Here is a 115,343-nt window from a genome sequence, read left to right as displayed (position 1 = left end):
GAGCAGGTCCTCCCACAGTTGGGGCGCCAGGACCCACATCTGAGTCGGCAACGGCGGGTCATCGCGCAGCAGGATCATCTGCTCACGCGGTGCCACCTCGGTGGAGGGGCCGCGGCCGTGCAGGTCGGTGTGCAGGAGCGAGAGGATCAGCGGTGCTCCGGCGCGCAGCCTGTTGCGCAGCGCCGGAAGAACACGACGTGGGTCGATAAACCCCAGCGTGCCGATCGCGTACGCGGCGTCGAACGGCTCGGCCTCTGCGAGATACGTGACCACATCTCCTTGTACGAACTCCGCTCCGGGGACGTCCGCGTGAGTGGAGACGGCGCGTTCGTGCTGGGTTGGGGACAGCTCGATTCCCGTGACACGAGCGCCGTGAGCCTGCACGAGATGGACGGCGTGATGGCCAGCCCCGGACCCGATGTCCAGGACACGGCGCCCCGCGATGTCGCCGAGGATTTCATCTCCCGGTCCGACTTCCTTCCAGGATGCCCAGGACATTCGGTCGGGGACGGGCGGGGTGTAGGCGCGCGCGAGCTGGCGCTGGCCGTAGATTGTCCAGGCTGTGGTGTTGATGTCTTCGATGGGCACGATGCCTCCTCGACGGGCGTGGCTGGAGATCAGGTGTACGTGGTGAGGTAGGAAGGCCCCGCGCCGCGCCGGGCTCGTTCGACGGCGTCCAGGCGGTCGATGGAGCGGGGTGCCATCAACTCCCGCCAGTCGGCGATCTCGTGGATGGCCCACATGTCGTGCTCGGAGGGATCGAGACGAATGTGCCGCAGCTGTTCCGCGGTCAGCCGGCCTCCGTCGAAGACGAAACCGACCTTGTTTAGCGGCATGCGGGGCCCGGCGTGCAGAAAGTGCGTCAAGAGCAGCTTCGGCGCACCCAGGCCGAGTTCGAGACCGGTCTCTTCGATGGCTTCCCGCCGGGCGGTCTGCAGTGGGTCCTCACCTTGCGCGTCGAGGTTGCCGCCGGGGAACTGCCAGTGCCGCGAGCCGTAGACCGAACGCAGCTGTATCGGCCGGTCGTGTTCGTCACGGATGTACAGGCAGCCGTACACCGTGTGATGGGGAACGGTCTGCGCGTACTGCGAGGGCGTCATCGGCATGGGGCGGCCTGGCCGGGCAGGACGGTGGTCGAACTCGAAGGCGAGGGCACCGAGCGCCTCCTTGGCCGGCGGGTAGATAGCGCGGAGTGTGCGCAGCAGGTCCTCGCGGGTAGCGTCCGGATCGATCCGCGTGGGTTCCACGGCGTCCAGCAGTTCCGCGAAGGACGCGTACCGGGTGATCTGCCCGGCGGTGACGTCGAGTTCGAGGTCGGAGTCCTCCTGGTGGAAGACGAGTGTGTCGCCTACGCGGATGTCCGCTTTCCCCGGCGTGCTCACCCCGACCTCCACAGTCTTGCGGCCGGAGGCAACCTGCGCGTAGTGCCGCTCGCGCAGCACGAGGTGGTGTTCGCGCACCGCTGCGGGCGGCACCTCCTGGTGGACCGGTGAACCTGCTGGTGGCAGGGGATGGGAGCGGCGCAGGACGAGGAACGCCAGGCCGTCGGCATCCGTGCGTTCCACGTGCGGCCAGTTGGCGTGCAGTTCATTCAGCTCGTCCTCGTCGAGCGCGGTGCCGCGGCGCTCTGCCGGGGTCTGGGCCGCTAGCGGAGTGATGACGATGAGGGCGCCGCCTGGTCGAAGATGCTGGCCCAGGTCGCGCAGGACGTGCCTCCGCTCTTGTAGGAAGGCGGCCACGAGTCGGAGCGTGATGAGGTCGTAGCCGGACTCGTGTAGCTGTCCCCAGTCGCCGTGTTCGATGTCGAGCCGTAGCCACCGTGCCACCTCGGGGTGGTTCGCGGCGCCGTCAGCGAGAGCGTGGTCGGACCAGTCCACCGCGTCCACGGTGTAGCCAAGGGAGGTGAGGTGCGAGGCGAGTTCGCCGAGTCCGCAGCCGACGTCGAGAGCCCGCCTGGCTGAGGGTGTGGGCACCTGCCTGGCGAGCAGGGAGCGCTCGGCATCGCCCAGGGGCCGGTATCGGCGGCCGTCGGCGTAGCCGCGATTCCATTCATCTTGCGTGGTGAACAACAGCGCATCCTTCCGGCAAGTGCAGGGGGTCCATGGGTGTAGAGCAGGCGGGGCGCCGGCTCAGAGCGTCTTGGGCGTAGGCGGCGGCTGCGACTCGGCCCACCGCTTCGACCAGCGAGGTGTGTGCATGGGGTGGCGGAGTGAGGCGGCGGTCTGTGTATGAGGCAAGTGCACTGGAGAGCTGCCCGAGTGCCGCGGCATCGGCCACGACGAGAGCCGCGCGGGTAGTGCCTGATGCATACGGTCGGCCGCCGCGCCCGTGTCAAGGACGGGGTGCATGGCGTGGGCGGTCGCGGCTCAGTGGCGGCCATGCCGGTGACGAGCTGGCAGGTCACCAGGAGGAGTACGGCTGTGTCATCGATGTGCCACGACACGGTGCCGAGCGGGTTGACGGAGCACTCGCCGCTGTAGCGGATTTCCGCAGGTGGTGGTGGGGGCGTCTCTTTGTTTGCGGTTGAGGCGGCAGTCACCGTCACCTGCATTCCTCCTGAGGGTTTGATGCCGCATCTGGGTGGCTCGGCGGTGCACGGCATAACGACGCCCCCGGGGATTCGAACGTGCTCGATTTCGGTCGTCCATCGACCCAGGAAATTTCCGGGTTCGGACGCGGGAGCTGAGTGTTTGGGGCCTGGCGCTACGACTCGGATTGGCTGAAACGCCGAGCTTGATACGGGTGTGGCGGTTGGGGTTGGCCATCTGTGGCGCTCGCCCTGGACGTGGTCTGTGTCGTGCAGGGCGAGAGCCGAGTTCTAGTACCCCATACTGAGGCGGCTTTCGAGCTTGTTGATGGTGTGGCCCTGGGACTTCGAGATGGTCTTCATGGGTGAGATGGTCACCTTTGGAGTGGCCGTGCGGTCGCTGCTCCAGGTGTTGATATGGGCGACCAGGTCCTGGGCCAAGGCAGATCCGTTGGGTCCGTACGCGGCAGCACCCAGGCGGAACGGTCGCCCAGGGTCGACTCCTTCACGGTCCGTGATCATGTAGGCGAGGGAGTCTTCCGAGATGAGGGCGGGGCTACGGCCAGGGATAGAGGGACGACGTACGCCCTGTTCCAGGGCTTTAGCGGTGGCTTCGATGCGGCACACCCGGTGGTCGCTGGCGGTGGCGCGCAGCCAGACGCCGTCGAAGGATTCTTCGCCACCGATGCGGGCTTCCGACCAGACTTCGCTGGAAGGTGCGTTGGACACGACGTCCTGCAGCGTGGTGGGGTCCACGTCCTGGTCCTGGTCGTAGTGGATGCGTACGGAGCCCTCGGCGTTGAGTGCTGAGGTTCGTTCTCCATCCTGTCCGATGATGGGGACGAATCCGCAAAGCTCCATCCCGTCGGACATGAGGCTGTCGCCGTGGCGGGTGAGGGCCACGGAACGGGTCTGCCCACGCCAGCGCAGGGGCAGGACGAGGCGCCCGCCGTCAGCGAGCTGGTCCCACCAGGTGCCGGGGATGTCCCAGACGCCGACGGTGGCGATCATCCGGGTGTACGGAGCGTGCTCGGGCGCTCCCTCAAGACCGTCCCGCTGGTACACGCGGACACGCTCGTACCCGGCTCGATTCAGGGTGGCGCGCGCGTGCAGGGCCACGTCAGCGTCGATGTCGATGCTGGTGACTTGGCCGTCGGCGCCCGCGAGTTCGGCGAGCAGCGCGGCGTTGTAGCCAGTGCCGGCGCCGATCTCCAGGATGTGGTCGCCAGGCTGGACGTCTAGTTGGTCGAGCATCAGCGCCACAACTGAGGGGACCGACGCGCAGGACAATGGGAGCGGGCCGCTGGGGTTGTCCTTGATGCTGACGGCGTGGTCGCTGTACGCGTCCGGCAGGGCGATTCCGGGGAGGTGGGCCTCACGGTGGACGGACCGCAGGACGCGTTCGACCTTCTGTGGAAGGGGCCGTTCGGCGATAATTTCGTCCACGAGGTGATTGCGCAGTTCGTCAGATGTGGGGGTGTGGGTCACAGCGGTCTCTTTCAGTTGAGGAGGAGGCAGGTCTCCCACGCCGCGTCTGCGGGGCGGGCAGGGTTGAGCGTGTGCAGCGCGAGAAGGACACCGTCAGCGCCGGTCAGGAGCCCGGTGCCCTTTGGTATCTCCTGCCGCACCATGTAGTCGGTGAGGCGGTTGTACAGGTGGGGGAGTTCCAGCTTGATGGCGTCCTTGCCTGCGTCGGCCGCGATCCGCTCGGCTGCCAACAACAGCCCGGCCCAGCCGTGGCACACCGTGGCATCCCGAATGCGTGAGAGCTGGCGGTGATCGGTGATGCACGTCAACAGGCTTTGTTCGGCGCACCGCTGCGCTGCGGCATCGTTTCGGGCGAGAGCGGCGAGTTGGAGGGCGCGCGCGATCCCAGGGGTGCCGTAGCACCAGGAGGGTCTGCCTGGGCGGACACCTGGAAGCGGGCCGCACAAGAACGGTCCTGTGCCCAGAGTCTCGGGCCACCCGGAGCCACCGCCGTTGAGAGGGCGTGCCCATGAGGTCAGCACACGGCAGCCCTCGTCCAGGGCGTTGTCCAGGCCGGACACGGTAACGGTGCCCGACCGGGCGCAGAGCGCGAGGAGGGCGAGAGGCCCGGCAACGCCATGGGCGAGGCCGAAGTTGGCGTGGCCCTGTGGCCAGTCCTCGTCATAGCGCCCACGAGGGCTGTCGTGCGCCCACCAGCCGGGCAGCTGTTGACCCTCGACCGTCGTCGGCTCGGTGAGGAGACGTACGAGGTAGGCCAACACCTGCTCTAGGAGGCCGGTGCTGTTGCGGTGCAGCAGGTATGCGCCGATCCCCGTGAGCCCGCTGATCAGGTCGAACTCCCGCATCCGCGGCGGCCGTCCGGAATCCATGCGGGCGTAGGCCGAGGCCAGGCGTCGTTCGACAATCGTGGCCACTTCGCGGTCCATGGCTTGCAGTGCGTTGGCGTAGAGCCTGTGGTCGGCCGTCTGCAGGACGTACGCGACAGCCGGTACGCCGTGATAGAGGCTTGCCGCGGGCGGGTGTGAATCCACGATCCAGGAGGCGAGAGCCTTGGCAGAGGTGTGCGCTGCATCCCAGGCGCCGCTGTGACGGGCGACGACCATCTCGTACAAGGCCGTGCCGGCGAGCCCGACGCCCAAGTCGTGAACGCTTTTCACTGCGCCCCCACGTGGGCCAGCAGCGACCGGCACGCCTGGCGGGCGGCGTGGCGACTGGTGGCCTCCGACTCTCGGTCTGGGCCGATGATCCGGTTGTGGTGCATGTGCAGCAACGATTCCAGGACTGGATTGAGCTGGGGCTCGGCGAGGTGGGCTTGGTACGCGCTGAGGGCGGCGCGGCGTTGGGTATTCGCCGCGACCAGGCGGGGTGAGGCATCAAGCGCCGCGTCAAGGCGGGCGTAGTGGAGGGTCTGCCGGGTGGTATCGAGCTGCCCTCCTTCCGAGGCGCGGGCTGAGCCCAGCCAGTCCAGACCTTGGTGTGCGCCGAGGAGGCCCTGCGCGAGATCGATCATTCCGAGAGCGCACAACACCCTCGAGTCCAGTGCCGGCAGGTCGGCAAGGGCATAGCGGACAGCGAGGCTATCCGTCACGAACACGTCTTCGGCGGCATCCATGGCGGCGTGGGTGCCGTAGCGGCCGAGTTCTGGCCGGTAGGCGTCGAACATCAGCCGGGAGGCGAGCCGGACGTCGGTGAGGCGGCCTGCCCAGGAGGAGAGCGCCTGCATGGTCCGGGTGAGTGCCTCGGCCCCGGCGGCCGCGATACGGATACGCAGGTGATCTTCTTCCTGCAATGAGCGATACCGTGTGAACCAGACGGTTGGATCACCAAGTTCCGCCAGCAGAGCGGGTAGTTGCTCGGTGAGAACTTCGTTCATCACTGTGGGGTGGGTGAACACCTTCGCCTGAAGCCACCGCTGCCGTCCGTCGCCCGGGTGTGCGAGTGACCGGTTGGTCACGAGGGGCGCGCGGGATAGGTCTGGGTGCGGCATCGGCGGTAGGGATGACGTGAGCGGCAGGGTGATCTCGTGAGCGTGCCCGATCCATCCGAGTTCGTCATCTGCTGGTGTCTCGGTCAAGACGGCGTGGCCTTTGCGCTGCAGGTGCCGGTACAGCAGTCGGGCGTGCAGCGGCTCGTTGAGGTCCAGACGGAGTGTGCGGTCGTCGTCCCGCAGTTCGATCAGGTCCGGGCAGTGCCATGTGGTGGCCCAGGCGGTCAGGGCCTGGTGCCAGGTCAGGTCGCATGCGCCTTTGGGAAGTTCCGTTGCGGCCAGATGCCAGCGCGCGGGGCTCAGGACGGCGTTGCGGTAGCTCACCTGTGGCAGGAAGGGCATGGGGGCGGAGAGTGGCCCCCAATCGAACTCGGTCCAGTGAGTGGCGAATCCGCGTCCGAGCAGGGCTAGGAATCGGGCCAGCGGTGGCGCCTGCTTTTCCAGCGCCAGAGGATGCAGCACCGTGGGCTCGATGACGCGTCGCCGGGAGATGCTGACCAGGTGCAGGTTCCTGCCGGTGGAGAAGACGGCGAGGTCATCGACGTCGATGACCTCGCCTCCTTGGGTCCTGTGCTCGCCGATGGAGATCACGTGCGGCAGCAGGGCGGGTATCCGCGCCACGTTCTCACCGTGTGGGTAGATCGGAGTGAACGACAGTTGGGCTGGCAGCGCGTCCTTCACCATCGTGGGCAGCGTTCGGTAAAGGTCCGGCAGGCCCTGCCCAAGCATTTCCGCGAACCGGCCGGTGAAGTTGCCGATGGTCCAAGCAGGTCGCACATCGAGCGTGAAGTCGCCCTGGTCCAGGGCTTGTGAACTGGCAGCGCGGACGCGGATGGCTAGCTCTACGTGAGGGGCGACCGCGGTGCTCGGTGTCTGGTCGCTGCTCAGCTTGTCGAGGTCGTTCTCGGTGAGGCGGATCTCGCGGGCTCCGGTCACGATCGCCTGCCATGCCTTGGCCATCAGTATTTCGTCGCGAGGCAGCACCTTGGGGGGCGGCTCGGCCCACAGGGAGTGCGGATAGTCGGCGGGCAGGCCTACGCCCGATGCGAGATCGGTGGCTTCGCGTACAGGGACCAGGCAGCCAGCTCCGTACCGTTCCCAGAAGATCGTCTGGTATGCCGCCCAAGCAGGCTTCTCTCCTTGCACGCGGGTGAGCCTCAGCAATGCGTGCGCGGCGTGCTCAGCATCGTCGAGAACTCGGGGCGGTATGCGCAGTGTTGCATCGAGATGTAGGTCAAGGCCGATCCGAGCGCGGCCGGCATCGGTGATTGCCTGCATCCGGTCCTCGGCGGTGACACGCAACGTCTTGGCGGTCTCCATCGATGCCGACTCATCGTGGGCGTCGAGGATATGCCGTACCTCGATCAAGCCGTCCACAACATCGAGAGCGCTCTGGCTGAGGATGGCGCTGTGTGGAAGGAGAGTCCTGATGATGTGCTCGGCGGGTTCGGTCTCCGTCATCGGTGCCATCAGGTTGCTCGTCAGGATGCCGCCTTCGAGCGCCGCACCGATCAGGTGCAGTGCCCTGTCGGTGGTGCCTCCCGCTTTGATGAGGTTGTTCACGAGCCCGCGGACGGGGATGGTGTCAGCGGCAGCGTCCAGCAGGACGGCCAGTGGCCGCGTGATGCGCGCGGTCGCCAGCCGCCCGTCGGACAGTGGCGTTTCGACTGTGGCACCCCGGCGCACTACGAGATCGTTGAGTCGTACGTCGAGGAGCAGCAGCACGTCGGGACGGCGCTGCAGATCCCGACGCACGTGGTCGAGCCACACGGTGTCGATCCGCGCCACCGCCCGGTGCGCTGTGCCGAACTCCGCCTGTGCTGTGCCCGGCGCCGCGGTGGCCACGCCCGCGAACAGGCCAAATGGGGTTGCCCGACCGGTAGCCCTCAGCAGGTAGTGAGCGACCGAGCAGACGGCCTTGCGCATCCGTTTAGGTGGTGCCTGGTGGTCGCGCAGGATCTTCTCCACGGATTCGACGAGCAGAGGGGAGGCTACCCGCAGGCTGTTGACGAAGGCGGCCTTGCTCCAAACCTCGCCCAGCCACTGATGGCAGGAGTCCAGATCGTCGACAGCAGGCCAGTGGTCTGGCCTGTCACCCAGTGGCACGACGGCGGCCCGCAGGAGCAGCACGCTGCCACGCCGCCGGAACGATGGTTTGCTCGTCATCCGGTGATCCCCTCAAATCCGTAAAGCGCAGGTGGGAGCCGTACGACTGGCTCCCACCTGCGCGCCGTCAGGTCAGCTCGACGAGCAGGAGGAGTCGCAGGTCTTCGCGCACCCGTCGCTGGTGTCGCAGGCGGCGGGGATGGGGAGGGGGGATCGCGTGAAGGTGAAGCCCAGGTCCCACTCCGCGTCAGGCAGAACGTCGGCCCCTGCGGGCGGCTCGGGCCGCGTTTCGATGGTCGAACTGGACATGTCTTGTCTCCTTGTCGTTCGTCCGCCTGCGTTGTGCGGGCGGGGAGACGCGGGGCCTCCGTGTCTGGCTGCCGCTGGGGGTGGCAGCCAGACACGCAAGTACCGCAGCGGTGTGGGAGAGGTGAGCGGAGGTCAGGTTGGCGGCCAGGAGAGGGCGATCCGGCTGTGCACCTTGTCGATGACCCGGTCTGCCGGGATCTGGTCATCGGGGGTGCCGGCCGGGTAGACCCGGATGCTCGGGGTGGGGCCGCCGCGCCGGTGAGCTTCCCAGTCGCCCAGGAGGTCGGCGATCTTGGCGGCGAGCTGCTCGGCGTTCGGGCCCAGGGCGTGCACGCCGTACTCGACGTGCTTGTCGTCCTCGGTGCGGCGGGTGACGAGGTAGGCGAAGGTGTCGTCTTCGACGGCGGCGAGGGCGTAGCGCTTGTTCACGGGGGCGACCAGGCCGGTGTCCATGTCCTCGTCGACGGACATGGTGCAAAAGCCTGGCAAGCTGATGGCCAGGTGCATCTGAAGGGTGTCGAGCAGTTCCCGCACGCCGATGGTGACGCTGGTCCACAGCTCGTGGCGTGGCGTCGTGACGGTGTTGTCGAGCTTGCTGGGTTCGGCGGGCGGCCCGTCGTCGAAGCGCAAAGCGATTTCGGGAGTCCCGTTGACCAGCAGGAGCTGTTCGTTGTGCCCGGTCGCGCCCTGCATGGGGACGAAGCCGCAGGCCTTCGCGGACTGCGACTCCAGGTGGTGATCGACGCGGGTGAAGGCGACGGAGCGGGTCAGGCCGCGCATCCGCAGGGGTACGACGAGACGCCCGCCGGGCTTGAGTTGACTACTCCAGGCAGGCGGCATGTCCCAGGCCCCTGCGGTGACCAGGATGACGTCCACCTCACCGAGGTCCGGGATCGGCTCGGCGGCGTCCGCGGTGACCACGCGCACCTGGCCGTAGTCGGATTCGGCGAGGAGACGTGCGGCGCGCTCGGTGACTTCCGTGTCGATGTCGACCGTGGTCACCTGGCCGTGGGGCCCAACCATTTCGGCCAGGTAGGCGGCGTTGAGGCCGCCCGAGCCGATCTCCAGCACTCGTATGCCCGGCTTGATCTCGGCCTGCTCCAGCTGAATGGCCTGGATCTGCGGCGCGGAGACGCTGCTGATCTGGACCCCGTGCTCGTCGGTCTTGGTGATCACAGCGTCATAGGGGGCGTAGGCCTCCTCCAGCGGAGTGCCGGGCGGGGTGAAGCGGTCGCGGGGCACCTTCTTCATGACCGCCCCGACCCCGGCCGTGGTGATCCAGCCCTCGTTCCGCAACTGGTCGATGGTCTGGTGGCGCAGGAGCGTGGCCTCGCAGGAGCGTGCGGTCGTCGCGTCGGACACTGGGGTTCCTTTATGTGGTGTCTGTGCGGTCGTGTAAGCGCGGGGTGTCTGCCGTCGGCGCGCGAGCCAGACCGGCGTGGGTGAGAGACGGCTACGCGCCGCTGGGCCAAGTGGTCGTCGAGCTCCGGCTGAAAAGTGGTCTCGGGTATCTCCACCGCTGTTCTCCCTGCTTTCGGTGGCCGGTTCGTATGGGGAGGAGCCCGGCGGGAGGAAAAGGGGCTCCTCCCCATACGCTTCGTCCGGCACCGGCCCTTGTCCCAGGCCCGGGTGCCGGGTGGTGCACCCACCCGTCGGTTGCGGCTGGTGGGCGTTGAGAGGGCCGGCCGCAGCTCCCCCACAGAGCACGGCCGGGGCGCCGAGGCAACGGCACCGTCTCCTTCACCGAGGGCATGGTCTCGGGCAACCGCGCAGGGTCGCGGAAATCCTGCGGCCCGGAAGGAGGACCCAGTCGTGGGTTGGTCATCTCCGCTGGGGGGACCAGGTGGGGCTGGAACGGGCTTGCTCCTCCTGACCTTTCCGATGCCACGATTAAGGGCCTTGGTGAGGCGGGGCGAGGGCTTGTGCGCGGTGCGCGGCAGATCGCGGGGCGGCGCTCGGAGCCAGCGGGTTTCAGGCTGAGCCGCCTGCCCGCTTCGCTGAGGGTTGGCTGCACACCGCGCCCAACGTGCGAGTCGGCGGGGATGCTGGAGCGCATGGAGGGCGCGTAGTCGCTGATCATTTCCCGGCCGCGGCGCCCGGCCAGATTCCAGAGTGCTTCGGCCCACTGGAAGGCCGGGTTGGCCTTGCACGCAGACAGGTAGGGAAGTTGGAGGCGGGGGGCGGGGAGTTGAAAGCCGACGCAGATGACTTCCTTGGCGTGGTTGACGTGGGCAGCGATGTGGTGCTCTGCCTTGTGCGAGGCCAGGCGCAGCAAGGCCAGGTACGCGTCTTCAACGCTGCGATAGGTGGGTGCCGTGCGCATCTTTCCTCCAGGGCGCGGACAGTCGTCGGGGCGAGGGAGGGGCAGGGGCAGAGCTCTGCGTCGGAGCCTCCCGGCGGTCCGGCGTGTGACTCCGCACGACGGCCGGTGCGAGGTCGTCCAGGTCCACCACGGCGAACGACCGCAGCGTGCGCACAAGCTGAGAGGCGAGGAACCACCGCAGGGCCGGGTCTCCGTACGGAACGGGGGCGTCGTCGCCCGCCAGGACTTCCACGCCGTTCACGCCATACATGTGCGGCGTTCCGATGACCCCGTACAGCGGTGCGCTCTGCGCCAGTAGGGCTACGTGCCCGTGCTCTGCGAGATAGGGGCAGCGCTTCGCGGCCACACGTGCGTGACGCAGGCAGACCGGGGGCTGAGCGGTGCGTACGGTAGTGCTCGATGTGGGCACGCCGTCCCTTTTGCTCTCCAGAAACAGGATTCCCTCGGAGGTCCGGGCGGCCTGGACACACACCTGACACTTCAGCTTGAGCATGGTCTCGCGCTGCCGCGCGGGATGGACCATCCGCCACTTCGGCTGGCCTGTCGGCAGCCGGTCGTCTCCGATCGACTGAGAGACCCGAGCCCAGAGGACGCCGCGCACGTCGCGGTCGTCCTTCGTCTCGTCCCAGTAGCCCAGGCGGGGAGAGCCACCGGCATAAAAGGCGGCACGCAGGGAGAGGAAGGAGTCGGCTTCTTCCCCCTCGCGAGCGGTGATGTAGGGGACCAGATGGTTTCTCGGCACCGTGGTCACGTGGCAGCTCCCACCGCGACAACGGGGCGGTTTGGGGCGACGATGCTGCCATCGGGGAGCAGTTCCCCCGTGTCATGGAAGTGAATGACACCGTTGCACAGCAACGTCCAGCCCATGACGTCGTCACGCGCCATGGGCTTGGCGGCATCACGATCCGCCCGTTCAGCGGTGGGGCAAGGGGGCTTGTGCAGACACATGCGCGTCGCGCTTCCTTTCCGACGTGTGGAGGCTGGGGCCCTGCTCGGTGCCTTACTGGCCCGCGGGGGAGCGGAATGGGTGCACCGAGCAGGGCGTTTGGGGGGCGGGCGCCGCGTCTGCGCGGCGGGCCTTGTCACGAGCGATGGCGGCCTGGCTGTAGCCGTAGAACCGCCCGCGTACGTCGTCATCACAGAGCAAGGGGGGCCTGTCTCCCCACTCGACGAGAACGTCATGGGAATCCGGTTCGGTCGACCAGTTCACGCGCGGATGAGGGAATCCGTTCCGGCCCAGGAGGACGTCACGAACTCGGAGCGCGATACAGAAGCAGGCCACCGGGTAGTACCCGCCGCGACGCGTGCCGCCGACCGGTACCGCAAGGAAAGGCATGCGCAGCGTGCGCACGGCCAGGCTCTTATCGAGGAGCCACGTGTCCGCGAGCCGCTGCTCGTAGTACTCGAAGTCGTACGCATCTCGCGGGGCCTGTATCACGACGACCCTCACGGGTGGATGCTGGCCGATCCAGTGGTCACGCATCGTCGGCTCCCTTGATGCCGCAGGCCTCGATCAACCTTTCGACCATGAAGGCCAAGCGCCGGGCGAGGCCGACAGCCTCCTGGGGGTCGGCCGGCAGATGGTCATCCCAGACGAGGTGCCCTCGTCCGATGAGCTGGCTCAACTTCGGGTCAGCGGCAGCGATGTCACAGAGCCTCTTCAGGTGGCCGCGCAGCCGCTCTACCAGCGGGGCGATAGTGGCCGCGGGTGGTGGCTGGCTACCAATTGCCATGTCGAGGTCGTCGAAGATCACTTCCAGGTCGAGGGGTGTCCAGGCGGCGAGCCGGTCCCGAACTAGCCGCAACTGGTCGATGCGGAGAGGCGGGGACCACTGCCCGTCGCGCTGGGTGGCCTTCGGCGTGCTCACGATGGCGTTCACCGCTGGCTCTTTTCACACGAACACAGCTCGGCCCAAATGACCTTGCCCCATGGGTACTTGACATAGCCCCAGTGCGAGCTCAACCCGTCGATCAGTAGGAGGCCCCGGCCACACTCGGCGCTGCCGCCGGCACCCCTGATGCACGGGGCGGCGGGTGAGGCATCGGCGACTTCGATGCGCACCCGGCTGCGGCCACGATGAATGGCGACCGTAGTTAGGTCCGTCGAAGTGTGGTTGACCACGTTCGTCAATAGTTCCGACACGATGACCCCACCGGCGCCGGTCAGCTCTTCCCGCATGCCCCATTTCGCCAGAACGGTGGAGACGAGGGCACGGCCGCGGCTCACTGAATCGGGCGTGCACGGCAGCTGAGCGGTGTATTGGTCGGGTGCGGCGATCGCATTGGGTTGTGCGGCGGTCATTTTCACATCTGCCCCTCCGGCGTGGAGTCGTTCAGGTCCACCACGCTGAAGGTGCGTAGCTGGCGGACGGGTCGGGAGGACTTCGTCTCGATCCGGGACCGGGCGAGACGTACGTACGGCTGTCGTCGTCATCACGTCCTCTGGGGATGATCCGGCGGCATAGCGTCGAGCCCTGTGTGCGTTGGGACACTCTCAGCGAGGGTGCTGATCAGCGTGGACCCCTATGCGGTGCCATCGCCATGTCAGCGAGCTGCCGTTTCGCCGCCGTTGAGGCGGTGGGCTGACGCCTGAGTGCCACCCAACCGCCGTCTGCCGCAGATGTGTTGCACTGGGTGGTGAGGGCGGTATCCCCTTTCGTGTAAGGGATCCATCCGTAGGTCGGCCGCCGACAGGCCAAGGCGCGATATCTGGGGGCGATGTGACGGAACCACCCGAGACTCTGCTCAAGGCCGTGTGCGAGCAGCGCAACTTGGCCGTACCCGAGTTTGTGGAGCTGTTCGACAGAACGGCCGACGAGGTCATCGGTAAGGGCCTCAGTAACCCGACGTGCTCCCCGCGGACGGTCTTCCGCTGGAAGGCAGGGAAGGTCAGGGCCGAGTCGCTGTCCGCGGACACTCGTCGCGTATTGCAGGCCATGTTTGGCGGCTGTGACGTGGTGGTTCTGTTCGCGCCTCCTCCCGCTGAGGATCCCCAGGCACCCGCGCTCAACCTGGAGAACGAAATCAAAATGACCGCACGCGATGCTCAGGACGACGCCAGCGCAACAGCCGCGGCGTCTGTCTCCGACACCAGCCTCGACCAACTCGCCGACGATGTGGCGTCGCTCGCACACGCCTATGCGGCGACCCCTCCCTTGAAGGTGTTCCGGCTCGGCCGGGCGCTGCAGGAGGAGCTTCAGGAGCACCGCGATCGCACGCAGATTCCCACCCAGCAGCAGCGCCTTCTCGTGCTGACTGGCCAGACCATGGCCCTGCTCGCCGCGTCAGCTTTCAATCTCGGGTCGTTCGACAACGCGCGCCGCTTGGCCCGCGCTGCTGATCTGTATGGCGAGAGCGCCCGCTGTGAGCCGTTGCGTGCGTATGCGGACGGTATCCTGGCTTACCTCGCCTACTACACGGGCATGCCGGGCGAGGCCGTCAGCAAGGCACGGCGTGCCCAGGCGTATGGCGGATTGGGCGATGTGGCCCTGCGCCGGCTGCTGGCCATTGAGGCCCGCGCGCATGGCTACCTGGGAGATACGGACTCCGCCCGCCAGGCCTTCCGGCGCTCCCTGGAGACGCAGAGCGGCGCTTGCGACGACCTGCACGACGGCGTCGGGGGCGAGTTCGGGTTCACGCCGGAGCGTCTGGCCATGTCCACCAGCTCCACAGCGCTTCTGATCCACGACGGGGCCGAGGCAGAGCAGTCCGCGCGCCGGGCTCTGGACCTCATCAGCCAGAGGCCGGAGGCCAGCCGTTCGGCGCACGTCCTTGGTGGTGCAGCTGCTGATCTCGCTATGGCCCGGCTGCTGATGAATGACATGGAGGGAGCTGCCGCAGCACTCGCCCCGCTGTGGGACATCCCCGGCGAGCAGAGGGTGACCGGGGTCCTCGTACGCACGGCGCAGATCCAGCAGTTCCTCGCACAGCCGGGCTACCGCGCCTCGCCGCTGCCGCGCGAACTGCGCGACCGTGTCGAGGATTTCACCCGCGGCGCGCACACGCATCAGCTCGCCACCCGCTCCGCCCTGCTCCAAGTGGAAGCCTGAGTCAGGCCAGAGTGGCGAGGATCTTCGCCTCCTTCTCCGGAGCGATCCCGTGGTCTGCCCACCTGGGGTGGTCCACGGGGCGCCCGTCGGCGGCCAGCCACGCCCAGGTGTCGCGGATCGAATCTACGATCGGCCGGCACCGGAGGCCCGCGGCTACTGCCCGGCTGGAGTCCACCGCCCACACGCCCGCGTGCGTGCGCCACAGGGGGATCTCTGTCCACTGGGCCACGCCATGGCCGGCCAGGACGCCCGGCTCCACCCACTCCGGCTTGCCGGACCCGCCGGTGACGGCCAAGCACGCGCCGAGGAAATCAGCGAAGCTGATGCCCTCCGGGTGAGTGACGTTGTAACCGCCGCTCGTCGTGCTGGCGGCTTGCGTGAGCGCGAATGCCGCGACATCGCGGACATCGACGGGCTGAATACGTTGGTTGCTCGGCGCGGGCGCCAGGATGCGCCCGCCACGCTTGGCCCGGGTCAGCCACCAGGGGAGGCGACCGACGTACTCACCGGGCCCCAGGATGACGCCGGGCCGGAGGAACACCGCGGCGTCGCCGAACACCTCGGCCACGGCCCTCTCGCCGCCAGCCTTCTGGAACCCGTAGACGGTCGGGCTCCCGTCGACCCCGTTGTAGCCGTAGGACTCGTCAGCGTTGACCGGGCAGTCCAGCAGCGGAGAGGCGTCCGTGAGGGCCTGATGTGGCCAGCCTCGATATACGGACACGGTGGAGACGTGCACCCAGCGCTGAGCCGCATCGCCTAGCGCGGAGGCAGCGAGCAGCACGGTGCGGGGCGGGAAGTCGGAGCTAGACGTGTCCACCACGGCGTCCCACGGCCCTTCTCCGGCCAGTCGCGCCAAATCCGTGGACTCGGTCCGATCCCCGTGGACCGTTCGGGCTCCCTCCGGTGCGGCCCCAGAACGGCCGCGGTTGAAGAGCGTCACCTCCCACCCGCGATCCAGTGCGGCTTGTGCGATCGCCCGCCCCAGGAACCAAGTTCCGCCTAGTACAAGAAGCTTCATGTCGGCGATCCTGCCTTGAGGGTCCGTTGGAGGAAAGACGTCAATCTCCAGACGGCGAATCCCGGACCTGAGCGATGACGGCGCGGGCGGGGCCGCCGTCATGCGGACCTGGTCGAGTGAGTCTCGGGTGCCGACGCCGTGGCGGCTGTATGGGGCCGGATCTCTAGGGCCGAGTCGCCATCGCCTCGGCAGCCACGACCTCGGCGTTGCCGCCTTCTCCGCTGAGCTGTTCCGCGCTGGACTCTTCCCCCCCCCGGTGTTCGGCGGCGGCAACAGCCCCAGCACAGCCGCCCGATTCCCGCCGTTAGAGTCCTCCATGCCCGTGCGACTGCCTACCTGACCAACGTAGATTGACCAAGATGGGTTGAGGCATTGCGGGAGGGCAGGAGCATGGCGTTGGAGATCGAGCCCATCGGGGAAGTTGTCGAGGGTCGAACCAAGGTGGCCGACGACTACTGGGGCGGCGTCGAGTCTGTGATTCAGCTCGACGAGGCCAAGTTCCCCCTCGACTCTGTGCAAGGCTTGGAGGAGTTTTCCCACTTGGTGGTGGTGTGGCACTTCCACCAGGCCTCACCAGAGGACGTCGAGTACCACGCGCGTAGCCCACGCGGGAAGCCCCTGTGGCCAGCCACAAACACCTTTGTGCACCGCAACCACAGGCGCCCCAACCAGCTTGCTCAGAGCTATCCCCGGCTGCAGGCGATCGATGGACTGCGGCTGCGCGTGACCGATCTGGACGCAGTAGTCGGATCTAGCATTTACGATCTGTCGCCGTACTTTCAGACGATGGGTCCGCGCGGCACCGTGAGGGAACCAGCGTAGCCGGGCGAAATGCTCGCCGACTACTGGTCCGCCAAGTCGTGATCAGACTGCTCGGCGGCACCCGCGTCGCGTGAGGGTGCCGCATCGTCCTTGCCAGACCGCGTCGTGTTGCTTGCTCTCTCCGCCGCTCCGGGGCTTCTCCTCCAGGGCGTCAGCCGCATCCTTGGCCAGATCCGCATGCCCCATACGGACCATGTCTGCCAGCGTGTTGTAGAGCGTGTCGTTCCGCTCGTTGGCCTCGTTGACGGTCGGCGTGTCTGCGGGCTCGCCTTCCGTCCGTTCAGTGAGCGCGGTGACGCAGTCCCTAGCGGTCTCGTCGTAGGACTTCGAGCAGCCGACCGCGGCCCCGGCGAGCAGCAGGCAGGTGGCGAGCAGGGCGACGGTGGCACGGTGCATGGTTCCCCCAGGCGTAGCGGGGCGGGGTACCGGCGGGGGCGGGAATGGGCAGAGCCCTCTCAGGGGAGAGCACTGTTGCTCCCGAACGCGGGTCGAGGGAAACATGGCCGCGTGAAGGCGATGTCAGAGAGCTTCGCGACAACGGTCGCTGCCGTAGCCCCGGTCATCATGCTCGTTGCATCAGTAGAGCTGAGCGCCAACAAGGAACGTATCCGCGCCGCATATCTGCGGGGGGAGCAGATAACGAACGCCAGAGCGGCGCTATCCATCAACGGGGCGCGACCTACACGGCAAGAGTTCGACGACGCACGTCGCGCTCTGCGCGTGCTCCAAGCCGGGCGGAGGGCGAGGGCTCTCGTCCACTGTTACGCGCTCTCCGCCTTTGTGGCCTTCGGGGCGTTGGCCGTCGCTGAGGGGATGGCATTGAACTGGCTGGCCCATGAGGAGCGTGGACCAGCACGTTTGGAGGCCGACGCCTGCTATTGGTCAATGGGCTCTGCATTCTTCTGGGTGTTGTTCGTTACCGGGGCCCGGCTCCTCTACTGGATGCGGGACGGTGACCCTCGTTCGCCGAGGTTTGGGTGGCCCAACTTCCGCTACTGGATCCTCTGCTGGAAGTATCGAGGAGATCCAGATGACGAAGACACCCGTCAAGCGCCGACGGAATGAGGAAGCCGCGCAGTGTCCGGGGGGCCTCGGTCTCGGTGTGGAGGACCGGCCGACTCGGATGCAGGGGAAGTGCGAGGCGGGGAGGTCCCCGGCGCAGGTGGTGTTCTCCACGATCCGTGTGTCTCCTGAGACAGCACGATGCCCCTGCCGCCAGCGGCAGGGGCACGATTCCGCAGGGATCCGGTTAGTCGATGTAAACGGCACCGCTGAGCCACTGCCCGCATCGGCCTTGTTGACATGAATTACATCCAACCAGGTGAGTGCATGCAGCGGCTTATCTGAGCGTTCGAAAGGCAGGGCACTTCGCGCCCGCTCCTCGGTCCAGTCGCTCGGTGGTCTCTTCTCGTCCGAGCCCTCGCACACACCGAGACGCGCCTGCACTTTCAGGAGGTCCGCATGTGCCTCGTCGCCCCGCCGCAGGCCGCCACCACCCGGCCCACCAAGCCCGGTGGACGCATGCAGGCATCCGCACCACCCCCGACGAGTACAGCCGAGCAGCCTACGCCCGCAAGCTGAAGCAACAACATTGGCTTTAGGGGCGGTGCAGCAGACGCGCAGACGGTGAACGAGACTCCCCCAACTCGCCGACAGCGATCGCACGACTACCCATCGCTTTGGTCGAGCAGGCCCGCGAGCTCAGCGAGAGCATGCCGCCTCCCGGGGCTGTCGCCCATGGCCTGAAGGCTGTCAGCCTCGATTGCGGGCAGCAGCTCGCGGGCCCGCGCCACCTCGCCGGTCCGTGCCAGGAGGATGGCGTGATCCATACGGAGCGCGACAGTTACCTTGTCCGTGTTCCCCACATCAGCCTGGAGTCGACGTACGAGCCCCTCCGCCACTACGACAGCGTGGCCGAAGTCACCGGCCTTCATCAGCGCCCCGAGCAACTGGTTTTCCAGCCCCAGGAACTCCAGGTCACCCTCGTCCAACAGGCTTGCCGCTTCGCGAAGACGGGACTCGATGGTGCCGACATCGGGATCCTCGGAGGTGAGTCGACTCATCCGCATACGGAGACGAAAGGTATGCGGATGACTTCGGCCGAAGACCCTCGTGGCACGCTCGAGCGTCGTCAGGGTCAGCGCCTCCGCCTTTGCCGGGTCCGCCAGCGCCTGTACATCGATGAGCTGAAGGAGCGTGCTGAGCGTCGCCGGATGGTCATCCCCCCACAGGCGTACGTCCGCAGCCAGCCGCTTCTCAAGCAGCCGACAAGACCTCGCCCAATCGCCCTGGGCCGACCACAGCACGACCATCATCCCGCGGGCACCGACGCTCTCCTCACTGTCCACACCCGTGATGCGCTCCGTGGCCGAGATGCCCCGCTCGTACAGCGCCTCGCTGCGTGTCGGATCGGACCTCGCGAGATGCACTGCGGCATGGATGAGAAGTCGCGCCAATTGCAGGGATTCGGACTCCGGGGCCGTATGGTTCCCCAGTGTCTCCACGTGGGTCGCCCACACTCGCTCTGTTTCGCCCCAGAATCCGCCTTTGGGACGCGCTGCATCCAGCAGCTTCTCAGCCAGGTCGCGATAGGTGGTGTCCTCCTTTGGAGCCTTCGCTCGGGCCACTGCCTGGACGAGCCGATGGACCGAGATCGTGTCCCGCCGCAGCGAGATCATGCTGTAGGCCGCGAGGCGCCGGATCCCTTCCGCCAGCGGCAGAGAGAACCTGGACTCGCCCAGGTACGCCCGTGGGATTCCGTTCGGCGCCCACCAGGCGATGATGCGCAGGATGGCCTCCGCCGTCGGCGTATCGGCGAGATGGTCCAGCGTCACCTGCCACACTCGGGCCATCGTTCGCTGTTCATCACCGATCTCCGCCGTGGCCGCGTGCATCTTCGCCGGATAGCGAGCGAGGAGTTCCGAGTACACGAGTGGAGAGACCCCAGCCTCGCGGCAGTACGCGGCTGCCTGGTCGACGGCGAGAGGCAGGCAGCCCAGTTCGCCGCACAGCTCACCGATCCCGTCGTCCAGCTCCTCGTCCCGTTCGTCATCTGGCTCGTCATGGATACGCGTGAACAGTTCCACTGCCTCGCCACGTTCGAGCTCACTGAGCCGCAACGACTTGGTGGCGCCACGCCAAGTCGTCGCTCCCAGCCGGGTCGTGATCAGGAATCGGCCGTGCGGCACCCGGGCCAGCAGCCACTTGATGTCATCGGGTTGCGAAACGTTGTCCAGGATCAGGAGCCAGCCGTCGTTGGCAGAGAGCCAGTTGACCGCGCCTTCCCGCAACGCCTCCTCCCCGCCTTCGTCAACCCGGGCGGGCTGAAGGGCACCGCCGAGGCCGGAGAGGCCCGTGTTCAGCCCCCCGGGCGAGTCGGCTGTGATCAACCAGATCGGGTTGAAGTCCGCACCCCTGAGGCAGGCCCAGCGCACAGCCAACGTCGACTTCCCGATTCCGCCCAGCCCATGGACGGCATACACAACACGGCGACCAGTTTCGTCGAACGCCTCGTCCAACCGCTCCAGTTCCTTTGACCGCCCGACGAAGTCGTCCGTGATCCCGGGGAGATGACACACCCTGCGCTCACGCGGCCCCAAGTCGAACGGCTTCACTGGCCGCGCCGTGAAGCTATCGATGCGCGTGAGGCGCCCGATCTGGGTGACGTTGTCGCCGGTGAACACCTGGCCGATGCTCTTACCGGCCGCCACCGATCGATGCCCGGAGGCCGTTGCCGGACGTCCCCCCGGCGCCTCATCCGCCCCGCTCACGAGTCCCCCGTCGACACGTTCCCTATGCCACCGCCCGCCGCGACGGAACGATCGCCTGAGGCTATGACCGGGGCTCCGGGAGGTGAGGGCGAGGCGGGAATCGACGGCGGGGGGCCCGCGGACGCGCCGTCGCCCGTCGCCGCGGAGCCGATGCTCCCGCCCGCAGCGATCGAGCGCTTGCCCTCTGCCGTGACCGACGTGTCGGGGGCTGTCGGCTGTCCGCGGAGTGCGTACAGGGTGAGCGCGAGTCCGAGCAGCCCCGCGACGCTCCCGGCCACGCTCGCCCACTGATCGACTGCCCCGACGTCCAGCACCGCACTCACGATCAGCCCGACGGCTCCCGCAACACAGAGCCCGATTCCCGCGCACATGAACACCTTTGCCCGACCCGTCATACGGCCATCATCCCGCTCGGAGCCCCCGCGGCACAGGGTTTCTCGACCCGCGAATCCCTGTCTTGCTATCTCCCGCAGACGGCGGGCAACATCACGGAGGCGGGCTTCGTCGTCGATGTCGGCCGCCTCAAGACCGTCTACTTGCAAGGAACTGGATCACAAAGAGCGACTGATCTTGAACTCGAGAACGCCGCCGACTGCCTGGACCATGGTGGCTGGTCGGGTGCGGCTTGGTCGGGTTCACTGCTGTCGGCAGTATCGACCTTGCGGCAGCGAAGGTCACGCTCGTGAACGGCATCGGAGCGCCCCGGCCCGTCAGGGACCGTGCAGTTGTGGCCGCACGCCGGCGCCTTAGCGTGTCTGGCGTCGGCCTCAGGCGGTGTGAGGGGCACTCCAGCCTTCGCCTGCGTCAAGAGTGCCCGTGCTGCGGCGTTCGCCGCCCGGGCTGGATGAGGTGCCAGACAGCCAGGTTCTCGGAAGTCGACAACTGCGGCAACAGGTCGGTCTGCAGGGTGGACGAGCATCAGGAAGCGAGTGGAGCATTCGAACACGTGCCGATGGCGGACTTGATGAGCAGGTCGCCTTCCCAGCGGCCGGGGATAACTCTGTCGGCCGCCGCGGCCGTGCCGTGCGCTGATCAGGACCATGTTCTTGATCGGCCGACTGATATCTCGAGTGAGAGCGCCGGTGCGGACGCCGTTTGACCCTGCCGGCTCGTGGTGCGCGTGTCAGTTCGCTCCCAGGTATCCACTAGGACCTTGCGGGCCGGAACACCCCCACGCTGGTGGGGAGGACGCCGTCAGCGCAGCGGCGGGGACCGTCGTCGTCGGAACACCCCCACGCTCGCGGGGGTGTTCCGACAGTGGCGGCGAACATGCTCCAGCCTGATGCGTCCTCCCCGCCGACGCGGGGGTGTTCCGCTCGGTGACGGCGACCGAGTTTTTCTGGGTGCAGCCGGTGTCCGGACGCGATCTGGGCGCCGGCCGTGGCCAGGACCTCACGACGGGACGCCTATGGGTGGCCGGCTAGGGGCGGACGGCCGGGCATAGTCGTCATTCCCAACAGGACCCCCTCGGCCAGAAGCTGGGCGACAGGGCGGCGCCGGCGCCGCTGCTACGGCTTGGCGGCCGCCAGCTCATCAGGGGCGGTCGCAGTGGCGCTCTTGCCGGCCTGCAGCTGCTGCAGGCGCTTCAGTGTCGCGGTGAGCGTGGCCTGTGCGTCCGAGGGGTCATCTCCGGTGCCGCCCTCGATTTTCACCCTGATGTTGGCCCTGCCCGAGCGAGTGAATCCGTAGACGGTGTCCTCGCTGGCGCCCGGGTTGGTGACGAGTGTGCTTTCGCTGCCTACCGGGGGCTTGGGTGTCTGTTGCTTGCTGGTCTCGGTGCCCTTCCACTCCGTGTAAGCCTTTGTTGCGCTCTTGATCGAACCGAAGAGGCAGATGTGCACGAAGGCCATGTTGTTCGTGGAGCCGTTGTATTCGTACGAGGAGTCTGCACCGCGGAGCCACCCCGCTGGCGTGGAGTCATTGTCCGAGCTGTTGCAGTACTGCCCGTCGGTCACGTCCTTGTCGCCGTGCAGGGACCAGCCGGGAAGCGTCTCCCCGTCACCGAGCAGAGCCTGGGTCAGGTCGGCCCGGGTGAGCGCCTTCGTGATCGGTTTCGCGGCAGGAGCAGAGACCGGCTTGTCGCCGTCCCCGTTGCTGGAGCCGGAGTTCGGCCCGTCGCTGCTGGAGGAACAGGCGGTGAGCGCGGCGATCCCGGCAAGGGCCGTGATGACGGTGAGGCGTACACGTGACATGAGCACAGCCTATCCACTGGTGATCATCGAGTCGCGGGCTCACTGCCCGTCAGGAGTCGCCCTTGCCAGGAGAGCCGGCGGTGCCCGAGCAAAGCGAAGGCGCCGTCACTGCTTGCCCGTGACGCTTGATGGTTTCTCGCTTGAGCGAGGCAGCCGATAGACAGGCGATCGCGGAGGGCGGGGGTCGGGCACCTGGCCGTCGCGGGTGACAGGTGCGCCGGTAGGGGAAGTTGCCAGGCCCGGCTGCGGTGGGAGTTGGACAGCGCCCCGGGTCGACCAGTCGACCAGTCGATCGCCGTACAGCCGGCTCAGCGGCTGTGAAAGGGCTCGCGAGCCGCGTGTGGCCGTACTGCAGGGCTGAGGTGGCCAGGCGGTGCTGGGCGGGGGCGTAGAGAACAGTTGATGAAGGAGGGCCTCGAGGGCACTGGGGGGAGCCATGGGCTGCATCTTCCGTGGGGCGCGAGAGGCTCATTGGTAGTCCCTGGTCTTGGACAGTGTGGCGGCGCTGGTGGCGGCCGGAGCGTGGTCTCGCAGGAAGGCGCGGACACGCTGCAGCTGGGCGGCGGCGGTTGCGGTGAGCTGATCGAGGGGGAGGGCCTGGGCGTTGTGGTCGGCGGCGCGTTCCAGGGCGCCGACGCGGCCGGGTAGGTACTTCTCGGCGAACACTTCGTCCAGGTGCGGGCCGTGGATCAGCACCGGCCCAAGGAGGCTGCCGTCGATGGTGAACGAGCTGTAGTGGTCGTACTGGTCGAGGCTGGCGACTTGGGCTGGGCTGGGCCGCTCTCCCCACTCCTCGGTGATGGGGCTGACCGCGGCCCTGGAGCCTCGGGTGGTGGACAGTGTGGAGGCGTTTTGCACCAGCGACTGGCGGATCGAGATGGGCAGGCGGGCCAGGAGCTGGGTCAGCGCATGCAGCTGGATCTTGAACTTGCGGAAGTCCTCGAACATGCTCGCGATGGAGTCGGCGCCGGAACTGGCCAGGGTGATGAGCTCGTCGAAGTAGCCGCGAAAGAGCACCCGTTGGTGTTCGGGCAGGTCGACGCGGGAGCGTCCGGCGCGCAGCAGGTCGCGGTTGAGGAGGGCGACCAGCAGCCGGTCGGTGGGTCCGTTGCCGGCCGTGCTCACCCACACGATCCACCGATTATCCATGGCCCAGCGGATGTTGTAGACACCGCGTGGCTGGCCGAGGAAGGCGCGGGTGACCGGGTTGGCGGCCAGTCGGGTGAGTGGGTTGAGCAGAACGTTGAAGGCGTCGGGCGGGAACGTGGGGAAGGTGGTCTGCCACCAGGCCCGCGAGTCGGGGCCCAGGACTGGTTCGGTGACGGCCAGAGCACTGGCACGGAAGTCGGGGTCACTCAAGAGCGGCCGGATATGAAAGAGCGTGGCCTGGTCTTCGCCCCGCCCGGCCCGGCAGGCCAGCTCGTTGAGAGCGGTCAGGACGGTGAGCGCCTGGGTGAAGATGGCGATCGCGCGTGGGGCGTTTGCGTCGTCCCAGCCGAACGCGGTGGCAAAGGCGTCCACGACGTCTTCGACGACCTCGTGCGCGGCCTGTCGGTGGTGGTGCATGCCGAGCGGGTTCCATGTGCTGATCAGCGGGTTGGGGCCGCGGCCCTTGGCCCGAAGGTCGATTCGTGCGATGCGGTCCATGATCGGCGGGTGGGCGAGGAAGGGAGCCACGCGCCGCCAGGAGTCGTGGTGGGGGTCGATGAACAACAGCCCGCCGCCCGCGTGCGCATAGCCCACGGCCTGGGCCGCCGCCCGCTCGGTCTTGCCACCGCCTGCCTTGCCTACGCCGATCTCGAAGAGCGTCTGATCGGCATGGGTCGCCACCAGTCGCCTGCGGCCGTCGGGTGTGCGATACCAGCCCTGCAGCAGCAGGTCCGGGTTCCCGTGCTCGAACGTGGGCAGGTCGATGGGGAGCAGCGGGATCCGGCACCACGTGGTGGGGGGTTTGAGCAGCCCCAGTAGCTCCTCCAGTTGCACCCAGTTCGCTGCCGGTGCCAGGCATTGCCCGGTGCGCCACCTCCGCTCGAAGCGTGTGCGGTGGGGCCAGCGGTCCGCGCCCAGCCGCCAGGGCCCGATGCGCAGGCCCTTCATCGCGAATCGGGCGGAGCCGCCGAACACATCGAGTCCGGCCTGGATGCGTGCCAGGCGGGCGTGGGCGCGGCCTTGGACGGTGGAGGCGCAGCGCACCAGGATCTGTACGCGCACCAGGTGAGAGTCCTCGGCGAGCTTGCCCAAAGCCTTGTCCCGGTCCACACGGACGGGGGGCGCCGTCATGACCATCCCTCGGCGCCCGGGCCCTTCTGGGCCTCGTCGGCCAGGGGTGATCAGCTGTTGGAACTGGCCGATGAGGGAATCGTCCAGGCCGGCGCTGTCGCGGTTCATCCACCGGGTGGCCCGCCCCGCCTCCCGTCGCTCTCTGCGGCGCGCGGCCTGCATCACCTGGAAACGCCGTGCGCGCAGAACCCATTTGGGGGCGCGCTGTAGATCGATGCAGATTTCGGCGACGTCTCCCAGGTCGGCGCGCAGGTCAGCGACGGCGTCGACCAGCGGCTGCAGGGGGTCGGGCTGCAGTGGAACCTCCCGCAGGGAGGCCAGAGGGTTGCCGCGCAGGATGAACTCCGCGCGCACCTCGTGCGGCCGTACCTTGTCGCTGATCGGGGCGGCCTTGGTGACGCGTACGCCCGGGCCGAACGGTGTCGTGGTCAGCAGACGCTCTGCCCCGGCCGGTCCTTCGAGCCGGTAGACGAAGGGGGAGTGGCCATCTGAGCGCAGTCTGATCCGCACGCTCTTTGCGCGGCGGGGGGCCCACCACGGAAGGGCTGTACTGGCTCGGGTCAGCTCCACACCCCGGCGGAAGATTTCCTCGTGGGATGGGTCGAAGTGCCGGTTGGGGGTGACCTTGAGGGCCATGCGTTCCTGTGATGCCTTGGCGGCCAGATGGCGCACCAGCAGCTCACTTGCGACGCCGGTGAACGCCAGCAGCAGCGCGAGCAGGTGCCAGTGACCGGCCAGCCACAGCACCACGTCGACCAGGGCCTGCGCGAGGGAGGGGAGAGTGGAGGAAGGCTGGGCGGTCATGAGCGGGCCGGGGGCAGCGCTGTCCATGGGCCATGTCCTTTCGGCCGGTGGAATGAGAGGTCGCTGACGCGTCCGTCGCTGTACGTGCCGCCTCGGTCGGCTGCAGCCCACACCAGGTGCACCACCGCCCGCTCTGCCCGCGCGGGACGCTTGTCCTTGCGGGCGATCGCGGCCTGAATACGGAAGCGGCTGAACGCCGACGCCACCTGCTGTGCCGGACGCTTGCCGAAGATGTCGGGGAACCGGTCACGTCCCACGCCGGTGGCGTCCGCGTACAACAGCCGGGCGCCCTTCCTGCGCAGCTGGCGCTCCTGCGCGGCGGGCAAGTCCGCAGGCCAGGCCTTCTCCAGGAGCTGCTGGATCTGCCGGTCCGCGGCGCGTCCCTCGCCACGCGGGGGCGGCGTCGGCGGCGGGGGAGTCGAGGAGACGGACGGGCGGAGTGCCGGGGTGTTCTGGGACGGCTGCGAGGGAGGATGCGGCGGCTCCTGCGAGCGCGGCGATGACCCGGCGGCCACGCCGGAGGACGTGGTGCTCTGCCCGCCGTCCAGGAGGAGATATCCGCAGATGGCAAGGGCCAGGCTGCACGCCAGCAGCAGCCACGGCCCACGCGTAGCGGAGGGCGCACCGGTCATCTTGGGTGTCATAGGACTCTGGCCCCTCCCGCGAACCCGGGCATGGCATCCACGGGGTCGAGACGGACCTTGGTGCCGGGCCGGGCCGCGTTGACCATCTGGCCGTCTCCCACGTAGATCCCGACGTGGTGGATCGTCGAATCCGCGCCCGGCGCGTAGCCGAAGAAGACCAAGTCGCCCGGCCTGAGGGCGGCTCTGGAATTGATGCGCTGACCCTTGCCGGCTTGCGCGGAGGCGGTGCGGGGCAGTGTGATCCCCACTTGTGCGAAGGCGTACTGGGTCAGCCCCGAGCAGTCGAAGCCCTTGATGCCGACGCCACTCTTGCCGCTGGGCGAGCAGCACTTCCCCGTAGTGGGCTCCTTGGCGTTGCCGCCGCCCCACGAGTAGGGCTCCCCGCGCTGAGCCAGGGCCGCCTGTACGACCTTCTTGGCTCTGCCCGAAACCCCGGCCAGATCCACCTTCCCCGAGCCTTTCGCGGCGGCCCGGTACTGCGTGATCCATTTGCTGACGTTGGCGACGTACTCCCGCGAGTGGTTGTACTGGAAGATCGCCGCGTCCAGCTGTCGGGTCTTGCTCAGGTCGCGCCCGTTGCCGCACAGATAGACGGCCGCGCCCAGGGCCGCGTCGAACGCGTTGTGCGGATCGCGGTCCTTGTCGCCGTTGCCGTCGCGGCCATTGCCCTTCCATGTCGAGGGCAGGAACTGGAAGGGCCCCACCGCCCGCTCGCCCTGAGCCGTGCCGTCCCACTTGCCGCCGTCGGTGTCGGGAAAGACGGTGGTGTTGCCGCCTTGGCCCGAGCCGTTGAGCAGCACGCCCATGATGCGGGGAGTGATGTCGCCGTTCTTGGCGATCGTGCGCCCGACAGCGTGATTGGACTCCACCTTCGCGATGCCCGCCAGGATCGGCCACGCCATGCCCCTGCACCCCGGCACGTGACGGGCGATCAGCTGGGAGGCCTTCTTGTAGGCGGCGAGCATGATGGGCAGAATGTCGGCGGAGCTGCCGCCCTCGACGACTCCCATGTCGGTCTCCTGTTCCTGGTTGGCCAGTTGCGCAGAGGCAGAGAGCAAGCTGGCGAAAGGGGCGGCGCAGCTGGCCGCCGTCAGCAGCACGATCAGCAGGCACCCCCACTTAGCGCGGCGCCGCGGTCGTCCTCGAGGCGCGCTCATCCGTCCTCCCCGGCCACGTCGGCGTCTGCTCCGCCGCTGCCCAAGGACTCCTCGCGCGCCCGGCGCTCTTCGGCAAAGCGGAGAAAGCGGCGCCGCAGGAATTCGGGATCGGTCGGCGTACGACGGCGCAGCTCGGCCGGATCGGACGGTGTACTGCGGCGCATCTGGGCCGGGTCGGTCCGCGGCCTCCACGGTGTGGATGGGGCAGAACCGGGCGCCGTCGGCCGTGGCGTGGGTGGTGGCGAAACCGGAATCCCGCTGTCCTTGGGCGCAGCGGCCCCCCGCGGCCGGGGAGTCGTTCGCGGGGCTGGCGGGCGGCCGCCGCTGGTGGTGCTGCCCGGCCTGGCAGCCTTGCGGATCCGGGGGGTTGTCACGCGTGCGGGCCACCCGGGGTCTCCGGGCCCTGAGGACACCGGGGGCATGGGGGGAATCCCCGGGTCGGAGGGCGCGCCAGGGCCGGAGCCGCCACCGCCGCTGTCACGGCGTGGACCTGCGGTTGGCGGCTCGCCTTGAGGCTTCCACGCGCGCAGGTCCTCGCGCACGGTGTTGCTCCACACCCGGACCTGCTGCTTGGCGTCTTGGGTGTGTTCGGAGGCGCGCTGGCGGGCCCGCCGCGTGGTGGTGGGCAGAGCGTCGGTGGCGGCGTAGGCCACTCGGCCCGTGCGGTGCAAGATGCGGTAGCCGCGTAGCCTGACCAGCCGGTTGTGGGCGCGGGTGGACAGCAGTGTGCGGTCCAAGTTCTGGTCGTGGATCGGTTCGCCTGACGCCCGGTTGGGGATGATGCCGTCCTTGCCCCGGTAGCGGTCCGGTGGCCCCTCGCGCAGCGAGTCACCCTGCGATCCACCGGGATCACTCCCGCGCTCGCCGTCGTGCTGCGGGCCACTGCCCGCGGCGTCGCCCGCAGCGGTGGGCTTGCGCATCTGCTCCAGGGCCTTGTCGTCTGGTCGCTTGCCGACGATCAGCCCCCAGGCGCCGCGGGCACCAAGTGCGGCGCCGGTGGCGGCCAGTGAGAGGGGGGCCAGCCCTCGCGAGGCCTCGGCGCCCGCGTCCGACAGGAGCCGTCCGGTGTCCACCGGCATGCCGGTACCGTCGGTCATTGCGGCCAGGGACCGCATGATGCGCTGGCGCGTGCCCAGCCGCCCGTACCCGCCGCCGCCCCATGCCCGCAGACCCAATCCGGTCCCCATGCCCATGCCGCCGCCTGCGTGGACGGCCATCGCGGCGCCGATCTCGGAGGTGTCGCCGGGCAGGTGGGTGCCGCCGATCTTCGCGTAGCGCATCCGCAGGGACAGCCGCTGCCCGGCCGAGGTGATCCCCGCCAAGAGCCTGCGGTGGAAGGCGAGCGCGGCCAGCGCGAGGGCATTGAGTGCCAAGAGGCGTTCGGCAGGGACGTCGGGGCCGTCGGTGAGGACGACGTCGATGCCGATGGCGTAGGAGGGAAGGAACGTGCAGATCGCGAACATGCCCGCGACCGAGATACCCAGCAGGGCAAGCCACTTCCAGGCGGCCTGCCGGTTGGGCCCCGGCAGCATCGCCCACACCAGCAACACCGAGCCGACGGCGGCCGCGGCCGCATCGGCGGCCTGCAGGCCCAGCAGCACAAACGCCGCTGACAGCGGGATCGCAGAGATCAGCAGTGCGGCCGCGAACAGCAACAGCACCCCGGCGGTGCGCCAGCCGGTGGGCTCCTTGGCGTACTCGGCCGCCGCCTTGCCCACCGGCCCGGCCTTCTCCAGCTCCTGGAGGAAAACGGCGAACTGCTGATCCTGGGAGTTCAGAACTGGGGTGGCGGCGTCCAACAGCGCCTCGCCGGGAGTGAGCGCCGGCCCCTTCTCCAGCACAGACTCTTCGGGCGCGGGGTTCCTCAACTTCCCCTTCACACAGTACTTGTGCGCAGGCCCCTTGATCTTGTCGCACACGTCCTCGGCCTGCTTGCGATCTGCCTTGCTCGCCGCGGAAGTGGGCTTGTAGCCGCCGGAAACCCATTTGAGGTGCAGGGCGTAGGCCTTGCGGTCGGCAGGCTTGGCCGGGTCGAGGATCCGCCCGTACTGCACGAGCATGTAGCCCTTGACGACCGTCACGTTGGTCAGCGAGTCCTGAATCGGCTTAGCCACCTGGGATGCGGCGTCCTCCTTCTTGTTCTCGCTCTCGTAGCACTTCTCCAGTGCCGGACCGGACAGGCCTCCGCCACAGGGCCCCGCGTCACCGCTGGCGATTTTGCCGCCCCAGTCGTAGGAGTCCACGGTCATCTGGGCGACCTCCGAGGCGGAACGCTCGCTCTGGGCCAGCGGCCCGTCCTGCCCCAGCAGGTAGTCCGGGCGCACGAACGCCGAGGCCGCGAACGCGCCGATCACCAAAGTGAGGACGATCTCACCGAGGCCCTTGCTGGCCTTGCCGCGCACAAGCAGGATCCCGCCGAAGATGAACGCCCAGCCCAGCAACAGCCCCTTGAGTCCCAAGGTGTCGACGACGATGTCGGTGTAGGTGTCCGAAAGCTTCTGCGCCGGATCGGCCAGCATCTTGATCAGCGGGAAGCGCAGCGCGAACGCGATGGCCCAGCAGGACAGGCCCACCACCAGCCGCAGCAGGGTGAACAGACCGTTCATGATGAACGCATAGGCGTTGGTGCGCACCGAGAAGATGGAGCCGCCCTGGGCTGACAGCTCGTAGCCGTTGATCGGGACGCCTTCGGAGCTGTCCACGTTCAGCGGGCCCATCATGTCGCCGCTGCTGTCAGCGGCGTAGGCGACCTGCGCGTTGACGATGAGGAACACCACGGCCAGGGCCAAGCCGTGCAGGAGGGTGCGCAGCCGACCGTGTGGAAGACGCCAACTGATCACGACGTTGCCGGCCTTCCCACACGCCGCACGGCCACCAGGGCGAGCACGGCCGTGGCCGCTGGCGCCAACACCCAGACCGGCGCGTGCGGCTCCTGGCTCGCCGCCCGCGGAGCCGCCGCGGCACGCATCACGCGCTCGCAGTGGTCCCGGGCCGGACCTGCGATCGCGGCGCACACGTCCTGTTCGCTGCGCAAGGGGGCGCGGCCGTCGTGGACAAGGGCATCTGCTGTGGGAGCGGATCGAGCAGAAGGTGATGCCAGTGCGAGTGCACCGAGGACGAGGGCGAGCAGCAGACAGACCAGAAAGAGGATGCTGGACGCACGACGCACGGTGGTGCGGTGCTGGGCGTGCCGCCATTCACGGGTGATCATCGTGTCTCCTCCCGGGCGGCTGGCGGTGACTTGGCCAGGACCGCTCCCGCACCGGGCGTCTGGGAGCGCGGCCGTTGGCCCGGAGTGGTGGTGATGTGGGAGGTGATGCGGGGAATCGCAGGGATGAGGACCTTGACGCGGCCGGTGTTCTGTCGGGGCCCGGTCAGCAGGACCTCCCCGGCACGGTCCTTGTGCCCGACGGGGGACAAGCCCGAGGTGACCATCCGCACCAGGTCGGAGTCGCTCGGGTCGAGACCGATGAACTCCAGGCCGCGGCGGGCCCGTTCACTCTCGGTGGTCCGTGCCAGCGCCCGGTAGGCCATCAGACCTCGGTCGGGGCCCAGCTCCCTGGCGTCATGGGCTCCGGCGAACAGACCAGCGCCGTGCTTGCGGCCGTCGTGAAGGATCTCGTGGATCAGCGCGGTGCCCTCGGCCGACGAGGTCAGCCAGTACAGCTCGTCGGTGACGATCGCGCAGAACCGCTCGGGCATCGAGAAGGCAGCCTGGCGGGCTATCGCCGCGATCAGATACAGCACCGCCCGTCCGATCAGCGCCTCCAGGGGCTGCTGATGCAGGATCTCGGCATGCTCGAAGGCCTGCTTGGGCGGCAGCTTCAGCCCCGTCGTGGTGATGACGATCATGTCGGAGGCGCCGGTGCCGTCCAGGCTCACCGGGGGCAGCGCCGGATCGAACACCATGCGCGCCAACGGATTTTGCTCCACCAGGCGCAGCAGCCCGGCCAGGGTGGCCGCCGCGTCCTGCCGCTTGCCGCCCTCGGAGCCGGCCATCTGCCGCAGGACGTCTACGACCTTGCTCATCGAGGGGGACGCGGACGTATCGGCCTGCTCGATGGCGTGGTGCAGGACCTCGCCGGACGTGGTCATGGGGCCGATGCCCAGCTGCAGGGTCAGATAGCTCAGGGCGTAGTGACGGCCCTGGGCGCCGGAAAACAGCCGCAGCGGGTCGATGGACAGCGCGGCGCGGGCGGCGTCGATGATCTGGCAACGGCCCGGTGCGGCGGCTTCGGCGAAGGATGCCCACTCGCGCACCGGAGTGCGGTCGATACAGATCGCGCGGCCGCCCCGGTCCACGACCGACTGGCTGATCAGCTTCAGCATGACGCTCTTGCCCGCGCCCAAGTCCCCGACCACGCCCAGAGAGGCCGAGGCGTCCTGCTTGGGGGCATCCGCGGGATTGATCAGAACGGGGCGGGTGGTGCCGCAGTCCAGATCCAAGCCGAGCAGCATCCCGGTGGGATCGCCGACCTCGCTGTGGGTGAACGCGCCCGACAGCGCCCAGTCCTCGCTGACCTGGTGCTGGGTGAACTCCTTGAGCCGGTGCGTGCGCACCGCCCCGGGCAGCCCGAGGGCGAAGAGGTCGGCCTGCAGCCCGGCCGGGCGCACCGCCCGGTAGTCCGCACCGGCCAGGAGCTTTTCCAGGGCGCGGGCTCGGGCGTCACACAGCTGCGCGGTCGGCCCCCACACGGTCAGCGCGGTGACGGCCTGTACTTCCACCTCGACGGAGGTGCGCGAGAGCCGGGCGTCCAGCTCTCCCAGATCGCGGGCGGCATCCGGCAGGGATGCGGGCATCCCGGTGGGACGCGCGTCGTACTGATCGGCCTGGTCGACCAGCTCGGTCTTCTTGCGCTGCACCTGTGCCCGCGCTTTCTCCGCGGGCACCAACGTCAGGTCAATGGCGAAGTCGACGGGAAAGTCCAGCACTTCGAGCTGCGCGAACAAGTCCGCCGCCTCCAGCGAGATGGCGGGCGGGCACTCGGCCAGAGCGAGGTGGGCCTGGTAGCCGGTTCCCTGGTCGCTTTCGACCTGCAGCCAGCGCCGCCGCAACGGGGAGGCGGAGCGAACCTTCCACCACCGGGCCCGGCCGCCGCCCGTTGCGCGGCGCCTGCGGGCCGGCGCCGCATCCTCCAGGCCCTCGTCGTCGGCGGGGGGCTGGGTGCCGCCTTCCTCGAGGCGGACCTGGCCGAGGTCGGCGTAGCTGGGGGAGTGCAGTACCTTGCCGCGGACCTGCCCGCCATACTGGTCGCTGAGCGTCGCTTCGCCCAGCAGCGGCTCGGCCAGCCCCCGGTGCACCGCGTGCTGGATCATCCACACGATCTCCGCCGGACGCGCCGGATGATACGCGGCACCACCTGCCAGCTGCGCCTGGATCTGTTCGGCCTGCTCCCTGGCGGAGTTGACCTCGGCGCGGGTGACGGGGGCCGCCCGCAGGCCCAGAGTGTCGGCGACCTCCGCCCACAGCGCGCCGGCCGCTTTCATGCCCTGGTGTTCGCTGTCCAGGGGGACGGCCAGCCACCAGGTGCGCTGGTGCATTTCCTGGCCCTGCAGCAGGTCCAGGGCAGCGTCCAGGTGTTCCACCCACGGCATCGCGGAGGGAGTGAGCGCCTCGCCGCTCTCCTCGTCCGCCAGACCGTCGGTCATCTTCCAGGCGACCTCGACGGGATCGACCTGCGCGCACAGCCCGAAGAGCCGCGGGGCGCCGGACAGCGACCGCACCAAGTGTGTGATCTTTCCCAGGAGTTCGTCGCGGACGGCCGGGGGCACATAGGTGCCCGGCACGGTCTCCTGGCTGCGGCCCTCGCCATCCGGGCCGGGGTGCAGCCGGTAGACGGCCCAGACGTGGCCCTGGGTGGACCACAGCAGATGCCCGGCGATGTGCCGGATGGGAACACGCATCACTGTCCCGCTTTCTGGTTCTGTGCATGGTGGTGGGCCCGGGCCAGCAGCGCCGCCGCAGGCGATACGCCAGCGGCGGGGCCCGTCGGATCCGCGGGAGTGGGGGTGCGCGGGGCACGGCGGGCCCGCCTAGGCGGCGTGGCGCGGGTAGGGGACGGCTTGGTGCGGGAGGTCGCGGGCGCCGCAAGGGCCGGGTCGGAGATGAGGGAGGGAGCGAGGGGCTCGAGGGTGAAACCGCCGCGCAGACGGCGGGCGTGCGGATCCCGCGCGGCGCGCGGGCCGATCCGGCCGCCCCCGGGCTGCACGAGCAGTGCCACCATCCCCATGGCCGCCGACACCGGGTGACGGCCGCCGATTTTGGGGCGGCGCAGCAGCCAGATCCCCACCAGCCACAGGGTGATGGGAATGGGTCCCAGCATGCTCCACACGGAGATCGTCTTGACGAGGAGGAAGCCGCCCACCACGGCCAGGGCGATCTGGGCCGCGTTGTAGGGGCCCAGCGGCAGCCGCCAGTCGGCGAGCTTGCCCATCACCCAGGGGTGCCGCCGCGCGGCCGTGTAGAAGCGCGCCGTACGGGGCGCGGCGGCCGCGCTCACAAGCGCCCCTCCGGGCCAGGCTCGGGACGGTCAAAGGCCGGTGCGCCGTTGGCCGGGTTCTTCACCTCGTCCTCGAACATGTCCGCCAGGTCGTTGCGCGAGCCGTACAGGCCCAGCGCGATCACCATGAGGACCAGGGCGCCGATGCCCGCCTTCAGCGAGAACCGCTGAACCATGATCACGACGACGATGATGATGAGCGCGGCCTGCAGGCCCGTGGTGCCCCAGTCCTTGGCAGTCTCGATCCAGGAGTCGCCCAGATCGGCCAGCTCCCCCGCCAGCACCACGTGGTGGAGCGTGTTCATCGGCCCGCATCGTCTGTCGTGCCCGACACCAGGGCAGCGATCTCCCAGCGGCCGTCACGCGCCGACAAGGTGAGCTCGTAGGCCAGTGGCCACCGGCCCCCACCATCACGCGCCTCGACTTGAGCCAGGACACGGACCGTGGTCCCGTCGCGGGGCACCTGGTCGGCGGCTGCGGACTGCTCGCGCGCGGTGACCTCCTGCACCTCGACCGAAGTGGCGGCCGCCGGGGAGATGGCCGTCAGGTCCACACCGGGCGCCAGGTAGCGGCTCACCTCGCCGCGCCCGGCAAGATACGCGCCCACGAACTCCCCGACCGTGGTAGCCAGCGGGCCCTCAGGCACCGTCACTTCGTAGGGCGAGTCAGGGACCCTGTGCAGGGCGGGCGCAGTGACGAGCGCCGGCGCCGCGGTGACAGCGAACGAGGCCCCGCTGGCCGAGGCGATCGCGGGCACGGCGAAATAGCGCACCGCATCCGCATACTGCGCGGCCACCGTCACCGACCACTGCCCGCCCTTGCGCGGCGCACTGCGCACCGCCGTCACCCGCCGGGGTGCGGGCGCATCCTCATCAAGCGTGGGCAGCGTGACGTCGGGGGCCATCGACTGCGCACGACGGGATGCCGCGCTGCTGGCGTCGTCTGTGCTGCGCAGCCACGCGTCGACGAACTCGACGACGTAGCCCGCAGGATCGCCGACCGAGGCGGTCTGCGTGGCGCGCTGTGGCTTGGGCTCGGGCGTGGCCGCGACCGTGGCAGAGGGCTGGGCCACCGCCACGGCCAACGCGAGCGGCCCGGCCGCCAGCGCGGTCCAGACCCCCGCGCGGCCCAGCTGCACGCGTCGACGCATCTGGGTCAGGGCGATTCCGGCGGCAATCGGCTGCCGCCCGGCGCCTGGTGGGGATGCTGTGGAACGGAACACGAGGGGATCTCCCTGAGGTTGGAGGGCTGATGCCTTGAGACAACCCACCGGCCTCGACCGGCTTGCCGACCACAGAGGCCCGACCACGGTGAAGAACAGGTCACGAATGAGTGGTCGGGGTGGTGGTAGCCGCTAGCACCACCCCGACCACAGGGCATCGGCCGCCACGAGAGGTGCGATGGCAAGGGATGCGCATCGCCATGAGCAGACGATCAGGGAGGGCCATTGCCTCTCGGCGGCGCGCGCATCGCCGCATTGCGCACCGGCCGACGCAGCCCATCGCTGGCGGTGCGCAATCGCATCTCGAGAACTCGGCGACGGCCCGTTGCGGGCCGCCGTCGTATCGCTCACCGGCGACTGCGCAGTTCGCTGACCATCACAGAACACGAGGAGCAGGCACCCGGCAGCCGACGCATCGTCGTCGGCTGCGCAATGCTGTGACCTGCGGTGGGCGGGCCTGACGGGGGAGTGGTCGGGGCGGGGACAACGCCCTGTGGTCGCCATCTACCACCCCCAATTCACAGGGCGATGGCCTGCGGACGGCCACTGCGCATCGCCGCTTCAACTGCCCCCGATTCGCAGGTAGCCCGGCAGCGATGGATGTGCACTGCGCTGCGCATCGTGGTGTGCAGCGAAAGCACCTGGGGGGCCGGCCGCTGAGTGCGCAGTCCGGCGATGACACCGATGGTGATGACTACGCGACGGGGTGGCGGTGCGCAGCTGGTCCCCGCCGCTGCCCTTCTTCCTCCGCGATGCGGGCGGTGAGCACCGCTTGGTTGAGCCCTGCAGCCGACGGTGTCGGCGTACACGTGAACGTGGCCCTGGCAAGATTTCCGTGAAACGGGGTGTGCCACCGTGCGCCGGTGACAATCCGTCACGGGTAGCGGCATTGTCGGCGAGTGTGATGACCTCGTACGGATTGTGTCTCCGTGTCCAAGTCCACCTTGGCCTGGCGCCGCACTCCCCGAGCCATGGCCACAACCTTACTCAGGAGGTGGTCAGACCTGGTCACGTGCCTGCAAAGCGGTCAGGATGATATAGAACAAGCTGAGTGCCTGTGTGAGAGCCGCTCATGACGGTTGGTGGGCGGGCTGGTGGTTGGGGTTGGCGGGCTCGTTGAGTGGGTGGCTGTTTGGGGTCGCGGTTGTCTCGGGGGCAGACGAGCCGGTGGGGACTTGCTCAGCTGGGGTGGGACCGCTTTCCTTCCGTGATCATCGGGCTCAGAATGTTCTGCATGACGACGACACGGGTGATCACTCAGCAGGCCATCGGCGGCTCCGACGTGCTGGAACTCGCCGAGATACCCCTGCCTTCGCCGGGCCCCGGCGAGGTCCTGGTCCGGGTACGGGCCACCGGCATGAACCCCGCGGACTGGAAGGTCCGTATCGGCAAGGTGGATTTCTTCGGCCCTCCGCCGTTCGTGCTCGGCCACGAGTTCAGCGGCACTGTGGAGGCCGTCGGCGAGGCCGTCACCCGCTTCACGGTGGGCGAGGAAGTCTACGGCTGGACTGTCCCGCCACACGGCAGCCACGCCGACCACGTGGTGGTCCCCGAGGACCGGATCGCGCCCAAGCCGCGCACCCTCGACCACGTCGGCGCCGCCTCCCTGCCGATCTCCGGGTTCACCGCCTACCAGGCACTGGTCACCCTCTCCGACGTACAGCCCGGCCAGCGAGTGCTGATCCACGGCGCGGCCGGCGGGGTTGGCCACCTCGGCGTACAGATCGCCAAGTCCCGGGGCGCGTACGTTGTCGGCACGGCCCGCGCCGCCAAGCACGGCTACCTGCGCGGACTCGGTGCCGACGAGCTGATTGACTACACGGTGGAAGACTTCTCGGCCCTGCGCGGCATCGACGCGGTGCTGGACACCATCAGCAACGATTACGGCCCGCGCTCACTGCCCACCCTCAAGCCAGGCGGCATCCTGGTCGACGTCGTCGGCGTCGGCGTGGACCGCACCGAGGTGACGGCACGCGCCGCCGAACTCGGCATACGGTTCGTGGAGTTCTTCCTGGATCCGACCCCCGCCGTGCTGACCGCCTTCGCCGAACTCGTCGACACCCACGGCGTACGCCCCACGATCTCCGAGACTTTCCCGCTCACCGAGTGCGCGAAGGCCCACGAGCTCAGCGAAACCGGCCGGGTACAGGGCAAGATCGTCCTCGTGCCCTAAAACCCCTAACGGCATGACTTCACTGGGCTTGCGTGTCAGCGTGGTTGGTACTGTCCGACCGTGACTTTGACGGACCTTCAAGACCGATTCCGCGACGCTGAGCAGCGGCAGTGTGTCCAGGCAATGATCGCCAGTCATCTTGCGGATGACCGGAAACCGCAGGAATGTCGGTACCTCATGCGCTTCTGGTGGCAGCTGAGCATGCCGTACCAGGAGGTATCGGTTGCCGAACTGCGCCAGAACGTCAGCCAACAGAAGTTGGACGTCGTCATGGAATTGATCAGCGCCATCAGGTCGTCCCATGAAGAGATCGACGCATGGCTGGCCGGTGCAGTCCAGACTTTCCCGGTGGTTCAAGACCATGGCTTCAGCGCCACCTTGACCAGCCACGATTGACGCTCAAGCTTCGTCAAGCGTCGCCAGCAGATGAGTGCGCATCCGAGAGTGAGGAAGGCTTCGTGGATGGGTGTAGCTCTCTTCCGGGGACGGCCCCGATGGTTTGAGCTGGGAGATCGTGGTTGTGGGTGATGGCGGCGTGGTCGGGTCTCTACCGTGTGGGTGGGGGAGGCGACGCTGATGGTGTCGTTGATCGGGGAGTTGGAGGCGTCGGAGGCGGCGGCCCGGCCCGGATGGAGACGCTCGTAGCGGAGCTAGCCCGGCTGACGGCCCCTCTGGAGGACGAGCGGGAGGCATGGTCGCGGCTGCGGATCGCCCGGGAGACGGTGGCCGAGGTGATCATGGATCTGGACGGGTCCGGAGCGACCGCACCGGTGGCCGGCGGCGCGGAGCCGGAGAACCCGGTGCACCCCGGAGTGCGGGTGGTCGGGGCGATCACAGTGCCGCACTGGCGCCAGGGGCTGTCGGCTGCGGTGCTGCCGGATGTCTACCGGGACATCATCGAGGTCCTTACCGACGCCGCGAAGCCGATGCAGGCCAAGCAGATCGTGCCGCGGATCGGGCTGCCCGCGGTGACCGGAAGGATCGAGGGGGACACGGGGGAAGCTGAAACGGCTGGTGGAGCGGGGCTGGCTGACCGAGGACGGGCCCGGACGGTTCACGGTGCCCCACCCCGGCGACGGTGTGGAACCGGTGAACTCCCTAAACGATAAAGCCTCTTCTCTTTAGCTTCGGAGGTAACCAGCCCGACCGAAGCACCCAAGAAAGAAGAGCCGCGGTAGAACCCTACGACGCCTTGTCTGCCATCGATCCGTTCGCCGCCGCCGCAAGGGCCTTCGACCGCCTGACCGCGGAGTTGGCCGACCCCGCCTCGGCCGCGCTGGCCCACCACGATCTGGAGGCCGATCGAGGCGCGGGGCCGCGAGCCACTGCCGACCCACCCCAGGGGAGCGGGCCGAGCGCGAGCAGGGGGAACGCGCCGGCCGCCCGGCGGTCCGGGGTGCGGACGGACTGGTTCGCCCGCATCGCGAGGTGGGCCATTGCAGGCGTCTGGCCTGCGTGCTCGTTCGGCACCGTGACCGTGACGCGGACCGCGTGGCGGGGCAGGTCGATGACCAGCGTCCGCCCCCTGGATGCGGACCTGTCGCTACCCGCCGGGCTGCACTCGCACGGCCTGCGCCGCCGCGCGGTTGCCGAGGCGGTGCGCGGTTCCTACGACCAGGCCAAGGAGGCGATCGAGCTGCGGTGCGGGAAGGTCCTGCGCAAACGTCAGGCCGAACATCTGGTCGCCTGCGCGGCCGTTGACATCGACGGCTTCTACGCCCGTCGCGTCCCGGCGCCGTCGACCGCTCCCACGACGCTGGTGATCCAGGTCGACGGCAAGGCCATCGCGATGCGGCCGTCCGGTCTGCAGCCAGCCACGCTCAAGGCGCACCTGAAGACCCCGCGGGCGATGCGCACCCGCCTGGCGCCGGGCGAGAAGCCGCACCGCAAACTCGCCCGCGGGGCTCTTCCGGCGTCCGTCCGACTCGCCCGCCGCCCCTCATGCGCAGTCGTACCTCAGCCCGCCCGCTCATAGGTAAGGACGGTCTTCGGGTGGTTGCCGATCTTGCGTAGGCGCAGCGGGCCGTCCGAGGACTTCACGTCGAAGGAGTACTCGAGCTCCTCCGGCGGGCAGTTGACGGTCCTGGTGCCCTGATCGAGCTTGAAGTTGCTCATGGACAGGTCGTGCTGGTCGATGCCGGAGACAGTGGCGCTGCCCTTGCATCGCGGGCCGGTGCGGGACTCGATGACCACGCGTGCGGATCTGCCCGGCTCGACCTGGTGGAGGGTCAGCTGCTGGCTGCCGTCCGTGGCTCGCCACCGGCCCACGAACCAGGGGTGGATGGGCTTGTACTTCGTGGCCACCTTGGCGAATCCGGAGCGTTTGCGCCAGGTCAGCGTGGAGGTTCTCAGCATGCTGGGATCGACGAAGTCCACTCGGGCGCCACCGTCGCGGATGCGGGCCTTCGGCCAGGCGATGGTGTTTTTCGTCGGGTCGGTGGTCCAGGAGGAGAGGTCCCCGGTGGCGACGGCCGCGATCACCTCTTGCGGTTCTTCGCCGTCCCTGCAGTACGCGCCGAAGCCGGCCGCGAGCCACACGGTGTCCCGGTACGCCTTTGCCCTGATACCGCCGCACGGTTTGGTGCCGGTCTCATAGACCGCCTTCCGGGCGGACCAGGCGTCGTCAGAGCCGTCGCGATGCTGCGCCTCCAGGCCGCGGCGAGTGAAGCGGAGGGACACCTGCCGACCGTCGGACAGTTCGAGGACGGTGTGGTCATCGTCGTCCTCGACAACCCGTGAATCAGGCTTGTCCTCGGGCTCGCGGTGGGACTTCGTGTACTTCGCGCTGCTGCCGGACGGTCCCTTGTCCGATTGCTCGGCGCAGCCGCCGACGGCTGCGCCGAGCATCAGCACCGCCACCGCCCACGCCGCTGCGCTCTTCGTTCTCATGCCGTGTCAGCTCCCCTGTACGCCGCGCCGCGATGCCCGGGCCGGTGGGTGGCACGAACTCGGCGATGCTAGCCGGTGGGCGGCCCGCCCCGCTCGGCCCCCGGCGCGCTGCGGCCCCGGCGGTTCCGTCACTCGTCGAGGACGGCGGCGACCGCACCCGGGCCCGGGCCGCCGCCTCCAACTCCCCGATCAACGACCCCATCAGCGTCGCCTCCTCCACCCACACGGTAGAGACCCGACCACGCCGCCATCACCCACAACCACGATCTCCCAGCTCAAACCATCGGGGCCGTCCCCGGAAGAGAGCTACACCCGTGCGCAATCGCGTCTCGAGCTCTCGGCTACGGGCCGGTTGCGGGCCGCGGTCGTTTCGCTCACCGGCGAGTGCGCAGCCCGCTGACTATCCAAGGTCAGGAGGAGCGCGCACGCGGCAAGCCAATGCATCGTCGTCGGCTGCGCATTGCTGTGACCTGCGGTGGGCGGGCCTGACGGGGGAGTGGTCGGGGCGGGGACAACGATCCACGGCTCTGCGCAGCGATCGTGGACCGGCTCACCTTCGGCGGCAACATCATCGAGACCGGCACCGACTCCTATCGCCTTGCCCAGACCAAGGCCCAGGCTGCACGAGCAGATGCCCGCTGACCTGTGTTCCTGCCCATATCCACTGGTGGCAGGGGCTCCGGGGTCCGTATCTTTGGCCCATGGTGGATGGGGAAGAACCGAAGCTCTTCGTGAACCGGTGGGGCGACACAGCGAATGCGGGTCCGCAAAGCCCGCTGTCCTCCCGGGACACCTGCTCGTGCTTCGACCAGTGCCACGTGCATCCGCGTGCTCGGGTGGGATTCCACACCGAACTCCAGGACACCACCGCTGAAGGCTGGCAGCACCTGCTCGCGCTGATCGACGAGGCTGCCGCTGACGGCCGGGAAGAGTTTCGTCCTCTGCTTGAACTCAGCCCACAGGAACGACGGCAGATCATCACGCTGCCACCGTCCATCGCCCGGTTGACGGCAGTCAGGAACTTCGTGCTTTACGGCAGCAACCTGGTCCGCATTCCGCCCGAGATCGGTGCCATGGCCAGTCTGGAGGAGTTCAGCCCCTACACCTCGCACCGCCTGCACTGGTTCCCCTACGAAATCACCCGCTGCACACGACTCGCCCGGAGCACCGTCAGCACCCGTTCACTGTTCGGCAACTACAAGCTCCGAACGCCCTTCCCGCGCCTCCAGCCGCCTCAGCATGCAGTCGCAGAACTCAACCTGACCGACCTGGCCCCCCGCCGCTGGGGAGCGACAGCCATACGCACGTGCAGCGTCTGCAACCAGCCGATAGACCGCGAGCTCCACCAAGCCTGGATCTCCTCGCGGGTGGCGACCGACGTCCTGCCTCTGCTGGTTAACGCCTGCTCGGTAGCCTGCCGGACGGCCCTTCCCCACGGAGCCGAGGACCACATTCCCACCCCGCACCAAGGCGGCCGCGTCGAACAGCCCCCCGGCTGACTGGGACTAGCAGACAGAGCACCAGCCGCCCCGCACACCCGTGCGACTTCAAAACTCACCGACTTCGATCACTCAACCAGCACATGAGTGCCTCCGGCAGTCGGCGATAAACGCCTCCCGAAGTCGCAGTAGCCAGGCTGTGCGTATCCGGTCTCCCGCCGCTGCCCTTCTTCCTCCGCGATGCGGGCGGTGAGCACCGCTTGGTTCGGGGCCCTGCGGCCGATGGTCGGGCCGACCACCGTGTCCAGCTGCGGTTGTGACTCCTTTGTGATGGTGGTCGGGGCTGGGTGGTCGAGGAACCGGTCGACGAGGCCGGATTCTCTCCCCCTATGAACCACAACCACTGCACTTCTGAGCCCTCGTGGCCGGGCAGCGTGGCAGGACCGTGCCGCCAACGGCCCGACGCACAGATGCCCGAGGCCGGGGCAGGGGCGCGGCGATGACGGGCTATGGGGCCAGGATTCAGCGTGGGGAGATGGCGGGAGACCGTTTCACGCAGATCGCCAACGCCTTCTTCCGGGACTTGCGGATCTCCTACAAGGCGAAGGGGATCTTCGGTCTGATCTCGACGCACCGCGATGGCCGGGGCGTGACGGTGGCCGAACTCGCCCGCTGCGGACCCGAAGGCAGCAGCGCCGTGAGGACCGGTCTGAAGGAGCTGGAGAGGTTCGGCTACCTCACGCGTACCGGTGAGCGGCTCGCGGACGGCACCCTGGGCGATGTCACGTACTCCATCACCGATGTTCCGGCCCACCTGTACGACCTGTTGGGAGACAACGCCTTAAGCACCGACCTCACGCAACACAGCAGGTCGCAACCTGAATCAGGTTTTCCAACGCTGGCTCATCCACCGGTGGTTGATCGCCCTGCTAAGAACACCAAGAACAAGAAGACCAAAGAACAGAAGACCAACTCCGTCCGTCCGGCCGTCCGTAACGCGTGCGCGCGCGAAAGGGACGCACCGCATGCGGAGCGCACCGGCCAGAGACCAGAACACCAGAAGGCCCCCGCTCGGAAAGACAGCGTGCCTTCCTCGCCCGGCGAGCGCCTGCTCCTGGCGATCGGCGCCGATCATCCCGAGATGCTGCTGATGGGGCAGGTACTCACCGACCAGGGCGCGGCCGTCCAGGAGTTGCTGAACAGAGGCTGGACGGCCGAGCAAGTGCGGCACGTCATCACCTCCCGGCCACTGCCCGAGCCGCTGCACCGCACCGTCGGGGCGATCATCGCTGCCCGGCTGTGCGCGGCGCAGGCCACCACCGCACCCCACCGCGCGGCCGCCGAACCGGCGCCGGACTCGCAGACCTCGCCGGATGATGCGGCGGGATGCACGGTGAGCGCCGCGCTGAACCACCGCGTGCACGTCGAATGCTGCGGCTGCGGCAGCCCCAGCCGCGCGCCTGGCCAGGACCTGTGCCCGGCCTGCCTCAAGTGGCCCGTGTGTACCGCATGCACCGGACCCACACCGCGCCGCGCCAATCCCGCCGGGGACGGACGTTGCACCCTGTGCGCCACCTGACCTCTTAAAAGGACCGCGCCCGGCCGCTGCCTACCGGATCGAGGAACCGATGACGCTCCCACCGCCCCACCCTGCGCCGACCTCGCACCTTTCGCCCGGCATGAGGCGGCCGCCTCCCTGTGAGCGCACGCCGTGGGGCTGGCTGCGCTTCAGCCCGGCCACCCGAGAAGGGGCACCGCAGCATCTGCTGCAGATCGCCATCTGCAGCCCCGAACCCTCACTGCGTGCCCGGTGTGCGCAGCGCTGGCTCACCCGCCGCCCGCCCCTGCGCCTCTACTTCGACCACGGCGGCTCCCTCACCGCGCTCACGCTGATAACTGCCTTCGCCGCGCTGCTCGCCATGAGCTGGGCCATCGCACAGGGCCTCGCCGTGGTCCTAGCTTTGCTGCTGGCCCTCGGTCTGCCGCTGCTCGTCGACCAGCTGCCCGCCCGCCTGGACGCGCGCGCCCGCGCTCATGTCCGCGTCATCGACGCCGGACCCGGACTTCACTACCTGCAGGAGCTGACGGCCCGGCACGCCCGCCTGGTGCGCGCCCATCACTCCCGCCCCGGCCCCGAGCTCGGCTACGCGGCCCAGCTCAGCCACCGGACGCTGTGGGAGATCGCCGTGATCATCACGGCCCCTGACCGCAGCCCTGACATCACCTGCCGGTGGCTGGCGCTGGAGAGCTTGCTGGACCACCTCGCCCGCCAGGCCGACGACATCGAACACCAGCGAGCCCTCGACGGGCCGGCCACAGCCGACGATGGCTCCCCGCCGACGTATCGAGCGCCCGGTCACCCCTGACACCGCAGGCAGCAGCCCTCTCACCTTTCCCGGGACCGGCACCTGCCGCGCCACCGCTGCAACACGCCCTCGAAGGAGACAGACATGCCCGAAGAGATCTACTTCCTGTTCGCCCATGAGCCCTACTACCCGCCGCACGGCCTGCACGAGGTCAACACCACCATCGTCGCGGCCGACACCCTGCTCCACACGCACGTAGGCCAGCCCGACGGCGCCCGCATGCACCGCCTGCTCTACCAAGGACAGCGCACGGAGGGAGAGATCGTGCCGCTGGCGACCCTCACCCACGAGCTGGACGGCGGCGCCCGATGGGCGCAGATCGCCAACTGGGAAAAGGTGGTCGACGACCTCCTGGCCCTGACCCGCTTTGGCTCCTGCGACTCCGTGGGCCTGGGACTGCCTGCCCTGGAGCGTGCCTTGGTGTGCGGCGGCCCCCACACCCGAGTGATCAACTTCAACCCGGCCACCGGGCAGCGCGAGACCCACGGACCCCAGGAACGAGCCGCCGTTTTGGCCACGCTCGCCGAGAACCTGAAAACGAGGCAAGCCGGCCGAGCGCTCTGGCCCGGCGCAGGCCTCCTGCCGGCCATAAACCACACGTGACGCAAGCCGGCTCGTCGCGCCACACGATGCCGGTGTCTTCCAGGTCGGTGATCCGCTGGAGCGCGAGTTCCCCGGCTGCGTACCTGGTGTTGGCGTACACCGCTGTCCACCCAGGACGGTACAACCGAAAGTGCTCAGCTGCCTTGGCGGAGCTGAGGTGCTCGGCGTAATTGGGAGGTGCCGCGGGCGGGGGATGCGGAACACTTCGCAGGTGATCGTGATGCAGCCCGTCCTGGAGGTATACGCACCTGACGGCTTTGACCTCTGGCCTGTCGCCGAGGTCGAGTCGTCCGGCTTTCTGCCTCTCAGTGGTGAGCTCTCACCGGCTGAGGTCGGGTCGGCGGTGATGCGCATCGCTAGCTGCAATGACATCGACTTCGAGGGCGACCGACCGCCTCGTCCGGCCGACGCTCTTGACTCGTTCCTTCACGGACTGCTGACCTTCGACGACCTCTTTGCCGCCGGCGGCCTGAGGGTCACCGACAACTCCACGGGCGTCACCTTCCAGCCGGGCTGCTGCGACGGACTGGAGGACTGGCGCGACTGGCATCAGTTCATCGACAACGGCAGCCTGCTCGGTTTCGGCCACCACCCCGTGTCACCGTTTGCGGAGCGCTTCGGTGACGGTGTCCGGCTCACTGTCAACGCCGAGCAGAGCGCCAGCCCGGTGATTGAGCTGTCCGTCGCCGAGCTCTGCAACCTACTCGCCGGTGTCGAGCGCAGCCTGGCCGACTTCCTGACGCTGGCAGCCGATTGGGCCTTCAGGCACCTGCCTGGTCACTGCGCTCTCGTCACAGCCGCCCTCGCTCGCGTCGTCGACCTTCCAGCGCCACCCATACCGCCGGAGGCGTAGGACGACTGGCCTGGCTTCGCTGGCCAAGGCAGGGCCCTGAATTGTCATGGTATGCGACGCGGTGAGCATGTTTGCGTCTACCTACTTGGGCACTTCAAGGTCTACGCCGACACCTGGCTCGCATCTGCGAGACCCGAGCCCCCCGAGGGCGGCCCGTTCACGTGCATGCTGCTGTCAGGGCACGCCTGGGACGACAGGGATCAGCACATGTGGGCGTGACGCCACGCAGCACGAAAGCTCCCGCACCGGAGTTCCGGGCGGGGGCTGTGTCGTCACTCGGCGAGAGGGGCGACGATCTCGACGAGGTGACGGTCACGGTGGTGTCGCTGACAAAGTTGATGAGGAACGCAGCGGCCATCGGGCGCGCGTAGCGACCGCCGAACTCGTCGTTCAGGTCGGAGACGCGTTCCGTCATGGCGATGACCATTTCCACGTCGCTCATGCCGATGCGTTGGGTCTGGTTCATCGCGACCGCTTCGGCACGTCCGATCACGTCCGGCCATCCGGGGATGGTGAGCGCGACAGAGAAGAGACTGGCTCCGAGAACGCTTCGTCGGGACGGGTCCATGTCTTGCCTCCCAAGCTCGATCAGCCCTTCCACCGTGAGCGGCGGTCGTTGCTCCTGATCGGCTGGAGTTGGGAAGCCAGACTCCGCATGGGGCACGGGGCGTCGCAGACGGCGCGCGAACGCCTCGACGACGAAGCGGCGCACGGCCGCGCTGCGGGGCGTTGTCCCCCCTAGCCGGTGGTGGACCGCCGAGCCGTTGTATTTGAGCGGTGTCCCGTCCTCCGCCCCGACCCGGTTCACGGCGCGGGCGCACTGGCTCAGGGTCCAGCCGCTTTCTGTGGAAAGGCGTTGCAGGGGCTCGTTCGGCATGTTCGCTCAACTCCCCGCGCCCGGCGTGGTGTCACCAGATTTCCAGGATGACTGCTCTCTTCGGCCACGCTACGACCAAGGGCGATTCCAACCTGCGGTCTTGTCAGCGGAACTTCGCGGGGTTACGGCGAGCGGGGCCCGGCGGCGTGATGCGCCAGTTGTAGATCTGCCGCAGCTCGTCCAGGAAGAAGGCGTGGAAGCGGGCGAGTGTCGCCGCGGAACGCGGGCCCGTTGTGCGGAAGGTCGTGAGCTGGCGCAGGAAGTCGGGCAGGGAGATGCGCAAGGTTCCGGCGGCGACGATATCTGCAATGCGGTCCTCGCCCTGAGCCAGGTGTCCTGCCATGAGGGCGTACGGCAGCGTGGTGGTGGACGGCCACAGACTGTTGAGTCCGGTGGGAGCGAGGTCCTTGACGCCGATCATGGTGTGGGCAGCTCCTGCCGCGTCGGTGAACAACAGCCGGTAGCGCAGTTCCCGATGGTCCGGTGTCCGGCCGGGGCCAAAGAGGTGGAACTCGCCGCCGGTCACCGGACGGCGTCCGCCTAGGCTGTGCGCCTCGATCCAGCCGTCAGCGCGGGCGAGATGCTCGGGCCGTCCCAGGAAGTCGTCAATGTCGTCGATGGTGACGGTGAGCCGCGTGCAGAGCGGTTCGCGTCCCGGAGAGCGCGCGGCAGCGCGCGGATCGCTTGCCCCCATCGCGCAGTTGCCCTTCAGTGTCTCGGTGAACTGCAATGAGCTGTGTGGTGTGTAGGTGCCCGACGCCTGCGCGGTTGCGCCGGAGGAGGCGGGCAGGGGGGAGTCGCCCTTCTCCAATAGCCGGGTGCAAGCTCGATCGGCCTGTGCGGCGACGGTCAACGCGGGGTTGGTGCCAACAGGCCCGGGCAGGGCCGCGGCATCCATGACGTACAGGCCCGGATGCCCGTAGACCTCTCCGAACTCGTCGCAGACGCCCTCGGCTTGATTCCTTCCCATGGGGGCCCCGCCGCATGGGTGGACGGTGATGATCCGCTTGAGCAGCCAGTGCGGACTGTCTGCGTAGCGTCCGCCGAGAGCCTCGGACACGGCTCGCAGGGCAGCGCGCAGTCGTGCGTAGTGCTGAGCACTGCCGGTGGCGGACCACTTCGCGTCCAGGGCGCCGCGCCGCAGCACCAGTATCCCGTCCGGTGTGTCCCGGCCCATGCCGAGCAGCGGCAGGGAGGTGTCCGACAATGCGCCGTCGCCGAGGAGGCCGGCGAGCGAGGCGGACACACCTGCTGGCTCACCCACGGTGTGTGCCGCGAGCTGTCGGAGCAGGAAACGTCCTGCCCGCCCGGCATCCTGGGGCAGCGCAGCTGCTTCGACCAGCCAGCCGACGAAGGCCGGGTAGCCCCCGTCCTGAATGTAGGCGCCTCGTCCCCGCGGTGCAAAGCCGGAGTTGTCCTGCCCCTCGAGATCGTCGGGCAGCCGGATGGTGGTGGTGATGACCGGGCCGCGGCTCGGGTCCACCCGGGAGGGGTGGGCGCCGTGGCCGTCCTTGGTGCGGACGGCGAACGCCAACATGTCGCCGTTGCCGGAGAAGCGGGTGCCCAGCGCCGCGCTGATGCCCGGGAGTTGTCGACGGCTGCGCAGCAGGAGGTGTGAGGTGCCGTAGGTGCCGGCAGCGAGGATCAGCCGATCGCAGGTGAGGGTGCGGGCCGGGCCACGGGCGGCGGGCAGCTCTTCCTGGTCAGGATTGTGCAGCACGTAGTCGACTTCGTATCCGCCGCGAGCGGCGGAGCGGACACCGAGTACCTCGTGTCCCGTGCGCAGATCCGCGCCGTGGTGTCGCGCAGCCGAGAGGTAGGTGAAGTCCAGGCTGTTCTTGGCTCCCTCATTGCAGCCGATGTTGCATTCCCCGCACAGCCGGCACGTCCGGCGGGTGGCCCCGTGCAGGTTCGCGTTATCAGATTCGATGATCGGCAGGCCGATGCCGGGCTGACCGCCGGGCTGGGGCGAGAAGCTGACGGCGAGCGGCGGGAGGCAGTGCTCGAGGCCCAGCCGGTCGGCCGCTGTTCGCATCGCCCAAGCCTTGGGAAGGTCGTCGTACCCCGGGCGGTCCAGCGGATAGGGCGTGGGGGTTAGTACCCGCTCCACCGCGTCATAGTGCGGGTCGAGGTCCGCACGGGTCACGGGCCAGGATTCGTAGCCACCGCCTGGCAGTGGCTGCCGGTCGACGAACCAGTGCTCGTCCTTGCGCAGCAGCACGTTGGCGTAGATGAGTGAGCCGCCGCCGAGGCCGCTGGCCACCACCGAGTCGAAGTGGCGAAAGCCCCGTACGTCGAACAAGCCGTACGAGCCGGCCTCCGGCGCCCAAAAGGCACGGGATGCCTGGGCAGGCGTGCGGGGGAAGCTTCCCGGTGGGTAGCTGCGGCCGCGCTCCATCAGCACCACACCGAGACCTGCCTGTGCCAGTCGGCTGGCGGCGACCGAGCCGCCGAACCCCGAGCCGACGATCAAGACGTCCACGTGCTCGGTCGCTGTCCTGTCCCGGACCATGTCAGACCGCCCGCCGTTGGAAGAAGTCCAAGATCAGCGGAAAGACATCCACGTGCGCCCTCTTCCCGATGATCGGGTCGACGTATCCGTATCCGGGCAGTACCGCCAATTCGTGCCGGCCCGGGGCATCGTGGGAAAGCGCTTGGTGGCAGAGGACGTTGGAGTCGCCGAAGACGTGGTTGTTCTGACCCGTCATGAAGAGTATTGAGGTGCTGATGCTGGCAGCGTTCGCAAGGTAGTCCTCAGGCAACGCAGCATGGCGGCGGTCGCCAGGGGCGTACTTGACCGCATGCCCGGCCCGCACCATCTTACGGATGTGGCGGTAGTAGTGCAGGCCGGTAGGACCCAACAGGTCAGCGATCCGCTCGTGCGTTCGCGGCTCCAGGTTGGCGTGGCTATAGAGGGCGGGCCAGCCAGCCCCCCACATCAGACTCACCAGGTGGCACGCGGAGTTGTCGCACTCCGGGTGCCCGAGCGACACCAGTTTTGACAGCGCCCAGGAGCGCGTAAAACGAGCCGAGGCCCCCATTCTGGGATCGATGGTCGGCATGCCCAGCACGTGCTCGAGCAGCGCGGGGGTGAGTTCGAGCTTGACCCGGGACCAGCTCGGCACCTTGACGACCAGACCCACGCTTTGCGCGACCATGCTGGTGACCCCTGTGACCGTGCCGGCGGCCAGGCCCATGGAGAACGATGCGGAACCCAGACAGTGGGCAACGACGTGGATGCGCCGCTGCCCGACGTGCCGACGCAGTTCGGCCAGCATGGCCGGGTGGTCGTAGTGAACGATGTCGTCGATCGAGGAGTCTCCGGGTTCAGTGTTGTACGGATACCTGTTGCTCATCCGGAAGTCGACCGTCCACACATCAGGGAAACCGTGGTCCAGGAGGTAAGTCGCCATGTTGTAGTGCTCGGGCATGATGAACAGGTCGCTCGATGCGGTCAGGCCGTGCATCAGGAGTACGACGTCGTCGCTCTCCCCCCGCTGAAAGCGGGTCAAGTGCAAGGCCAGCCCATCCGCGGTGGTAAACGGATGAGTCGAGACCCGTGCGTCCGGCACCCCCTCGAGCGTGTGCCGCGCAATGCTGTGCCGCATGACTGAGCCCCCGGTCTCCGCGTTGTGCTTCGGCAGAGTGAAACGGTAGGAGGCATCGCCAAGTCCGCGCATCCGACGGGCGATTGACTCGACCCTCAACCCAGAGCTGCAGTGACACGGCAGTGCAAACCGGTGAGGTAGGGGGTGTACCTCACCGGTATGAGAACCCTGCCGCCTCAGGTTGTCCCACACCGCATCAGCACCCCAGGTGCCTCAGGTCCGGCAGGGCTCCCGCCTTGCGGTGTGCCCCCGGGAGCGTCGTCCTGGTGTCCTCGGTGTCCGGATGGACCCGCCCCGCCCGCCCAGTACGCGGCCGCCAAGGCTGCGCAGATTCACCTGGCCGCGCACACACCCCGGAGCGGTATCGGGCCTTCGCGCAAGAGTTTCGGGCGGGTGACTGGTTGATCCTGAGGATGTCGCGGCGGTGGTCGCGTTCCTCCTCTCGGACGACGCACGCGATCAACGGCGCCAGCAGCTCGATCGATGGCGGCCAGAACGCACCGAGCGCCTACGGATCCTGGTACTCCCGCCTGACTTCGACGTTGGCCCTGATCAACGGCTCGGGCCCCGGGAGTGGAGCGGCATGGTGCCGAAGGCGGGACGGGTTCTTGCATGCATCCCGGAGCTGAACGCTTGCGCACCTTCGGATTGGATTGCAGCAACGCGTGACGCGACGGTCACCAGCAAGGGGGAACGGGTTGCTCATCTTTGCTGTGCTGGCCCTCATGGTCATCCTGGCCATCATCTGGGCCGTCCTCGGAGCACACGGTCTGCTTCTTGGCCGGATACCGGCCACTGGCTCCAACAACGAGTGAGGCAGCCCAGACTCTGGGGAGCGGGCGCCTTGCTGATGCTGGTCAGCTGGAACGCGAGCTCACCATCGCTACTCGCCGTGGGAATCGATCTCGTCGTACGGGAACACGTCGTTAAGAACTCCTAACAGAATGATCAATCGAGTGGCCTGATGGCGCATCGGATCAGAAGAGATCCGCCAGGCGCTTGCCGATGGCCCACGCCTCGTCGACGGTGCAGGTGGCCAGGTCGCTGTCGCGGGCCACTGCGGTGTCGGCGAGTTGGGCGGTGGCGTAGAAGTTGACGCGGTTGCAGAAGACCTCGCGGATGTCCGCCCCGGTGGCGGGGGCGATGGTGACCGCCGCGGTGGTGGGGTTCTGGTCGCGGATACCGTCCGGTGCGACGGTGAGGGTGATCGGTTCGCCGGTTGCGGCGCAGCGGGAGGTGACCGTACTCGCCGGCTCCTTGAAGACGACGGGGAACATCAGCACGTCCATGGCGCACCAGCCGTAACGGCGCTGTCCCTGGAGCTGCATGGTGTGGGGGCGCTGGTGGTTGAGGGAGACACCGGCGCCGATGATGCGGCCCCGCCTATCGGTTTCCAGCTCGAAATTCATGGCGCGGAAGCGGTCAAGGATCTGGGCGGCGGGCCAGTCCAGCAGCCGGGAGGCCTCTTGAAGGGTGAGCGGCCCGTGTTCGAGGAGGCCGCCGACGACGGTGGCTCCCGCGGCCATCAGCTCAACACCTTGGGGCGAGGTCCACTTGGTAACCAACTGGTCGGACAATTGTTGCACGCGAATATTCGACATTTCGGTTCCTTCCCGGCAATTCTTTGTCTCTTCCAAGTTAAGAGAACACTGGGCGAGGCAGCCGGAGTGACCTCCGTGTCAACTCTTTGGTGTCTGGTTTGTGGGCAGGGCGGCCAGGCGCCGCCAGCAGACCAGCGCGCATCCGAGGGTGAGGAAGGCTTCGTGGATGTCGTCGCGTATCTCCCAGCGGATCCGCAGGCGGCGGAACCAGTGCAGGTGAGCGAACGCGCGCTCCGCGACCCAGCGTTGGGTGCCCAGGCCGGAGCCGTGCTCGGTGCCCCGGCGGGCGATGACGGGCTTCACCCCGAGCTTTCGGGCGAGGCGGCGGTACTTGTCGTGGTCGTAGCCGCGGTCACCCAGCGCGACGTCCGGGCGGCGACGGGGCCGGCCTCGTTTGCCCCGCACGGGAGGCACGGCTTCGAGGAGCGGGATGAGCTGGGTGACGTCGTTGCGGTTGCCGCCGGTCAGCGAGACGGCGAGCGGGATGCCGGTGGCGTCGGTGATCGGGTGGTGCTCGCTGCCAGTTTCGCCCCGGTCAACAGGTCTTCGTCGCATCTTGGTGCCCCTTTTAAGGCCCGGATGTGGGAGCCGTCGACGGCCGCCCGGGAGAAGTCCAGGGCGTTCGCGCCGCGGAGCCTGGTGAGGAGAACCTGGTGCAGCCGGGACCACACACCGGCCTCGGTCCACTCGGACAGGCGGCGCCAGCAGGTCATGCCCGAGCCGAAGCCGAGTTCCTGCGGCAGGTGTTCCCAGGCGATCTCGGTATGCAGCACGAACAGGATGCCCTGGAACACCAGCCGGTCCGGATGACGCTTGCGCCCCGGATGACGTGTCCGCCGTTCCACTCTGGGCAACAACGGCTCGATCACCGCCCACAACTCGTCGTCGACGTTCCACGGCTTCGGCCGAGCCACCCCACACCCCCCGATCAACGTTCCCGAAGTGATCCAGCCACCTTGAAGATCATTTCGTTAGGAGTTCTAAGCCCACGCAGTGACTCCGTCGGCGGTATCCCTCCCGAAGTTACACGGCAAGGTAACTGAGCGTTTCGCCCTGTGGGGTGTGTTTGATACAGGGTCAGGTTCCGCGCCAGTTGAGGGTGGCTTCGCCGGTGAGGCGGCGGGCCATGAGGTCGATCATCGCGAGTGGACCATGGCTTCGGACCGGTGTGGGTGGGTTTCGTAGTCGCGGGCGAGTCGGCGGTGGTGCATGAGCCACCCGATGCTCCGCTCGATCGTCCAGCGTCTGGGAACGACCGTGAACCCCTTGACGCCCGGCGGGCGTTGGACGGGGTGGACGTCGAAGCCCAGGCGGGCGCCGTGGGCGGTGGTCCGGTAGCCGGCGTCCACCCACGCCTTGCGTATCTGCGGGCGGCGGCGATGCGGGTGAGCAAGGTGACACCGGCTGCGGTGTCGGAGACGCTCGCGGCGGTGACCAGCACCGTCAGCAGCAGGCCCAGGGTGTCGCAGTCGAGGTGGCGTTTGCGGCCGATGACCCGCTTGCCCGCGTTGGAGCCCTGGTCGGCCAGGTACACGTTGGCGGAGGTCTTGATGGTCTGAGAGTTCAGCACGCAGGCGGACGGTTCGCCGTCGCGTCCTTCGGCCGTGCGGACCAGGTGCCGCAGCAGGCCGGTGAGCTGGGCGAAGACACCGTCCTCCTGCCAACAGGCAAAGTAGTGGTAGGTCGCGGGCCAGGACGGGAAGTCGTGCGGCAGATAGCGCCAGGTGACTCCGGTGCGTCCACGTACAGGATTGCGTTCATCAGCGAGCGCAGGTCGTGTTCGGGCGGGCGGCCGATGTCCAGGCCGCGGCCGCGGCGCTTGGCCCGCCAGGCGGTGAGCACCGGCTCGATCAGCTGCCAGCGTTCGTCGGACAGGTTCCTGGGGTAGCCGCTGTTGGCGGTCATGTTTCAGATGTACTGCGAGGCGGCCACCTCGACCAGCGGCCAAAGACCAACGAGCGGTCCCGGATTGGGATCAGACAGGAGGCATCGGGATCAAACAGCGCTCTGGCGCCTCACAGCGAACTGGTGGCCCGCCTCTCACTTCAGTGCCGTCCCGCCAGCCACCTCAAACCATCACGCAACGGCATCAGACAGGGCGAAACGCTCAATGACAGCTGAGGCATGGGCAGCCGGCTCTGCTTCGGTCTGACCCTGCATCGCATCGTTGACTTCTTCTGATCGGTGGGGTTTCGCATGCGAGACGTCCTTGTGTACAGAGCCGCCGGTGCAACCTTGCAGGCGGTAGGTCAGACTCGGGGTGCGTCACTTCGGTGGATCGACATAAGAAGGCTCGTGCGGTCGTCAGTGACAATGCGCGGGTTTCGAGTGACGGTGACCACCGTGCGAGCGCCGAGGGCATGGCAGCGCCGGGATGCCGCTCTTTGTATCACTCGGGAAAGCCCCATGCCTCTGTACTGCTTCAGGACGGCTGCATGGGTAAGGAAAGCGGTGTCGCCCTTAACGGTCAGCGCGATGACCGCGGCGGGTTCCGCCGGCGCGTGTTGGAGAAGGCGGGAAACAGTCACGATCTCGCTTCGCGCCCTCGCCCGGCGTAGCGGCTCCAGTGCGAGTTGAGGAGGAGCCTCAGGCGAATGGGGAAAGCATGCGGTGACGATGCGAAGAAAGCGTGTGTCAGTGTCAGCCCTACCCAAAGGCATGATGTCCAGTGTGAAGAGGGGCTGCAGGCGCACTGCGACCGGTTCGGCAGGCTCCACGATCACGCGGAGCGGCTGCTTTTCCTGACGCCAGTGCCTCGGCAGGAGCGCAGCGTCCGGGGCGTTGGAGGAGTCGACGAGATAACAGGGTGGGGGTGCGGTGGGGCCCCACTGCTGGTGCCAGTGCGCCCGCAGGACGTCGAGCTCGCCTGGCCGCGGGGGCTCCTTGGCGAGCCGGATGACCGGCGAGTAGCCCGGGGACGGGTAACCGGCCACGGTGAAGGCGCGGAAAGAACCGGCCACTTCCGCGGTGTGCTGGGAAAGGACCCCGAAACCCTTGAGCGCAGCAGCGAGCAGTTCCATGACGGCTGGGTCACCGAGCCTCGGCGACCATCACAACGGGCTGGGTCTTGCCGCTGGCCTGGAACCGCTCGAGCGGCGCGATCTCGACCCAGAACGCCTCGGGGTGACGCTCGGTCACGGCTCGCAGTCCCGAATTGCGCTGCAGCACCCGTGCACGCGTCCGGACAGCGACCCCCTGGGCGCCCGCAGTTCGCCGCGGCTGCACCCGTACACCCAGCCTGCGCAGCGATCCCGACGCATCACCGGGATCGGCAGGGACGAGGAGGACCTGCGCGCCCATGACCTCCGGGGTGTCCGCAGCGGCCAGCCGCAGGCTGTCGGTCTGGAGAGAGGCGCCGTGAAGAACCACGGGAGCACCGGCCCGTCCCAGGACACGCACGGCCGGGAGGTCGCGGGCGCAGGAGCACTCCACCGCCGCCAGCGTGTCGTTCAGCCGTGTGCGCAGCAGCGGCCGTCCGGCCAGCAGCCCGGTAGCGCGGGTGAGATAGCAGCCCCCGGCGGTCAGTTCCAGCAGCTGACCATGGCACAGGTGAGACACTCCGGGCGCGCAGCCGGGGAAGCTGAAAGCGACCGCACCGGCCTCCGAAGAGGAGTAGATACCCCAGAACTCCAGATCGGGGTTGAGCTCCCGCAGCACTGCCATGCAGCCCGCAGTCATGTGCCCCCCGGTCCACACCACAGTGCGAGGCCGCAGAGGCACGCCTCGTTCCAAGATGATGTCAGCGAAAAGGGCCAGCGTCTCCGGGTACCCTGCGAGCACGTTCACGCCGAGTTCCCCAAGACTCGGCCCAAGCCCGATAAGGGCGTCACGTTCAGTCACCCCAGGCGCCGTATGGGCGCAATACAGCTCCGCGATGCGCTCGAAATTACGGTGGGCGGTACCGCGCGGAAATAGGTTGAGCATGACGTCACCAGGACACAGCGGCTGCCACTCGCCGAGATGCGCGACCGTGATGGTGTCCTTCGCAATCAGCGCCTTCAGCCTGGGCGGCCCCGTCGTGCCGCTGCTGAGCGTGTAATGAGCAGGGTGGCCTCTCAAGTGCCACCGGGCGGCCTCAAGCGCCTGCGCCTCGGTCATCTGGGGCAAGTCGGCCACACCTTGTCCACCGGGAGCGTCCAGCCACTGCCGACATGCCTTTGTCAGGCTCGGACAGGCTCCTGCCCATTCGACAACCTTGCGCAGCTGGTCCGCTGAGATCGCGCCCACGGTGCTCGAGAGGTACCGAACAGAGGTCTTCTGCGACATGGGATCATCATCATCCAAGCGCCGACGCCGTGCTCGCCGAGCTTCACCCGGACCCGAGCTCGGGGCTCCTACCGCCGAACCCAGGATATGGCGTCCCTCATCCTGTCGCTCCCGACAGAGCCAGGGGAGTGAACGATGGCCGCTGTTTCATCGAGCCAGTGACCACCGCCAAACTCTGGGCCTCCAAGCCACAGGTGCGTTGGGGCAAGCTGCTCGACACCATCGAGCCAAATTGACGATCGATCGGACCGCGAACTGTTCGACGCGGCACGAACCTTCCCTGGCACCCCTGACAAGTTGCCGATGATCAGGGTGGGCCCAGCCAGGGGATGCTCGCGCTGAGTCTCACGGCCATCGGTGGAGCCGCGGCCTCACCGCGATCTCCTCTGCGTGGGCTCTGGGGGCCTTTTCGCGAAAGAAGGAGGCGGCACGTCAGTCCACGCCGATGCTGTTCTGCCTGCTATGTCCTGCCCTCGGTCAGTTGGCTGGCGGTGTTCTCGATCCACAGCAGTGTCCACTCGACTCCGGCCTGCCAGCCGGGTTCCGCGCTGTCGTATCGGTTTCGGCGTCGGCACGGATGTTGGCGATGAGGGCGTGCAAATCCTTCTGCAGTCCCTGCCGTTTGGCCGTGTCCATGGCCTGGCGCAGCTCGTCAGTGATCTCTATGGGTGCTTGTCGTTCACCGTCCCATCTTGAACGATTGCGCCTGCTGATGGCCATACCGCGAGGTCACTGCGCTGGACGCTGTATGGCGCAGCTCTGGTCGGCCTGTGATCTTCCGTGGCAGGCTCGCAACTCTCCAGGAGAGGGGAGCAGCGAGGAGCAGCGACTGGCCTGTGCCGGGGCGGCGGCTGCCCGGGTGGCCGCCGCTGTGGCACCCGGACAGGTGACGGTCATGCGCTGCGGCGTTCCCCGCTCCGCCCGGACCGCGGAGCCGGGATTCAACGGGCACCATGTTTGCCCAGTTCAGAGGCTGTCCACTTTTTTCCTACCTCTTCTACACTAAGGGCTGTCCCGCAATGATCAAGAAGCTCCGGCTCGCGGACACACGACCGCGAGAAGAGGCCGTGCGCCGCTAGAGGTTCGTTTGATGAGCCTGGGAAAACCGTTGGACCCTTTGCCGTAGGCGCGTCATAGGGTTCAGGACGCGAAGGCGCGGTTGTCGGCGAGGGAACGGTGGATGACGGGACTGTTCGAGATCTGGCAGCGGGCAGACGTGGCGCGCAGGCTCGACGTGTTGTCGGGCTTCGTCGCGATGTGCGTGGCGGGTGACGATGACGCGCGGCGCCGTCTGTCTCAGATGGTTGCTGACACGGACGCGCCCTCTCCGCCTCGCCCCCGGATTTGGTGGTCGCCTCGGAGTGTCTGGACGAACTCGTCTGCTGGGCTGACACGGAGTGGATCGATCACCCGTATCGTCCCGTGGAAGCCCCGGCCTGATGAGGCCGACCGTCAAACACGTGACTACGCCAAGGACCTCCGGCACGCCGCACTTCCCGCCCGCGCCCGGGGCGAGATGGGCCGCATCGAACTCAGTCTTGAGGTGCGGTTCCTGGCCTTGTGCCGCCAGCCGGGATTGGACTGTCGGGTCGGCCAAGACATCTTCTACGTCGCCGGGCGTGCAGCGATGGCCCTCGACCTCGGGCCCTTGGAGGCGGCAGAGCGTGAGGTCCAGCGCATGGAACAGGTAGGTGCCATGGAGTCACGGCAGAGCCACTGGTGAGGGCCCGTCGTGTCGGCGTCAGGCCAGCAGTTCCCCTAGCCACGACCGTTCGGCGCGGCTGGCGGTGCGTGCGATGGTGAGCATGCCGCGGCGGTAAGGGTCGTCGGCGTCCTCGGCGCCCAGGAGGCGGTCGCCATCGCGGAAGAAGCTTGCGGGCTGTTCCAGGAAGTCCAGCCGCCGGCGCAGTACCGCGTGCTGGTCGGCGGGGTCGGGAAGCTGGGAGAGAAAGGCCAGGACAGTGAAATACCGGGTGCTGTCGCTGATGTCCAGGCCGTCGGCGTCCCGCAGCCGGCGCAGCAGCTCGGTGCGGCCGGCGGCGGTCAGGCTCAGGGTATGTCGCTGGGCGGCCGAGGCGCCTGGCTCGGCTCTGCGGTCGAGCAGCCCGGCCTTGACCAGGCGGTTGATCGCTGGATAGAGGCTGCCGTCGCTGACCGGACGGGCATGGCCGGACAAGTGCGCTATCCGGCCGCGCAGTTGGTAACCGTGCAGTGGCCCCTCGGCCAGGAATCCCAGGATCGCGAGTTCCAGCATGCTGCTACTCTCGCACATCGAAACGAGGTACCTCGAAGCGATGTAAGGGGCCGGGGATGACATATACGGAGGAATGGGTGACCGCGCGAGCGCGCGACGCCTACGAGCACGGCCGGGCATCGTTCGACGTACGGCCCGAGCGCACGGCGTTGCTGGTCATCGACATGCAGGACGAATTCGTCCGCCCCGGGTGGAGCCCCTACTGGGTGCCCGCGGCTACCCGGATGGCACCCCGGCTGCGGCAGCTGGTCGAGGACTGCCGGGCCGCGTCGATCCCGGTGATCTGGACCATCTTCGACGACACCCATCTCGGACTGGACCGGCCGCACGCCCTGCCCTTCCTCCCGCATGCCGACACCGACTGGCACCGCCCGGGCCCCGCCGAGGTATGGGCTCCGATGGGCCGCCGCCCCGACGAAGCCCTGATCCGCAAGCCCTCCTACGGCGCGTTCTATGACACCCCGCTCGACACGATGCTGCGCAACCTCGGCCGCGACACGGTCATCGTCACAGGCACCCTCACCAACTACTGCTGCGGCACCACGGCCCGGCAGGCATACGAACGCGGCTACAAGGTCGTCTTCGGATCCGACACCACGGCCACCGACGACGAGTCCCGCCAGGAACCAGAACTCGCCGTCCTGCGCAAAGGCTTCGCACTCGTGCTGACCGCCGAGGAGATCACGAACCGACTGATCGCAACCACCCCAGCACCGGAGGACGGGGACAGGGCGAACGTTGCCTGATGCGGCACTTCTGTCCTGGCGTCTGCAATCACCAGTGGGTCCGCCTGCCCGGTTCGCCAGGTCCTTCGACCCGGGACATGCTCGTGCTGCGAGCAGCCTCATCCATGAGTGTGTCGTTGAGTCATCGACGGGTATCGGAGTCATGGCTTGCCGCCCCGATCGCCTCCAGATCCGATTCACGCCGAAACCTCACAGCGACCACCCCGTCCGCGAGCGGCTCCGTCAACGGTTTGATCGGCCCCAAGCGCCCCATGCGGCAACCCTATCCGTCTTGCAACATCCATCAGCAGCTGGTGGTGTCGTTGCCCAGGGTGCCGCTCATGGTGTCGTTGCCGTTTTGGCCGATGAGGTCAGCTCGTCATGGACACGGGCCTCTCCGTTGTCGGGGTCGGGGTGAGGGCCGTCAGCTGACCCTGATGCTTTCGACCACGATGTCGGTGACCGGGCGATCGCCTGAACCCAGCTCAGTGGTGGCGATGGAGTTCACGACCTTGCGGGAGTCCTCGTCCGTGACCTCACCGAAGATCGTGTGCTTGAAGTTCAGCCAGGTGGCCGGTCCGACCGTGATGAAGAACTGCGAGCCGTTGGTGCTCGGGCCGCTGTTGGCCATGGCCAACATGTAGGGGCGGTCGAACTGGAGCTCCGGGTGGAACTCGTCGGCGAACTTGTAGCCCGGACCGCCCCTCCCGGTGCCAGTCGGGTCCCCTCCCTGGATCATGAAGCCGTCAATGACGCGGTGGAATACCGAGCCGTCGTAGAACGGCCCCGACATGTCTCCCTTCGCGTTCGGCTGCGTATATTCCCGGGATCCGTCAGCCAAGCCGACGAAGTTCGCGACCGTCTTGGGCGCATGGTTCGAGAAGAGGGCGATGCGGATCAGTCCTTGCGTCGTCGACAGGGTGGCGACCGGATTCGAGCTGTTCGTCACGTTCAATCCTTCCTTGATCACGGTAGGTACTTGGCCAGCATGGCCGTGACGGCACGGCGGCCCCAACGGGACTCGCCGCAGCAGCCCCAAGGACACGGAGCGGCGATTCCAGCCCTGCCATGTAACCGACTAGATCGCGCATTTCCTGTCGACCGGCGGGCTGCCGCGGTGCTCACGTGGGTCAGCAAGAACGCTCAGGGGCCAGCTAGAGCGCTCAGTCACAGCCGTGACCGTGGCCCCTCAGGGCTCTGCGGCCTCCCCGTCGGCTGTGCGACGGGGAGGCGGGTTGGGCAGACGTCAGCTATCGGGCGGGCTGCACCTTGATCGGCACGTTCGGGCAGCGCGTCGCGTTCTCGGCGTGTGCGGCCTCTTCGCTGGGGTCGATCGCGAGCTTCCAGCGGGTCTTCACCGCGACCCAGTGGGTGACGTACTCGCATCGGTCGCCCTCGGCCGGCGTATCCACGTGGAGGGGTCCTGATCAGCCTTGCTCCTGTTGGACTTCGCCGTGACGGCGACCAGGGATCGGTCGTCGCCGAGGTCGTTGGCGTACGCCTGGCGCTCGGCCGGGGTCCAGTTCTTGGCGCCGCTGTCCCAGGCTTCCGCGAGCGGGATGCGGTGGTCGATGTCGAGGGTGGCCGGGCCGTGGATGTACTGGTCGTCGTACGGCGAGTGCCAACTACCGCCACTGAGCTTGCACTTTGCTCCCTGCTTGGGGGCGACAACCGCTTCGGCCTTGAGGACCTCGGCCCTCGTTTTGCAACCGTCCTTGTCGGCGTCTACCCAGTGCTTGAACGCGGTGCGCTCGTAGCCTGTACGGACCTCGTCCATGACGGGCAGGGCGGTCTGGAGAGGCCGGGTGACGCTCTCGCCGGCGGCTGGCGCGGCGGCGGGCGTGGCCTGTGCGGCGGCGGCCGGAATGGCGAGGGCCGCGGCGGTGGTGATCAGGACGGCGGTGCGGGTGATGGCAGGCACGGGGCTCCTCGAAGATCACGAAGTGGTCAAGAACTTCGTAGCGAGACGGGGCTCGCCGACGTGCCGTGTATGGCGTTCGTGTCACCCGTGCGAGCGTTGAGTCCGATCGTCGCGGCCACTCCGCGAAGCGTCAGGGGGTGAGATCCAAGGACATGTACCGGTCGCCCTTCCCACGGTTGCGGGATGGTGGTGGCGAGGAGGGGCGCCGTCGGGGCGGTCGGGAGTGGGCTGGGCGACGACGACGATGCGGCGCTGGACCGTTCGCCCGGCTTCCGTCACGGGCACGGTCGCCAGCCCACGTGGGCATCGTCGGGGAGCGCACCGGCGTACCCACCCACGCACGGGTCAACGACACCACGTCCTGGGCGGTTCCGAATCGAGGCTGCCGGGTCGGAAGGGGGCCCAACAAGACCGGCCCGTCCGGCAGCCTCGGGTGGCCGGGCAGGCGTCGAGGCTGCTGGCCGGTCAGCGGATGCGGGCCGTGGGGCGACCACCGCACCACGCTGGTCTCTACCGCCGCGGCCACGGGCAGCTGCCCGCCAGCATGGCGCAACTCGGCCTCCCCTCCGGTGTGTTCAGCGGTGCTCAGCGAGGAGCAGTACCGCTCGGGGGTTCTGAGCCCAGGAGCGTGAGCAGCCCGGGGAATCTTTTCTCGATGTCCGCGCGTCGTAGTCGGATGCCCTTGCGGTTGCCGTAGTCGATCTCGTCAATGAGACCTGCCTCGCGCAGGACCCGGAAGTGGTGGGTCTGGGTCTGCTTCGAGATCGGAAGATCGGCACCAGTTACAGCTTCACCCACACCATTCCTGCCCATCAGGCACCCGGACAGGCAGATTGATACTCGCCAAACCTGGCTGGGCTGGCTGCACATACCGCGGTCCGTTCGCATGGATTCCGGCCTCGGGACTGGTGGGCTCGCATGTTGGGGCGTGAGCGTGCTGACCCGGTTCTCGTATTCGTGGCGGGCCTTGCGCTGGGCCGGGATCGCCGCGGCTCTGTCGAGCGGCTGGCAGCGGTCAAGGAGTTGGCGGTGTACCGCCGGGTCGATGCTGACGCGCAGGGTGTAGCCCTGGCCTTGTCGTAGGGTCATGCCCTGGTCGAGCACGGCGCGCTCCATGTCGAGCTCCTTGGATGACAGCGCGGGCCCCGTCGGCCAATACCTGGACGCCGGGGCCCGGTCCGAGACCTGGACCATGTGCCATGCCCGCAACGAGCACCTCCCCTGATGCTTGAACTCGCTCAATCATCAGGGGACGCACGAACTTGGGAGTGCGGCGTCCAGTATCCGATCGGTTCGTGGACACGTCCCTTCGAGTTCTCATGCGGGCTGTTCGGCGGGTTCGGGAACTGTGTCCACGAACACCGCCCCGGAGGATGGGGAGGCCAGCTCACGTCGCTCACGGTGGGCAGCAAGCCGTACGAGGGCCAGTATGGCTCGACCGACCAGAGCGAGCGCATGAAGCTGGGCGACACCTTCTTCCACAACGGCCCGATCGGCCCGTCGGCCACGTCAACTGCCGGTGTGGACACGGGCTTTAATCGGGAACCGGCGGGCACACTCAACTCCATGACCCGTGACGGCAAGGCGCACTACTACCTCACCGATGCCCCCGGTTCGGTCGTCGCCACGGTGGACGAGTCCGGCGCGAATGCCAACACCTACTCCTACAGCCCTCGCGGCGTCACCCGAGCCGCCAGCACTGAAAAGACGCCTCAGCCCTACCGGTTTACGGGTGGCTACCAGGACCTGACCGGCCTATACCACTTCTCCGCCCGCTACTACGACCCCAACATCGGCCGTTTCAACTGCCCCGACCCCTCCGGCCAAGAGGAGAACCCCTACCTCTACGCCGAAGGCGACCCCGTCAACGGCATCGACCCGACGGGTCTCAAGAGTTGGCTCGACAAGGGCTTGGACCTCTATTCCAAAGTCAACGACGTCAAGGATGCCACGGGGCTCTACGGGGCAGTCCGTGATGGCGACTGGCAAACGGCAAAGAGCAAGGCGCCAGGCATGGTTGGCGGTGCATTGACCGGTGCGCCTTGTACCACAGCCGTTGCCATCTCGGCTTCAGCCAGCGCGGGTGCGACTGCTGCAGCTGAAGTTGGCTGTGTTTGCGGCCAGCGAGGCAGCGGGAGAGTGGTTCGAGCAGAAGGCTTCTTGAACGGTGAAGAATTGGTCGGGGGCGTTGAGAAGAAGGCGCCCCCAACCTGCAAGGGTAGACAACATAGCGAGGCAGCCGATGGTTCTGACACTTACTGAGGCCCGAGGGGTTATTCCAGATGGATACGAACTTCCAGTATTATTGATCAGCTTGGCTTTTGTTGCCTTCGTTCTCATCTATTCCCGAAGAAAGGGAAAGTGAGTGAGCAGCAGGCGCAGGGGTGCAAAAATTCTGGCTTCCACGGGGGTCGCTTTCGGTGTTTTGCTGCTGGTGATTCTGATCTCCGTAGCGATCGAAAACGGAATGGACATTGGGCTCCTCACGGCTCTTCTGTTCGCTACTCTACTGACAGCGGTCAATGTCGGCATTCTCATCAAATATCGATGAGGAAAACGTCGGTACGCTGAGGCCGGTGCCGGTCCCCGGAGCAAAGATGAACGCCCCGACACGCCGTCCCTACCTCGCGTGTACACGCTCACGGTGAACACAGATCGCCTTGCCAGGGCGGTCGAGATGATGGGGAATCGAGCGGGCGGTGCGCGGCGTCACTATGGGTGGCGCTGGAGTCCCGCTGGCGAAGAGTGAAATCGGGCCTGCTGGCCAATAAATTGAGAGATGTGCAGCCCGAGTTTGAGAGGCGGCAGCGTTTCCCAGGTCGGCGCAGGGGCCGCAAGGTGCTTCGCCGCTTCGTCTGCCGTGAGCCGAACGACGGAGCTGAAAACTGCGGCGACCGGTGGATGAAGCTCGCTCCGTGGGCCTCGTACTTTCCTGACTTCCTGGCCCCCGGCCAGGGCAACCGTGATCTGGAGACCGGACTCGACTGACTGACTCTTGAGTACCCCACGAAGCCAACGTAGCCGGGAACTGTCACAGCTCTTCTGCTCCTAGCCTGTGCCCGTCTGGGCCCAAAGCCTTGCAAGGGGCGAGATGGCGGCCCTTACCGCGCTCGCCGGGTCCCTTCGCTCCTACTGGGAGGTGGCCATAGCCCCCCGCCTCCCCAGTCTGCGCCGCTCCGTGCGCACCGAGAGCGCCGCCCGCACCCATACCCCGCAAGCCGACGGCTCGATTGTGCTCTTGCGTGACGACGGTGCCCGCACTTGCCCGGGTAGTGACAACCTCGTCTTCCCCTAACCCGTGGACCGCGAAGTCCGGCTTGAGGACTAGTTGTGTCGTTCTGACACGTTGGTGACGCGGCTGGCTGGGGTTTGGCTGCAGATTCCGGTGTGGGGTCGGTGGTAGTTGTACCAGTCGAGCCAGTCGGTAAACGCTGCTTGGCGTTCGGTATCGCTGGTGTAGGGCCGGTGGTAGGCCCATTCATCGAGCAGGGTGCGGTGGAAGCGTTCGACCTTGCCGTTGGTCTGCGGACGCCAGGGCCGTGTCCAGCGTGGTTGGATGCCCAGCTGTCGGCAGGTCTCGTGCCAGGTGGTTTTCGTGTAGGTCCAGGCGTTGTCGGTCAGCACTCGTTCGACGGTGATGCCATGGCCGGCGAACCAGGCGGCGGCCCGCTGCAGGAAAGCCCGCGCAGGTGGCCGCCTTCTCGTCGGGCAGGTCCTCGGTGTAGGCGAGCCGGGAGTGATCGTCCAAAGCCGTGTGCAGGTAGGCCAGTCCGGCCCTGTCATGGTTCTTGCTGCTAGCCTCCCGTCCCAGCACGCGGTGGCCGCCGCCGTCGGGGATGCGGCCCAGCTTCTTGACGTCGATGTGGAGCAGCTCACCGGGCCGGTTGCGTTCGTAGCGGCGGACGGGCCGGCCGGTGGCCCGGTCCAGCGTGGCCAGCGGCGGCAGGTGATGGTCACGCAGGATGCGGTGAACGGTCGAGGCGGCGATGTCGGGTGGTGAGGTGTTCGTCAAGGCTGTGGGCCAGAGCACCCGGGCATCACCGAGATGATGAATGCGGCGTACCAACGAACTGCTCCCCTCGACGGTCCCGGCCCCGGCGCTGCGGTGGTCGCTGGGGGTGAAGAGGTGGAGCGTCCTTGGATTCGAAAGTGTGGCGGGTCGCCACCCGCAGCTGCGCCCGTCCTCGCCGGATGTGGCGCAGGTGATGGGCGTCCTGGAAACTTTGAGCGCTACGCCCTGTCCGGCCGGGCCCCCCGATGCGCCGTCCCGGTTCAGCGGATGGTGCGACAGTGGGCATGGGCCGAGCGGGGAGAGGAGCTGGCGCGGTGGGAGGCGCGGTGTTCCATGGCAGGGGACACGCTGGTCCACGCCGATCTGCGGGCGGACAACGTGCTTCTTGCCGCCGGGAGCTGGGTGCTGGTGGCGGACTGGGCGGCGGCCGTGCGGGGCGCCCCGTGGGTTAATCCGGCCTACGTGTGCGCGCAGTTGGTCATGTCCGGGTGGGAGCCCGCGGCCGCGGAGCAGCCGCTCATCGCTGTGGGTCGTGGCTTGACGGTGATGGTCTGTCGTGGTTGTGATGTGTGGCTGTGTTTCGGCTGCTGTGCAGTGTGGGGCTGTTGCTCGCTGATGGGTGTGTGTCTGGTGTGGGCGTAGGGTCCGGTGCCGGGCGGGGTGGGGTGTGCAGCGCGCTGACCTGTGGTGGTCGGGGCTGGCGGCGTGGTGGTCGGGGAGAGTGTTTGGTGTCTGCCGCCGGGTTTGTGCCGGAGGTGGGATGGCTGTGGGCGGCCGCTGTGCAAGCCCGTTGTGCAGCTGTATGGGTTGGCTGAACGTCGGGTGATGCGGCTGCTTTGTCGGGTGTTGAGCGGTCGGGCGGTCATCGCGGTGGTCGGGCATCGCTGCGCTCTGCGCGTGCAGGTGCGTGGAGCAGGATCGCTGCGTAACGGGCCGTCTGGCGCCGGTGACGTTGCCGCAGTGATGGCGCTGCGCACCCCCTGCTGCCGGGCAGGCGCTGTCGTGGGAGCAACGGTCCGGCCCCGGCCCGGGTCAGGAGGGTTCGGTGAGAACCCACAATTCCCAGACTCCGGTGGCCCGGCACTCGTAGGCGCGTACGCCGTTCTCCAGGTACCAGCGGCCGCGCCCATGACAGTTGTTCTCCTCGGCCGGAGGGAAGTCGGCCACATGATGCCAGCCTGGCCCGGCTGCCGGCGTGGACTGTACGGGCGCGGTCTGTAGGGGCGCGGAAGCCGTGGCGGTTGCGCCGTGGCTCGCCACCAGCAGCGACGCGGCCGCAGCCGCGAGGAGAACGCGTTTCATGATTCGCATGGAACGCATCATTCCGCAGGTGGCGGACCCGCATCGATGGAGACTGCTCCGCCTTCCCCCGGTTGGCCTAACTGTTTGTGCGGACTCTTGGGAAGGGGTAGTAACACCGCTGGTTTCGCAGGTGCGTTGATGGTTTGTTCGGGCACGCAGGATTCGAACTCCTCGGTAAACGATTGCCGCCTGCTTGAGCTGGCTGAATGCGGTCGGGTTACGTCAGGAGCCGGAAGCCGGGTCGTTCAGCCCGTGGTCTGAGGAACTCGGCCGAGACATGCGCGGCGGGTCAAGGACCGGGCGTCACTGCGATGACTTTGGGCAGTCCTGTGAGGGTGACCATGTGATTGGCTGCCAGTTCGGCATGGGCGATGCCCGCGGTGAGGTCGATGATGGCTGTGGTCAGCAGTGCCGTGACGACGTGGTCAACGGAGCTGCTGCAGAACGCGATGACAGTGGCCGCGTGAGTAGGGGTTAAGCCGAGAAGGTGCTGTTGGTCGCCTTGATCGTCGTGTTCGGAGTTGAAGGTGGCCTCGTCGCCCATGTCAGGTGTGAGGGTCTCATCGTTGATGCAGTAGGCGTCAATTCCTGACCTGAGACCCGGCAGATCGAATGAGACGGTGTCGAGGGGGAGTTCCGGAGAGTGGAGCGCGGTTGGCCTGGCGTCCAGCAAGCTGGTTGAGAATGCTGCAGGTTGCGTGAGAATTCCTTTGCGTGGTGCCAACCAGTGCTCCGTGCACCGGCCCGTCCCGCTGAACTCCGTCTGGACGGCGGGCGGTGCGAGCGTCGTCGAGCTGAAATGAACACATCTGCACGTCTCATCCACGACGATCAAGTAGCAGCTGGAAGGGCCGGCGGTGCGCGTCTGCTCGTTGTGTTCTTCGCGACCAGCCGCGTCCGTGGGTTCCACTCGTCGTTTGGGTCGATTCGAGGGCGTCCGAACCGGGCGCTGACGGCTGCGAACCAACTGCCCTCCGGGCAGATTTCTGCCCGCGGCTCTCTCGCCGGCATGCCTTCTGCCGGTGGTGGTGTTGGAGGGAGGCTGGGCGGCGCTTGTTTTCGGTCGGGTTCGGGTCGGTGGGGGTTTCGCTGTGTGTAACGGGGGTGTGGGGAGTCTTTCGTTCCGCCCTGTTTGCGGCGTTTTGCCCGCGTGGAGGGGAGGGGCTGATTCCGTCGTGTGTGGCATGGGCGTTCTGGGGAACGAGGCCGCGTCTTGTGGTGATGGTGTGTCAATTTGTGTGCCGCCCGTGGCCGCTGGGGTCTGCGGGATGTGACTTCCTGTGGGGGGAAGCCTTGATGAATCGCACCTGGGGCGCGCGTCTTTCGCGTGCCCGCAAGAGATCCGCTCTGGCCTCGGCGGCGGTGGTCGCGTCCGGCGCCCTGACGCTGTCGCTGCTGCCAGCCGCGGGTATCGCTTCCGCTGCCGATGAGCCGGGATCGGCGTGGGGCAAGGACGCCCCGAACTTCACGATGCCGCCGGTGAAGGTCGGTTCGAACGACCCGGTGGCACCGCAGGCCGAGCGCACGCCAACCGGTGAGGTGGCGGCGTGGCGGGCCGAGCAGAAGAAGCGGGCCCAGGGCGGCGAGGAGGCCGGCCTCTCGGGCCGGGCGGCGCCCAGTGATTATGTGGCCGAGGGGCAGGGGGATGTGCCCTGGCACAAGATCAGCAACTTCGCGATCACCGATGCTCTGACAGCCCGGGTCGACTATTCGACCGGCAACCTCATGCTGACCGCGACCGATTTCCAGATCGCCGGGGTGGGCCAGAACCTGAGCCTGTCACGCACCTACAACTCCCTCGATGCCCCCTGGGGCAAGGTCTCCCAGCGCTGGTGGCAGCAGTACGAGCGTTACCTGCAGGTCCTGGACGGCGAGGTGGTCCTCTACGACGCCTCGGGGGAGAGCCTGCGGTTCGCCCAGAAGGCGGACGGCACGTTTACCACGCCCAAGGGCTACTCGAAGGAACTGAAGAAGAACGCGGACGGCACCTACACGGTCACCAACTGGAAGTCGTCGTCCAAGGACACCTACAACAGCCACGGCACGCTGACCAAGGTCACGGACAAGAACAAGGGCGCCATCACGATCGCCCAGCATGACGAGGGCGGCGAGAACAAGGGCTTCAAGCTGACCGAGACCCGCTCGGGCCGGTGGATCGACCTGGTCAAGACCGATGCTTCGCAGTGGCAGGCCAAGGACAACGCGGGCCGCACCGCCGTCTTCGACCTTGACCCGGCCGGGAACCTGCACAAGACCACGAACGCGGAAGGCAAGACCACCACGTTCGACTACGACGATTCTCGCCGCCTGACGAAGATCACCACGGCGGAGAAGCGGGTCACCGTCTTCACCTACGACAGCGCCAACCGCGTCACGTCCATGCTGCGGGCAACGGAGTTCAACGGCTCCGGCCACACCGGTCCCACGTGGACGTATGAGTACGACGCCGCCACGCCGACGGCCGCAGGCACGACCAAGGTCACCGACCCCGAGCAGCACGCCACCAGCTATCAGCACGACAGCGACGGCCAGGTCGAGAAGGTCACCGACGCCCTGAAGCACTCCCGCTCGACGAAATTCGACGCGAACCACAACGTCGACACGTCCACGGATGCGATGGGTTCGGGGACCACCCCGGGCAATGTGTCGGACTACGGGTTCAATACCCGTAACAACCTGGAGAGCGTGACGTCCCCAACGGGCGGGAAGTCCGTTACGAGCTGGCAGACGATCGCCGGCGGGGACGTGCCCAAGGACTCCACCAACGCTGATGGCGAGAAGACCAGCTACGGGTACGACACCGCAGGCAACACCAAGTCGGTCGCGCAGAGCGGAACCGGGGGCGGCAGCGTCTCCTACACCTACAACCCCGCCACATCCACCTGCGGGGGGTTCGAGGGCCAGCGGTGTGCGGCCGAAACGAAGATGTCGACGTCCAAGACGGTGAAGACGTCGTTCACCTATGACGGCAAGGGCAACCTGACCAAGGTGACCCCGCCGGGGCCGCTGGGGGAGACGACCTACACCTACGACAGTCTGGGCCGCACCGAAACCCTGACCGACGGCCGTGGCATCAAGAAGGTCTTCACCTACGACCACCTCGACCGCATCAAGACCGTCTCCACCACCAACGACACGGTGCGCTACTACTACGACGACGACGGCAACCTCCGCCAGCGTGACGACAACACCGGCACCGTCAAGTACCAGTTCGACCCACTGCAGCGCGAAACCATCCGCACCCTGCAGGACGGCTCCCAGACCCTGCTCGCCTACACCCCCGCAGGCAACGTCGACTTCTACCAGGACCCGGCCGGAAAGGTCGACTACACCTGGAACGAGGTCAACAAGCTCAAGGAACTCAAGGACGCCCAGGGCCGGGTAACGACGCACAAGTACAACAACAACGACGTCCGTACCGAGACCGCCTATCCCGGCGGAACGGTGCAGAAGGTCGATGTCGACAAGTCCAGCCGCCCTCAGAAGATCACGGCCACGTCCCCCAAGGGCACCTTGGTGGACCTTGCCTACACCTACGGATATGGCACCGGCGCCGCGACCGACGGCGACAAGATCCGCACCAGCACCGACGCCGTGACCGGACTGAAGACCAGCTACAGCTACGACGGGGCGGGCCGCTTCTCCTACGCCGCGGAGAACAAGGGCTCCGCGCTGAACGAGTCCTGGCAGTACTGCTACGACCTGGCCGGCAACCTCACCAGCCAAGGCACCGAGAAGGGCTGCCCGCGCGGCACCACCTACACGGTCAACGACGCCCAGCAGATCACCGCGAAGAACGGCTCGTCCACGAACTGGTCGTACGACCAGGAGGGCCATGAGACCTCGGCGGCGTCGACCCCGGAGGGGACCCGCACCGGGGAGACATGGTCGGATCACAGTCAGCTCACCTCCCTGACCGTGGCCGGAAAGACCTACACCGGCCAGTACGGCTCCACCGACCAGAGCGAACGCATCAAGCTCGGCGACACGTTCTTCCATAACGGGCCGATCGGCCTCTCCGCCACGTCAACCGCGGGCGTGGACTCGGGCTTCAACCGCGAACCGGGGGGCACACTCAACTCCATGACCCGTGGCGGAAAGGCGTTCTACTACCTCACCGACGCCCTCGGCTCCGTCGTCGCCACCGCCGACGAGTCCGGCGCGAAAGCCAACGCGTATTCCTACAGCCCCCGCGGGGTCACCCGCGCCGCGAGCACGGAAAAGGTCAGCCAGCCCTACCGGTTCGCCGGGGGCTATCAGGACCCGACGGGCATGTATCACTTCGCCGCCCGTTACTACGACCCCAACATCGGCCGCTTCAACAGCCCCGATCCCTCTGGCCAGGAGCAGAACCCCTATCTCTACGCCGAAGGCGACCCGGTCAACAGGATCGATCCGACCGGCCTGAAGAACGTGCTGACTGATTTCGTGGACCAGGTCGGGACTGCGAAGGACGTCGTCGACATGGGCAAGGACGCGTTCAACGGTGACTGGAAGGGCGTTGCGACCACCGCAGCAGGCATGGCGGGCGGCGCTCTTGTCGGGTCGGTCTGCGGCTCCATTGCCGTGGGCTTTGGTGTGGCGACTGGCGGTGCGGGACTGGCAACAGGAGCAGCGTGCGGTGCGGCGGCTTCCTTCGGTAGCTACGCCGCCAGTGATTTTGTCGAGAGACAGTTCTAGGAGGATTCGATGACAGGGCCGCTTGTTTTCGCAGCGCTTGGCATCCTGGCCATATTGGTCGGGGTCTACGCCGCACGCGGCCAGCAAAGGATGCTGTCCGCAAGGGTGGGCGAGAACAATGCCAAACTAGCCAGAAATAACACTCGAATCCTCTTCGTGGGACTCGGTGTCGTCTTTCTCATCGTTGCTCTGCTGGGCCTCATCGGCGAGCTGACACGCTAGTTCAGGCTCTGATGACCGGACAGCGCAGGCCCCCAGGGTGAAACCCCTGGGGGCCTGCGGGTCCGTGGCACGTGAGAACCGCGTGGATCCCGAAGAGAATTCGGCGAAGACGACGAATCATCCTCATGAGACTGGAGAAGAACATGGCGAACTCTAATCGTGGCTTTACCGTCTGGTGGGTGGTCGTGATCGTATTAGGAATCATCATCGGTATCGCATTGGCTACTTGACGTAACTCGTTTTCAATTACGGTGCGCAGCCCCGCAGACGGTCGTGGGCGATGTCTGCGCAGTGCGGTGGCCGAGACTGGTGGAGGTGTGGTCGGGGTTGGTTGTCGCACTGGTGGTCGGTATTGACCACCGCTGGTCACCGGGTGTGATCCCTTCCAGAGGCCAGAGCAGGCCCTGGCCGGGCCAGTGGCACACACAGCTACCCTGCAGCGACTCCAAAGCTGAATCCGAACGTTTCATCGGCCGCGGGAAGATGGCCGAGGAACTCGGACATGTCGTGACGGTACAACTGAGTCAACTGCTCAACGACGGGCCGCAACTCGGCGGTCGTGGGGCGAAGGGTGAGCGGCGCGGAGTCCGTGATCAAGCCCATCCGGGAATTCTCGCATCCACCCGAACAGGGGGCGCAAAGCGGGAATTTCAGACAAGGAACGTCAGCCGCTCGCCGACCCGGCGGGACTTTGACGACACGGCCCAGGATGGCTGTGGAGACGTCGGCGCCGGTGTGGCCGAAACCGACAAATCGCGGGGACGCCTCGTTGTGGCACAGCGGCAGGACGACACCCACGAGTTCCTGCGCGACGCTATGAGAACGCAATCGAAGCTCCCAGATGTGTGTGGCGCGGGCGCGCGGGCGCAGGTCCTCAGCAGCAAAGGCCGATGACGCCGTGGCCCGGCTTTGAGGATCTTGCCGGCCTTGTCCTGCTGGAACCCGGTGTAGACGTCGCGGAACCGTTGTCCATCGTGGACGTCGGCGCCCTCAACGCGCCCTTTCTCCGGGTAGCGGTGCTCTGTGGGCTGCTCATCGCGCACTTCGTACCAGCGGCCCGGCTGGTGGCTGAGGCCGCCCACCCCACCAACGGTCGCCGCGAGATGGGCGGGCGGTAGGCCCGTCGCCCCGAGCCGCGCACGCGCCGCCCTCATCCACTCGGAGCGCGGCACGCCCGTCCATTCCTTGGTGGCCGGGAGTTCAGGCGTGCGCCGTTGACCCCAGTCGGAGTCCGTGCCCGGTGCTGTGGTGGTGTTCTGCGGCCTTGGCCGCGGGCTGGTGTGTGTGGGCTGGGTTGGGGGGTGTGGGTTAGAAGTGGGTGATGATGTTGAAGGCGTGGCGGAGTTGTTTCATGTCGTGCCGGTCGCGGTCTGAGGGTGGGTAGCCCTGGTGGAAGTAGACCTGTTGGGTGGCGGACAGGCAGGGGACGGGTGTTTGGTGGATGGTGCCGGTGACGAAGCATGTGGGGGGATAGAGGAAGGGGCGTTGTGGCTGGGGGGAGGCTTGGGTTGCTGCGCCGTCGGCGGTGAAGACCAGGGGGTGGAGATCGATGTCGCGCCCGGTGGTGTCTGTGACGACGTATCGGATGGGCCGGTGGTCGAGGCTTTCCGCAAAGCCTGCCGCGGCCAGGGCCCCTAGCACGGCTGGTTCCTGGTCGTGGCGGTGCATCAGGTCCAGGTCGCGGTGGTTGCGGGTCTGCTCGCCGATCAGGGCGTCGATGCCCCATCCTCCGCCGACCCAGATGTCCAGCTGTGCTCGCTGCAGGTGGGCCAGGACGGTCAGTACGTCATCAGCTGTCATCACTGGGGCAGGGTAGAGGCGCGGGCATCGTGCGGCGAGCGGTTTTTGGCTGGAGGAGAGAGGCAGGCCCAGGGCCCTGGTTGGGGGCGATCGCGTGGAGTGCGGCGTGAGTGCCTGCTGCTGGAGCTGGCATGCCGGGCGAAAGGGCCCCTGTCTGTTTGTCGCGGTGGTTTGACGCGAAGGGGTCCCTGTTTGTTTGTCGCGGTGGTTCGACGCTGGGCGGGGGGATTGGCGGCGGTGTCCGGTTGGGCAGCGCTGCCTGATGGGTGGCGGTGCAGGTGCCGGGCGGGGTCTCGGTGAGGGGTGCCGACGGTGATACCGACCGTGTTCCCAGCGTGGCAGGTCCCCACCAGGGCGAACAGGCCGGCGTTGCGGCCATGCCTTTCACGCCCGGGGAGGGGGACCATGTGCACAACCATCAAGGCGCGCCGGGGGGGGGGGGGGGGATCATCCCGACGGCTGCCACGCCGTGAACCCGTCTTGAATTCTCTCGTTGACCGGCGTGTCGATGTCCCGTCGCGGGCGGCGTGGTCCCGTCTGGGGGGCGTGGTCCCGGTCTCAGGTGATGTGGTGCGACTGGGCCAGTGTCTGGAGATGGTGTGGTCCGTCGGGACTCGAGCTGTCTGGTCGTATCGGACTGCGGTTTGTCTCACCGATCCGCGCACTGAGCCTGAGTCTGCGGTAGGAGGGGTGGGAGGGGTTTGAGTGAGGCCGTGTCCCGCTGTGGGGTGGCTGGTGTCTCGACAGGGTCTGTCCTTGATCCTGGGTCCTGGCCGCCGTCGGGTTTGGGCCGCCGTCGGGTTCTGGCCCGGATGGCGGTGGTGAGTGTTTTGGGCGCTGTCGCCCTAAAACACTCGCCACCGCCGGATCGGCAGCCGGCTTACCTGGAAAGTTCAGCCGGTTGGTCCAGTCTCGTCAGCTTCTGCGGGTTTCTCACCAAGTAGACCCGGGTGACCTGCCCGTTCTCCACCACGAGGCTCACCGCCGTGGCCAACTTGCCGTCGATGTCGATGCGGCCCGCGGGTGCGCCGTTGAGCCACACGGCCGTCGTCGCGAGCGCGGCCACGTCCACCTGGTTCGTGCGCGTGAGTACCTTCGCCACGAGCTGGGCCCCCTGGAGGGGAGCCAGAGCGGCGGCCGCAAGCCCGCCACCATCGGCGATCAAGACCACGTCCGGTGCCATGACTTCCATCAGCTCCTGCAGCTGCCCGGTTCGCAACGCGAGCAAGAACCGTGCCACCACGGCCTGCTGCTGTGACCGGCTCACCTGCACCCGTGGCCGCCGGGCCGCCACATGCTGGCGTGCTCGCCGCGCGATCTGCCGCACCGTGGCCCCGGACTTCCCGGTGGCTGCGGCGATCTCGCCGTAGGGCACCTCGAAGACCTCGCGGAGTACGAACACCGCCCGTTCCGTGGGCCCGAGTGTTTCCAGGACGGTCAGCATCGCGATCGAGACGCTCTCCGCGAGTTCTACGTCTTCGGCGACATCAGCTGTGGTCAGCAGCGGTTCCGGCAGCCACTGACCGACATAGTCCTCGCGGCTGCGTGCCACCGTCCGCAGCCGGTTGAGCGCCTGCCGTGTGACGGTCCTGACCAGGTACGCCCGCGCATCGTTCACCCGCGACTGGTCGACCTGGGCCCACCTGAGCCAGGACTCCTGCAGCACGTCCTCCGCGTCGGCCGCGGAGCCGAGCATCTCGTAGGCGACCGTGAACAGCAGGCTGCGATGAGCGACGAAGGGGTCCTGGCTCATGCCGTCGGCGCTGCGCCGGAGGTTGCGGGACGCGCGGCCAGCGGGATCTCGCAGGCATCGGAGTAGCCCTGCGAAGTGATCCCGTGCGCCGTGTTGCACCTGGCTGCCAGGTTGGCGAAGCCGATGAACACAGTGAGCTCGACCAGCGCCGCCGGCCCCAGCCGGCCGAGCAGACTGGCCGACAGCTCATCGGTGACGGTCGTCGGCGTGTTCGTCATGGCCTCGGCGTATGCCATCACGTCCCGCTCCAATGGCGTGAACACCTGCGATTCCCGCCAGCGCGGCACCTGGCTCGCCTTGGCCGGGTTCAGGTTCTGATGCAGTGCCGCGAAGTAGTTGATGTCCAGGCACCAACTGCAGCCGACCTGTGCCGCGACGGCCATGTGCGCGAATGTCTTGAGGCTCGCGTCGGCCGCGTCCCAGGTGCCCACCTTGGCTGCAAACTCTTGGTTGTCTTGGGCGAGTTTGGGGTTGTTCCACAGCACCTCGTGGGGCTCGGGCACAAAACCGAGCTGCTTGATCAGGTTTTCGCGGAGCTCGGCGGGGAGCTCGGCTTTCGGGACGCGTAGCGCCATGGTGTTCTCCTTTGGACGTTTGACCCTTTGGCATGTAGACACCAACCGGCTCGCGAGTGTGACAACCACCCTCGCCACTCCGCATGGATCGTCAGCGCGTCCAGGCCGGCCCCCGGCCGCTCTCAGACGACAGTGCCCTCGGATGGAAGGCCATTCCTCCTCGCCGGGTGCGTCCGGGGCAGCGGCCCCTCGCCCCTGGAAGCGGTCGCACCCAACGGCGGAGGGGGACCAGATCACCTGCCGGTGCCAGCGTCCTGCGGCTGTGCAGTAGCGGTGAGGGATCTACGCCGGCGATCGGGCCGGGTGCGCAGCCTATCGGCGCTACCGGCCGCCCGTGGTGCGCGCACTGCGCACGGGCATCCGCAAGGGGCGAGACCGAACGAGGGCAAGCGCGCTGCACATCACGGGACACGCTTCCCGGCGGCTACGCTCTCCATGGCCCGATCCTGAAGACTCCAGGATGTGGTGAGGGGGTTTGGTGCGAGAACCCATGCTGCCGGGTACCGATCCCTCTTGGTGGTTTCGCGCTGGGCTCTGTCCCAGCAGGCCGGTCCGAACGGGGATGGAGCACGCGGAGTACGCAGCCGGCCTCATGCCAACGGGGCGAGGCATCGGTGGACGGTGCGCTACCGGGTCGATGAGCCAGTCCGGGGCCGGCCTCCGGAGCCCCCGCCGCCCCGTTCCGGGGCGGGCCTGGCGGCGGTTCCTTGGGAGGTTCCCACCCCGGCCCGTCGTTTCCCTGGGGACGTCGCCCTCTCTCGTCATGTGACATGCCGTTCAGCATCCGGCGAACGCCCGGGAATTGACTACGACCGATAAGTATCACCCAATTTGGATGGTCAGACCCGCAGTTGAAAGAGATACAGCCCCCGCCGTCCACCGACTGCCAGGACGTGCGTGGGCCCCCAGGCACAAGAGAAGAGCGCCGATTCGGCTCGGGCGACGGCCGCGAGGCTGCGTGTGGTGGTGTTCCAGATGCGCAGCGTTCCATCGCCGCCGTCGCCGTACTTGCTGCCCCCGACGCTGGCGAGCCACATGCCGTCCGCGCTGATCGCCACTGCCCCCACTCGGCCGCAGTGGCCGGTCAGGGCATGCGTCCAGGCACCGGAAGCTCGGTCCCCTATGCGTACGATTCCGTCGTTGTAGCCGTCATACAGGCCACCCGCGGCGGCGAGCCACGTGCCGTCCGGGCTGATCGCCAGCGTGTACACCGAGAAGAGTTCGCGGTCGGCGGTGGCCGTGCAGATTCCCGTGGCCCGGTCCCAGATCCGTACACGCCCGAGGTTGTCGCTGGTGGCGAGCCACGTGCCGTCCGGGGCGATCGCCACCGACTCCACGTTGGCATGATGGCCTCCGAGGGTGGACGTGCAGGTCGCGGTGGCCAGGTCCCAGATCCGCAGGGCCTCATCGCCCTCGCCGCCGGCGGCAAGCCAGGTGCCGTCCGGGGCGATCGCCATCGCCTTCACTTCGCCGCCGTTGTCGGCGAGGGTGGCCGTGCAGGCACCGGACGCCCGGTCCCAGATCCGCACCTTCCCGAGGCCGTCGCCAGTGGCGAGCCACGTGCCGTCCGGGCTGATGGCCATGGATCCCACCCGGCCGCGGTGTCCGGTGAGGGTCGCCGCACAGGTGCCGGTGGCGCGGTCCCAGATGCGCGCCTTTCCGTAGCCGAAGCCGTCGCCGTCGCCGGTGGCGAGCCAGGTGCCGTCCGGGCTGATCGCCACCGCGGCCACTCCGTTGCGGTGGCCGGAGTCCTGTGACGTCTGGGCGGCGAGGGTCCGGTCCCAGATCCGCACCGACTTGTCCCCGTCGCTGCCTGCGGCGAGCCAGGCCCCGTCCGGGGCGATGGCCATCGCCCCCACGCTGCCGCGGTGCCCGGTGAGGGTTGCCGTGCAGATACTGGTGGCCCGGTCCCAGATACGTACGGTCCCGTCCACGTCGCCGCCGGTTGCGAGCCAGGTGCTGTCCGGGGCGATGGCGATCGATGCCACCCGGCCGCGGTGTCCGGTGAGGGTCGCCGTACACGCACCAGATGCCCGGTCCCAGATCCGCACCGACCCGCGGCCGTCGATGGTGGCGAGCCAGGTGCTGTCCGGGGCTATCGCCATCGCACGCACCCTGTGGGGCTGGTCGGGGACGGTGGTGGTGAAGGTACCGGTGGCCACGTCCCAGAGCTGCACCGCCTTGTCGGCGGCGCACGTGGTGGCGAGCCAGGTGCCGTCCGGAGCGATCTGCACCGGCCCCAACCAGCCCGCGTGTGCGGTGAGGGTGGCGGTGCACGTCCCGGTGGAACGGTCCCAGATCCGCACCGCTTCGTCCTGGTAGCTGGTGGTGGCCAGCCATCTGCCGTCCGGAGCGATCGCCATCGAACGCACCACACCGGCCCTGCCGGTGAGAGTGGCGGTGCAGACACCGGTGACCGGGTCCCAGATCCACACTGCCTCGTCGTCATGGCCGGTAGTGGCGAGCCACGTGCCGTCCGGGGCGATCACCACGGACTTCAGGTTGCTGTCGTTGCCGGTGAGCGTGGCGGTACAGGTGCCGGACGCCCGGTCCCAGATCCGCACCGTCCCGTCGCCTTCGAACGCGTAGTCGCTGCCGCCGGTGGTGGCGAGCCACGTGCCGTCCGGGCTGATGGCTATCGATCCCACCCGACCGTGGTGGCCGGTGAGAGTGGCCGTGCAGGTGCCGGACGACAGGTCCCAGATCCGCACCGTCCCGTCGTTGCCGACGCCGTCACTTCGCAAGACACGCACTCTCCCGTCACTGGTGGCGAGCCACGTGCCGTCCGGCGCGACGGCCACCGCCCACACCCCGTCGACGTGTCCGGTGAGGGTCCGCCGGAGCGCGGGAGCGGGGGCGTCGGGCAGGGGCCACACGGTTTCGAGACAGGGGCGTTGCGCCGGGTCGTGGTGGCGGGCGGTGACTTGGGGGCGCCAGTAGGGATGTGTGTCGAGGCGGCTGTGGAGGACGCCGGTGAGGAGGTGGGGCGGGTCCGTGGGGGTGAGGAGGTGCGCGGCCTGGGAGAGGGTGCGTGCCAGCAGGCGGGTGTGGGGGGTGTCCGTGCGGACGAGGTCATTCCAGGGGGCGGTGGGTCCGCGGTGGCCGAGGCGGGTCTCCACCCATCGCAGGTCACCGGCCACGGCCTCGGCCAGGGAGGCTCGACCGGCCGCGATGAGGTGGACGATGAGGTGGTCCAAGAGGTAGTCGTCGGTCAGTTGCCACCAGGCGTGCCTGGGGTCGGGCTGGGCGGGGGCCAGGGGGCGGGCCGTGAGCAGGGTGGTGGCGATGGCCTCGGTCAGGGCGTGGTTGACGCGGGCCAGGCCGTCCGCGCCGAGCTCACCGCGCAGATAGTCATGGATGACGTCATGGAGGCTGATCCAGCCGCCGTCCGTCTGGTCGAGGGTGAGCAGGGACAGGCGTTCCAGGTCCCGGCAGAGCGTGCGGCCCTGCTCCTCGTCCAGTCCGCCGGTACCCTGCCACAGCAAGGTGACCACCGAAAGGGGAAGGGACTCGCCCGCGGCGAAGATGCCGAGCTCGGCGAAGCGCTGCCGGCTGCCGGCGGGCAGCAGCGTGGTGGCGGCCTCGATCGACGCCCGGGCCCGCTGATTGCGCAGGCCTGGGTCGTCTAGGTCCCAGGCGGCGGTCGGGCTGTCCACGGCTGCGGGCCCGCTGCCGCGCAGCCGGTGGAGGATGCGCTCGCCGGCGGAAGCGGCATCGGCGCCGGTGGCGTGCTGCTCGGCGATCAAGCGGTTGGTCAGCCGCAGCAGCAGGGCCCATCGGCCGGTTGCCTGGACCAGGGCGTCGACCAGGGGCCCGGGCAGCGGTGGCAGGTCCCAGGTCAGCACAGCCTGGGCCTGGGCGCGGGACATCTGGTCGACCGGGATGCGGGCTTCGGCGGGCAGCAGCTCGGGCTTGCGGGTGGTGATGAGTCGTATGCAGCGGCGGCCTCCCATCAGGAAGGGGGTCAACTGCTCGTGCTCCCACACGTCGTCGAGGACGAGCAGCGTGCGCGGCCGCTGGTCCAGGAGACGGCCGAGGTGGCTGCCTGCGAGAGCGGGGTCGTCGAACTCCGTCGTGTCACCCGTGATGAACCGGGTGACTTCGGCGACCTTGGCCGTCACCTCTGCCCGACTGCGGACGTCTCTGCCGATGGTGACCAGGTAGATGCGGGAACGGAAGCGCCTGCGTACCTGTCTGTTCACGCACACCGCCTGCGCCAGCATCGTCTTGCCGAAGCCGCCGGCTCCCGCCAGGGCGGTGGTGAGGCCCACGGCACGGTCGCCGCGGCATACCGTCGCCACGGTGGCGCGGATCTGGGCCCGGTCGATGAACCACTCCGGCAGTGTCGGCGCCGGCGGGGGCGGCGGATCGTTCACGACCGCGGGCGGACGGGCCTGGAGCCATGTCATGACACCGGCCGCCACGATGCCGAGCGCACCGAGGACGGCCATGTACGTCCACGGATGCTGCCGCAGCTCATCCAGGTACCCGGGCCAACGGGCCGCGGCTGTCGCGGGGTTGCCCGCCAGCGCGAGCAGGAGCGCCAGTGCGGCACTGAGCGTGGCCCCCGCCACCACGACCGCCGTCCACACCCACGCCTTCGTACGCACGCGCCCACCCCCGGCCACCGTCCCTGCGTGCGACCGTAACGACATCACCCGCCATTCTCAGTGAAATGCCCCAAGTTTCCTGGGCGGCCGACCGCCTCGCGCGCCCGCCGACTTCAGAGACCGGCCATGGACTTGTCCAGTACTCCGCCGAGCGCACCGTAGACACTGCAACGAACCGAGTGCCCGGCTCTGCGAGGCCCGAACGCCACCACGAACGACAGCGCGAAGAGTCCGCCCAAGACCATCGCCACGGACGGGTCGTAGACGAAGGCCGAGATGCACGCGACGCCTGTCCAGACGAGGGTCGGCAGGAGCGAGCCACGCAGCACCATCCAGAGCCGGACGCGCTCGGGCACGGACGGCAGCACGCGTTGGCGCCACACCTCGATGTGGTTCCTGGTCACACAATGCTCAGGTCTCATGTACTTCTGCCACTCCTGCCACCCCATGTTGCAGGGACAGGGCAGTAGTCACCTTCCTTGCCGAGAATGATCAGCTGTGGTTCCACGCTCAGGAGCAGCGGAGGGTACTCGCGCTCCGGCAGCAACGCAGCGAACGCATCAATCACGCCGCCGTCATCCGGATCATCCAGTGGCCCGCTGGTCCGTTCCTGCATGCTCTCCAGAGACAATTTCTCGCTCGCAGTTTCCAGTCGGCGAAACAGGGCGGGTACGTTCCGCAAGAGAAGCTGAGCACCCGAAGGCAGGGCGACTGTTGCGGGTCCGCACGGAGCGTGAAGCCCAAGGAGGTCCCTCGCGGGGCGGCCCGTGGGGGTTCAAAGACGGGTTCTCATCAGCTTGTTCTTTATGGCCTGGCCTGGTCACGTTCGGCGATGGTCTCGGGTCGCCTGGTCGTTTTGCCCACGTCGTAGCGGGTGGCTGGGTGCCGGTTCTTCGAGCCGAGCGGCCTGCCGGGGCCGGGTCTGGTGGGTTTCGGTGCACGGGCCGGGCAGGGCAAATTCGGGCGGAGGTTCCTGAACCCCCGTCGAACCCGGGCGGGGGTGAGCCGGTCGGGTTCGACAGGACGTTCCCAGGGGCGTCGGAGATCCGCGGTCAGCGGTCGCACCAGGCGGAGTTGGGTGTGGGCGGCGACGACCAGCCAGGTCCACCGGTCAGCTGCCTGGGGTGTGCGGAGCTTCGGTCGAGTCCAGCCGAGGGTCTGCTTGATCATTCGGAAGGTGTGTTCCAGGTCGAATCTGCGCAAGAACGCCTGCCAGCGCAGGTCGACGTCCTCACCGGTCAGGCCGGTGGCCGACGACCACAGCCAGATCGGGAGTGGTTCGTGGCCGCCGGGTAGCCGGTCGACCTGAAGGCGGATCAATGTGCCCTCGATGATGGGAAGTTCGCCGCTGTGGTTGATCCATGCAGAGCGGGTGGTCAGCCGCGGATGGATGCGGTCCCAGGTCATCACTCGAGCGGTGCCATAGCGGTCGGTGCCCTGCACCGTCTCCGCGTCGGGCTCGCCCCATGTGTCGGGCTTGGCGAAGCGGAGTTCCTTGCCGTGCTTCGGTGGGCGGCCGCCGCCGGGATTGGCCAGGTTGAACTCCGCGTGGGAGGGCGCCGGGCGACGCATCACGCGGTCCGTTCGCATCCGGCCGAGCACCTCGACGGGGAGTCCGGCCAGGAGGTAGGCCATGCGAGGGGCGTCGTAACCGGCGTCGAAGACGATCAGGATGTCCCGGTCGCCAGCGTTCCAGCGCCCCGCTTCGATGAGGTCCTCGACGACGCGGCGGACCTGGGCGGCGGTGACCTTGGCGACGTCGTCGGCCGGCCCCAGCCGCAGCGCGTCCAGAATCTGGCACCACGAGGTCCGGCCCGCCTCCAGCGCGGCGACGAACGAATAGGGCCAGCCGGGCACGAACTGGTCCGAGGACCGGCCGCTGCGGCCGTAGACGTGACAGAACAGCCGGTCCGCAATGGTCGGTGCGTCCGGCCGCAGCCAGTGGGTGACGTCCACCGCCAGGACCAGACGCCCGTCGGCCGCCTCGGGCTGCGGCAGCCCAGCCAACACCTGCCGCAGCTGCGGCACATTCACGGTCCCGCTGTTCAAGGCTTCGTACATCGCGCCTGCCCGCGCGCCGGTGCTCGGCCGTCAGCGTGAGATCCACCGGCGTCTTCACCGGCCCGTCCGAGCACAGCAATGCGTCGGTCAGCTCGAACAACGTATCTCCACGCACGGTTAGGCAGTGGAAGAAGTCGTCCCGGAAGCATGACGCCACCATGAACGAATCCCGCTGAATACCAGGTTGCAGCAGACTATTCCCCCACGGCTTTCGTACTGGTCAAGTGCCTCTGTAACGGATTACAGGATCAGACGAAGGCCGTGTTCACGTCCCTGGAATCCTCATACGAGCGCTCGCGTTTGGGGCGTTGTTCGAGGCCAGACCCCGGCTTGAAACTCTCCGTTCAGCAGTGGACCGACCTGACATGATCTCAGGATGACTTCGTCGATATCCGAGTCCTGGACCCGTATCGAGACGTGGCTTGCCCGCCACGCGCCCCGCACGTTCGCGGCCCTTGAGCCGCCGGCAGAACGCTCGGACATCGCGGCAGCCGAAAAGATCATCGGCCAGCCGTTTCCCGAGCCTCTGGTGGAGTCGCTGCTTCGCCACAACGGCACAGGCGATGACGACCTGCTGCCCCCGTTCTGGAAACTGCTCAATGTGCAGATCATCGCCAGGGACTGGCAACTGGGCATGAGGATCTACCGCGATGAACTGGAGGGGGCTGAGGAAGGCGACCCCGACGGAGACTTCGGGCCCTGGTGGCACTCCCATTGGATTCCCTTCGCCGCCGACGGTGGTGGCGACACCCTCATCATCGATCAGCGCCCACATCACCGCCGCGGAAGGATTGGGGAGGCCGACCACGAGCAGGGAACCCGCTTCGGCGCTTACCCTATGTGGTCGTCACTGCCAGCTCTCTTGGACGCCACGGCCAAGGCCCTGGAAACCGGTAGAGCCGTGGATGGCTACCTGCCCGTCGCGGTCGACGAGACCGAACTGGACTGGGAGATCCTCTGAGAATCAGAAATGATCCTCAGACCATAGAGGTCAAGCTAAAGGGGCCGCGACGTCGTCGCAGTCCAGAGTCGAGGGGGACCATGACCAGACGTTGGTGCACACCACTCGGCATCAATCTCCTATTGGGCATCCCAGCCCTCGTGCCCATGCTGATGCTCTGGTTTCTGCTATCGAACTGGCCGCTCGCCGACATGGGGCTGACGACGAGAATCCCGAACAACGAGCATGACGACAGTCCGAATGCGGCACTTCTCTTCTTCGGCCCCATGATCGCTGCGAGCACCGTCCTCTGGTGGATCGCCAACCGGCCCCTCGCCCGCCGAACCCAACTCACCGCACCCCGCTACTGGCTCATCTCCCTCACGGGCACTCTCATCCCAACCGCCGCCGCCATCACAGTTTGGCCATAAAGTATCCGCCGCTGTTCTCAGCAGTCATCTGCAGAGCCAGGTGGGGTTAAAAGACAAGCTGAGCTCACACTTGTTCTTGGTAGATCCTGATTTGCTGGGGATGGGAGCGGCGGATGCTTGTCCAGAATTCTTGGCGGCCAAGGCCGTCGGCCCAGCGGTCGAGTTCGTCGTCCGTGTCGTGGAAGAACCAGGACTCGAAGTGCCCCAGGTCCCGAAGCTGAGGGACGGGCTAGTATCGAAGTTCGCAGTGGAGCTGGATGTAATGATCATGTTCGCCGGAAGCGTCGTTGATCTCGAACTGCCGGGCAAGGTCCAGCGTGAAGACGGGCGGTCCCTCGAAGGGGTGAGTCCCGTACTGGAAGAGAAGGCCATCAGCGTCCGGCGCGTCCGCGGTGTCGAATCGCTGGGAGCCGAAGCGTACGAACCTGAGCCATACCTCGTCCAAGTCCAGGTCGGTCAGGGGCTGCTGTCCACGGCTCAGCTCATGCTGAAGCTGCTCCTCGGCCCGGTCTATGGGCGGTCTCCTCGACATACCTGTCCTTCACGGTCTCGACGGAATCGACATGTTCGGGCGCGACATCCAGTTCAGGACAGCGAGCCAGGACGTCATTCAACGCGGCGCGCTCGTCTTCTCTCAAGATTGAGGGGTGACGGGTGAGCCAGGGGACGCACCCGCCAGCTCAGCGAGCACCACACCGGCCCGTCCCGCTCTCCATGACTCTTGCAACGTCGACGCTCTCCCACGGCAGCTCACGTTCGGGAATCTCGTGGAACCTACGGCATGAGTCACCACAGTTCACCGTTACAGGTCGTGCCAGGGACGTGGTGCGGTGTCTGCGGTGAGCGGGGTCCATACGGCGGCTGCGGGGCCGTCTGTTCCAGGTCTTCCAGGACGGCGGCGCCGAGGGGGACGTGGCGGACGAGGTGGGCGACGGCGGGGTGGACCGGAGGGGCCGGTCCGTGACGCCCTCCCCACCGGCGTGGCGGCGCTCCGTCTGCCGCCGGGTGGTGGCAAGGCTCGCGCGGGCGGTGCGAGCGCACTCCCTCAGCAGCCCGCGCCTACGTCGGCCGGATGATCGCGGACTGGGGTGTGCCCGAGGCCGTCCGCACGGACCTGCAGCAGATCGCAAGTGAGCTGACCACCAACGCGGTGACACACGCCCACATCGCCCACCGGCGCCAGCCGCCGCACCTTGGCCAACCGGAACCCTTGCTGCCGCCAGCGCCGTGAGCATCGCTCTCGACGAAGGCACCGGCTACCTCCTTCCCGACGACCTGGAGCCAGTCACCGCCCCAGAGCTGTGGGTCGCGCTCCTGCCCGGCCTGGACCCCACCGCCATGGGCTGGCGACAGCGCGCGACTTCCACCTCGAGCCCGCCCACGCCGGCGACCTGTACGACCGCAACGGCAACATCGGCCCCACCATCTGGGCCGACGGCCGCATCATCGGCGCCTGGACCCAGCACCGCAGCGGCCGCATCAACACCCACCTGCTCACCGACCCCGGCTCGGACGGCCGCCGCGGCGTGGACGCCCGCGCCGAAGCACCGGACGACACCCACCCGAAGATCATTGCGGGACGGCTCTCAGGCAAGGAACGACAACTGCCCGCGCTTGTCCACATGGATGGCCCGGTCAAACCACTTCACACGCTGCACGCCGTCAGTACAGCTCGTCGAGATGTCCTGGCAGAAGTAGCCGGTGCCTTTACCGGGTTCCGCCGTGAAGACTTTCGGCAGCCGGTCGCACCGCGGATCCATCGGCGCCAGAGGGCCTTCTGTCGTCCCGTTCTTCCCCTGCTCCCAGGCAAACAGGTCGTAGACCGACTGGGCGGTGTGCACGGTTTTGAGCGGCCGGGCCGTGTAGACGAAATCCTGGCTGAATACGCCGGCGCTGCCCGATGTCATCCCCTTGCTGGTGACCAGCCACGGTACGGTCACGCCCTCGAAGATCACGGTGCAGCGGACCGTCTCGCCGCGTGGCTGCACGACCTCGCCCTCGCACTCACCGGCGTCGGTCTTGCCGATGACGCCTGCCATGTCCAGCGTCTCCTGCCGCAGATGGTTGAGTACCTTCTCGACGGGCTTCGCCTTGAGATCCGGCGAGGGGAGCGCTTTCTCCAACGCGGAATCGGCGATACCGGGGTGCCGTTGGCTCGGCTCGATTTCCACCGGCCGCTTCTCGCCCTTGGCCGACGAGAGCTTCGGCTTGGCGTCGCAGCCGCTTGGCTCGTTGGCGCAGCCGCCAGCGAGGGCGGTCACGGCTACCACGGCAGGAATCATGAGACGCCTCATCTCCCTGTCCTATCCGCTCGCGCCGGATGTCACACCCGCCACGGGAGGGGGGAGGAGGGGTTCCCCGCAGGCCCCGGGGCCTGATACCCCTTCGACGATCCTGTTCCGGGCGGGTTGGGATCGAAGCCTCTCTCGCTGTAGAGGACCGTGATGCTGTGTTCTCGCAGTTCTGTGACGCCGAAGGCGATGGGTGGCATACGCGGCATCGCAGGGCATCGCTACGGTCGGGATGTTCTTGCCGATGCCCTCGGCGGCGACGATGACGATGAACGACGGTGTGATGCCCTGCGCCCAGCAGTTGATCGTGTTGAAGGTGGCGGGCACACAGAGGCTGACGTCAGCATTGAGCACACGTCCGGCTCGCCCGGCAGCTTGTGCGCCTTGAGCGTGGCTGGCTGCAGACCGGACGGCCGCATCGCGATGGCCTTGCCGTCGACCTGGATCACCAGCGTCGTGGGAGCGGTCGACGGCGCCGGGACGCGACGGGCGTAGAAGCCGTCGATGTCAACGGCCGCGCAGGCGACCAGGTGTTCGGCCTGACGTTTGCGCAGGACCTTCCCGCACCGCAGCTCGATCGCCTCCTTGGCCTGGTCGTAGGAACCGCGCACCGCCTCGGCAACCGCGCGGCGGCGCAGGCCGTGCGAGTGCAGCCCGGCGGGTAGCGACAGGTCCGCATCCAGGGGGCGGACGCTGGTCATCGACCTGCCCCGCCACGCGGTCCGCGTCACGGTCACGGTGCCGAACGAGCACGCAGGCCAGACGCCTGCAATGGCCCACCTCGCGATGCGGGCGAACCAGTCCGTCCGCACCCCGGACCGCCGGGCGGCCGGCGCGTTCCCCCTGCTCGCGCTCGGCCCGCTCCCGCAGGTCGAGATGGGCCTGGAGCAGCAGCCGCAGCAGTTCGCGGCCCCGCGCCTCGATCGGGTCCTCCAGATCGTGGCGGGCTAGCGCGGCCGAGGCGGGGTCGGCCAACTCCTCGGTCAGGCGGTCGAAGGCCCTTGCGGCGGCGGCGAACGGATCGATGGCAGACAAGGCGTCGTAGGGTTCTACCGCGGCTCTTCTTTCTTGGGTGCTTCGGTCTGGCTGGTTACCTCCGAAGCTAGAGAGAAGAGGCTTTATCGTTCCGGGAGTTCACCGGTTCCACACCGTCGCCGGGGTGGGCCACGCCGCCCGCGCGACGTGAGCCGCAGCGCCTACGTCGCCGATGTCGTCGCTGTACTCGAACAGCTCGGTCTGCACCAGCCCGTCCTGATAGGCCAGTCCCTGGGCGGCCACACCGCCCTGCTCACCGCCGCCGCGCACCCTCACCTCGTGTGCGCACTCGTCCTGGTCGAAGTCGGCCCCGGCGGCCCCAATCCGAACGTGCAGGCCGACATCGGCGGATGGCTCGACGCATGGCCGACACCGTTCCCCACCCGGGAGGCCGCGGTGGCATTCCTCGGCGGCGGCACGGTAGGCGAGGGCTGGGCCGGCGGGCTCGAGGAGCGCGGCGATGGCTGGTGGGCCCGCTTCGACCGGGACGTCATGGTCGCCTCACTAGCCGAGAATGCCCGGCGCTCCTTCTGGGACCAGTGGCAGAAAATCGCGTGCCCGGTCCTGGCCGTCCTGGGGCGGTCCGGCATCATCCCTCCACCGGAGGCCGAAGCCATGCTGCAGCAGCACCCCGGGGCAACAGCCGCGTGCATCCCCGGCGCAGGCCACGACCTGCACCTCGAACACCCCCTTGCCTTGCGGTACCTGATACAGAACTTCGTCGACGAACTCCCCTCACACCACATCCGTGGGCGGCCCTGACCAGCGGGCAGGCAGCGGGCGCCGCATAGCCGCGTTCGCGTGATCACCCGACAAAGGCGGTGCGGAGAATGTCGGGTGATCGGGGCAGAGGCCATCGCACGATGGGGGCATGGATGACACGACTTTGGTATCCCGTTTTCTCCGCGACGGCTTCGTGAAGTTGGAGGGCGCTGTCGCGCCACGCGTGGCCGCGCACTGCGCGCGGCTGCTGTGGCGGGAGACGGGCTGCGACCCAAACGACCCGTCGACGTGGACGCAGCCCGTGCACTGGGTGCCCGGCATGGGGCAGGGGCCGTTCGCCGCCGCACCCAACTCCCCGGCTCTGCACCACGCGTACGACCTGCTCGTTGGCGAGGGGCGCTGGGAGCCGCGTTACTCGCTGGGCACGTTCCCGCTGCGCTTCCCGCACGAACAGGAGCCGGGCGACGCGGGATGGCACATCGAGGGGAGCTATCTGCCGGAAGGCGAGAGCTGGTACTTCACCAATCTGCGTTCCCAGGGCCGGGCGCTGCTGATGCTGTTCCTGTTCAGCGAGGTCGGTGAACAGGACGCCCCGACCCGGATCCGGGTCGGCTCGCACCTCGACGTGCCGAAGGTGCTGGAGAAGTACGGAGAGGACGGGGCGAGCGGGCTGACCCTCGCCCCCGATCTGGTGGCGGCGTCCGACCACCGGCCACTCGCCCTTGCCACCGGGTCCCCGGGCGACGTCTTCCTGTGCCATCCCTTCCTGGTACACGCGGCACAGTCACACCACGGAGTGCGGCCGCGCTTTATGGCGCAGCCGCCGCTGCTGCCGGCCACACCCTACGCACTGGAACGCGCCGACGGCGCGTACTCACCCGTGGAGATCGCGATCCGCCGAGGTCTGGGACAGGACACCCCCGGTCCGGACGGAGACGGCACAAGCCACAGCGCCGGATAGCTGCGCTCCACGACCATCACCGGGCAAGGCGGTGGTGAAAAAGGGGGAGGAGAACGGGCATGTTGGAGCGGCTGAACCAGGCCATGGAACACATCGAGCGCCAGCTGGACCAGATCATCAACGTAGCCGAGTTGGCACGCACCGCGGCCACTTCGGAGCACCACCTGCGCCGGATGTTCTCCGCGCTCGCGGGCATGCCGCTGCCGGAGTACATCCGACGCCGCCGACTCACCCTCGCCGGCGCCGAAGTACTCGCGGGGCACGCCACGCTGCTGGAGATCGCCGTGCGTTATGGCTATGGCTCCGGCGAGGCATTCGCGCGGGCGTTCCGTGCCATGCACGGCATCGGACCGGGCGAGGCCCGGCGTACCGGCGCCGCACTCACCTCCCAGTCCCGGATGTCCTTCCGTCTCACCATCGAGGGGAGCAGCAGTCTGCGATACCGCGTGGTGGACAAGCCGGACTTCACCCTCGTCGGACTCAAGACCCAGATACCGCTGGTGCATGCGGGACCGAACCAGGCGATCATGGACTTTGTCCGTGGGATCGATCCGCAGACCCTGGAGCGCCTGGAGAAGGTGTCGGACCAGGAGCCGCACGGCATCGTCGCGGTCTGCGACGGCGTGGACCCCAGCCGCGCCGAAAGCACTGTCCTCGACTACTACCACGGCGTGATCACCTCCTCGGCCGCCCTTGAGGGCACGACCACGGTGGCCGTCCCGGCCGGCACCTGGGCGGTCTTCACTGCCTCCGGACCGGCACCACAGACCATCCAGGGCCTCCCGTGGCATTTCGCTGGCGTGGGGTAGCCGGTCGTGGTGAGGTTCGGCCAGTCGAGGAGAGGAACGTCTTTCATGCGTGCTCGGAACATAGGCGCGTCAGCCGCCACGGCGTTGGCGCTGGTGGCCGCCCGCGACCTCGTGCAGAAGAAGCACGCACTGCTGAGGAACTTCCCCGTGCTGGGGCACGCCAGGTACTTGCTGGAGAAGATCGGCCCCGAGCTGCGGCAGTACGTCGTGACGTCCAACGACGAGGAACGGCCCTTCAGCCGTGACCAGCGCAGCTGGATCTACGCGTCGGCGAAGGAGGAGAACAACTACTTCGGGTTCGGCACCGACGACGACGTCGAGCATGAGCAGGGTCACGCCTACGTGAAGCACCGCACGTTCGCCGGTCGGCTGCCCGATCTGCGCGACGCGCAGGCGCCGTTGCCCTCGGCAAAGGTGCTCGGCGGACCACGAGGCCGCGCGAGGGCGTTCCGTCCGGCGAGTGTCGTCAACATCTCGGCGATGAGCTTCGGCTCGCTGTCCGGCGCGGCCGTCACGGCACTCAACAAGGGTGCGGCGCTGGCCGGGACGATGCACAATACCGGCGAGGGCGGCCTGTCGCCTTACCACCTCAACGGTGGGGAACTCGTCCTCCAGATCGGTACGTCGTACTTCGGCTGCCGCAACGAGGACGGGACGTTCAACCTGGACAAGCTCAAGTCCGTGGTCGCGAGCGGGCCCGTGAAGGCGATCGAGATCAAGCTCTCGCAGGGTGCGAAGCCGGGGCTCGGCGGCATGCTGCCGGGTGCGAAGGTGACCGACGAGATCGCCGGGATCCGCGACATCGCTGCGGGCAAGGACTGCGCGTCGCCGTCGCGGCACACCGCGTTCCACGACGTGGACTCGATGCTTGACTTCGTGGAACTGCTCGCCACGGAGACCGGATTGCCCGTCGGGATCAAGAGCGCCATCGGGGAGATGGGCTTCTGGGAGGACCTCGCCACCCTGATGGAGCGAGGTGATCGAGGGGTCGACTTCGTGACCGTCGACGGAGGCGAGGGCGGCACCGGGGCTGCTCCCCTGATCTTCGCCGACTCGGTGTCCCTGCCGTTCCGCATGGGCTTCTCCCGCGTCTACAGCGTGTTCGCCGAGCGCGGGCTGACCGACGACATCACCTTCATCGGCTCCGGCAAGCTCGGCCTGCCCGAGAACGCCGTCGTCGCGTTCGCCCTCGGCGTCGACATGGTCAACGTGGGCCGTGAGGCGATGCTGTCCATCGGCTGCATCCAGGCGCAGAAGTGCCACACCGACGCATGCCCCACCGGCATCGCCACCCAGAATCCGTGGCTGACGCGCGGCATCGACGCACCCTCGAAGGCCGTCCGGGCCGCGGGCTACCTGCGCACCCTGCGCAGGGAGTTGCTGAGGGTCTCGGGCGCCGTCGGCGTCGCCCATCCCTCGCTCATCACCCCCACCGACATCGACATCCTCAACGGCGACTACGACGCCCGCAGCCTGGCGAGCGTCTACGGCTACAAGGACGACTGGGGCTCGCTCGGCCCCAAGCTCGCCGATGAGATCACCGAGCTGCTCACGGCCTGAGCACGTCCTTGCCCCCTCGTCGGGTAGGCGGAGATACGACTGCGGCCTGATCAGCATGCGACGTCACGAGTTTGCGCAGTCCTGTCCGGGGCGGTCCTCGGGGCGGGACGCTGCGCGCGAGGCGTGACAGCGGCCCGGGCAGCGCGGCCCGAACGGGGGTCGGGCCGCGCCGCGCGGGCGGGTCAGAGCGCCGAGTCGAGGTGCCCGAGGTGCCCGATGAGGTTCATGTTCTCGGCGTAGTCCACCGGGCAGTTGATGATCGACACGCCCGGGTCCGCCAGTGCCTCACGGAGCGTGGGCAGCAGGTCCCCGGCGGACTCGATGTGGTAGCCCTTCGCGCCGAAGCTGCGGGCGTACTGGACGATGTCCGGGTTGCCGAAGTCGGTGTTGGAGTTCTCCCCGACCTCCAGGTCCATTTTCCACTTGATGAGCCCGTAGCCGTTGTCCTGCCAGATCAGCACGGTCAGCGGGATGTTCTCGCGGACAGCCGTCTCGATCTCCTGGGAGTGCATGAGGAACGAGCCGTCGCCGACCGCCGCCAGCACCTTCGTCTGCGGCCTGGCGAGCTGGACCGCGAGCGCGCCGGGCAGCGAGAAGCCCATGGTGGACAAGCCGTTGGAGATGAGGCAGGTGTTCGGCGCGTACGTCGGGTAGAGCCGGGCCATCCACATCTTCAGCGCGCCGGTGTCGACCAGCACGATGTCGTCGCGACCGAGCGCGGCGCGGGTGTCGGCGATGACGCGCTGCGGGGCGAGCGGGTAGCGCTCGTCCGCGGCGCCCTGCTCGAGTTCCTTGGCCAGCAGCGCGCGGGTGGCCGTGGTGTCCTTGTCGTCGATGGTCCACCGCAGGCCGTCGAGTGCGGTGGCGAGGGCGTCGAGGGAGGCGGCGATGTCGCCGATGATGCCGACGTCGACCGAGTAGCTGTCGTCCACCTCCGCCGGGAAGCGGTGGATGTGGATGATCTTCTTGTCGCCGTCCGGGTTGATCCGGGACGGGTCGAACTCCTGCAGCTCGTAGCCGACGGCGATGATGACGTCGGCCTCCTCGAACCCGAAGTTGGTGTAGTCGCGCCGCATGAAGCCGAACGTGCCGGTTGCGCAGGGGTGGTCGTCAGGCAGGACGCCCTTGCCGTGGAAGGTGGTCGCCGTCGACACGTCGAGTGCGGTGGCGAACGCCGTCAGCGACTCCTCGGCGCCGCCGCGCGCCGCGCCGTGTCCGGCGAGGATCACCGGCCGGCGGGCCTCCCGCAGCAGCTCCACCGCCCGCTTGATCTGCTTGGGGGACGGCGCCTCGGGCTGCACGATGTCCCTGCGCAGCGGGCGCAGGTCCGAGCCGTCCGTCGCCTCGTCGACGTCCTCGGGCACGGCGAGGTAGACGGCGCCGGGCCGTTCGGACTCCGCGGTCTTGAACGCGCGCCGCACCATCTCTGGGATGGCCTGGGTGGCCGGGACGTCCGCCGACCACTTCGTGACCGGGGCGAACATGCTCACCAGGTCCACGAACTGGTGGGACTCCTTGTAGTTGCGCTCCTTGCCAACCTGCGCGGTGATCGCGACGACAGGCGTGCTGTTCGTCATAGCGTCGGCGACGCCCAGCATCAGGTTGATCGCGCCGGGCCCCAGCGTCGCGGACATCACGCCCGCCGAGCCGGTGAGCCGGCCGTGCATCTCCGCCATGAAGGACGCGGCCTGCTCGTGCCGGGTGAGGACGTAGCGGATCTTCTCCGAGCGGGCGAGGGCGTTGGTGAAACGGATGTTTTCCTCGCCGGGCACGCCGAACACCACCTCGACGCCCTCGTTCTCCAGGCAGCGCACCAGGAGTTCGGCCGCTCCGTCGGGGGTCTGCTTCCGGTGCTCGGCGTCGTTCACGCTGATCGTGTCCTCTCCCGGGTTTCGGCCGCGCCGATGGGCGGACCGGTCAGTCGTCTACCCCGGCCCACCGCTCGGACGCCTGCGGACCGGGTCTTACGAGCCAGACCCTCGGATTCTTGATCGCCGCCCAGCGTTCCTCGTCGTCAGAGACCGCAGCCAGGGTCTGGTGGGTGCTGGACGCCATTCCAGAGCATCGGTGCTGCTCAGGCCACCGGCTGGCCACCCACCGATACGACTTCAGGGTAGGAACGTCAATTCGACGGGCCTGTGCAGGGCACCACGCGCATCGCCGTGCGGGCCTGCCGGATCGGCGGCATCGACATCGAGGCGGGGCAGAGGGTCGTCGCCTTGTTCGCGGCGGCCAACCGCGACCCGGCCGTCTTCGAGTGGCCGGACGACCTGGTGCTCGACCGCTCCCCGAACCGTCACCTCGGCTACGGGTGGGGGCCGCACTCCTGCATCGGGACGACGGTCGCCCAGGCGGGCCTGCGTGCTCTGTTCGCGGCCCTGGCCGGGCACTCCGCCTGCCTGGAGGCCGCGGGCGACGGAGTGCGGCGGCGTACCGCGACCATGCGGGCCTTCGACTCGCTGCCCGCTGTCTTCCTTCCGCCGTTGACCCTTTCGCCCACCTCTTGGAGTCCGCCGTGCGCTTCCTGATCGGCAACCACATCGACCCCTCTATACGGGCGCGCGGCGACATGCGCGCCTGGACCCAGCGCCTGTTCTGGTTCACCCGCCCCGGTGACCTTCTCGTCCTGTGCTGCGCGCCGGATGCGGAGTTCGCCGACTGCCCTGGCTCACACCGGCGTGCGGCGCGAGGACCTGACCGCGCTGGCCGTTCCGCCCGGCGTATGGGGAGAGAAGCTGCTCGATCCCTCCTGCCTGACGACGTGGGCCGGACCCGAGCGACCCCCTGATGCGGCATTTCTGCCTGGCAGCCTCTGAGCTAGGGTCGCTGGTCGCCGCAGTGGTGATGGCATGTGGGTGCGCGAAGCGCAGGACCCTCCCCGCGCGGTTACTGCCCGTCTGCAGCGACCGGCCTCGGCTCGGTGGGTGTTGCTGTTCACCGTTCGCGGATGTGCAGGGGAGAGAGGCCAGAAGGCCCCTCGGCCGCTGTTTGCCTCGCTGGGCTCCCAGGACCTGACGAAGCGCTTCTAGCCCAGCCGGGGCTGTATCAACGTCGAGTCAAACTGCCACTCGACGTTGGCGGGCTAGCCGGTGCGGTACACCCGCCGACCCGCATCAGCGTGTCTCTTGCTCCCGCAGCGCACCACGTGGGTTGCGGTGCCGGTCCTCGGTGTCGAGATCACAGTCGAGACCGGTGCCAACTTGGCCCAGCTCGTCGGCATGTCGCTGCCCGCTCAAGGACGCTGCAAGCCTGTTGCCCTCCGCGCAACCGGGTGCCGAGCTGCTCTGCGAGCGCGGGCAAGGCGCGCCGGTGCCGGTCGTGTTCGGTCCGGTGCGGGGGACTTATCGCGGAACGCGGATGTGATCTTCGCTTACTTGGTTCCAGTGATCTAAATCCCTTCAATGACATGATCAATGAGGCTTATGTCCATGGAATGATCCTTCATGACCTACCGTCACCTGTCGATCGCAGTGACGGCTGAACATCTTATGGGGGACACGATGAAGCTTTCCGTTAACAAAGCATCGGCGCTGGCCGGTATAGCGGCGATGGCCGCCTCCGCCATGCTTGCCACCACGGTTCCGGCGTTCGCCGGCACGGGCCGGCCCGCGCCCACGACGGACGCCGCGGCGTCCATCGTGGAAAACGCCACTGGCACCACCAACCTGACCACCCCGCGTACAGGCAAGGGCAACCTGATCGCGGACGTGGCGGGAACGCGCGTGGAGATGCCCGCCACCAGCTCCGGCAAGATCGCCGTGACTGACCCTGAAGGGACTCGGGTGGCCATCGGCCTGCCGGGTTCGGCTGCCGCGCCGGCAAGCGCCACGGCCAACGGCACGGTGATGTACACCCAGCCCGACGGACCCGTCGACATTGCCGCCCAGGTCGGCCGGGACGGCAGCGCGAGTGCTCTGATCACGCTGAAGGACGCGTCGGCGCCCACCGAGTACCGCTTCCCGCTGGACCTGCCCAGTGGCGCCCACGCCGCGCTCCTGGAAGAAGGAGGCGTCGTGGTGGGCGACAGTGCCGGAGAGATAGTCGGTCTCTTCGACACCCCCTGGGCCAAGGACGCCAACGGCAAGCCGGTGCCCACCACCTACCGGCTTGAGGGGGGCACCCTCATCCAGACCATCCAGACGGACAAGTCCACCGCCTACCCCGTCGTCGCCGACCCCAAGTGGTGGGACAAGACCAAGGAGATCGCAGGCGGCATGGTCAGCGACACCTGGAATTCCATGAAGTGCGGTGCCGCGCTCGCCGCGGCGTTCGCCCCAGGAAAGGCTGCCTTCAAGGTGATCAAGAACGCTGGTGGCGTCAAGAAGGTACTTGCCACCCTCGCCAGCGTGGACACCAAGAAGGGCGCCATGGCCGCACTCGGATCCGGCGGGTCGACGCTGTTCGGGATCAAGTCCATCAAGAAAGCCTGCTATGACGGCCTGAAGTAGACGTCATCTCTTCCCTGATTTCCTGATTTCTTCCCCTGAGGGATTGCTGTGAACACCCAGAACACCAACGCCGCGGGCCGACGGACCGTCCCCTGGCGCGGGGCGGCGATGCTCGCCTTCGGCTACGCCGTCTTCTACATGCCTCTGGCCTACTTCATCGACCACCCGATCAGCCTGCACTGGTTGCTATGGCCTGCTGTGGCAGTGGCCGGCCTGACATTTGCCGCCGACTGGAAGGGCATCGGCGACCGCCCCTGGTTCGTCAGGACGATGTTCCTGCTCATCGTCGTGGTCGCGATCATCGGCGCCGTCCTGTCCTGACATCAGACCGTTTCCTGCGGCAACTCCGCTGCCGAGTGCGCTGGCTCGAAGGACGGACCCGGGGCAGCAGCAACTGTGGCGGGGCCGGGACGCCGCCCCGCCACTCTCGACGCCCGTATCACCACCGAACTCATCGGCTGAAACAACGCTCGCAGGCCTGGGTCCGCCGCGTCGGCCGCGCTCCAGGGGAGCCCTGTGTGGAGCATCCGGCGTGTGCGGGGAGCAGTTTGGCGAACCGGGTGTCCCTCTCTTCAGCTTGAGTCTTAACGTGTTACCGGGCCGTCGTGCCAGCGAAACCAGGCGCGGTCCTGGCCGATCTGGAGCAGAAACTCGGCCACGGCCCCCGACGGCGACGCTAGGGTCAGGACACCCTTCGATGAGGTCATAGACCTCGTCGAACCAGGGCTTGAACTGGCTGGAGGCAGGCTCTGGGAGGAAACGTCCGCGCTGCCAGGGCATATTTGGCTCGTCGATGCCGATCGTGCCGATGAGGGTGCTGGCTTGGCGTTCAAGAGTCGCCACGCGTCGTGATGACCGGTCATCCTGGATCCATGGTTCGGTGCCTGCGGCTTCCCCGGCCGTCCAGGAGTGGCTATGGCCCATACTTTGCCGCCGGATCTCGGGTCGCTGGATTTTCGGTGCTCAGGTGCGGGTGAGTAGGTCGGCGACCCGTGCGATCATTTGGCTCTCCTCACCGTTGCGGGCGGTTGTCGGGTTGTAGGAGAGCACGAAGCGCCGTTGTTGGTCGCGCGTGGAGAACGCGGCGTTCTTATAGCCGTACGTCTCGCCGGTTTTGCCCCAGAGAGTTACACCGTTGACGGTGGCCTGCTGAAGCCCGGTGCTGTAGCGAGCCGCAGAGCCGTCCGGCATGCGCACGTCGTCCGGTGGCAGGGTGAACATCAGCTGGAGTAGTTCCGGCGGGAGCAGTTCGCCGGAGAACAGGGCAGTGAGCATCCGGTCGAGGTCACCCGTGGTGGAGATCATGTCACCCTCGCCTCGAGCGGACGATTGGTCGTATGCGGTGATGTCGCGCAGGCCGCCGTCGGCCATCGCCAGGTATCCACGCACGTGGCGGCCCCGAATACGCAGATCGTTGCCGGGCACGACGGTGTGGGCCAGGCCCAGCGGGCGCAGGATGCGGGCCTTGACCGCCTCTCCGTACGGACGGCCGGTCACCTTGTCGATGATCAGTGCGGCCAGAGCATAGTTAATGCCGCGGTACTCCTGCCCAGCGCCCGGGGCGAACTTCAGCGGCCCGTGTGTCACCGTGGCCACCCACTCTTGCGGCGACCAGTGGTCGAAGCGGTGGCGCAAGACGTCCTGTGCGGATACCGGTTCGGGGATGCCGACGTGATCCGGCAGCCCGCTGGTGTGGTTCAGCAGATGCGCCACGGTGACAGGCGAGAACCGGGCTGGCAGCAGCCCCGGCAGGATGCGCTGTACCGGTGTGTCCAGGCCGACCCGGCCTTCACCTACGAGTTGCAACACCACCGTGGCGACGAACGCCTTGGTGATGCTGCCGATGCGGACCTTGTCATACCCCGTGACCGGCCGCCGCGTCTCGACATCAGCCACACCCGAGACACCACGCCAGTAGCCGGCCGTACCGCCGACTCGCAATTGGGCTGCGGTCGACGGCGGACGCTCCAGATCGTCGATCGCCACCCGCAGCGCGGCGGCATGCAGTGGCGGGAGAGGAGCGGAAGGTGCTGGAGATGCGATGGCCCGGCGCGAGGGTAAAACAGTAGTGGCGGCCAGCGCCGCCGCTCCTGACAGGGCAGCGCCCACAAAAGCCCTTCGTGACATGCGCGTTGGTCTCATGTTCCTCATGCTGCCAGCGCGTATACGACCGGGCATCGGGGACACCCCGGAGCGATCCCTGACTGCACCCTGACCCTTTTCGCACACGAGTGACTCCCTGGCGCATGGCACATTCGATACACGCCCTAACTTGATCTTTCACCTGTGCGGCGTGGTCGTGGGGTAGTTGACGTCCTCAGACGCCTTAAAGGCGCTAACAAAGAGGTTGGACGTGTCGGTGGGTGATCAGGCAGGTGGCGAGGCCGAGGAAGGCCTCGTGGATGTCATCGCGTCGCTCTCAACGGATCCGCAGCCGTCGAAAGCCGTGCAGCCAGGCGATCGTGCGCTTCACCACCCAACGGAAAACGCCCAGGCCAGAGCCGTGTTCGACGCCTCGTTCGGCGATCACCGGACGAATGCCGCGCTGTCAGAGCAGCAGACGGTACCTGTCGTGGCCGTAGGCACGGTCGGCGAGCAGGGCATCGGGTCTGCGCCTGGGGCGGCCGCCCACGCCCGCCACTGCCGTCTTGTCCAGCAGAGGCAGCAACTGCGTAACGTCGTGGCGGCTTCCGCCGGTCAGCGACACCGCGAGCGGGGTGCCCTGGCCGTCGGTGACGATGTGGTGCTTGCTGCCCGGCCGTGCGCGGTCGACCGGGCTGGGACCGCCTTTGGGCCCCGCCGGGCCGCCCGCACATGCGAGGAGTCGATCACCGCCCGGGACCAGTCCAGCTGGTTCTTCGACCTCAGCTTCTCCAGCAGCACCGCGTGCAACTCTTCCCAGACGCCCGCCTCGTTCCAGGCGGCCAGGCGCCGCCAGCAGGTCATTCCCGAGCCGAAGCCCAACTCCTGGGGCAGGTAATCCAATTGGATACCGGTGTGCAGGAAGAAGGGGATCCCGCACAGGGCTTGCCGGTCCGGTACTCGCGGTCTGCCCTCGACCTGCTTCGGAGCGGGCTTGGGCAGTAACGGCTCGATGAGCGACCACAGTTCATCCGACACGATCCAAGGTCGCGACTGACGCTTCCCTATACTCAGACCAACGAGCCGACAAGAAAACAGTCACATGATCAACCGTTTTTGTTAGAGCCAGTAAAGGGTCAGTTTCCCGGACTTCTTGTGCGTCGGCACTACACGATTCACGCTGTGGTTGCGGCCCTCATCCAGCGGGAGAACTCGTGCAGCATCTGGTCGTCGAGAGGCGTGCTGGGTGATGCCCGAAACTGACCACGACCGGCCAACATCGCCGAGGGAACGGCGCGTTTCGGCCGAATGCTCGTACGCAACTCCTGGTGCGGGTGCGAGCTGCTCTGGTCATGAGTGTTGATCGCCGGAGCGTAGGGGGCTGCAGGCAACAGGGCTGGTCTCGTGCTGGTGCCTGGGTACCCGGTGGCTGATGCCAGGTACGCGCAATTTGCCCTATACCTGCGTGAGAGGCGGGAACAGACTCCCAGGCAACAAGCAGGTTAGTGCTGTGGGGGTGGAACGGTCATGAGTAACTTTCCCGAACGCTTTGAGGACGGCTCAGGCACGGTGTTGGAGCTGGAGCCCGCACGGGTCCTGCTCTCGTTGTCCCCGATCGTGAGCACTGCGGCCGGTGGACTGGACTCGGTGCTGGGCAGCGCAGGACTGGAGCGGGAGAGCGGGTCAGCAGATCCGGCTTCCGCCACCGCCCAGGAGGGGTTGCCGACGCCGGTCAACGACACCGATCACCGGCTGTGGACGCACACAGCCACGGGAAGTGCAGTCAGCGATCAGCAGATCGCCACGCTGACCTCGGCTGCCGAGATCGAGTGGGTGGGCCCCGTCTACCGGATCGACGAGGCTGCGGGTCCCGGCAGCCTGGTGGCGCCGCTCCCGCACGTGCTCGTCGTCGCCCCACGCGATGAGGCTGCCGCAACAGTGATCATCGGATGGTTGCGTGAGCGCGGCTGGTGGCTCTCTCCCGAACTCTCCGAGTACCTGGGCGAGATGCAGTACTTCGAAGCGCAGGACACGGGTACTGCCGACGTCTTCCAGATACGCGAGGAACTCCTGGCCGCACACGGTGACATCCTGTCCGGAGCACACTTCGAGATCATGCCGATGGCCGTGCCCCTGTGCATGGAGCCCAACGACCCGCTCTATCCCGGCCAGTGGAACATGACCAAAGTCTTCGCGGGCGGCCCCGGCACCACAGGCTGGGACCTGTCCACCGGAGATGCCGCGGTGACCGTGTGCATCCTGGACTCAGGCGTCGATCAGAATCACCCAGACCTCCAACTGGCGGGACCAGGCGTCGAACTCGCCCGCATGACGGCGCCAGGCAGCCCACGAGGAACACGCGTGGAGGTTCGCGCGCACGGCACGTCTTGCGCGGGGATCACCGCGGCCCGCATCAACAGCGGGGCAGGAGTCGCAGGCATGGCCGGCAAGTGCCGCATCCTGCCGGCGGCCTTCGTGAACTGGACGGATGTTGAAGTAGCCCGCGGTATCCGCTGGGCCGCGGCGAACGGCGCCCAGGTCATCAGCATGAGCTTCGGCTTCCGCGGTAATCAAGACCCGGTTGTCGTTGCTGAGGCCCTTGACTTTGCGGCATCCCAGGACGTGGTGCTGTGCGCGGCCACCGGCAACGAAAATGCCGGGCGGGTCAGCTTCCCGGCGCGCCACCCGCAGGTCATGGCGTGCGGTGCCTCGGACCAGGCAGACGGCCGCAAGAGGCCCTCCAGCCCGGACGGCGAGAACTGGGGGTCCAACTTCGGTCCCGAGGTGTCGGTGGTCGCTCCCGGGGTCCGCATTCCTACCACCGACATCCAGGGAACCGACGGATACAACGCTGGGGGCGACTACTTCAACGCCTTCAACGGCACCTCCTCGGCCACACCGCACGTGGCCGGTCTCGCCGCCCTGGCGCGCAGCATCGCTCCCGGCCTGCCCCGCGCCTCCGTACGGGAGGCCATCGAGCGCAGCGCGGACAAGGTCGGCGACCTGGACTACGCCCAAGAGCCCGGCTTCCCAAACGGCTCCCGCAACCAGCAGATGGGCTACGGGCGAATCAATGCGCTGCGGACACTGCAGGCAATCAAAGGTATGAGGAGCGTCCACGTCTGCGCGGTCAATTCCGCGGGCCGGCTGTGGCACACCATTCGCCGCCCCGACGGATCCTGGCTCCCCTTCGGCGACGTAGAAGGCCAGACCGGCGACATCCAGCACGTCGAAGCTGTCGCAACCACCGGCATCGGCGACGAACTCCACGTCTGCGCGGTCAACTCCGACGGCCGGCTGTGGCACACCATTCGCCGCCCCGACGGATCCTGGCTCCCCTTCGGCGACGTAGAAGGCCAGACCGGTGAGATGGGTGCCCTCACCCGAGTTGCCGCGGCCGGATCGGGCGAGGAACTCCACGTCTGCGCGGTCAACTCCGCAAGCCGTCTATGGCACACGGTTCGATTCGCAGACGGATCCTGGCATCGCCCCTTCGGTGATGTCGAGGGCGTCGCCGGTGAGAAGGGCGACCTGACCTACGTGGCAATCGCCCCGGGACGCTGAGCGCGACCGACCCGAAGGAGGCTGCGGCCTGTCAGGGTGCGCGTCTCTGCCTCATCCCGGGCCCATGGGTCCGGGATGAGGCTGTCCGGCTGATTCGTGTTCAACGGGGTGTCACACCGAGCTGCGTACGCGGCCCTTCTTGTCGGCGGTATCGAGTGAAAGGGGGAGGAGGTCGAGCTTCATCAAGCCTGTGGGCGTGCGGGTGCGGGTGCGGGGTGCCCGCACAGCAGGCGCTCGATCTGCTGGAGCTTGTCGTTGCGGGAGCCGGACACGGTGGCGTGGTGGACGGTTGCGGCTTCCGCGGGGTTCGGCCCGTAGTGTCGGACGAACAGTGCGGCGCAGAGGGGCTGGGCGACGCCGGGAAAGATCCGGGTAGAGGTGGGAGGCTGCCTGCCTTCGGGGGCAGGTCGATGACCCAGCCCTCATCAGCGGTCCGTCGATGCCTCCGGACCCGGTGACACCACCCCCCGGATCATCAACAACAAGGGGGGGAAGTCATGCCGGACCCGAAGGCCGGAGGCCCCATTGCGGAGCCACGAAAAAGGTAACGGGGGGTACCGACCTTCGGCGGGCTTCGGCGTGCTTCCGATGGGGGCCGAACGGCTTCGCCGGACGCTTGGGCAACCCCTGCAAGATCCGAGTGAGTTGCACCGGCCGGGGGCTCGAGGTCGGACCGAAGTACCAGTCGGCGTCGAGAGCGACGACCTGCTCGACGCAGGGCCGGTACAGGTCTTCCGGATTGAGTCGAGCCGGGCACCGAGCAGTAGGCCGCGGGCCGACTGCTCGTACTCGCCCGAGCAGACCCGGTCGAACATGAGCTGACCGGCGACCATGCATCAGGCCAGCAGCTGGATCGTGGCGACGGCGTACGTCCTGCGAGGCGGCGTCCTCGGCGAGCTGCCGGGCTAGGTAGGGCCGAGGTGCCCGGCGCCCAATCAGGAGCGGCAGTACAGCTGCGGCCGCCAGTCAGGGCGGCGTCATCTGCGAGTTGAGTCGGCAGCGGCAGCTTCTTATCGGCGAGGCTGGCGAGGGTCGCGCTGCCAAATGCCATGAGCAGTGCGCAGTGCTACGGCAGTTGACCTCACCACCCAAGATCAACGGCTGAGTCACGCTTTAGGAAGCTTCGTCGTGCCGTCGATACGGGCCGAGTCGATCGCACTTCGGGTAAGGCCAACGTGAGTCAAGTCTGTGCCGCGCAGATCCGTATCCGTCAAATCCGCGCTGCGCAACTTGCTGCAATGCGATTCGGGGGTGAAGGATTCGGTGGGTGTAACGTCCATACACCGCAGATCCGCGCCGCGCAGATCTGCACCGCCCAGATCTGCCCCGCGAAGGTCTGCTCCGCGCAAATCCGCGCCACGCAGGTCCGCATCAAACAGGCTGGTCTCTCGCAGATCCGCGCAAGGCGGATCGGTGCTGACCTGTATGTCCACGCACCGTAGATCCGCTTTGCGCAGGTCGGTGTCTCCTGCCTGGGCACCGCTCAGACTTGCCGCAATCAAGTTCGCGCCACGCAGGTCCGCGCCACCCAGATTCGCCTCGCGCAAATCTGCCTTGATTAGTACAGCCCTACGCAGGTCGGCACTGCCAAGGTCAGCAAGGCGGAGATCGGCGCGGTTGAGATTGGCGCGCCGTAGGTCCGCGTCGTACAAGGACGTCCGCCGTAGGTCCGCCCACGGCAGGGAAGCTCCGCTCAAGTGCGCCTTCGTCAAGATCGTGCTCCGCAGTGTGATGCCTGTCGTGTCCGACGGGTCGATGTCTGCGCCGGGAAGCCAAAACGCCTGTGGGCGTGGGGGAGCTAGGTCGATTCCGGGAAGCCAGATCGATTTGAGGTCCAATACGAAGGCCTTGTCTTGACTGGTGTCACGATCGGACAGGACCTTCAGGGCTGCCACGACATCGGCCGGGACGTCCTCTCCAGCCGGCGGCGCTTTGGTGGCGTGACCACGTGCGTACGCGGCCAGGACGTTGTCGATGGTGGGCTGGTCACGGGAGGAGTCCTGCATTATCCGCTGCAGTGCGTAGATACCGCCCAAGCGCACGTCCATCGCTTCCGCACCGAGATTGGTCACGGCGGCGGTGTACCGCTCGGTGATCTGCCCTTCCCTGGTCAACGCCCTGTCTTCTTGCGCCTGGGCATTGGCCTGCCTCATCTGCTCGTTCGTCTGCTGTGTCTGGACGTTGGAATACCAAAGACCGCCAGCCGCCACAGCCGAAGCCACTAGGACGGAGACCAGTTCGGTTCGCCGGGCCCAGTCCAAACCTTCCCGGTTCTGTGCACTCCGGGCAGTCCGCCGTCTTCTGTCCGCTCGAACGGTGAAACGGGCTGACCGGCGAAACCATGAGGGACGGGAAGGTCCGGAAGGCATATGTATATCCGACCGTATGTATCTTTCGTCCGCAGCGAAATCAGAAGAAATACGTGCGGTAGGGCACGCGACTCCAGTGCCACAACCCACCGTCGCACCACTCGACGTGCACCGGCTACCAGCTGGCGTGACCGATGTGACGATTCGACCGATCGCGTCGTGGGACGACTCAACCGTGGATCGTGGGCGACGACTTGTGGGCACGGATCGAACCGCTGGGACAAAGTTCAGATCGATCCAGCTACACCACTCCAGGGGATGTGACCCTGAGGACCGGCGAGGCTAACTCGCGTAGGGAGCCTCATCAGTTCCCCGCGGTGAGTGTTCCTGCTCGTCCTCGGCTGGAGCGGACAGGAACCTGCTGGACATGACACCGCCACGTGCGCTCGCGCCACAAGTGGCTTCAGTTCCAGCTGGCTCTTGGCGGGAATCTCACCCCTTTCTACGCTCTCAGGCGCCTGTGCCTCCGCCTCGTGCCGTCCGCGCACATGGCGAGTTCATCGACGTCTACCACCAGCTGAACCTCGACGCGGAGGTGGCAGGACGCCCGCTCGTTACGGCACGTACTCGACGACATGCTGGACCCCAAGGACGACACCGAACCCTGCGAGACCCTCGTCAAATACGCCCGGCACGCGCGGCAGAACCTGGAGGGAAGCTTCCGCAAGAGGCTTGGCTACTCCCCACTCCAGAAACGCAAGCCCGTGGGCAAGTACGACAAGACAAAGGCCACCGACCCCGCACAGCCTCCGGCGCAACGACAACGACGTTCACTGTTCCGGCTTCCTGGCCTCAGCCGCCGACATGCACGGCCATGATCTGGCGAACCATCGCGACCCCGACAATGGCGCTCATGTCCCGACGCACGGTCTCCGGCTCGGCACCGCCGCCAGTGACCGATGGCCCGTCGGGAATCATCACTGGGTGCGGCACGGGGTGAGATGGCGCCGCAGATTCCCGCTGGGCAGTCCCAGCGCTACGTGGTCTGCCGGGTGTCAGCGCTGAAGCTGGCGGACGTCGGGCGCGGGGCCGGGGCGGGGCAGAGGCCACGGGCGTCAGCGAGGCTGGCTGCCTGGCCGACCATGCGGATCGGCGTGCGGCCGTCGCCCCAGGCGTCGTTGAAGCCGGGTACGGAGTCGACGTCGTCGCCGAACTAGCCACGGATGGCATCCAGGAGCACAGTGACGGCGCTGGCCTCCAGGCCCCGGTCGCCGCGGGCTTCGGCCCGGATCGCTCGAGCATGCAGCGGGCGCCCTGTCAGGGCGCCGCTGCACCAGCCCGCATACTCCAAGCGGTGGTGGGCGGCGCGCAGGACGCCGGCGACAGAGAGGTGTTGCGGTGGCGGGTGCGCGGTGCGGGGCCAGGGGCACGGTGATCACGTCGCCCAGGTGGTGGGCTGGTTTCGATGTGCGCGGTGTTGACCTCGTAGGCGACCTGGGCTTCGTCCAGCCGTACGCTCATCGCCGCGCTGACGAACACCATGCGTTCCTCGAGGGACAGTGTCGTCGGCGTTGCGGTGGTCGCGATAGCCTGATCGGTGGCGGGGCGAGTCTGGGGCATCGGAGCTCCTGAGGGCGTCGAAGGCTCGGGCGTGGGTGGCGCCTTCGACGTCGGCGCCTGGGCGGCTTTCAGATGCTGGAGATCCAGCCGGCGACCGTGCTGATCTCGTCGGCGATGAAGGGCGCGGCGCCGGTGGAGGCGAGGAAGAATCCGAACCCGGCGCAGCCCAGGGCGGGCATGAGGCGTACGGATCCGCCCCGGATGAGGACGAAGACGACGATGCCGAGCAGACCGTGCACCGTGACGGGACCATCCCCGCGGGTGCGGGGAGCAGTAGGGTGGAGACACCGCACCACACCGCCCGACCGGACCATCCCCGCGGGTGCGGGGAGCAGACTCTTTCACCAGGCATTCTGCCGTCACCAATGCGCGGATCTAGTGCTGGATTCCCCTTTCGGGTCTTGGTTCGGAGGAGCCCGTACGCCGCCTGTCCTCGCATATATTGGCGAAGTGGACGAAGCCGAAGCGAGCGGTCAGGTGTGGAGAGACGAGATTCGCGGGCGTCCGACGGCTGAGCAGGATCGGGACGCGTTGGTACGGCTTGTCGGGGTGGACGCGGACCCCTTCGAAGTCGAGTTGTACGAACGCTCGACGGATCCCCAAGTGCTTTCGATCGATCGTGCTCAGAGGTCGCGGGCCGGGCAGTATGCCAGGCACGTGCGGCGACTTCGAGAGCGCCGGCAGCGCCAAGGCAGTTGAGTAGCAGCTTTCGGATCATCCGATCGTTGGTCCGGGTGTGTCGTTGACTGACGCCCAGTGGGCACGCATCGAGCCGTTGCTGCCGGAGCGGACACCTCGGCGGGGTGGGCGCCGGCAGGATCTCCGGCAGGTAATCGACTGCGATCGCCTTCCAGTGTGCCGCCGGCACGCCAGGGATGGATCCCGAACGCTTTCGGATCGTGGAGGGCGTTCACAACCGGCTGCGGGCCTGGGCCGCGGACGGCACCCCGGGAAAAGGGCGTTCACCACTTCGCTCGCCCGGGCCGACACTGACGACGGCTCGTTTGGGCCGTCGCCGTCGACTCCACCGTCGTCCGCGTTCACCAGCACACGGACGGGCCTGCCAAAAGGGGGTCCGGCTGGCGAGCCTGACAAGCAATGCCTCGGGCGCCCACGCGGCGGCCTGGCAGCCAAGGTCCACCTCGCCACCGACAGCCGATGCCGGACCGTGGCCTTCGCTCTCACGACGCCCCGCGTTTTGAGCGCGGCGGAACTCCTGGGACCTACCCTGCATGTGCGGGGAGACGTTTGGTGCTGACGCCGATGCGGGCGGCGAGTTCCCGCAGCCGGGCCCCGGCTTCTTCGCCCAGGTGCTGGTCCAGGTGGAGCCCGTGCATTCAGTCCCTGCGGTCCCTGCGGTCCCTGCGTGGCGCTCTTCGGCTAGAACCGTACGTGCCCCATGGACGGGTGAACCCCAGATGCGCCGGACGCAGGCCATAGCCTGGTGGGTCCTTGGTCGTGGCAGGAGATGACAGCCCAATTGGCCTGTGGGGGTCAGGGCGTGTGGTCACGTGGTGGGAGGGAGATCAAGGTTTTGAGGTAGGCCAGGCCCTCCGTGCCGTCCGTTCCTGGACTGTCGCCGATCATTCTTTCGACCAGGAGCAGATGCCGCACTCGCCATCTGGTCACTGCGGCCTGCAGAGCCGCAAGGGCGTCGTTGAGGTCACGCGGCACGTCAGTGTCCGGCGGGCGTACGGCGCAGTGCGGTGCCCCGATCCGGGCGAACAGGGCGGCGAACTGGTGTGACTGCCCGCCGCTGGCACCCTCGAGGAGCGGACGGAAGCAGGCGAAGCTCGCCGCGCCCAGATGGTCCAGGAGAGCCAGGTGCTCTTCCAGCACGGCAAGGATCGCTGTGGCCCGGTGGACGAGACCGGCCGCCGCACCGTCGTCACTGGTGCCTGCGGCCTGCTCCAGGTCGACCATGGCCTGGCCGGCCAGTACCTCGGCGGACTGGTGGACGGTGATGAAGAACCGCTCATCAGCCCACTCAGCCCTACCCGTGTCCATGCGCGGGTGCTGGAGGCTGAGCAGTTCGTCCAGGTGCAGATACCGGGCGTAGGGGGTGTGCTTCGCATCAGGTGAGACCACCTGACCCATCGTCGGTTCCGCACCACGCCTGCGCCATTCGGGACTTGCCCCGGCCGCAGCACACTGCTCCGCCGTGGCCCTCGCGCACAAGCTTCACCCCTGCCCGTTCTTGAACCTCGGGTGATCCGTCGTCGGAGAACAGTCGCACCGTCTGTTGCCTACGGTCTGGACTTTAACTGGCCGGTCTCAGTTGGCCAGGGGTGTGTCGTGGGCAGGTCAGCCGGATCTGCTCCGGGCGAGCTGGGGCATCTTCGACGTCGTCTCCATGACGGCTACGTGCTTTCGTGGGCCGGGAGCCTGCTGGACCAGATGCCTTACGGCCTGGGGAGCGATTGCCAGTGACGGCTGGTCGGTCAGGGCTACGAGACGTTGAGCGGCAGAACTCGGTGGAAGACGGCCATGGCTCGGCCGGGGCCGTGGTAGTCGTCGACGATCTTCGTGTCGAAGCCGAGGCTGCGATGGAAGGCGATCGAGCCGGTGTTCTCTATTGACGTGATCGCCTTCAGCTGCCGTGCACCATGGAGGTCTGCGGCCTCAGCGAACGCCGCATATAGACGACGCCCGAGGCCGGTGCCGCGGGCGTCGTCCCGCGTAGCGATCAGATGCACGTACCCGGTGCCGTTCGGGGTGACGAACCCGAAAATGTATCCACGGATTCCGTCTTCGGCCCGGGCAACCAGGCAGGTCGAGCCAAACTCCTGCACCAGTGCCAGAAGGTGCAGCGACCGAAGGTCGCGTTCGCCCCAGTAGCGGGAATGATCGGACAGGACCTGGTGGAATTCGGCCATCGCGGCCGGCACGATCTGTATGCCCATGCCGACGATCATGGCAGGAGGTCAGGCCGTTACAGACGTAGGCCCGTACGGGTTGGGCAAGCTGTGACGCAAGCGCGGGCCTGTGCGGCCTGTTCCCGCCCTGCCCTGGCGGGCATCTCCCGTGCATACTTCGGCGAGTTGCTCGAAGAACTCGCCCCGAAGCAGGAAGCAGCCCGGGAGCCGGCGCCTCACGAACGGCGCGGCCGAGTCCGGCGAGAGGCCGTCGGAGCAGGCCCCAAGCAACGGCTGGTGTTCATCGACCGGCTCGTATTCCTGCGGATCGTGAGCGTGATCGCGGCGAGCGTGAGCATCGCCGTTTGCGAGCGTGAAGGCTGGTGGGATGCGCGGTGGGCTCAGTGGGCCTGCTCGTGCCAGTGCGCGCGGTTGCCCTGAACCTGGGCAATGCTCGGGTGGCGCACGGCATCCAGCCCGTCATCAGCGAAGATGTCGGCGATCAGGGCCGGGGAGCCGAAGACCTCCGTGGCGCTGAGGTCCCAGTGGGTCAGGACGGACCAGGCCCGTTCCAGGGGCCACCAGTGCGCGGGGAACTGGATCCCCACGGTCCGATCAGGCCACGCGCAGGCATCGCGGTGGCCGAGCGCCTCATCCAGCCGCCCCCGGCGGGCCGGAATCGTACGGCCGATGTCCTCGATCGCGGCCTGGGGCCCAGTAGCACTCCGAGCGCGATCCGCTGTGGCTGTGGCGGACAAGGATCTCGACCAGGCGGGCCGAGTGGCGCGGTCGATTTCCCCCACGTCCGGGCCTTCAAAGTCTCCGGGCAGGTCCAGACCCTCGAACACCCTGAACGAGGGGGTGTAGGGCCAGCCCTCCAAGCGCTTGCCGACCCGCGTCAGCACGTCGTCCCACCGGACCCGCTGCCCGCCCACCGTGACCGTGTGCAAGATCCAGCAGCGATCCGGGAAACCCTCCTGAGGCTCGTAGCCCAAGACGGCCCCGTCCCCGTCCAGAAAACCGGGCGCACGCCGCCCAGCGAGTCGTCGTCCGACTCCAGCTGCAACACAGAATCCCTCGGCACTTCGCTCAGGCATGTGGCGTTCTGTAACCGATCGAGATTAAACGACAAGCTGGAGTGCCTGTTCCTGATATAGCCATGACATGGTGGTGGCTGTGACGCGTCGGCGAACGAGCTAGTTGTTGACGCAAGCGGTGTTCCTCGGGAAGGGCATGATGAAGCTTCTCCTCACCGACTCCGGTATCACGAACGCGAGCATCCAGGATGCGCTGGTCGACCTCCTGGGTAAGCCCATCGCCGAGTCCAGCGCTCTGTGTATCCCCACTGCGGGGTATGGGGCCACCAACGCTGATCCGGGCGGGTCATGGCGATTCATCAGCGGACGATCCATCTATCCCATGACGGGGTTGGGGTGGAAGTCGGTGGGCGTGTTGGAGCTCACCGCGTTGCCCAGCATTGACGAAGCGCGCTGGGTCTCATGGGTCCGGGAAACCGACGCCCTGCTGGTCAACGGCGGTGACGCGTTGTACCTGGCCCACTGGATGCGGGAATCCGGGCTCGCTGACCTCCTGCCGTCGCTGCCGAACAAGGTCTACGTGGGAATCAGCGCCGGGAGCATGGTGATGACCCCTCGCATCGGGCAGGATTTCGTGGGCTGGAAGCCAACCACCGGAGGTGACAGCACGCTGGGACTGGTCGATTTCTCGATCTTCCCGCACCTGGATCAACCGGCTTGTCCGGAGAACACCCTGGCTGAGGCAGAACGATGGGCGGCCAGGATTGCAGGTCCGGCGTATGCGATTGACGAGCAGACCGCTATCAAGGTGAGCGACGGCGCCGTCGAAGTGGTCTCCGAGGGCCACTGGGAGTTGCTTTAAAGGGTGTTGCGCAAGGCCGTGGACTGGGCATTTGTCCTTGTATGGCTGGGGTGTTGAGGGCTGAACGGATGTGGGTGGAGACTTCACCGGGCTGCGCGTGACGCAGTGAGCACGGCTGCTGCGAGCGGTGCGGGATCACGGTGGCAATGGCACGATGCGGGGGCGGCTGTGGTGCCTGCCCCTGGCGGAACGGGTGCTGCTGGTCGCGGTGTACTACCGGACGAATCTGACCATGCGGCAACTTGCGCCCCTGTTCACAGTGTCCTCGTCCACCGTGTGTCGGGTCATTCAGCGTCTCGACCCGCTGCTGGCGTTCGGGTCTGTTTCGCGTCCGGCCGATGCGCGGACTGGTTGTGGATCGTGGACTGGCACCCTGGTCCCGGTCAGCGACCAGCACGCTTCAGCCGCATCTACCGCTTCTTGGCGAACGTGTAGGTCGTCGTGGACGCCGCCACCCGCCTTGTGATCGCAGCGGCCCGGCCGGTGTCGGCACCACCGCGGATGCCCACGCCTGGCGGGCCTCCGGCCTGGCCAAGCGCTGCCAGGACGTGACGGTTCTGGGCGATGGCGCCTACCTCAACTGCGGCATGGTCGTGCCACACCGGGAAACGCCCCCGCCGACCCTTGCTGGCAGGCGAGGAAGCGGGCAATGCGCCCATCGCAAGGTGCGTGCCCGGGGAGCATGGGATTGGACGGATGAAGAACTACAAGATCCTGCGCGACTACCGACAGCGCGGCGATGGCCTCCATCACGCCGTCCAAGCCCTCGCCCACATGCACAACCTCGCGCTCGATCATGACCATCAAGACTGTGCTCACACACCCTGACCTGCACAAGGCTGCGAGCTGGGCATCTCCGTTGCATGGCTGGGGGTGTTGAGGGCTGAATGAGTGTAGGTGGAGACGTTTACCTGACTGCTCTCGTGTGTCTCGCACTGGGCGGCCTGACGGTGTTCATCGCCTAGCGAGACCCTCAGCCAGGTCAGGCTCTCGGTATCGGTGCCGTCGTGATCACTGTCCTCTTTCTTCTGTTGGAGAGGGCCGCCAGTAGCCGCCCAGCACAACGGGAAGGGGTGAGGCGAACCCTGGTGGCCCTGGCCCCCTTGGGTTCGTGCGTTTCGCTCCATCTCCGAGAATGACCTGTCCGGAGCGTGGTTCTCGCGGCGAGCATGCTGTGGCTGCGGCACATGGTAGGCGTGGGACGGGGCAGCCCCGCGCTGGTGGAGGCGGGGCTGCGGGGCGGGGTCAGCGGTGCTGGTGGCCGCGGCCCCAGGATTCGCGGTCCAGGACGTGTCCGCGGGCGTCACGGAGTGTGGCGGTGTCGTTGTTGTCCCACACGTAGTTGCGGCGGTCCTGGTACACGTGGTGGCGGTTGTCGTGTCCGCGGCCTGTGTGGACCTTGACGCTGGAGTGGCCGCGAAGGCGCAGGCGGTCGAAGCGGTAGCGGTTGCCCTGCTTATCGGTCAGCGTGAAGCTGCGCAGTTGCACCGGGTGGTGGGACTTGTTCTTCACTTCCACCCACTCGGAGTTAAGGCTGCGGTTGGAGTGGTTGTCGTGGCCGGGACTGTCGTACTGGACCTTGCCGATGACGACAGCAGACCTGTGTCGTTCCCCGTGCCCGTCGGCTGCGGCAGGCAGAGCGCCGGCCCCCAGGACGACGCCGGATGCCAGGATCGCAACAGCGATACGGCGGAGGTCACGTGTAGCGGTCATGAGTGCCCCTCAGGTACATGCCCATCACCCCGGTGCGCGGGGCGTTGGGCGATGCGAGTTTCCCGGCGTGCTGCCGAGAGACCACAGCGTGGGGCCGCCGCACTACCGCGCGGTGGCAAATCAGCGAGTGTTACTAGATACGGATATTTCTGCAACAGTCGCCTGTATCGGTCAACAACCTGATGAACCGTTTTTTCCAGAGACTGCTGCATCCACCAACGACCCTTTGAACCTCCCACGGCAAGCGGTTGTTCTCTCCTGGCCGGCCCGTGCGCCTGCTGCTTCCGTCAGCCCGGGATTCCGGTAACAAGCGGCCGCTGCCCGCGTGCGCACACAGGTATCAAGTCTGCTTGGACATGCGGTTTTGCTTGCTTCAACGGCCTGCCGGACTCCGTGCATCCAGCGCTCTTGGCGCGCGTTCGCGGGTGCTGCCAGGGGAGACAGGGGGGAACCTGGGCAGGACCTGCGGCCTCCTGGGGAGCGCCATGAAAGCCTTTCGGTGGCACGGACCTATAAGGGGAGCGGCCAGAATCGAGGAGAAGCGGCCGTGGGGCCGCACGAAGAACGAGCGGGCCAACCGCGACCGCCGCAGCAAGTGCGGTCAGCCCACCCGCGCCGTCAAGGAACAGGTACAAACGTCTCAATGAGGTTGAGCGGACGATCCACCGCCTCGTGGCCGCGATCCGACTCTGGCCTCCCAGCGTGATCCGCGATGAGCCGACTGCCCCCGGCGGCGGGAAACCCGGTAGCGGGGAGCCTGGTGGCGAGAACTCCTCCTCCGGACGCGTGCTGTGGGCCGCATCCGGCGGTTCCAACCCGCGCGGCCACGCCTCCGCGCTTCACGGCTCGTGCCGGCTCGGACCCCGATCCCGCAACCGGGTGGGGCCACGGTGATCGGCCGAGCCTCAGTCGAGACGACAAGACGCTGGAGGACGTCCGCCGCCACTTCAAGCCCTTGCCCGACGCCATTTTGGAGATTGCCGGCCTCTTTGCGTCGGGCACCAGCGGGCGTTGATCGCGGCGCGCCTGCTATGAGGTCGGGTCGGCCCACAGATGTGTGCTGTGGGCCCCGATGAGAGCGCTGATTCGGGTCAGTACGTTACTGACCGGCTGCGGGTCGAGTCGGCGTCCATCACGCAAGCGCAGGGCGACGTGATCGTCGGCGGCCTCCTTGGCGCCGATGACGGCTTGGTAGGGGACCAGGCGGGCCTCTCGGATTCGGGCGCCCAGGCTGCCGCGGTCTGGTCCCGCGATCTGGGCGCGCAGTCCCAGACGAGTGCAGCGTTGCGCGAGGTCTGCGGCGTTGGGCAGTTCGGTTGCGGAGACCGGGAGGATCACCAGCTGAGTGGGGGCGAGCCAGGCGGGGAAAGCGCCGCCGTGCTGTTCGATGAGATGGGCAACGGCTCGCTCCACGCTGCCGATGATGCTGCGGTGAACCATGACCGGGCGGTGTTTGGCGCCGTCCGCGCCGATGTAGTGCAGGTCGAACTGCTCGGGCTGGTGGAAGTCGACCTGGACGGTGGACAGGGTGGACTCCCGGCTGGCGCCGTCGGTGACCTGGACGTCGATCTTGGGGCCGTAGAACGCGGCCTCTCCCTGGGCCGCCTGGTAGGGCAGGCCGGAGCGGTCGAGGACGTCGGTCAGCAGCGCGGTGGAGCGCTGCCACTTCTCGGGCGCGGCAACGTACTTGCCACCGGGCCCCGGCAGGGAGAGTCGGTAGCGGCTCGCGGTGATGTCGAGCGCCTCGTATGCCCGGCGGATCATCTCCAGTGCTGCCTGCGCCTCTTCGGCGACCTGGTCCAGGGTGCAGAAGATGTGTGCGTCGTTGAGCTGGATGGCCCGCACGCGGGTCAGTCCGCCGAGCACGCCCGAGAGTTCCAAGCGGTACATGCCGCCCAGCTCGGCCATCCGCAGGGGCAGTTCGCGGTAGCTGTGGGAACGGGATCGGTAGATCACCGCATGATGGGGGCACAGGCTCGGCCGCAGGATGACCTGCTCCCCGCCGAGGTCTATCGGGGGGAACATGTCGTCGCTGTAGTGCGCCCAGTGCCCCGAGATCTCGTACAGCTCCCGCTTGCCGAGTACCGGTGAGTACACGTGCTGGTAGCCGGCCCGCCGCTCGGCGCCACGGATGTACTCCTCCAGGGTGTGCCGTACGGCCGCGCCGTCGGGCAGCCAGTACGGCAGGCCGGCGCCGATCAGCGGATCGGTGTCGAACAGGCCCAGTTCACGTCCGAGCTTGCGGTGGTCGTGCATGGTGGTCATCGCGGTCTCCTTGCTGGTTGCGGAGCAAGTGACCGGGCCTACGACGAAGCCCCGGGGCACTTGCCCCGGGGCTTCGGATCAGGTCATCTGTCAGCGCGCCGGGACACTCTCCGGCGTCGTCGTCATAGCAGCGCGCTTCATGGCGCAGACGTTAGCAGGATGCGGCGCGGTCCACATGGTCATTCCTCGGTCATCAGATCCGCCGGACAGCCTCTGACTGTGAACGTCAGTTGGGGCTCTGGCCCCCTCAGCGCCTCACAGCCCCTCGAAGAGTCTTTCTGTCGTCAGGGGACTCCGTAGGCTGAGGCCCATGTCTTTGTCCTTCGCCCTGCGCCCTGGGTGGGATGAGCTTCCCGCCGTTGTGCGTTTCGCCGTTGAGGCGTGGGGCGGTGCGCCGGTGGTTTCGTCGTCTTCTGCCGTGGGGGGATTTACGCCGGGCACAGCCGCAACCGGCTCCGCCTTGAAGCGGTGAGCTGACACCGCATGACGAAGCCCCGCCCGGAATCACCAGGCGGGGCCGCATCACGTAAAGAGAAAGCCGAGCGTCACACCCCCTGCTCTGTGACGTCCGTGATCTCCACCGAGACCTTTTTGCCCGCCGACGCCGTACTGATCGACGTAGGCGTGTAGTTGAGACTTGTCTCGTCCGACAGCTCGGCTGTCTCGATCACGGGTCCGGAAGCGTCTCCAGATACCTCGTAGGTGATCTCGTACACCGCATCAGGATCGAGATCGCTGAGGCCGTCGTAGGTCAAGCGCGGCTCGACCGTCACGTTGCAGCCCGCCGAACCGAAGCACTGCCGCTCTGTGGTGCGCAGCGTCATCGTGAAGTCGTCGGCGCCCGGCGTCTCGTACGTCGGCTCCTCGTCCACCTCCTCTGCGGCCGCGGTCACCGGGCCGTTGGTCGTAGTGCTCGACGCGGTGGCGGTCGCCTGGCTGCCGTCGTCCCTGGACTGCACAACGACGATGCCAGTCCCGACGACTGCGGCGATGACGGCGGCGGCCGCGCCGATGATGACCGCGTTGGTGGCGCGCACCTTGGCCGGCGGAGGCGGAGGCGGAAACTCGGGTGGCGGTGGCGTGGTGTTGCTCATGGTTCCCCCCTGCGGTTGTGCTCTGTCTGCGCATGATGGGGGCATATGTGGGGGCCGTGAAGGCGAAGTGTCTGGGTTGTGACACAAGAAGGCCCGGCCGCCTCGGGTAAAGCGGCCGGGCTTGTTCGTAGGGCGGATCAGACCTTGCAGAAACCGCTCGCCATCAGCGCCTGGTTAATCTTCGCGCCCTGCACCTCCGTCGTCTTCACGTCCCTGTACGTGAAGCGCAGTGATGCCGCCATGTCGAGATGCTGAGCCTTGCCATTGATCGCAGTGCATTGGTTGCGCGCCCCGTCGATGGCCTCGTCCTCGTAGGCGACGACATCGGGGGCGGCGGTTTTGAGTGCCTGAAGCAGCTTGGTCCGCTTGGCGCCCGTGGGAACGGGCGGGATGCCGGAGGTGTCTGCGATCGCCTTCTTCTGCTTCTGCGTCAGCTCGGTGCCGGCGCTGCTTGGTCTGGCGTCGCCGCCGCTGGGCGAGCAAGAGGTGAGGGCGAAGGTGGCCGCGAGGAGCAACGCGGTGGTGGTGCTTCGGTGGTTCATGGTCCCCCAGTGATGTTGCTGTGAGGGGCCATCATGACGTCAGTGCGTTGGGCTGTCGCGCTCTTGGCGTTCGGTCTCCACGCGCTCAACGGTGTCGGGGCGGGTGTCGTGGTCGTCGAACCGGCGCGAGTGCTTCGTCGGTCTGGTCGTGGCGCTGAACGAGGAGAAGAGAGGTCAGACGGGGATGGTCTCCGGCGATGGATACCTGTTCGACCACGCGCGGGTTTTCACGGGCGGGAACTGTTCCTGGAACGGGGCGAGTTGTTCGTGGGCCCCGGCGACAACCGAGCGGCCTACCTGGGGGAGAAGCGGTCACCTTAGACGCCATTTCAGTTGGTCAGTCTGCGGTGACATATGAGGGTCGCGGCGATGGCGGTGAAGGCGAGGAAGTGTTCTGGCTTTCGCTCATAGCGG

At 67.6% G+C, this 115,343-nt stretch carries 89 protein-coding genes and 10 pseudogenes (1 of these 99 running past the window's edge); 35 read left to right on the top strand and 64 right to left on the bottom strand.

Features of this window, described 5'->3' with window-relative positions:
- The 12 genes from ACWGIH_RS09465 to ACWGIH_RS09410 form a co-directional block, all read right to left on the bottom strand.
- Window positions 1-588, bottom strand: the start of a protein-coding gene (locus ACWGIH_RS09465) for a bifunctional class I SAM-dependent methyltransferase/NUDIX hydrolase (RefSeq protein WP_453448179.1). 615 nt of this gene lie to the left of the window's left edge; the window shows 588 of its 1,203 coding nt (coding positions 1-588); the start codon lies at window positions 586-588; the stop codon falls past the left edge of the window.
- A 29-nt stretch (window positions 589-617) separates the two neighbouring features.
- Window positions 618-2,069 (bottom strand): methyltransferase, encoded by a 1,452-nt coding sequence (locus ACWGIH_RS09460; protein ID WP_453448178.1) that lies wholly within the window; start codon window positions 2,067-2,069, stop codon window positions 618-620.
- A gap of 749 nt (window positions 2,070-2,818) precedes the next feature.
- A complete protein-coding gene (gene fxlM / locus ACWGIH_RS09455) occupies window positions 2,819-4,015 on the bottom strand; it encodes a methyltransferase, FxLD system (RefSeq protein ID WP_453448177.1) in 1,197 nt (398 codons plus the stop codon).
- Window positions 4,016-4,026: 11 nt separating this feature from the next.
- Complete coding sequence (locus ACWGIH_RS09450) at window positions 4,027-5,172, bottom strand: lanthionine synthetase C family protein (RefSeq protein WP_453448176.1); 1,146 nt, start codon at window positions 5,170-5,172, stop codon at window positions 4,027-4,029.
- Window positions 5,169-8,168, bottom strand: a complete 3,000-nt coding sequence (locus ACWGIH_RS09445) for a lantibiotic dehydratase (protein ID WP_453448175.1) — start codon at window positions 8,166-8,168, stop codon at window positions 5,169-5,171. Before ACWGIH_RS09445 ends, ACWGIH_RS09450 begins: the two co-directional genes overlap by 4 nt.
- A gap of 72 nt (window positions 8,169-8,240) precedes the next feature.
- A complete protein-coding gene (locus ACWGIH_RS09440; RefSeq protein WP_453448174.1) occupies window positions 8,241-8,417 on the bottom strand; it encodes a hypothetical protein in 177 nt (58 codons plus the stop codon).
- Window positions 8,418-8,549: 132 nt separating this feature from the next.
- Window positions 8,550-9,779 carry a methyltransferase, FxLD system gene (fxlM, locus tag ACWGIH_RS09435; protein ID WP_453448173.1) on the bottom strand — a complete coding sequence of 410 codons (1,230 nt, stop codon included), beginning with the start codon at window positions 9,777-9,779 and terminating at the stop codon, window positions 8,550-8,552.
- Window positions 9,780-10,708: 929 nt separating this feature from the next.
- Window positions 10,709-11,491 carry a hypothetical protein gene (locus ACWGIH_RS09430; protein ID WP_453448172.1) on the bottom strand — a complete coding sequence of 261 codons (783 nt, stop codon included), beginning with the start codon at window positions 11,489-11,491 and terminating at the stop codon, window positions 10,709-10,711.
- The gene (locus ACWGIH_RS09425) at window positions 11,488-11,688 is read right to left on the bottom strand and encodes a DUF5999 family protein (RefSeq protein WP_453448171.1); all 201 of its coding nucleotides are present in this window, start codon (window positions 11,686-11,688) and stop codon (window positions 11,488-11,490) included. The genes ACWGIH_RS09430 and ACWGIH_RS09425 overlap by 4 nt, the downstream gene beginning before the upstream one ends.
- A gap of 52 nt (window positions 11,689-11,740) precedes the next feature.
- Window positions 11,741-12,223, bottom strand: coding sequence for a DUF6302 family protein (locus tag ACWGIH_RS09420; RefSeq protein ID WP_453448170.1), 483 nt, complete (start codon window positions 12,221-12,223; stop codon window positions 11,741-11,743).
- Window positions 12,216-12,620: a DUF6415 family natural product biosynthesis protein gene (locus tag ACWGIH_RS09415; RefSeq protein ID WP_453448169.1), complete on the bottom strand. Its 405-nt coding sequence runs from the start codon at window positions 12,618-12,620 to the stop codon at window positions 12,216-12,218. Before ACWGIH_RS09415 ends, ACWGIH_RS09420 begins: the two co-directional genes overlap by 8 nt.
- Window positions 12,617-13,042 carry an ATP-binding protein gene (locus ACWGIH_RS09410; protein WP_453448168.1) on the bottom strand — a complete coding sequence of 142 codons (426 nt, stop codon included), beginning with the start codon at window positions 13,040-13,042 and terminating at the stop codon, window positions 12,617-12,619. The genes ACWGIH_RS09415 and ACWGIH_RS09410 overlap by 4 nt, the downstream gene beginning before the upstream one ends.
- A 418-nt stretch (window positions 13,043-13,460) precedes the next feature.
- Between ACWGIH_RS09410 and ACWGIH_RS09405 the strand changes: the two genes are divergently transcribed.
- Window positions 13,461-14,789 carry a DNA-binding protein gene (locus ACWGIH_RS09405; protein ID WP_453448167.1) on the top strand — a complete coding sequence of 443 codons (1,329 nt, stop codon included), beginning with the start codon at window positions 13,461-13,463 and terminating at the stop codon, window positions 14,787-14,789.
- A 1-nt stretch (window position 14,790) separates the two neighbouring features.
- On the opposite strand, the gene ACWGIH_RS09400 is transcribed toward ACWGIH_RS09405, so the two are convergent.
- Window positions 14,791-15,807 (bottom strand): NAD-dependent epimerase/dehydratase family protein, encoded by a 1,017-nt coding sequence (locus ACWGIH_RS09400; protein ID WP_453448166.1) that lies wholly within the window; start codon window positions 15,805-15,807, stop codon window positions 14,791-14,793.
- A gap of 184 nt (window positions 15,808-15,991) precedes the next feature.
- Between ACWGIH_RS09400 and ACWGIH_RS09395 the strand changes: the two are divergent.
- Window positions 15,992-16,108 (top strand): annotated as a pseudogene (locus ACWGIH_RS09395) (YdcF family protein); the annotation flags it as partial.
- Window positions 16,109-16,197: 89 nt separating this feature from the next.
- The gene (locus ACWGIH_RS09390) at window positions 16,198-16,629 is read left to right on the top strand and encodes a TrmO family methyltransferase domain-containing protein (protein ID WP_453448165.1); all 432 of its coding nucleotides are present in this window, start codon (window positions 16,198-16,200) and stop codon (window positions 16,627-16,629) included.
- A gap of 42 nt (window positions 16,630-16,671) precedes the next feature.
- On the opposite strand, the gene ACWGIH_RS09385 is transcribed toward ACWGIH_RS09390, so the two are convergent.
- Entirely contained in the window at window positions 16,672-17,025 is a 354-nt protein-coding gene (locus tag ACWGIH_RS09385) for a hypothetical protein (RefSeq protein ID WP_453448164.1), read from the bottom strand.
- A 111-nt stretch (window positions 17,026-17,136) separates the two neighbouring features.
- Between ACWGIH_RS09385 and ACWGIH_RS09380 the strand changes: the two genes are divergently transcribed.
- Window positions 17,137-17,694 carry a hypothetical protein gene (locus tag ACWGIH_RS09380; protein WP_453448163.1) on the top strand — a complete coding sequence of 186 codons (558 nt, stop codon included), beginning with the start codon at window positions 17,137-17,139 and terminating at the stop codon, window positions 17,692-17,694.
- Window positions 17,695-18,296: 602 nt separating this feature from the next.
- Here ACWGIH_RS09380 and ACWGIH_RS09375 read toward each other — a convergent pair.
- The 12 genes from ACWGIH_RS09375 to ACWGIH_RS09320 form a co-directional block, all read right to left on the bottom strand.
- The gene (locus tag ACWGIH_RS09375) at window positions 18,297-20,339 is read right to left on the bottom strand and encodes a hypothetical protein (RefSeq protein WP_453448162.1); all 2,043 of its coding nucleotides are present in this window, start codon (window positions 20,337-20,339) and stop codon (window positions 18,297-18,299) included.
- A 56-nt stretch (window positions 20,340-20,395) separates the two neighbouring features.
- Window positions 20,396-20,794, bottom strand: coding sequence for a hypothetical protein (locus ACWGIH_RS09370; RefSeq protein WP_453448161.1), 399 nt, complete (start codon window positions 20,792-20,794; stop codon window positions 20,396-20,398).
- Window positions 20,795-21,907: 1,113 nt separating this feature from the next.
- Entirely contained in the window at window positions 21,908-22,591 is a 684-nt protein-coding gene (locus ACWGIH_RS09365; RefSeq protein ID WP_453448160.1) for a hypothetical protein, read from the bottom strand.
- A 468-nt stretch (window positions 22,592-23,059) separates the two neighbouring features.
- A complete protein-coding gene (locus ACWGIH_RS09360) occupies window positions 23,060-25,702 on the bottom strand; it encodes an ATP/GTP-binding protein (RefSeq protein WP_453448159.1) in 2,643 nt (880 codons plus the stop codon).
- Window positions 25,672-26,319 carry a hypothetical protein gene (locus tag ACWGIH_RS09355; RefSeq protein WP_453448158.1) on the bottom strand — a complete coding sequence of 216 codons (648 nt, stop codon included), beginning with the start codon at window positions 26,317-26,319 and terminating at the stop codon, window positions 25,672-25,674. Before ACWGIH_RS09355 ends, ACWGIH_RS09360 begins: the two co-directional genes overlap by 31 nt.
- Window positions 26,316-27,329 (bottom strand): C40 family peptidase, encoded by a 1,014-nt coding sequence (locus ACWGIH_RS09350; RefSeq protein WP_453448157.1) that lies wholly within the window; start codon window positions 27,327-27,329, stop codon window positions 26,316-26,318. The genes ACWGIH_RS09355 and ACWGIH_RS09350 overlap by 4 nt, the downstream gene beginning before the upstream one ends.
- A 143-nt stretch (window positions 27,330-27,472) precedes the next feature.
- The gene (locus tag ACWGIH_RS09345) at window positions 27,473-30,265 is read right to left on the bottom strand and encodes a hypothetical protein (protein WP_453448156.1); all 2,793 of its coding nucleotides are present in this window, start codon (window positions 30,263-30,265) and stop codon (window positions 27,473-27,475) included.
- Between the two features lie 47 nt (window positions 30,266-30,312).
- Complete coding sequence (locus ACWGIH_RS09340) at window positions 30,313-30,687, bottom strand: hypothetical protein (RefSeq protein ID WP_453448155.1); 375 nt, start codon at window positions 30,685-30,687, stop codon at window positions 30,313-30,315.
- Window positions 30,684-33,380, bottom strand: a complete 2,697-nt coding sequence (locus ACWGIH_RS09335) for an ATP-binding protein (protein WP_453448154.1) — start codon at window positions 33,378-33,380, stop codon at window positions 30,684-30,686. The genes ACWGIH_RS09340 and ACWGIH_RS09335 overlap by 4 nt, the downstream gene beginning before the upstream one ends.
- Complete coding sequence (locus ACWGIH_RS09330; protein ID WP_453448153.1) at window positions 33,380-33,976, bottom strand: hypothetical protein; 597 nt, start codon at window positions 33,974-33,976, stop codon at window positions 33,380-33,382. Before ACWGIH_RS09330 ends, ACWGIH_RS09335 begins: the two co-directional genes overlap by 1 nt.
- Window positions 33,973-34,281: a hypothetical protein gene (locus ACWGIH_RS09325; protein ID WP_453448152.1), complete on the bottom strand. Its 309-nt coding sequence runs from the start codon at window positions 34,279-34,281 to the stop codon at window positions 33,973-33,975. Before ACWGIH_RS09325 ends, ACWGIH_RS09330 begins: the two co-directional genes overlap by 4 nt.
- Entirely contained in the window at window positions 34,278-35,198 is a 921-nt protein-coding gene (locus tag ACWGIH_RS09320) for a conjugal transfer protein (RefSeq protein ID WP_453448151.1), read from the bottom strand. The genes ACWGIH_RS09325 and ACWGIH_RS09320 overlap by 4 nt, the downstream gene beginning before the upstream one ends.
- A gap of 1,234 nt (window positions 35,199-36,432) precedes the next feature.
- On the opposite strand from ACWGIH_RS09320, the gene ACWGIH_RS09315 reads away from it, so the two are divergent.
- The 4 genes from ACWGIH_RS09315 to ACWGIH_RS09300 all read left to right on the top strand — a co-directional run bounded on the left by ACWGIH_RS09315 (window position 36,433) and on the right by ACWGIH_RS09300 (window position 39,346).
- A complete protein-coding gene (locus ACWGIH_RS09315) occupies window positions 36,433-37,371 on the top strand; it encodes an NADP-dependent oxidoreductase (protein WP_453448150.1) in 939 nt (312 codons plus the stop codon).
- A gap of 60 nt (window positions 37,372-37,431) precedes the next feature.
- Window positions 37,432-37,767, top strand: coding sequence for a hypothetical protein (locus ACWGIH_RS09310; RefSeq protein WP_453448149.1), 336 nt, complete (start codon window positions 37,432-37,434; stop codon window positions 37,765-37,767).
- 233 nt (window positions 37,768-38,000) lie between these two features.
- Window positions 38,001-38,480: a hypothetical protein gene (locus tag ACWGIH_RS09305; protein WP_453448148.1), complete on the top strand. Its 480-nt coding sequence runs from the start codon at window positions 38,001-38,003 to the stop codon at window positions 38,478-38,480.
- Window positions 38,481-38,563: 83 nt separating this feature from the next.
- Window positions 38,564-39,346 (top strand): hypothetical protein, encoded by a 783-nt coding sequence (locus ACWGIH_RS09300; protein ID WP_453448147.1) that lies wholly within the window; start codon window positions 38,564-38,566, stop codon window positions 39,344-39,346.
- On the opposite strand, the gene ACWGIH_RS09295 is transcribed toward ACWGIH_RS09300, so the two are convergent.
- The gene (locus ACWGIH_RS09295; RefSeq protein ID WP_453448146.1) at window positions 39,328-40,260 is read right to left on the bottom strand and encodes a hypothetical protein; all 933 of its coding nucleotides are present in this window, start codon (window positions 40,258-40,260) and stop codon (window positions 39,328-39,330) included. The genes ACWGIH_RS09300 and ACWGIH_RS09295 overlap by 19 nt on opposite strands.
- A gap of 516 nt (window positions 40,261-40,776) precedes the next feature.
- Here ACWGIH_RS09295 and ACWGIH_RS09290 point away from each other — a divergent pair.
- The 6 genes and pseudogenes from ACWGIH_RS09290 to ACWGIH_RS09265 form a co-directional block, all read left to right on the top strand.
- Window positions 40,777-40,902, top strand: a pseudogene (locus ACWGIH_RS09290) (IS21-like element helper ATPase IstB); the annotation flags it as partial.
- Between the two features lie 59 nt (window positions 40,903-40,961).
- On the top strand, window positions 40,962-41,759 hold the full coding sequence (locus ACWGIH_RS09285; protein ID WP_453448145.1) for a leucine-rich repeat domain-containing protein: 798 nt from the start codon (window positions 40,962-40,964) through the stop codon (window positions 41,757-41,759).
- A 475-nt stretch (window positions 41,760-42,234) separates the two neighbouring features.
- Window positions 42,235-43,278 carry a hypothetical protein gene (locus tag ACWGIH_RS09280; protein WP_453448144.1) on the top strand — a complete coding sequence of 348 codons (1,044 nt, stop codon included), beginning with the start codon at window positions 42,235-42,237 and terminating at the stop codon, window positions 43,276-43,278.
- A 100-nt stretch (window positions 43,279-43,378) separates the two neighbouring features.
- The gene (locus ACWGIH_RS09275; protein ID WP_453448143.1) at window positions 43,379-44,065 is read left to right on the top strand and encodes a hypothetical protein; all 687 of its coding nucleotides are present in this window, start codon (window positions 43,379-43,381) and stop codon (window positions 44,063-44,065) included.
- A gap of 84 nt (window positions 44,066-44,149) precedes the next feature.
- Window positions 44,150-44,668: a hypothetical protein gene (locus ACWGIH_RS09270; RefSeq protein WP_453448142.1), complete on the top strand. Its 519-nt coding sequence runs from the start codon at window positions 44,150-44,152 to the stop codon at window positions 44,666-44,668.
- A 220-nt stretch (window positions 44,669-44,888) separates the two neighbouring features.
- A complete protein-coding gene (locus tag ACWGIH_RS09265) occupies window positions 44,889-45,521 on the top strand; it encodes a hypothetical protein (RefSeq protein WP_453448199.1) in 633 nt (210 codons plus the stop codon).
- A gap of 157 nt (window positions 45,522-45,678) precedes the next feature.
- Here ACWGIH_RS09265 and ACWGIH_RS09260 read toward each other — a convergent pair whose 3' ends face one another.
- The 8 genes and pseudogenes from ACWGIH_RS09260 to ACWGIH_RS09225 form a co-directional block, all read right to left on the bottom strand.
- A complete protein-coding gene (locus ACWGIH_RS09260; protein ID WP_453448141.1) occupies window positions 45,679-46,398 on the bottom strand; it encodes a hypothetical protein in 720 nt (239 codons plus the stop codon).
- A 103-nt stretch (window positions 46,399-46,501) separates the two neighbouring features.
- Window positions 46,502-48,880 carry a GMC oxidoreductase gene (locus ACWGIH_RS09255; protein WP_453448140.1) on the bottom strand — a complete coding sequence of 793 codons (2,379 nt, stop codon included), beginning with the start codon at window positions 48,878-48,880 and terminating at the stop codon, window positions 46,502-46,504.
- Between the two features lie 31 nt (window positions 48,881-48,911).
- Window positions 48,912-50,006, bottom strand: a complete 1,095-nt coding sequence (locus ACWGIH_RS09250; protein WP_453448139.1) for an alpha/beta hydrolase — start codon at window positions 50,004-50,006, stop codon at window positions 48,912-48,914.
- A gap of 977 nt (window positions 50,007-50,983) precedes the next feature.
- Window positions 50,984-51,532: an organomercurial lyase gene (merB, locus tag ACWGIH_RS09245; protein WP_453510476.1), complete on the bottom strand. Its 549-nt coding sequence runs from the start codon at window positions 51,530-51,532 to the stop codon at window positions 50,984-50,986.
- A gap of 153 nt (window positions 51,533-51,685) precedes the next feature.
- Window positions 51,686-52,521, bottom strand: a protein-coding gene (locus ACWGIH_RS09240; RefSeq protein ID WP_453448137.1) for an IS5 family transposase whose coding sequence is annotated in 2 segments (ribosomal slippage) — window positions 51,686-52,176 and window positions 52,176-52,521 — 837 coding nt in all. Because the reading frame shifts where the segments join, the coding sequence is not laid out codon by codon here.
- Between the two features lie 163 nt (window positions 52,522-52,684).
- A pseudogene (locus tag ACWGIH_RS09235) lies at window positions 52,685-53,512 on the bottom strand (IS5 family transposase).
- Window positions 53,513-53,856: 344 nt separating this feature from the next.
- Complete coding sequence (locus ACWGIH_RS09230) at window positions 53,857-54,627, bottom strand: hypothetical protein (RefSeq protein WP_453448136.1); 771 nt, start codon at window positions 54,625-54,627, stop codon at window positions 53,857-53,859.
- A 10-nt stretch (window positions 54,628-54,637) separates the two neighbouring features.
- Window positions 54,638-55,873, bottom strand: a complete 1,236-nt coding sequence (locus ACWGIH_RS09225) for a hypothetical protein (RefSeq protein ID WP_453448135.1) — start codon at window positions 55,871-55,873, stop codon at window positions 54,638-54,640.
- 1,180 nt (window positions 55,874-57,053) lie between these two features.
- Here ACWGIH_RS09225 and ACWGIH_RS09220 point away from each other — a divergent pair.
- Window positions 57,054-57,596, top strand: a complete 543-nt coding sequence (locus tag ACWGIH_RS09220) for a hypothetical protein (protein ID WP_453448134.1) — start codon at window positions 57,054-57,056, stop codon at window positions 57,594-57,596.
- Between the two features lie 18 nt (window positions 57,597-57,614).
- Here ACWGIH_RS09220 and ACWGIH_RS09215 read toward each other — a convergent pair whose 3' ends face one another.
- A complete protein-coding gene (locus ACWGIH_RS09215) occupies window positions 57,615-58,127 on the bottom strand; it encodes a PadR family transcriptional regulator (RefSeq protein WP_453448133.1) in 513 nt (170 codons plus the stop codon).
- 56 nt (window positions 58,128-58,183) lie between these two features.
- On the opposite strand from ACWGIH_RS09215, the gene ACWGIH_RS09210 reads away from it, so the two are divergent.
- A complete protein-coding gene (locus ACWGIH_RS09210) occupies window positions 58,184-58,873 on the top strand; it encodes a cysteine hydrolase family protein (RefSeq protein WP_453448132.1) in 690 nt (229 codons plus the stop codon).
- Between the two features lie 403 nt (window positions 58,874-59,276).
- Here ACWGIH_RS09210 and ACWGIH_RS09205 read toward each other — a convergent pair whose 3' ends face one another.
- From ACWGIH_RS09205 to ACWGIH_RS09195, 3 genes and pseudogenes are all read right to left on the bottom strand, one after another.
- Entirely contained in the window at window positions 59,277-59,822 is a 546-nt protein-coding gene (locus ACWGIH_RS09205; RefSeq protein ID WP_453448131.1) for a peptidylprolyl isomerase, read from the bottom strand.
- A gap of 280 nt (window positions 59,823-60,102) precedes the next feature.
- Window positions 60,103-60,629: pseudogene (locus ACWGIH_RS09200) on the bottom strand (HNH endonuclease family protein).
- Window positions 60,630-61,358: 729 nt separating this feature from the next.
- Window positions 61,359-61,889, bottom strand: a complete 531-nt coding sequence (locus ACWGIH_RS09195) for a helix-turn-helix domain-containing protein (protein WP_453448130.1) — start codon at window positions 61,887-61,889, stop codon at window positions 61,359-61,361.
- 267 nt (window positions 61,890-62,156) lie between these two features.
- Between ACWGIH_RS09195 and ACWGIH_RS09190 the strand changes: the two are divergent.
- Window positions 62,157-63,035 (top strand): annotated as a pseudogene (locus tag ACWGIH_RS09190) (RHS repeat-associated core domain-containing protein); the annotation flags it as partial.
- Window positions 63,036-63,138: 103 nt separating this feature from the next.
- Window positions 63,139-63,324, top strand: a complete 186-nt coding sequence (locus tag ACWGIH_RS09185) for a hypothetical protein (protein ID WP_453448129.1) — start codon at window positions 63,139-63,141, stop codon at window positions 63,322-63,324.
- Window positions 63,325-64,097: 773 nt separating this feature from the next.
- Here ACWGIH_RS09185 and ACWGIH_RS09180 read toward each other — a convergent pair.
- Window positions 64,098-65,071 (bottom strand): annotated as a pseudogene (locus ACWGIH_RS09180) (IS481 family transposase).
- Between ACWGIH_RS09180 and ACWGIH_RS09175 the strand changes: the two are divergent.
- Window positions 65,053-65,427 carry a phosphotransferase gene (locus tag ACWGIH_RS09175; RefSeq protein WP_453448128.1) on the top strand — a complete coding sequence of 125 codons (375 nt, stop codon included), beginning with the start codon at window positions 65,053-65,055 and terminating at the stop codon, window positions 65,425-65,427. The pseudogene ACWGIH_RS09180 and the gene ACWGIH_RS09175 overlap by 19 nt on opposite strands.
- Before the next feature lie 390 nt (window positions 65,428-65,817).
- Here ACWGIH_RS09175 and ACWGIH_RS09170 read toward each other — a convergent pair whose 3' ends face one another.
- Together ACWGIH_RS09170 and ACWGIH_RS09165 are read right to left on the bottom strand one after the other, a co-directional pair.
- A complete protein-coding gene (locus tag ACWGIH_RS09170; RefSeq protein ID WP_453448127.1) occupies window positions 65,818-66,087 on the bottom strand; it encodes a hypothetical protein in 270 nt (89 codons plus the stop codon).
- A gap of 289 nt (window positions 66,088-66,376) precedes the next feature.
- On the bottom strand, window positions 66,377-66,811 hold the full coding sequence (locus ACWGIH_RS09165; protein WP_453448126.1) for a DUF6368 family protein: 435 nt from the start codon (window positions 66,809-66,811) through the stop codon (window positions 66,377-66,379).
- A 572-nt stretch (window positions 66,812-67,383) separates the two neighbouring features.
- On the opposite strand from ACWGIH_RS09165, the gene ACWGIH_RS09160 reads away from it, so the two are divergent.
- The 3 genes from ACWGIH_RS09160 to ACWGIH_RS09150 all read left to right on the top strand — a co-directional run bounded on the left by ACWGIH_RS09160 (window position 67,384) and on the right by ACWGIH_RS09150 (window position 72,107).
- A complete protein-coding gene (locus tag ACWGIH_RS09160; RefSeq protein WP_453448125.1) occupies window positions 67,384-70,767 on the top strand; it encodes an RHS repeat-associated core domain-containing protein in 3,384 nt (1,127 codons plus the stop codon).
- 9 nt (window positions 70,768-70,776) lie between these two features.
- Window positions 70,777-70,989: a hypothetical protein gene (locus ACWGIH_RS09155; RefSeq protein WP_453448124.1), complete on the top strand. Its 213-nt coding sequence runs from the start codon at window positions 70,777-70,779 to the stop codon at window positions 70,987-70,989.
- Between the two features lie 890 nt (window positions 70,990-71,879).
- Window positions 71,880-72,107, top strand: coding sequence for a hypothetical protein (locus ACWGIH_RS09150; protein WP_453448123.1), 228 nt, complete (start codon window positions 71,880-71,882; stop codon window positions 72,105-72,107).
- A 190-nt stretch (window positions 72,108-72,297) separates the two neighbouring features.
- Here ACWGIH_RS09150 and ACWGIH_RS09145 read toward each other — a convergent pair whose 3' ends face one another.
- From ACWGIH_RS09145 to ACWGIH_RS09120, 6 genes and pseudogenes are all read right to left on the bottom strand, one after another.
- Window positions 72,298-72,789, bottom strand: a complete 492-nt coding sequence (locus ACWGIH_RS09145; protein WP_453448122.1) for a nucleotidyltransferase domain-containing protein — start codon at window positions 72,787-72,789, stop codon at window positions 72,298-72,300.
- Between the two features lie 880 nt (window positions 72,790-73,669).
- Entirely contained in the window at window positions 73,670-74,542 is an 873-nt protein-coding gene (locus ACWGIH_RS09140) for an RNA polymerase sigma-70 factor (RefSeq protein ID WP_453448121.1), read from the bottom strand.
- Window positions 74,539-75,117 carry a carboxymuconolactone decarboxylase family protein gene (locus ACWGIH_RS09135; protein ID WP_453448120.1) on the bottom strand — a complete coding sequence of 193 codons (579 nt, stop codon included), beginning with the start codon at window positions 75,115-75,117 and terminating at the stop codon, window positions 74,539-74,541. The genes ACWGIH_RS09140 and ACWGIH_RS09135 overlap by 4 nt, the downstream gene beginning before the upstream one ends.
- Before the next feature lie 839 nt (window positions 75,118-75,956).
- Complete coding sequence (locus ACWGIH_RS09130) at window positions 75,957-79,727, bottom strand: NB-ARC domain-containing protein (protein WP_453448119.1); 3,771 nt, start codon at window positions 79,725-79,727, stop codon at window positions 75,957-75,959.
- Between the two features lie 113 nt (window positions 79,728-79,840).
- Window positions 79,841-80,131: a hypothetical protein gene (locus tag ACWGIH_RS09125; protein ID WP_453448118.1), complete on the bottom strand. Its 291-nt coding sequence runs from the start codon at window positions 80,129-80,131 to the stop codon at window positions 79,841-79,843.
- Between the two features lie 400 nt (window positions 80,132-80,531).
- A pseudogene (locus ACWGIH_RS09120) lies at window positions 80,532-81,948 on the bottom strand (NF041680 family putative transposase).
- A gap of 216 nt (window positions 81,949-82,164) precedes the next feature.
- Between ACWGIH_RS09120 and ACWGIH_RS09115 the strand changes: the two are divergent.
- On the top strand, window positions 82,165-82,749 hold the full coding sequence (locus ACWGIH_RS09115; RefSeq protein ID WP_453448117.1) for an SMI1/KNR4 family protein: 585 nt from the start codon (window positions 82,165-82,167) through the stop codon (window positions 82,747-82,749).
- Window positions 82,750-82,829: 80 nt separating this feature from the next.
- Window positions 82,830-83,159 carry a hypothetical protein gene (locus ACWGIH_RS09110; RefSeq protein WP_453691619.1) on the top strand — a complete coding sequence of 110 codons (330 nt, stop codon included), beginning with the start codon at window positions 82,830-82,832 and terminating at the stop codon, window positions 83,157-83,159.
- Between the two features lie 229 nt (window positions 83,160-83,388).
- Here ACWGIH_RS09110 and ACWGIH_RS09105 read toward each other — a convergent pair whose 3' ends face one another.
- The 3 genes from ACWGIH_RS09105 to ACWGIH_RS09095 form a co-directional block, all read right to left on the bottom strand.
- On the bottom strand, window positions 83,389-83,691 hold the full coding sequence (locus tag ACWGIH_RS09105; protein WP_453448115.1) for a hypothetical protein: 303 nt from the start codon (window positions 83,689-83,691) through the stop codon (window positions 83,389-83,391).
- A 1,054-nt stretch (window positions 83,692-84,745) separates the two neighbouring features.
- Entirely contained in the window at window positions 84,746-85,420 is a 675-nt protein-coding gene (locus ACWGIH_RS09100; protein ID WP_453448114.1) for a hypothetical protein, read from the bottom strand.
- Window positions 85,421-85,671: 251 nt separating this feature from the next.
- Window positions 85,672-86,151: a hypothetical protein gene (locus ACWGIH_RS09095; RefSeq protein ID WP_453691617.1), complete on the bottom strand. Its 480-nt coding sequence runs from the start codon at window positions 86,149-86,151 to the stop codon at window positions 85,672-85,674.
- Window positions 86,152-86,188: 37 nt separating this feature from the next.
- Between ACWGIH_RS09095 and ACWGIH_RS09090 the strand changes: the two genes are divergently transcribed.
- From ACWGIH_RS09090 to ACWGIH_RS09070, 5 genes are all read left to right on the top strand, one after another.
- Window positions 86,189-86,401, top strand: coding sequence for a hypothetical protein (locus ACWGIH_RS09090; RefSeq protein ID WP_453691615.1), 213 nt, complete (start codon window positions 86,189-86,191; stop codon window positions 86,399-86,401).
- Window positions 86,402-86,536: 135 nt separating this feature from the next.
- A complete protein-coding gene (locus tag ACWGIH_RS09085) occupies window positions 86,537-87,247 on the top strand; it encodes an alpha/beta fold hydrolase (RefSeq protein WP_453452236.1) in 711 nt (236 codons plus the stop codon).
- A 109-nt stretch (window positions 87,248-87,356) separates the two neighbouring features.
- Window positions 87,357-88,169, top strand: a complete 813-nt coding sequence (locus tag ACWGIH_RS09080) for a phytanoyl-CoA dioxygenase family protein (RefSeq protein WP_453452233.1) — start codon at window positions 87,357-87,359, stop codon at window positions 88,167-88,169.
- Between the two features lie 59 nt (window positions 88,170-88,228).
- The gene (locus ACWGIH_RS09075) at window positions 88,229-88,978 is read left to right on the top strand and encodes an AraC family transcriptional regulator (protein WP_453452232.1); all 750 of its coding nucleotides are present in this window, start codon (window positions 88,229-88,231) and stop codon (window positions 88,976-88,978) included.
- A 45-nt stretch (window positions 88,979-89,023) separates the two neighbouring features.
- Complete coding sequence (locus ACWGIH_RS09070) at window positions 89,024-90,538, top strand: glutamate synthase-related protein (RefSeq protein WP_453452231.1); 1,515 nt, start codon at window positions 89,024-89,026, stop codon at window positions 90,536-90,538.
- Between the two features lie 182 nt (window positions 90,539-90,720).
- On the opposite strand, the gene ACWGIH_RS09065 is transcribed toward ACWGIH_RS09070, so the two are convergent.
- A complete protein-coding gene (locus ACWGIH_RS09065) occupies window positions 90,721-92,406 on the bottom strand; it encodes an acetolactate synthase large subunit (protein ID WP_453452230.1) in 1,686 nt (561 codons plus the stop codon).
- Window positions 92,407-92,676: 270 nt separating this feature from the next.
- Here ACWGIH_RS09065 and ACWGIH_RS09060 point away from each other — a divergent pair, with 270 nt between their 5' ends.
- The 3 genes from ACWGIH_RS09060 to ACWGIH_RS09050 all read left to right on the top strand — a co-directional run bounded on the left by ACWGIH_RS09060 (window position 92,677) and on the right by ACWGIH_RS09050 (window position 95,307).
- Window positions 92,677-93,066: a cytochrome P450 gene (locus tag ACWGIH_RS09060; protein ID WP_453452229.1), complete on the top strand. Its 390-nt coding sequence runs from the start codon at window positions 92,677-92,679 to the stop codon at window positions 93,064-93,066.
- Window positions 93,067-93,981: 915 nt separating this feature from the next.
- Window positions 93,982-94,986, top strand: a complete 1,005-nt coding sequence (locus ACWGIH_RS09055) for a hypothetical protein (protein WP_453510532.1) — start codon at window positions 93,982-93,984, stop codon at window positions 94,984-94,986.
- 48 nt (window positions 94,987-95,034) lie between these two features.
- Entirely contained in the window at window positions 95,035-95,307 is a 273-nt protein-coding gene (locus tag ACWGIH_RS09050; RefSeq protein WP_453452227.1) for a hypothetical protein, read from the top strand.
- 642 nt (window positions 95,308-95,949) lie between these two features.
- Here the strand turns inward: ACWGIH_RS09050 and ACWGIH_RS09045 are convergent.
- A complete protein-coding gene (locus ACWGIH_RS09045; protein WP_453452226.1) occupies window positions 95,950-97,128 on the bottom strand; it encodes a serine hydrolase domain-containing protein in 1,179 nt (392 codons plus the stop codon).
- Between the two features lie 193 nt (window positions 97,129-97,321).
- Window positions 97,322-98,136, bottom strand: a pseudogene (locus ACWGIH_RS09040) (IS5 family transposase).
- A gap of 459 nt (window positions 98,137-98,595) precedes the next feature.
- Between ACWGIH_RS09040 and ACWGIH_RS09035 the strand changes: the two are divergent.
- Complete coding sequence (locus tag ACWGIH_RS09035; protein ID WP_453452225.1) at window positions 98,596-100,632, top strand: S8 family serine peptidase; 2,037 nt, start codon at window positions 98,596-98,598, stop codon at window positions 100,630-100,632.
- A gap of 1,106 nt (window positions 100,633-101,738) precedes the next feature.
- Here the strand turns inward: ACWGIH_RS09035 and ACWGIH_RS09030 are convergent.
- The 5 genes from ACWGIH_RS09030 to ACWGIH_RS09010 form a co-directional block, all read right to left on the bottom strand.
- Window positions 101,739-102,785 (bottom strand): pentapeptide repeat-containing protein, encoded by a 1,047-nt coding sequence (locus ACWGIH_RS09030; protein ID WP_453452224.1) that lies wholly within the window; start codon window positions 102,783-102,785, stop codon window positions 101,739-101,741.
- 1,844 nt (window positions 102,786-104,629) lie between these two features.
- Window positions 104,630-104,800 carry a hypothetical protein gene (locus tag ACWGIH_RS09025; protein WP_453452223.1) on the bottom strand — a complete coding sequence of 57 codons (171 nt, stop codon included), beginning with the start codon at window positions 104,798-104,800 and terminating at the stop codon, window positions 104,630-104,632.
- 1,255 nt (window positions 104,801-106,055) lie between these two features.
- Window positions 106,056-106,649 carry a tryptophan 2,3-dioxygenase family protein gene (locus ACWGIH_RS09020; RefSeq protein WP_453452222.1) on the bottom strand — a complete coding sequence of 198 codons (594 nt, stop codon included), beginning with the start codon at window positions 106,647-106,649 and terminating at the stop codon, window positions 106,056-106,058.
- 359 nt (window positions 106,650-107,008) lie between these two features.
- Window positions 107,009-107,476 (bottom strand): N-acetyltransferase family protein, encoded by a 468-nt coding sequence (locus ACWGIH_RS09015; RefSeq protein WP_453452221.1) that lies wholly within the window; start codon window positions 107,474-107,476, stop codon window positions 107,009-107,011.
- 341 nt (window positions 107,477-107,817) lie between these two features.
- Entirely contained in the window at window positions 107,818-108,024 is a 207-nt protein-coding gene (locus ACWGIH_RS09010; RefSeq protein ID WP_453452220.1) for a hypothetical protein, read from the bottom strand.
- A gap of 628 nt (window positions 108,025-108,652) precedes the next feature.
- On the opposite strand from ACWGIH_RS09010, the gene ACWGIH_RS09005 reads away from it, so the two are divergent.
- Window positions 108,653-109,315, top strand: a complete 663-nt coding sequence (locus ACWGIH_RS09005; RefSeq protein ID WP_453452235.1) for a Type 1 glutamine amidotransferase-like domain-containing protein — start codon at window positions 108,653-108,655, stop codon at window positions 109,313-109,315.
- A gap of 41 nt (window positions 109,316-109,356) precedes the next feature.
- Window positions 109,357-110,143: pseudogene (locus tag ACWGIH_RS09000) on the top strand (transposase family protein).
- A gap of 417 nt (window positions 110,144-110,560) precedes the next feature.
- On the opposite strand, the gene ACWGIH_RS08995 reads toward ACWGIH_RS09000, so the two are convergent.
- The 5 genes and pseudogenes from ACWGIH_RS08995 to ACWGIH_RS08975 all read right to left on the bottom strand — a co-directional run.
- Window positions 110,561-111,028, bottom strand: coding sequence for a lamin tail domain-containing protein (locus ACWGIH_RS08995; protein ID WP_453452219.1), 468 nt, complete (start codon window positions 111,026-111,028; stop codon window positions 110,561-110,563).
- Window positions 111,029-112,057: 1,029 nt separating this feature from the next.
- Window positions 112,058-113,284, bottom strand: a complete 1,227-nt coding sequence (gene thrS, locus ACWGIH_RS08990; protein WP_453452234.1) for a threonine--tRNA ligase — start codon at window positions 113,282-113,284, stop codon at window positions 112,058-112,060.
- Between the two features lie 554 nt (window positions 113,285-113,838).
- Window positions 113,839-114,387 (bottom strand): hypothetical protein, encoded by a 549-nt coding sequence (locus ACWGIH_RS08985; protein ID WP_453452218.1) that lies wholly within the window; start codon window positions 114,385-114,387, stop codon window positions 113,839-113,841.
- Between the two features lie 137 nt (window positions 114,388-114,524).
- The gene (locus ACWGIH_RS08980; RefSeq protein ID WP_453452217.1) at window positions 114,525-114,929 is read right to left on the bottom strand and encodes a hypothetical protein; all 405 of its coding nucleotides are present in this window, start codon (window positions 114,927-114,929) and stop codon (window positions 114,525-114,527) included.
- Between the two features lie 329 nt (window positions 114,930-115,258).
- Window positions 115,259-115,343: pseudogene (locus ACWGIH_RS08975) on the bottom strand (IS5/IS1182 family transposase); the annotation flags it as partial.

Source organism: Streptomyces sp. NPDC054872 (assembly GCF_053610705.1).
Note: the sequence above shows the minus strand (reverse complement) of the source record. Positions and strands in the feature narration are given on the sequence as shown.

Bases quoted from the DNA above. Each gene is read 5' to 3' on its own strand.
- ACWGIH_RS08985 (WP_453452218.1), bottom strand. From the start codon at position 114,387: ATGAGCAACACCACGCCACCGCCACCCGAGTTTCCGCCTCCGCCTCCG.
- merB (WP_453510476.1), bottom strand. From the start codon at position 51,532: ATGGCCGCGGGAGCCACCGTCGTCGGCGGCCTCCTCGAACACGGGCCG.
- ACWGIH_RS09385 (WP_453448164.1), bottom strand. From the start codon at position 17,025: ATGCACCGTGCCACCGTCGCCCTGCTCGCCACCTGCCTGCTGCTCGCC.
- ACWGIH_RS09015 (WP_453452221.1), bottom strand. From the start codon at position 107,476: ATGATCGTCGGCATGGGCATACAGATCGTGCCGGCCGCGATGGCCGAA.
- ACWGIH_RS09390 (WP_453448165.1), top strand. From the start codon at position 16,198: ATGGCGTTGGAGATCGAGCCCATCGGGGAAGTTGTCGAGGGTCGAACC.
- ACWGIH_RS09280 (WP_453448144.1), top strand. From the start codon at position 42,235: ATGGCGGGAGACCGTTTCACGCAGATCGCCAACGCCTTCTTCCGGGAC.
- thrS (WP_453452234.1), bottom strand. From the start codon at position 113,284: ATGCACGACCACCGCAAGCTCGGACGTGAACTGGGCCTGTTCGACACC.
- ACWGIH_RS09370 (WP_453448161.1), bottom strand. From the start codon at position 20,794: ATGACGGGTCGGGCAAAGGTGTTCATGTGCGCGGGAATCGGGCTCTGT.
- ACWGIH_RS09325 (WP_453448152.1), bottom strand. From the start codon at position 34,281: ATGAACACGCTCCACCACGTGGTGCTGGCGGGGGAGCTGGCCGATCTG.
- ACWGIH_RS09005 (WP_453452235.1), top strand. From the start codon at position 108,653: ATGAAGCTTCTCCTCACCGACTCCGGTATCACGAACGCGAGCATCCAG.
- ACWGIH_RS09270 (WP_453448142.1), top strand. From the start codon at position 44,150: ATGCCCGAAGAGATCTACTTCCTGTTCGCCCATGAGCCCTACTACCCG.
- ACWGIH_RS09225 (WP_453448135.1), bottom strand. From the start codon at position 55,873: ATGTCGCAGAAGACCTCTGTTCGGTACCTCTCGAGCACCGTGGGCGCG.
- ACWGIH_RS09105 (WP_453448115.1), bottom strand. From the start codon at position 83,691: ATGTCGAGGAGACCGCCCATAGACCGGGCCGAGGAGCAGCTTCAGCAT.
- ACWGIH_RS09150 (WP_453448123.1), top strand. From the start codon at position 71,880: ATGACGCCGTGGCCCGGCTTTGAGGATCTTGCCGGCCTTGTCCTGCTG.
- ACWGIH_RS09035 (WP_453452225.1), top strand. From the start codon at position 98,596: ATGAGTAACTTTCCCGAACGCTTTGAGGACGGCTCAGGCACGGTGTTG.
- ACWGIH_RS09420 (WP_453448170.1), bottom strand. From the start codon at position 12,223: ATGCGTGACCACTGGATCGGCCAGCATCCACCCGTGAGGGTCGTCGTG.
- ACWGIH_RS09315 (WP_453448150.1), top strand. From the start codon at position 36,433: ATGACGACGACACGGGTGATCACTCAGCAGGCCATCGGCGGCTCCGAC.
- ACWGIH_RS09360 (WP_453448159.1), bottom strand. From the start codon at position 25,702: ATGGACAGCGCTGCCCCCGGCCCGCTCATGACCGCCCAGCCTTCCTCC.
- ACWGIH_RS09250 (WP_453448139.1), bottom strand. From the start codon at position 50,006: ATGCGGCACAGCATTGCGCGGCACACGCTCGAGGGGGTGCCGGACGCA.
- ACWGIH_RS09210 (WP_453448132.1), top strand. From the start codon at position 58,184: ATGACATATACGGAGGAATGGGTGACCGCGCGAGCGCGCGACGCCTAC.
- ACWGIH_RS09075 (WP_453452232.1), top strand. From the start codon at position 88,229: ATGTTGGAGCGGCTGAACCAGGCCATGGAACACATCGAGCGCCAGCTG.
- ACWGIH_RS09070 (WP_453452231.1), top strand. From the start codon at position 89,024: ATGCGTGCTCGGAACATAGGCGCGTCAGCCGCCACGGCGTTGGCGCTG.
- ACWGIH_RS09110 (WP_453691619.1), top strand. From the start codon at position 82,830: ATGACCAGACGTTGGTGCACACCACTCGGCATCAATCTCCTATTGGGC.
- ACWGIH_RS09080 (WP_453452233.1), top strand. From the start codon at position 87,357: ATGGATGACACGACTTTGGTATCCCGTTTTCTCCGCGACGGCTTCGTG.
- ACWGIH_RS09045 (WP_453452226.1), bottom strand. From the start codon at position 97,128: ATGAGACCAACGCGCATGTCACGAAGGGCTTTTGTGGGCGCTGCCCTG.
- ACWGIH_RS09170 (WP_453448127.1), bottom strand. From the start codon at position 66,087: ATGAAACGCGTTCTCCTCGCGGCTGCGGCCGCGTCGCTGCTGGTGGCG.
- ACWGIH_RS09285 (WP_453448145.1), top strand. From the start codon at position 40,962: ATGGTGGATGGGGAAGAACCGAAGCTCTTCGTGAACCGGTGGGGCGAC.
- ACWGIH_RS09335 (WP_453448154.1), bottom strand. From the start codon at position 33,380: ATGCGTGTTCCCATCCGGCACATCGCCGGGCATCTGCTGTGGTCCACC.
- ACWGIH_RS09160 (WP_453448125.1), top strand. From the start codon at position 67,384: ATGAATCGCACCTGGGGCGCGCGTCTTTCGCGTGCCCGCAAGAGATCC.
- ACWGIH_RS09220 (WP_453448134.1), top strand. From the start codon at position 57,054: ATGACGGGACTGTTCGAGATCTGGCAGCGGGCAGACGTGGCGCGCAGG.
- ACWGIH_RS09275 (WP_453448143.1), top strand. From the start codon at position 43,379: ATGAGGCGGCCGCCTCCCTGTGAGCGCACGCCGTGGGGCTGGCTGCGC.
- ACWGIH_RS09175 (WP_453448128.1), top strand. From the start codon at position 65,053: ATGGTGCGACAGTGGGCATGGGCCGAGCGGGGAGAGGAGCTGGCGCGG.
- ACWGIH_RS09265 (WP_453448199.1), top strand. From the start codon at position 44,889: ATGCAGCCCGTCCTGGAGGTATACGCACCTGACGGCTTTGACCTCTGG.
- ACWGIH_RS09145 (WP_453448122.1), bottom strand. From the start codon at position 72,789: ATGACAGCTGATGACGTACTGACCGTCCTGGCCCACCTGCAGCGAGCA.
- ACWGIH_RS09425 (WP_453448171.1), bottom strand. From the start codon at position 11,688: ATGTGTCTGCACAAGCCCCCTTGCCCCACCGCTGAACGGGCGGATCGT.
- ACWGIH_RS09055 (WP_453510532.1), top strand. From the start codon at position 93,982: ATGACCTACCGTCACCTGTCGATCGCAGTGACGGCTGAACATCTTATG.
- ACWGIH_RS09115 (WP_453448117.1), top strand. From the start codon at position 82,165: ATGACTTCGTCGATATCCGAGTCCTGGACCCGTATCGAGACGTGGCTT.
- ACWGIH_RS09365 (WP_453448160.1), bottom strand. From the start codon at position 22,591: ATGTCACGTGTACGCCTCACCGTCATCACGGCCCTTGCCGGGATCGCC.
- ACWGIH_RS09295 (WP_453448146.1), bottom strand. From the start codon at position 40,260: ATGAGAACGAAGAGCGCAGCGGCGTGGGCGGTGGCGGTGCTGATGCTC.
- ACWGIH_RS09030 (WP_453452224.1), bottom strand. From the start codon at position 102,785: ATGAGGCAGGCCAATGCCCAGGCGCAAGAAGACAGGGCGTTGACCAGG.
- ACWGIH_RS09195 (WP_453448130.1), bottom strand. From the start codon at position 61,889: ATGGAGCGCGCCGTGCTCGACCAGGGCATGACCCTACGACAAGGCCAG.
- ACWGIH_RS09340 (WP_453448155.1), bottom strand. From the start codon at position 30,687: ATGATCACCCGTGAATGGCGGCACGCCCAGCACCGCACCACCGTGCGT.
- ACWGIH_RS08980 (WP_453452217.1), bottom strand. From the start codon at position 114,929: ATGAACCACCGAAGCACCACCACCGCGTTGCTCCTCGCGGCCACCTTC.
- ACWGIH_RS09230 (WP_453448136.1), bottom strand. From the start codon at position 54,627: ATGGAACTGCTCGCTGCTGCGCTCAAGGGTTTCGGGGTCCTTTCCCAG.
- ACWGIH_RS09400 (WP_453448166.1), bottom strand. From the start codon at position 15,807: ATGAAGCTTCTTGTACTAGGCGGAACTTGGTTCCTGGGGCGGGCGATC.
- ACWGIH_RS09155 (WP_453448124.1), top strand. From the start codon at position 70,777: ATGACAGGGCCGCTTGTTTTCGCAGCGCTTGGCATCCTGGCCATATTG.
- ACWGIH_RS09140 (WP_453448121.1), bottom strand. From the start codon at position 74,542: ATGAGCCAGGACCCCTTCGTCGCTCATCGCAGCCTGCTGTTCACGGTC.
- ACWGIH_RS09350 (WP_453448157.1), bottom strand. From the start codon at position 27,329: ATGGGAGTCGTCGAGGGCGGCAGCTCCGCCGACATTCTGCCCATCATG.
- ACWGIH_RS08995 (WP_453452219.1), bottom strand. From the start codon at position 111,028: ATGACCGCTACACGTGACCTCCGCCGTATCGCTGTTGCGATCCTGGCA.
- ACWGIH_RS09355 (WP_453448158.1), bottom strand. From the start codon at position 26,319: ATGACACCCAAGATGACCGGTGCGCCCTCCGCTACGCGTGGGCCGTGG.
- ACWGIH_RS09095 (WP_453691617.1), bottom strand. From the start codon at position 86,151: ATGACCAGCGTCCGCCCCCTGGATGCGGACCTGTCGCTACCCGCCGGG.
- ACWGIH_RS09260 (WP_453448141.1), bottom strand. From the start codon at position 46,398: ATGCCGAACGAGCCCCTGCAACGCCTTTCCACAGAAAGCGGCTGGACC.
- ACWGIH_RS09445 (WP_453448175.1), bottom strand. From the start codon at position 8,168: ATGACGAGCAAACCATCGTTCCGGCGGCGTGGCAGCGTGCTGCTCCTG.
- ACWGIH_RS09410 (WP_453448168.1), bottom strand. From the start codon at position 13,042: ATGACCGCCGCACAACCCAATGCGATCGCCGCACCCGACCAATACACC.
- ACWGIH_RS09440 (WP_453448174.1), bottom strand. From the start codon at position 8,417: ATGTCCAGTTCGACCATCGAAACGCGGCCCGAGCCGCCCGCAGGGGCC.
- ACWGIH_RS09215 (WP_453448133.1), bottom strand. From the start codon at position 58,127: ATGCTGGAACTCGCGATCCTGGGATTCCTGGCCGAGGGGCCACTGCAC.
- ACWGIH_RS09305 (WP_453448148.1), top strand. From the start codon at position 38,001: ATGGAGACGCTCGTAGCGGAGCTAGCCCGGCTGACGGCCCCTCTGGAG.
- ACWGIH_RS09135 (WP_453448120.1), bottom strand. From the start codon at position 75,117: ATGGCGCTACGCGTCCCGAAAGCCGAGCTCCCCGCCGAGCTCCGCGAA.